We start from the raw sequence: 104,325 nt of genomic DNA, 5'->3' as shown, positions 1-104,325 counted from the left end.
CTGTTCAACTGTCCGACCTGCCTTCTGTTGGCAGAGTCAGAGACGGTTAGCGAGCCGGTTCAGGTATCTCCCGACAACCTCGCGGTAGCCGGTTTCCGGTTTTTTGCCGTGGCGGCATAGGGGGCAGCGGGTTACGAAGAGCGATGTCCGCTGTTACGTCCGGTTTAAGAGAAGACCGCGGCTAAATTGGCTGCCGAGATGCGGGCTGGCGTGCCCTCGATGTTCTTCCGGCGTCTATAAGCCGGAGCGTGTCGCCGCGGCCCGCGAGGGCGACGCCTGCAATGGCCGGGGCAACCAACTCGCCCTTATTCGCGCCGGTGCCGAAGCCGACCATTGAAACCGGTGTTGAGGCTATGACACTTGCCGTGCTGAGGGTGTTCGACCAGCACGCGCGGGCAAAATAACTGTCGGCGACGACTGATCTCGTTCCAGCACTGCTCGTCAGGCGCCCGGCAACGTAATCGAAGAGGACAATTACTGCGATGAAGGAGTCCGGTGATGGCCCGTTTGAGACGCGCCGAGGGACACCAAGAATGTCCGGTTATTGGGGAAGACGAGAAGTAGACGGCGCCTGTTGAATTCGACGCGAATGACCCGAAGCCGACTCCGGCGAGGCAGCGGAAACTTCAGCACGTTCGACGAGTGTGCGGTAGCGCGCGGGCCGCGAGCTGTCGAAGACAATCCCTACAACTTCTCAACCGAACCCCGCACTATCGAAGACAATCCCTACAACTCCTCAATCGAAATTCGCACGGTCATCCAACGCATTGGATGCTGGATTCTGAATTTTTGGTCTTGTGATTGGCGAGCTTCGTTCCAACTACGCCGATGCAATTCCGCCACCTTGGAAGCCCATCCGATCTATCAAAGGAGTCTCCGATGTCCTTGCATACCTCGCTGTCACGACGCGGCTTCTGCACATGCTGTGCCGTAGCCGCCGCCGCTTTCGCAACCAACCGTGGCTGGTTGAAGCCTGACGAGGCCTACGCCGAGTCACGCAACATCGTCGATACGATCCGCGACGCCGCCGCAACGATGCCCCTCCAGGTCCACAAGCTGCGTGGCAACGTGACGGTCCTCGAAGGCTCCGGAGGCAATATCGCGGTCCTCACCGGCGAAGACGGCAAGCTGTTCGTCGATGCCGGCATTACCCCGACACGGCCGCGGATTCTGGAGGCGGTCAACAGCCTTAGCCGCGATCCGATCAAACACCTGATCAACACCCACTGGCACTTCGATCACACGGACGGCAATCAGTGGCTAAACGAAGAAGGCGCTGCCATTCTGGCTCACGAGAACACGCATAAGCATTTGCTGACTGCCCAGAGGGTCGAGGACTGGGACTACAATTTTCCTTCGCCGCCCTTGGCCGCGGTGCCGACCGAGGTGTTCGCTTCGGAAAAACGCCTCAGCCTCAATCGCTCCACCCTCGATCTGAAGCACTATAGCCCCGCGCATACGGACAGCGACATCTCGGTTCGCTTCGCTGAGGCTGATATCCTCCATTGCGGAGACACTTACTGGAACGGCTTCTATCCGTTCATCGACTATTCGACCGGTGGCAACATCGACGGGATGATCCGGGCGACCGAGCAGAACATCGCCGCCACCAGCGGCGAGACCATCGTCATTCCCGGCCACAACATGCCGGGCCAAGCCAGCGCCGTGAGCAACAAGGACGAGTTGATCGGCTATCGCGATATGCTCGTCGCCATCAGGGAGAAGGTCACAACGCTCAAGCGGTCGGGCCGCTCGCTCGATGAGACCATCGCAGCCAAGCCAACCGAGCAGTTCGACGCGAAATGGGGCCGGTTCCTCATTACGCCGGCCTTGTTCACCAGGCTGGTCTACGAGGGCGTCTGATGGCAAATCCTGTCGTAGGTTCGAAGGCCCCGCGTTGGCCGGTCGCACCATCAGCGACGGCACCCGCGACGGCAACGCCGCCGCCGCTGCTGGCATTGCCGGTGGCGTCCGTAGCGAGGACAGCTTCCGCGGTTTCCCGCTACGCGGCTTGTGCGCCGGCATCGGCACAAGATGGCGATTATGGGCGCTCACCTGACCTGCTCGCCGTCCTGAAATGCAAACAATATCTCCGCCGCGGTATGCACGGTGAAGCGGCTTTCGTCATTGAACGAACGCATGAGTGCCCAATCCTCGGCGGGCGCCTTCTTGGCGAAGGCCGCCACACGGTGCTCCTGCCCGCTTCTAGGCGCCGGGATTCCCGCACTTGTGATCGGACTAGGCTATGGCGCTTATTGGCTCGTCCGCCGCCGCCGTAACGCTAGCTGATTTTCCGAGAGACTTACATAAATTGAAACGAGGCCGCTCTTTGGCGGCCTTTTCGTTTTTCCTTTGCGAGCGTGCTGTCCGTTCATGGCCCGAATGCGAAGTCCGCGCGGGATCGGAAATCGTCTGCTTATCGGGGTAGATCGGAAGTGACTGGTCGACCTTCCAATCGGCGCTTTTGACCCAAAGGCGACGTGGCAAGTTGCCACTGCAATCAGGCGAAATCATAGATGTCCGGAGTACCTCGATGTAGAGGATAGCATTTTCGCATCGGTATCGCCTGCAGGATCAGGAAGGTTCTGCTTGTTCCATCAGTCCAGCGAGGCTGCGTCTTGGGCGGCCTCTGCCTTCACGGCGCTCTTCAGCGAACGGATCCATTCCGTGTCGCCCACCGATTGAGAGAGAAGCCGCGCTCCGATCATGGCCGCGAACAGAACCTTGGCTTCCTGATCGGACGACGCGCCGTTCGTACCGCGCGACTTCGCCAAGTGATCGAGAAACTGTGCGTACAGAGCCTCCGTCCCGTCCCTGTAGGACTCGCGCGAGGACTCGTCGGCGGCCTCGGCCGTCACGTGAGGAGCGAAGGCGATCATCGGACAAGCCTGATCGGCCCCTTTCTTCGTCAGATAGTAGTCGACGATGGCGGCCGACCGGACGCCCGGATCGTCGTACTTGCGTTCGCAGACCTGCCGCCAGGCGGCGGATGACTGCTCGAAGGTCAGGGAGAAGACTTGCTCGACGAGGGCGTCCTTGGACTTGAAGTGCTTGTAGAAGCCGCCAACCGTCATGTCAGCGGCGTTCATGACCTCGGCCACCGAAACGCTGTCCACACCGAACTCGCGGAAGAGGCGGGACGCGCACTTCAGGATCTTCTGCCGATTCTTCTGCGCCTGCTCCTGCGATGAGCGACCCATGTCCGTTGTTCCTTTCCGAACTCGATCGAGATCCGCGACTTTACGCCGGCCTCGGTCGTAAGAAACCGCCGTCCCGCAAGCAATCGTGACTGGCTAGAATAGATTATATATATTATCTATTTTTTTGAAAGTCTCCAAAGCCACGTTTTCGCGAAGGAACTCGACATGGCGACCACCTACGACCCCAAGATCACGGCGCTTCTCTGCATCGATTTCTACAACGATTTCCTCCATCCAGACGGCAAGCTTTGGCCTTCGGTCAAGGACGTCGCCGAGCAGGTGAACCTGCTCGACAATCTCCGTGCGATCGTCGTCGCCGCGCGGGAGGCCGGGATCAAGATCATCCATGTACCGCATCACCGCATGGAGCCCGACACCTACAAGGACTGGAAGTATCCGTCGCCCTATCAGTTGCAGGCGGCGAAGAACATGATCTTCGCCCGCGGTCAGTGGGGCGGCGAATTCCACGATGATTTCAAGCTCCGGCCGGGCGATCTCTGCTGCACGGAGCATTGGGCTTCGAGCGGCTTCCCCAATACCGACCTCGATCAACTGCTGAAGCGGCACGGCAAGGAAAAGATCATCTGCGTGGGTCTGCTCGCCAATACCTGCCTGGAGGCCACCGCCCGCATCGGCATGGAGCTTGGTTATCACGTCACCTACGTGCGCGATGCCACCGCTGCCCGCTCGCCCGAGGCGATGCATGCGGCGGTCAACATCGACGCGCCGACCTATGCCCATGAGATCGTGACGACCGCCGAACTGATCGCGGCGATCAAGGCTTCCCCGGCGGCGGCCGCGGCGTGAGAGGAAGCGACGTGACTGCCGATATCGAGACTGCGGTCCACTATCGGTACGTGGAGCCGCTGCCAACCGAAGGAGGTTTTTGAGATGCCCGTAGCCAAGATTCATGTGCACGAAGGTGCGTTCAAGGATAGCGAGCTCGCCGCAATCGGGACGGCCGTACAGGCAGCACTGGAGGAAGTGCTCTCGGTCCCGCCGGAGGACTACTTCCGCATCACGCACGTTCTTCCGAAAGGACAGTTCGTCCACACGCCGGCTTTCGTCGGCTGTACGTACAGCGATCGCTTCGTCCTCCTCGAGCTGACCTTTATCTCCGGTCGCCCGAAGGAGAAGCGCCTGGCGTTGCTCGCCGCGCTGAACCGGCTCGTCGTGGAGAAGGCCGGCGTGAGGGCGGACGACCTCGTCGTTCTGATCTATGAGATGCCCGGCGAGAATATCTCCTTCGGCCAAGGGCTCGCGCAGCGAGCGCATATCTCGACCTGAGGGGCTCCGCGCCCCGTCATGTCCGGCCGTGCAGACGAAATGATCGAATAGCTCGACAGTGTGCTGCAGTGCATGAGTCCGAAAATGGCCCTTCGCGACAGGTTGCGCAGCGCGGAGACATGTCCGCAGTTTGGGGTAGACCGGAAGTCTCGGGCTGCGGGGGAAACCGGCGCGATTGACCGCACCGGACATCGCGCCCTATCGCTGCCATGCCGCGCTGATGAACGGCGCGGAAGCAAAAGCCAGCGCCCGCTTTGCAGTGATGCCCTTCCCCTGTACCATCATGAAGACGACCGGCGTTCAGCGGTCGCTACAGCAAGGGGAGGGTTTTCATGCGTCGCAACATTATCGCCACGCTCGCGCTCCTGTTGTGGGGAGTGGGGCTCACCGCCTCCGCGGTCTCGCAACCTGTTAAGCTTGGTGTCCTCAACGACCAGACGGGACTGTACGCGGATCTGACCGGCATGGGCTCGGTCCACGCCGCGCGCATGGCGGTCGAGGATTACGGCGGCAAGGTGCTGGGCCGGCCGGTCGAAGTCATCTTCGCCGACCACCAGAATAAGCCCGACGTCGGCGCCAACATCGCGCGGCAGTGGATCGAGACCGAGGGCGTCAACCTCATCCTCGACATTCCCAATTCGGCCGTTGGGCTCGCCGTGCGCGAGGTGACGCGCACGCACGACGCCGTTGACATCAATACCGGCGCCGCCACGTCGGATCTTTCCGGAAAAGCCTGTTCGCCGCACGGCGTGCACTGGAGCTTCGACACCTACGGCCTTGCGGCGACGATCGGCCAGGCGTTGGTGAACCAGGGCGGGGATAGCTGGTTTTTCATCACCGCCGACTATGCATTCGGGCATGCCCTCGAGCGTGACACTTCAGCATTCGTCGTGGCCGCCGGTGGCAAGGTGGTGGGGGCCGTGCGCCATCCGCTCAATACCGCCGATTTCTCGTCCTTTCTGCTGCAGGCGCAAGCCTCGAAGGCGAAGATCGTCGCGCTCTCGAACGCTGGCGGCGACACCATCAACGCGATCAAACAGGCCGCGGAATTCGGCTTGACCCGCAGCAGCGACCAGCGCGTGGCTGCGCTCCTGCTGCAGTTTCCCGACACCCACGCCCTTGGGCTCGAAGCGGCGCAGGGTCTGACCGCGAGCGAGACTTTTTTCTGGGACCTCGACGACGTGACCCGCGCCTGGACCAAACGCTTCCTCGCCCGCAACGGCGGGAAACCGCCAAGCATGATCCATGCCGGGACCTACGGGGCGACGTTGCATTACCTCAAGGCGGTGGCGGCAGCTGGCATGACCGATGCGACCAAAGTCGTCGCCAAGATGAAGGAACTGCCGGTCGACGACTTCTACACCAAGGGCACGGTGCGCGAGGACGGGCGTGTGATGCGGCCCTATTATCTGCTGCAGGTGAAGAAGCCCTCGGAATCCAGATACCCGTTCGATTATCTCAAGATCCTTGCCACAGTGCCGGCTGAGAAAGCGGCGCGGCCGCTGAGCGAGAGCGCTTGCTCGATGGTGAAGCACCTCTGAGATTGGTCGCGGTGACGTGTCGGCGGCTCGCACGCCCGTCGGGCGTCGCTATCATCGGTTGTTCTCTGACCTCGACGGGCCTCCGTTCCGCCCGCGCACAAACGGGCGCTGTTCTGTAGCGGCCTTCGAAGCGCGGCGCCCGGACCAGAGATGGATTGGTTCGCCTGCGCTCCGCTCGGCGCCCCTGGAATGGCTCGCTCGCGACCAGAGCAGTTCGGGCATGACCGCTTCTGGCCCTGATGCGAACTGCGAGCGGACTTTAAAATGGTCCGCTTATCGGGTGAGACCGGACGTGACTGGCCGACCTTCCAGACGGTGCTTTTGGACCCACAGCGGACGTTGCCCATCGCCCGGCGTCCCGTTACGGCATTGTCCCTGACCGGTTCGGGCAGGAATGACTTCGGGGGACATGTCTAACACGGGCTACGCACTGACAGGCTTCGTCTTGTGGGCGCTGTTTCTGGCACTAATGCAAGCCATCCGAACCTATCTCGTCGCGACAGGAAAGGTCCCGGCCAACGCCTTTCACGCCAGACAATGCCAGACGTCCCCTCCGGGGGTGCCCAGCGGAACGATGCATAATCACGCGGCCATTAGACGCACTATGCAAAATCGTTCTGTGCAGTCCTCCCTGGAACGAGTGGTATGATCGGCATCGTGGAAACTCGATCATGGAGGTATTTGCTCCGACTAGATTTGTAGTCTGTAAACCTGCAACCCATCTGGGAGGAAACCATGAGGTATCATCTCAATGCATCGCGGATGTGGGGTTGTGTTGTACTTGCTTTGGCGTTCCCGGTGAACGCTGACCCCGCTGTGGCGGAAGAAGCAGGCCAATGGTTCGGTCGAGCCGTTCTGGTCACCCTGTCGAATAAGAGCGTGAAGCTCGAAAACCGGGCCGACCATACGGTGTCGGTCACCGAATACGATGGCGCCGTGTTCAATGCAGACGGCAAGCCCTTCCTCGACAAAGCTCGCTATCAGGTGGTTGATCTGACGGATGCTGGCACTTCCAGCGGCGGCTACAAGACATTCACAGAGGCCGACGGGTCCAAGGTCTTTGCCAAGTACGTTCTGAAAGACGCGAAACTGCCGGAGCTACGCGGCACCTTCGAGTTCATTGGCGGCACGGGGAAGTATGCGGGGATCACGGGCCGCGGCGACTACCACGTCGTCCTGATCAGCGACACGGCGTTATGGGATGAACTCCGCGGCGAGTACAAGATTCCAGGGACCGTTGGAAGGTCGCGACCTGATCCGGCCAGATGAGCGTTGAGAACTCGCTATGGCGAGCGCCGTGCATTCACGGGAGAGGTGCTCAACTTGGGCACAAAACCAACATAAGCACCCCACTAGATACGAGCGGGATGTAATGACTAAGGGTCGGCAGCGGTCGGTCTGGCACCGCCCAATCTGATTTCCGCTGTTGGCCCATGGCCGAAATCTGGATTGAAGATCGCCACGTCAGCTCACCGGGGTAGACCGGACGCCGCTCAGCGCGGCGTCAAATGCCGCTTGTGACCCAAAGCGGGCAAGAGTTGATCTAAATCAACACAAGTCGTCGGCCGCCTCCGGAAACTCGATGTCGGAGAGCACACGAAGCCGCGGTGCCGCCCAAGGATGAAATCGTCGATGATAAAGATCACTCTGATGATTTGCGTCGCCCTCATGCTGTTGGCGTCGAGTGCGACTGCGCAAAAGCCAGTAGGACCCTGCACAGCGGACGAGATGAGGTTGTGCGCCGGAATACAGCCAGGTCGAGACAGTCTCCGCGCCTGTTTTCGAGAGCACATCCAGGAACTTTCAGATGCGTGCCTCTTGGCACTTGCTAGGCTTAGTGCGGTTGACAAGACATGCAGGGAGCGGCTCAACCGAGAGTGTGCCAGCGTCGAACCCGGACAGGGCCGCCTCGAGTCTTGCCTGAGGTCTGCTGCCGCCAAGCTGGACGATTATTGTAAAGGTGCTCTTAGTCGCGCTATCCCCGGCGCCGGCAGTACCCGGTGATGATCGCGGAAGGACCTTCGTTGCTGCGAAGTCCGGAAATGGCCCGACTGCGAAGTCCGCGCACGATCGGAAATCGTCTGCTTATCGGGGTCGATCGGAAGTGACTGGTCGACCTTCCAATCGGCGCTTTTGACCCAAAGCCGACGCGGCCATCGAACAACGGCACGCCGCCAAGACTCGGCGGTTGTTGCCAGCAGCATCCTATGACACCATCCAGGTGCGTTTTTATGGCTTCTGGATGCCTATGCCACGTCGGAAATATACTTGGGAAAAGCTGTCGGACGAGCAGTTGCTCGAGCAACGCCTCAGTAGCCTGAAGGTTTCGGTCGAAGACACCTGGCTCGAGGATTGTCTCAGAACTCTATACGAAGAGCTTCAGGCGCGGGGCATCCGGCTGCGGCCACACGCATGGATATCGAGCGAATGGTTTAGTCCGGCAAATGTGCCGGGCATCGCCATCCCATTCTATCTCGCCCATCCCCGACTTATGAAGATCGAGAAGAAAATGATGCTCGACGTGGAGGGTGGCACCTGGTCCGAGTGCATGGCCATTCTCCGTCACGAGGCAGGCCATGCCGTGCAGCACGCCTACCAGCTGCAACGCCGCCGGCGTTGGCAGCAGTTGTTCGGCCCGTCTTCGAAACACTACCCCCTCTACTACCGGCCCAATCCGGCTAGCCGGCGTTATGTCCAGCATCTTCGGCTCTGGTACGCGCAGAGCCATCCGGACGAAGATTTCGCCGAAACCTTTGCAGTGTGGTTGCGGCCGCGGTCGAACTGGCGGACACGGTATGCCGGTTGGCCAGCGCTGAAGAAGCTTGAATATGTCGACGAGCTGATGGGCGAGATAGCAGGGAAGCGGCCGCCAGTCACGACGCGCGAGCGTACCGATCCGCTGCATAAGCTCAGTCAAACGCTTGGCGAGCATTACCAAAAAAAGCAGGCGTTCTACGCCTTCAAGCCACCGAAGACATACGACCGCGACCTCTCCCGCCTGTTCTCTGCTGACCCACGGCATCGGCGGCAGCAACCGGCTTCGGTTTTTATCAGACGGCACCGCGCCCAGATCAGACAGCTGGTTGCGCGGTGGACGGGCGAGAACCAGCTTACGCTCGACGCCGTTCTTGACGATATGATCTCCCGCTGCCGCGAACTCGATCTGCGTGCCCCCGGCTCCGAACGGAAGCTTGTGCTCGACTTCACCGTCCTGTTGACTGCCAAGACCATGCACGCGCTGTTCGGCCCGTCGCGGCGCAAATGGATCGCGCTATGAGACGTCTGCGCATTCTAGTGCTGATGCATCCGGACTGCGTGCCCCCGGACTCGACCGACGGATACACCGCGCGGGAAGTCAACGCATGGAAAACGGAATTCGACGTCGTGAGCACCTTGCGTGGGGCTGGCCATGACGTTCACCCGCTCGGCGTGCAGGAGGAAATCAAGCCGGTGCGCGACGAGATCGAAGGTTTCAAGCCCCATGTGGTATTCACGTTGCTGGAGGAATTCCACTATGCGTCCGCGTATGCCCAGCATATCGCCAGCTATCTCGAGCTGATGAAAATCCCGTATACCGGGTGTAACCCGCGCGGCCTGATCCTGGCGCGCGGCAAGGATCTATCCAAGACACTGGTGCACCATCGCCGGATCGCGGTGCCCGCCTTTGCCGTGTTTCCGATACGCCACAAGGTCAAACGGCCGGCGCGCCTTGCGCTGCCGCTGGTCGTCAAGAGCCTGAACGAGGATGGGTCCTTCGGAATCTCGCAAGCATCCATCGTCGATACGGACGAGCAGCTCGCAGAGCGCGTCGCGTTCGTTCACGAGCGGCTCGGTACTGCCGCCATCGCCGAACAGTACATCGAAGGACGTGAACTATATGTCGGCGTGCTCGGCAACAATCGGCTGCGCGTTCTGCCGGTCTGGGAATTGAAGTTCGGCAGCATGGGCGGTCAGGGGGCACGGCAGATAGCCACCGAAAAGGCCAAACACGATCCGAGTTATCAGGAACGCGTCGGAATTGTAGATGGGCCGGCCAAGGACCTTGCGCCGGAGGTATCCGCCGGCATTCAGCGAACGGCGAAACGCATCTACCGGACGCTGGGGCTCGATGGATACGCACGCATCGACTTTCGCCTTTCTGCCGACGGCACTCCGTATTTCATCGAAGCCAATCCCAACCCTGAAATAGCGAAGAGCCAGGAGTTCGCTACAGCCGCTCGGTATGACGGGCTTGATTACCCCGACCTGTTGCATCGCATTCTGGTCCTCGGAATCAGCCGGGCAAAGGCAGGCGCATCCGTAGGCTGAAAGACCACGCGAAACGGGCCATTGCGCGAGCTGGTCTGCTTCTGGCCCCGAGCCGACCAACGCTCAAGCCGTTGTTACGTCGGCTGTCGGTGGCAGACCGGACGCCTGTCCATGCTGGGATGCACCGCCGCTTTTGGACCCAAACCGGACACTGGGGCTTGCTGCCGCAAGAGAATGGTCACCCCCTGAACGCCTCCAGCGGCATCCTTAGTTTGCGGAAACAAGTTTCAATCCGATCACGCCTGCCACAATCAAAGCAATGCAAAGCATCCGCGCCGGCGACGCAGAGTCGCCCAGCACTGCGATACCCAGAACCGCGGTACCGGCGGCGCCGATACCGGTCCAGACGGCGTACCCCGTTCCTACGGGAAGTGTGCGGAGCGCCTGCGAGAGAAGAAAGACACTCGATAAACCGGTGGCAGCCGTAAACACCGCGGGTATCAGCAGCGTGAATCCTGCGGACCACTTCATACCGAAGGCGAATCCGATCTCGAGAAGGCCGGCGGAGACCAATATCATCCATGCCATGTGGGTCAATCCATTCGCTAGTCGCCGGGGTTACGGCCTGGCGGCGCTCGTGAGGGGCCCGGATGCGCATGGACGAATCTCCGTGCGCGACGCGTTGCTGATGGCGCCTCAAGCCTTACTGGCGGCGGCAGGGATCGAGCGGAACGAAATTCCCAATCGATTGAACGCGCTCATCAAGCCGATCGCATAGGTGAGGTCAGCAAGTTCCTTGTCGCTGAATTCGCGAGCGGCGGCCTCATAGTCGGCATCGGGAACGCCGGTTTCGGCGACCCGCGTCACAGTTTCGGTCCAAGCCAGCGCAGCGCGTTCGCGCTCACTAAAGACATCCCCTGCGTCGCGCCATACAGGCACCAGCACGAGCTTGTCTGCGGCGACGCCAGACTTGAGCAGATCGCGGGAGTGCATATCGATACAGTAGGCACAGCCATTGATCTCCGACACCCGCAGGTACACGAGATTGACCAGTTGCTTTGGAAGGCCGCTTTTTTGAAGATAGACGTAGACACCTCCGAAAGCCTTGAAGCCTTCCGGTGAAGCCTTGGCGTAATCGATGCGCTTGTTCATGATTGAAATCCTCATCTGGTTGAAGGATTCCATCGTCTCGTATCTTGGCCTATTCAAGAAGGTCCAAGATCGGCCTTTGTAGCTGGGCCATGATTCCAGGCTCCAGAAGATCGGGCCCAAACTGCCGTTACATCAATTTTAAGATGCGCCGTCCGAAATTTTCGGCCGTGCGCCGAGAGTCAATATTCGTAAAATTCAGAAGAAGGGCCGAAACTCCGTCGTTACGCGTCGTCCAGTCCGTGAGCGCCTCCGCGTACAGATTCTGTTCCCGCATGCTTGCAACGAGCCGGCGGTCTGAACGGTTGCCTCGCAGACGCAAGATCAGGTGCATGCCCCCGGGCTGCAAATCTATGCGCACATATTTTCCCAGCACGCTTTCCAGGCCTGCCGCGGTCGCTTCCCGACGCTCCGCATAGAGTTTTCGCATCCGCTGGATATGGCGTGCAAAATGTCCCTCACCGATGAATGCAGTGACGATGGTTTGCGTCAGCCCGGGACAGCCCGCCGAAAGGCTTTCAGTGACCTGCTCAAACTGCTCGACCTGCCCTTCCGGCACCACGAGATAGGCGAGGCGGATGCCTGGAAATAGCACCTTGCTGAACGTGCCAGCATAGAGCACCCGCCCATCACGATCGAGGCTCTTCAACGCAGGGAGCGGGCGGCTGACATAGCGGTATTCGCCGTCGTAATCGTCTTCGATGATCCATGCCTTGTTTCGCGCGGACCAGTCCAACAGCGCGAGGCGCCGGGGTAACGACAAGGACATGCCGAGCGGGCTCTGATGCGCAGGTGTGACCACCGCCGCGTGCGCCCGGGGCGCCCGCTTGACGGCATCGGAAACAACCATGCCCTCCCCGTCGACCGGCACGGAGACGCCTTCAATGTGCATACGGTTGAATATTTCCCGTGTGGGCGGGTAGCCGGGGTCTTCGAGCCAGACGCGATTACCCGCTTTCAATAGGGCATGACCAATCAGTTCAACAGTTTGACGATATCCCGAGGTAACGAACACCTGTGATGGCGAGCAGCTGAGTCCCCGCGAAACCTGGAGGTACCTGGCGATTTCCGCACGCAGCAGCGGCAGGCCGTACACAGAAGGATGGATCATATCAGAAGGCTGCATGGCTCGCACACTGCGCGCGCCAAGGCGCGCCCAGATCTTGCGGGGGAACGCATCCAAGGCCGGCAAGCCCATCTGGAACGGCAGGATGGAATCCGGGCGAAAACTGGCAGTATCGATGTTGGGATTCGGCAGCGGCACCGGGCCAGTAATGGCCGTTCGCGGCTTGAGCTCCGGGCTGACAATGGTCCCTGCCTGCCCCCGTGCCTCGATATACCCCTCCGCGGCCAGCAAGGAATAAGCAGTTTCAATGGTACCTCTGGCCAGCCCCAATTCCTTGGTCAGCGACCGCGCCGAGGGAATGCGGTCACCAGGCTTCAGCATTCCAGTTGCGATAGCGTCGCGAAACCGATCGTAAATTTGCCGGTAGAACGGTGCGGCCGCCGTTGGATCAAGCGGGGAGATTTTTTCAGGTTTCACGGCAGGCATGGCCCGATCCGACCTGTGGAGGAACGAAACCTACTATGCCACAACGGCTCGGATCGGTCTCCACCTCTCGCGGGCTGCAACGCCGAGACTATCGCACGGGCAATCATGGACCACTCGCAAAGCTCATTTATGGCCCTTGGATGCAGGCTGCAATTGCTTATCGTTGATGAACAGAGTTAGACCGCAGCGATTGGAAAGCAGATGATGAAAATACTGCATTTGATTTGCAGCCCCCGCGGACAGGCATCGGAGAGCTACAGATTATCTCAAAAAATCATCGACTATTTGCTGGATAGCGAGCCCACGGCAACCGTCATCATTCGACCGATCGGCCGCGCCATCGCCGATCTCGATGAAAGCTACGCGACTGCTCTTGGCAGCACCGAGCGATCGTCCGCGGAACTGTTTGCCGAGGGCTCCATGTCCCGGTCAGAAGAACTGATTCAGGAACTGGAGAGCGCGGATTTCGTGGTCATCGCAACTCCAATGCATAACTTCACGGTGCCCGTCGCTCTGAAGGCGTGGATCGATCACGTCGTTCGAGTCCGTCGCACTTTCAACGTGACTGCCGAAGGAAAACTGGGCGCACTGCGCGACCGTCCAGTCTTTGTCGCGGTGTCCTCGGGCGGAAGATTTTCTGGCGAGCGCACGCACCAGCCGGATTTTCTCACGCCGTATCTGAAAGCTATCCTGAGCACCATCGGCCTGCATGACCTGACGTTCTTCTCCGTTGAAGGCTCGGCCCTTGGTCCTGATGCGTTCGCCAAAGCCCGCACCAGAGCCGATCAAGCGATGCAGGGGTTCTTTCTCCGTTTTGCGCGTAATTCAAAGGTGTCGTTCCAGCAAGTGGTATGAGCAGCGGTCGCATCGATTCAATTTGCATTCGTGGAGAACAGCATGACTATCGTCAAAGCCGCTGCCGTACAGATCAGCCCCGTGCTCTACAGCCGGGAAGGAACGGTGCAAAAAGTAATTCAGAAGATCGGGGAACTCGCCAAGCTGGGGGCTCAGTTCGCCACGTTCCCCGAAACGGTGGTGCCGTATTATCCCTATTTCTCATTCGTGCAGACCCCTTTCGAGATCAGAACCGGCAAGGAGCACCTCAGGCTGCTCGATCAGGCGGTAACGGTACCCTCGGCCACTACAGAGGCTATCGCCGAGGCTGCGAGGCGGGCCAGGATGGTCGTGTCGATAGGCGTCAATGAGCGGGACGGCGGCACGCTCTACAACACGCAATTGTTGTTCGACGCAGACGGCGACCTAATCCAGCGCCGTCGCAAGATCAGTCCCACTTTCCATGAGCGCATGATTTGGGGCCAGGGCGACGGCTCCGGGTTGCGCGCGGTGGACAGCGCCGTCGGTCGTATCGGCCAGTTGGCATGCTGGGAGCATTACAATCCGCTGGCGCGCTACGCTTTGATGGCGGACGGCGAGCAGATCCATTCGGCGATGTATCCGGGTTCATTCGCAGGTGACCGATTTGCCGAGCAGACACAAGTCAGTATCCGTCAACACGCCCTGAAGCCGGCTGTTTCGTCGTCAACGCAACAGCGTGGTTGGATAGCGAACAGCAAGCGCAGATCATGAAGGACACCGGGTGCAGCATGGGACCAATCTCCGGCGGCTGCTTCACGGCAATCATTTCGCCCGAAGGTGAATTGATCGGCGAAGCCCTCCGTTCCGGTGAAGGTCAGGTGATTGCCGATCTCGATTTCGCGTTGATCGATCGGCGCAAGCAGCTCATGGACTCGCGCGGCCACTACAGTCGACCTGAAGTTCTCAGCCTGGCCATAGACCGCACAGCGGCGGCGCACATCCATGAACGCGGTACGCATCCTTTGCCGATCGTCGTTGAGCCAATTGATGAAGATAAGGTCGAGGCAGCTTAGTGCGGGCGCAATTGCGCGAGGGTGTGTTCTTTGGAGGTCCGGGCTGCAAATCCATTGTGCTCGTATTGAATGGCGGACTCCCGGCGCTCAGTTCGGTCACCGACACGTCCGTTCCTGGCCCTTCGCCGACTTCTCGACCGGCGGCGCCGGTGTCTGGTTCTGAGGTGGGTGCGGACAATAGGGTGCCGGAGTGCGCGGACGTCTCGAATACTCGCCTAGTCACTCAAAGGGCTAGTTCTTCCATAACGAAGGATGGGCGAATCATCTGACGGCAACGCGTCCGCGCCTGCAGACCGGAAGGAAGTCGCCTTGTGCGGACAGTTCGGTGGCTTTGCACTGGCCGCAGCAAACTACCCGCTTTACGTCAGCGTTTTGTGCAAATCCCCGCACGAATAAGCAACTTAGGCCGCGGCCGATCGCGCGGGCCGCGAAGCTCCTTTTCATTCTGGTTTCGAATGAATTCGTCCTGCAGGCGTCAAGTAACACAAGCCTTAGACGTTTTGCCTCCCGCACCGCCTGCAAGACCCTAGGTCGTCCTTCACATCTGTGTCTTGCTCCAGCTTTGCGTCCACGGGGATTAGATAATTGCCGCCGTCAATCTCGATACCATGACCCGCATAGAAAATGAGGCGATATCAGCTTCCGAGGCCCTGTCTTCGAACGCGCCTAGCGCTTGGAGAAAATCAGAGCGATCGGCGTTAGATACACGACTTACTTCAAAGGCTATTCGCAGAAATGCTTCTTCCAAGTCGGCTGCGCTCGTTTGAAGGATTAGCGAGGGAAGCCACGCGGTGGTCCCGTTGCCAACTATGAGTGCTACGCGTTGTTGGAATTCGGCCTGCGCAGAACTGGGAGCAAGTAGCAAGGTGTGCAAAAATTGCGACAGCCAGCGGTGCGATGCCGAATTGCTTCGATTTCAATAAACCCAACATGCGTGGCCCAACCCAGGTCGGGCGCCATGTGGCAGCCATGATACGTTGCCACCGAAACCGCAAGCTCTGAAACCGAACCGTAGCATTGAAACTGGTCCACTGCGCCACGGTCCAAAATGTTCTTTTAATATATTCGCGTAAAGCACGCCGGCAACTGCTCCGGTTAGTGAACTGCTCGCGCCTCGATCTGGTCGGGTCCTGTGCTTGCGCCTGGGATCTTGCTCGTCGGAACGCCATTGGTTCAACGAACGATCTGTACCTCAACGCGACGTAACAGTTGCTTTATCTGATCGTCGTCAAAGCTCTCAGCGTTTTCTAGTCTGATCGGCTCGTGATAGCCTTTGCCGATGGTCGTTATGCGGTCAGGTCCGTAGCCGCGCGTCATCAAAAAGGACCTCACTGCGTCCGCCCTTCTTCGGGAGAGCGCCAAATTGTAGGAGTCCGAGCCGTCATGGTCGGTATGACCAATGATGAGCAGCTTGGGGAGCTGCTTGGTCCGCAGATACGCGATCAACTCATCGGCGTATTTTGCTCCGAGCGCCGTCATTGTAGCGCTATCGCGAATGAACTGGTGGGGACAATCGTGGATTGAACCTCAATACCGCGAGCAGCGATTCCGAAATTGGAACCCCGTACGAATACCGGCGACAGAAAACGCGATTGCTGTGCAAGATGAAAGATTCTCAGAACGTCCTCATCTGTTGCGAGCGCACCCGCTTGCGCCTTTTGAACGTCCACCAGCGCCTCCTGGAACAGCTGGCTCGCTCCAGAAAAATCCTGCTCTGCATTCTGGCGTTTGGTCTGCAACAACAACCCCATGACCTCGAGAAGCTGCCAGGGCCGCCCGAAGCGGGTGGCGGACTCATAGATGGCTAGCCGCTGATCGAGCGGAAGGTGCGAGGCAATTTCGATATGCGCCAGGACAGCGTCTTGAGCAATCGTCCGCCGCTGTTCCGAAGAGCAGGACGCATTATCAAGAGCCTCGATCACCTTCCGTCGGAAATCCGCAAGCTTGAGGTGAGCACGCGCGCTGTAGAACTCACCCCAATTCTTGTCGCAGTCGTCGGAAGCCTCGCTCCGTGTGACCATGCATGTCAGACATAGGGCGGCAAGGACGAGGACGAGTAAGAACGCTTTTCTACAAACGCGCAGCTTGCTCATAAGGAAGCCAGTCTTACTAGGCGTCCAGCGGCAGTCACTTTTTGTCCGCTGCCACCGTAACAATGACTAATGCTGCCCCCTGGGACTCGGCAGGTGCCGCGGCGAGGTCTCGCAAGAACTCGTCGTCCGATCGATCTAGATTCGCAAAGGCCTTCCCGTTTTGCCAATCCGAGAGCAGAGTTTTGCGATGCTTCTCCGGCAGCGGCGAGGTGGAGGCGTAGATGTAGAGAACATCCTTACCTACTGGCCCGCGGACATCGATCGTCCACTTGTCCGCATCCGCGGGGATCCGACTCTTCCCAGCCTTGACGAAGGCCTCTTTGTGATATGCGTTGGGAAAAAGCCAGGTGGTAGCCTTGCTCGTCCCCTTATTCAGTATGTACAGATAAGCATCCTTGTCGACATTGACGGTGAGCTTCATCTTGTCGCCCACCTTATAAGTGGCATTCGGACGATCGGTTTGCGCAACGACCTTGATCGTCTGCCTTTGCGTCTTGGTTGCCTCGATAAAAATCTTCTGGGACGCGACTAGATCACGCTCAAGATCGCCCGGTTGGTCGTCTGCGAATGCAGAGGAAGCCAAAACAAACGAGGCGCAAAAGGCAATGGCCGAAACTGTGCTGATGTAGCTCATTAAAACCTCCAAAAGGGTACTTATTTAACCAACTCATAGGTCAATTGCGCGATCGCGCGATTGATGGGGGCAACGGGTTCGACTTTGATCCCGCGAGTCTTCACCTCGCGATCCGCAAGCGAATCAAACAACGATTTTGGATCGGCTATCACGCCCAAGTCATCGTTTAGTTTTGTTAGATCGTCGATCGGGGTCTGCGGCGGCAGGACCACAGCGATGAGCGTATTCTTGCCGAGAGGGGGTGTGGCGCGAAGACGGAAGCTGTCTGCCTGGTCGGGCAAGATCAGGGCTGCACCTGCGCGGATTTTGCCGGCTACATCGTTCTTGATGAACTTGTTGGGATAAATTTGATAAGTCTTTCCATCAGGGTCGCGGTTGAAAACCACCAAATTTCCATCGATGGAGCTGATGACACGGAGCTGGATCAAGTCGCCGAGACGCGCGCTTGGGCCAGAGAGAAGTTCGATCGAGAGCTGAGCCAGAGTGCTGGGCTTAGACGCCTGAGTGTTTCCGAGGATCTTTGCAAGAGCCTGGCTAAGGTAGGCGGGAACGGAAGACAAAGCCGTCCCACTCCCGGTGCCTTCGTCCGAAGCTTGAGCGAACTTGGCGGTTGGGACGAGTTCGCGTATCCAGCCCTCCGCATTGGCCACGGAGGCGTAGACCCCATACGATCTCGGCTGGGCGCATCCTGCACCCCAACTTACCACTCCGATCTGGATCGTTTCCGCGAGTAGTCCTCGGTAAAGCAGAGGGCCTCCACTGTCGCCCTGGCAGGCGTCAGACTGGCCGTCCTCGAAGCCCGCGCAGAGATTCGCCGCCGTTATGCGGCTTTCGCCGTAGCGGCTCTGGCATCGCGCCGTCCCAACAATGGGGACGTCAGCCTGAAGCAAGCGGTTTGAGGCCATTCCGGTCTGGCCTTGTCCTGCCTGCGCCGGACGCGCAAGAATCCTTCCAAACCCAACGATGGTGGCTAAATCGCCCTCCCTAGGAATGGTGTCGCGAGCTTGCCCGCGCAGTAGCGTCTGTAGTGGCGAAAGCGCAGCCGTTTTAAGCTTTAACAGCGCAGTATCGTTGGTGGGCGGACCGCCGCGATATCGCGGGTTGATGACAATGTCTGCGATCGATATCCGTCGACCTGTAGTGTTGAGTTCGACCGTACCCTCCTCGATCTCGAACTCGGCGATATCTCGGTTGGCGACGCAGTGAGCCGCTGTAAGAACCCAGTACTTGTCGATGACCGTTGCGCCGCAAATAGGGCGATCGCGAAAGATCAACGCCACCATGCTCGGCCAGGCTCCGGGCCGCGCGGGTTTGCCGCCAACGATTCGATAGATGGGATCGCCTCCCCGCGTCGTCGATTCCGTCTCGGGAAGAAGGTTGCGGTACGTGGTCTCGTAGTCGATGTTGTTTGCTATTCCGGTTGGACGGCCATCACCCAGCGCGGGTGCGAAGCCCATCACGAACAGCGAAGCAATAGTGAAGCAATGAAAACGTTTTAACATGATCATTCTCAAAGCGGAGACCTGCTTAATGAGCAGGTCTCCAGGGTATTGCAACTACCACGGAAAAGGCAACTCGCTTACTTGACGGTCACGACGGTGGCTTCGGCAACCGACCATTCGTTCTTCGCCAGCCGATCGGTCTTCGCCTTGAGCGCCCGGCGAAACGCGGCTTCATCGATATCCAGCGAGTACTGTTTTCGCACGGAGGTTTCACCTGCAAAGCCGTTTATCTTGGACTTTGTGGTTACGAAGATGACCCGATCCTTGCCGAACGAGTGGCTTCCGCTGGAGGGCCCGGTCACATTCCACTCGAGATCGCCCTTGGGCGCGATCGGCACGTTCTCCCGGACCACGAAAGCTCTGCCCGAAGCCGAGAGCAGGTACAGGTGCCCAAAGCCATTCCGGTCGGCCTTGCCATGGATTCGGATTTGGTTGTCCACGGTAAGCGCGGAGGACTGGACGGTGACCTTCGGATGGGCGACAACGGCAGAGGTACCTAGGTACGCCGCGCCGATCGCGAAGAGGGCGAGGCTGGCGGCGGTGGCGAGGTTCTTCGCGGTGATGTTCATGGCTCTCTCCTGTATGTTTGATGTCGTCGATTGACGATGAGTGGATTATGCTCGGGTTTTTCGCGGTAAAAAGAGACGAGGAATTTGGAGAGCTCCAGTGCAATTTGTAGGCTCCAAATGATTTGGAGGGGGCGATGCCGGTGGTTTCAAAAGCGGGCACCGGAAAGCTGTTAGACTGGACTGCCGAGCGAGAGATCACCGCTGATCTCGAGTTGATCGGGGAGCTTCGCCGCGCGCGCCAAGAATTTCAGCAGGAGCTTTGCGCAGCGAGCGAAAGTCGCGATGAAGAGGTGCTCGAGCTCCTCAGAAGTGATGCGATGTATGAGTTCAGTGAATTCTTCTATTTATTGAAGGCCCGCAAGATTGAAACCAGCGATGACATTAGAAATCTTGCCGAAGCTCACAATGCATATCTGACCGAACTTACTCGTGATGATTCGAAGATGCGGCGAATTGGATTGAAGCGCGACAGGTTGCTTCTCGCCATCTTTACATCCGACACTCTGCCGAGACTGATCCAGAACTGGAAGGATCAGGCCGGAGCAATCGATCAATCGAACCTTGGCCGCTTGCTGGTTACTATTATGTCAGTAGAGACCACTAGAAAGCTGGTTGTGGGTGCGGCCAAGGCTGGCTTTCTACATCGCGAGAAAACCCCGTATGGCACCTTTATAGTTAGATCAAACGGGAAAATGGAAGACGTGTACGGGCGCGTTGTCCGGGATTTGCGCATCAATCTAGTGAGGCTGAAACACCCATGACCAAATCGGCAGCTCTCATATTCCTTGTTGCCCTGCAGGTTGCGCTTCCGTGCAATGCAAGGTCGGCGTCCGATCAATCGTTCTCCAAGGCCGAACTGAGCATCATTGACCGTAATCAAACCCTTCAAACATTGATGAAATCGCACCCACAAGCGGTCCGGCAAGCGCTTGATCTGATGCAGCAGAACCGGGTTGGCTCGCGTTCGACAGGATCTGAGGAGAGTCTGCAGTCGCGAGATGAATCGGTTGTCGATCCCGATTTGGACGAGCTCGAACGTTCAAACCCGGAAGCGGCTCGTGACCTGTTTCTGCTGATCAAGCGAGTAGCAGCGGAGAAAAGCAGAAAGTAGCCAGGACATTTCCATGCCGATCGTTTTTCGTTTTGCCCTTTTCGTATTGTTGGTCGTCTTTCAATTTCCTGAACTTGCGAAAGCCGAGGCTGGCGTTCCGAAGCGGGTAGCGCTGATCGTCGGAAACGGCAGCTACAGATACGTGGCATCACTCTCTAATCCGCCGAATGATGCTTCTGATATCGGAGAGGCGTTCAGGCGCGTTGGTTTCAAGGTGTCGATCGCGATGAATGCGGACCGGTTAGCGTTCCTGCGGGCGCTACGGGCGTTCGAGGATGAGGCTCTCGAAGCAGACATTGCCATCGTATTCTATGCGGGGCACGGCATTGAGATCGATGGCAGCAACTTCCTGGTTCCGATCGACGCAAAGCTCGATCGCGACACCCACGTGGAAGACGAAGCTGTTCCGCTCGCGAGAGTTCTTCAGGCTGTTGCTGGTGCCAAGAGGTTAAGGCTTGTATTTCTGGACGCGTGCCGAGCAAACAACTTTGAAAACACCATGAAGCGAACCGTTGCATCGCGTGCGATCGGGCGGGGACTAAACAACCTGCAGCCCGTGGGCTCGACCGTCGTCGCTTATTCCGCCAAACAGGGAACGCTTGCCGAAGATGGGGCAGGGCGAAATAGCCCATTTGCCAGTTCGTTGCTTGCCCACATCGAACAGCAAAATCTCGAGATCAACTTCTTACTGCGAACAATTCGCGACGATGTTTTGAAAGCAACCAATCATCGTCAGGAGCCTTACACCTATGGATCGCTCGGCGCCGAGCGCATCTATCTGAATGGCCAGGCTGAACCAGCCAATACCGCGGATGAGGCGGCCTGGAATTTTCTCGATAAATCTAGCGTCAAAGATCTACTTAAATTCATTCGTCAGTTTCCCACCAGCCAATATCGATCCGAGGCCGAAGCTATAATCAAAACACTCGATGGGGAGCGGTGTCAGGATGGCAGCCTGCGTGCCGGCACGGGCGGGTGCAAGCCGTCCTCATCCTCGAGATTGCCGGTTGCCCCGGGGAGCGTCGCAATCCCGGACAAGTGCTTTGAGCTGAAAGGCAAACGTTACTGCTGATGTTGAGGGGGCGCACAGTGATTAAGGTTTGCAGACCCAAGGCGCTTCGAGCTTTCTTGATGATCGCGGCGGCAACATTATGTTGTCAGGAAGCTGGTGCCGCAAACCGCGAAGAGGCTATAGCAAATTGTCGAATGAGCCTGGGGCGGCCGATAGTTCAAGCTTGCATGCAGAGGCTTGGGGGAGGTCCAGAAAATCTGGAAAGGTGTCGCTCAACTGCCTCGCCTGTGGTGCGAAGATGCGTCATGAAGGCAATGGGTGCAGATTCTGACGCAGAACGTTCGCCTCCATCGAATCGAGCAGTGCCCAATCCAGCTTCGAAGTCGCCTAAGCCTAGTTCAGAAAGAGTTGCCCGCGGCCCAATTTCCGACATTGCTCCTCTGCCTCCGGACGAAAGTCGCATCCCCATCGAATTTCGAGAGCTGGAAGCATCGGTTGTCTCGACGAAAACTTCATATGAGAACGCAGTCAGACTGAAGAATGGATCAGTGTTCGTTGCGCATGTCACCGAGGCCTTGAAGATCAAGGTTCTCTCCAACGACTCGATTGAGGTCGAGCGTGAGCAGAAGCGTTTCGATAAGAACGACAATCCGATTGGCTCACCGAGCGCGGGTAGTCTTACCTTCGAATTGGCTGAGGAGAAAAAGAACGCTCGTGGCGGTGAGGTTGTCTGGAAATTTGAAGGCAGTACGTTATTCTACCAAGTGAGCCTGGTTCAAGGCGCCTTTCGCACGGTCATTCCGATCTACAGGCAGGGCGACGCGCTGAAGTGCCTCGTCATGTCTGGTTTTGCGCGCGAGAACGGCACGAGCCCGGTTAGAACGATCGGTGCCGATGGCTCGGTCGTCGAAATCTTGAGTTCGAAGAAACTCAATTCTAGCTGCGACGTCTCTCAGCGCTAGGCACTCCGTCTCGACAGTAAAGCTATCGCATAAGCTCTGTCTTGACCCTCTCGGGTGAGCGTGACTCCAATGCGTTTGGAGGCGCGCAAATCGATGGGGGCTTTGCGCCATCGTCAACTCCCCAAAAACGCAGTTGGATCGGACCATTGAATGGTTCGGCGGACGCCTTTCCCGCCCGCCCATCGTCTTTTTGGGGAGTAAACAATGTTCAATCGGTATAGAGTAATCCTTATTCGCTTCTATCTCGTGGTCACCCACGTCGGATTTGCGCTGGCGACATCATCTGCTCCCATGACCGGAATCGCCGCGCTGGCGCTTCTCACAGTGGCTAGGTTGCTTTCGCGACACTCAAGGATCAAAACCCTTGTTAGCTCCGCGCGGTGCGAACGCGGTGATCTCAACAAACTTGCAGCAAGCGCGAAGGTCGCGGATACAGCAGCCACCTTTTGATCCCGGAGGAATAGAATCGATCCGAGTGAATCCGGATCGTCGCCGGCGGGCCTCTAAGTAAGATCCGAATTGTCGAAGTTCCAATAGCGAAGGAAAGCCTTGTGGTCATTCACTGGCCCAGTTTTTCCATAACAACGCATATCCGAATGACGTCCGATGTTGGGGAGAAACCAGACGTGCTGCCGGTTCGAACCGTCGTCCGTTATTGACCCATTGCGGACCTTCGCGAATGTTTGCTCTTCCGCCGCTTCCGAGGGTACACCGGACATCAACCGTCGTAACCCCCGCCGCCGGAATTTATGAGTACACGGCTTCGTCAATCGTTCAGTGGCTCCTCCGTTACGAATGACTATGCTCCGGAATTCTGTTTACTTCATCGCGCCATCGCTGTTGGAGATGTCGGCGGCTACTTTCCACTCGCCGCCGACCTTCGTCCAAACGGTAACGTATTTGCCGACGTCTTTCACCATTCCTTTATTGTCGTCGAAGCTCAGCTCATAAGTACCGACGTCATAAGCCATGTCGCCATCGTTCGAGACAATGAGCTGAGTGGAGGCGAAGGTCAGGTTGACATTCCTCATGCTGAGCAGTCTCTGCCAGGCGGCGGTGATGGCCACAGTGCCCCGCGCGAGTGGCGCATTGGCGTTGAGCATCGCACCGTCGGACGCATAGAATCCCGCGCAGGCGACCGCGTCTTTAGCCCGCACCGCCGCATCCCATTTCTGGCCCAACTCGCGAATCTTTTGCTCGTCAGCGGACAGGTCAGCACGCACCGGGAGCGCCGCTGCCTTGTCGGCGCAGACCGCGATGCCGATCAGGAGCAGCAGCGTCAAAATCGACAGCGTTCTCCAGGATAGCATCTTCACCTCCATCATCAATATGGGGGGCGGGACGACTGAAGCCTGACCGCTTCGTCGCTCCGGCATTCATCGAGATATCCACCACCCGACAAGAATGAGCTTGCAACGCCGGCGAGGGAAATCACCTCTCGCCATAGAGTCGATAGACGATCGTTATTGCCGCCGCGTGATACCGTAGCGACGAATGCCACCAGCCGCCTCTACAGAGACTTCTAAACCCGTTGCCGCCGTTGGACCAATCGAGGTTGCGCGTCCCGACGCGCCGCCGTCCTTGACCATGACCCCGGCATTACGGTGGATTTGTCGTGCGCCACGTCGCCGACGGGACGCCGGACCGAGGTAAGAGAGGGAAAGACATCGCCATTTGCAGATGGGGGCAGGATGCCTGCAATAGAAATTTCGGAAATCCGGAGTTGCGTTCAGGTGTGGTGGTGGCAGGAAGCCAAGTCTGCCGACCCGCCATTCGATCCGAGCTGAACCCGAACGCGCTAGGTCGCCTCTTGGCCCATTGCGACAGATTTGATCTGTCGCGATGTGGTCCGCTCTCAGAGGCAAACCGGACTCGATTCGCTCGCCGCAAGTATTACGGCTTTTGACCCGTATCGGGCCTTCGCGTCGGCCCGCGCTCTGCGCGGATGGTAATCAGAGACGGCGCACGCGGATCACAACCGATTGCCCGGGCGCACAGGCAACGTGAAGGCAAAAACGGCCCCTTTGGGCTCGGCCCCGGTTGCCCACAATCGTCCCTCGTGCGCCTCAATGATTGAGCGGCAGATCGAGAGACCCATTCCCAAACCGCTCGACTTGGTCGTGTAGAAGGGATTTAAAGAGGCGATCGATGCTCTCGGGCGCCATGCCGGGGCCCGAATCCTGCACCGCGATTCGTATTTCTTTCTGGTCGACTCTGTCCGTGTTGATTAGCAGCTGTCGCGTCCCTTCGTCTGAGCCGCTCATCGCTTCGATCGCATTGATAATCAGGTTGAGGACGACTTGCTGCAGTTGGACTCGATCCCCTTGAACAGGCGGCAGCCCCTCGGTGAGCTGCGTCTGAACGGAAACACGGTTCTTGGCCGCTTCGTGTCGGGTCAGTGCAACGACCTCGAGGATCGTTTCGTTAATAGCCAATGCGTCCCTTCGCGGAGGGGCCTTCTTGACCAGCGCGCGTGTCCGGTCGATGACGTCGCTGGTCCCGACGCCCGCCTGTACGATAGCATCGAACGCGTGCCGGGCCTCGTCCAGATTTGGCGGTTGGGCACGGAGCCAATTCAAGCCGGCGTTGGCGCAAGCGACGACCGCTGCGAGCGGCTGCTTGATTTCGTGGGCAATCGATGCCGTCAGGTGGCTCATCGTTGCGACGCGGTTCGCGTGCGCGAGTTCCATTTGTGCCTGAGTGTATGCCCGTTCGGCTCTCTTCTGAGCGGTCAGGTCGAGCACGAAGGCAACACCTTCCTCTGACGCTTCTTCGAACATCGCCATTCCGACCAGTACCGGCACGCGGCCACCGTTCCTTTGGACGTATTCTGTCTCGTAGGGATGGACCACTCGGGTCGCCTTTAGCTCGGCCAAGCGTTGCTCGTCGACACTGCGCGTTTCGGCGGGAGTCAATTCCGTCCAACCCAGGCGCTTGGAGACGAGATCGTCGCGGCTGTATCCAGTAATGCGGAGAAAGGCTTCATTCGCGTCAACGAGCCGACCGTTAGGACCCCAGATGAAGATACCGACGATGTTGGCGTCGATCAGGCGACGCACTCTCGCCTCCAGTCTTTGAAGTTCGACGAGAAGTTCGATGAAGCCGATAGACATGGAAATCATCGCGAACAGAATGACCAGCCAGTTGAGGTCGCGATGAAGAGCCTCCATGGCCTTCCTTGCTTCATCCATCCCAGTGACCATCGGAAGAACGTACATGGTCGCTAGGTCGGCCGCATAAAATAAAGCAACAGCCAGCAGTCCCAAGTTGATGAGCAGCAGGCTGATTCGCGGCCGTTCGAAGCGCTTTCCATGACTGATCAGTCGGCAACGCCATATGCCATAGACGGTAACTGCTATGATCAGGAGATCGATAGCCGTCATCAGAGGCACGGAATCCGAGATCATGGCTTCGTCCGGAACTCGCGGCCGAATGAACTTAGCCGATCGTGTCGCACGCGCAGAACGTTAATCTAGTCTCAATTATTCGGAACAGCTAGCGGGTGCTCGCACTCTGTGACCGACGAAATGTCCGGTCATGGCCCATCGCGTCATTTCGCTGCAAAGCAGCGCGTTCGTCACTTTCAGATCAAAGCAGACATCAGATGCCAGACTGGACCGGCTGGCTTTGTCGAGAATGACCCAAAGCGGACATCTCCACATCCGCGAACTGTTTGGCCAATTAAGCAAGTGCTTCCCCACAGGTCCGTCTGCGTATTTCCGGCACTGCGCCGGCACAGGAGCACCGCTTCTGAGCCAACATGGACGCTAGCCAAGGACGCCGTTCAACGTGATCTTCGAAGTGCGTTCTTGATCAGAGCAACGGCGCACATCAGTCCGGATGCCGCCGGAAACGCGGCTTCGAAAGCCCTGCATTCACACCGTGATGCATCGGCTAATTGTGCGGAAACTTGGTCATGCCCCCCATCTCTGATGCAAAAGGCTAAGGGCGCCCACGCTCGTCAAGCGAGTCAATTTGTGGGATGGCCATTTGCGCTCCCGTGTCTTCACCTTGATCGTATCGATGTGCAGATCGGGGATTCGTACATCGAGAAATCTACAATCCAGCAGAATTCGAACACATCCTTTGTCAGCAGGCCGAGCTTTTGCCCCAGTCGCGTGCGCACAACGCCAGCGAGCTTGGCGGCCTTTTTCTCGATGTCGCAGGCGAAGAAGAAGCGCCAGCAATTCTCGCTCGAAGCAATCATGCCGTCAACGAGCTTGCCTTTGATCTTGATACGCCACCAGAGAACTTGATGACGGATAGGGGACAATGCGAAGGCGAGTTGACTACAAGGAGGAATGGCTCAGATCGTCGGAGACATGCGCGAAGCCGGCGCTGCGAAACGTACCTACTGGATGGTCGCCGACATCAGAACACGGCGTGGCCGTCGTCGTGCGCCTACGGCGCACGATTAGCAGTACTGAGGTGCACTAACCTTCATTGATCGATTGATGAGTATGATTTGGGGGCGCCCTATGCAGATTTATTGCTTCGTTCGAGTCGGGCGATGCGGGCTGGACGCAACCGCAAGGCAGCATTCTCGTCGGCGGCCTTGCGGCAGTCCGCTCGAAATGGCGTGCGCTATTTTCCCGCCGGGATTCGTCAGATATCGTTTGCGAGCGATTCAGATCCGAATTCCTACGGCGCACCGCACGATCGTCGCGTGCGCGATCTCCGCGAAAAGAAGAGCGATCGCGAGGGCAACAGCTCCGATGAGACTGAGGAGGTGCCGGTCGACAAACAGAAGTATGATGCCGCCGAACAATCCCGAGCAGGCCATGCCGCCATACGTCGCCGTGTTGTTCAAGGCCAGCAGCAGAGGAGCAACTTGCGGCGCAGTCTTCACGGAGCCGATGTTGCTGAGGCACCATCAGGCCCCAGCCGCAAAGGCCCCACTGTTGGCGAATTCATGAAGCTCTTCGGGTACGGCAACCTGGCACCGGAAGCAAGCCTTCCGGTCTCGATTGCCTCCCGGATCGCCCGATAAATCTGATCGATGAGCGGTATTTTCTTGGCGCGGTCGATTGCGACGGAAAGAGAAGCCATTGGTCCATGGTGCAGCCAGAATCGCTGATCTCGGTACTGTTTTCTGCCCAAGACCAGAACATATTTCGCTGCAACAACCGCACGAGCGGCAGGCTTCAGTTCCAACTCCGTAAATCAAGAGCTTGGAAGGCGATCATTGATTCATAGGTGAGATCGCTGGATCACCCGACTTGAGAGATGTCAGATGACGCAACAAATGCGTATCGCAATGAACGGATGTGCCCACTGCACGGACGCGCCGTCGCGCGTGCACGCGACGCAAGCCCATGCAGACACCAGTTCATGTCCATCTTTCAGTGAAGGAGAAAGCCATTGACCAGCAACTCAAAAATCTCGTGGCCAGGGACGACAAGATGATCCCGCAGTCAGCGCAATGGCAGATGTCGAAGCGCGCGGGCTCGACGGCCGGCGAGGTCCCGGGAAGTCACGCGATTTACGTCTCCAATCCCCGCACCGTGGCGGTGCTGATTGAGCAGGCGGCGGACGCCAGCTCATGATAGTCTGCGGCGGCCCGGGGCGTTATTGGTGCGTGTTCTCAGTCGGCGAACGCGCTTTCGCCAAACGATATCGGTGGGTGGGCGAGGGGGTGCTAATCATCTCAACAGTCCGGAGAGGCTTCCGGAGCAACGGTGTCGAAGGGGCAGGCTCCCCATAATAAGCGCAGTAGCGCACGGAAAAGATCCGATGCAGTCGAACGTTCATCGCCTCAGCGAGGCGGACTTGGACTATGAAAGCTGGCGCAGCGCCGCACACGCTGTTGCCTGCTGCCGCCATACACCGCGGATTGCCCAATCCAAGTCTTTTGTCGGCCAAGCCAATCCCGGGAGCCTCTATGGGCTTCGGACGGTGGATATTGGCTTAAACGTGGATCGCGTCGATCGGACGCCGCGCGACATCCGCCTCGACGACGCCGATTATTATTATGCGGTCATTCAGACCGACGGCGAATCGAGCGTCACTCAAAATGATCGGACTGTCGATCTTACCCCGGGCACGGTGGCGTTGATCGATGTGGCGCGGCCCCTGACATACGCCATTGAGAATGCCAGTGGACGGTGGCGGACTTTGCACTTGCCGCGCCAGGCTGTGGTCACTCATCTTGGTTTCGAGCCGCGGGGTGGCGTGAGTGGGCGCAAGGACACTCACGCGGGACGTATCCTGGTCGATCTCCTGACTTGCAACGAGGATGAGGAGTCAATGCCCGAAAGGGCCAAAGCCTCTATGCAGCTGGTGATCTATGATCTGCTCAGCGTACTGTTTGCTCCATCCGATCTGCCGTCCATATCAGCTCACACGGATCGATTGTTCGGCCGGGTTTGCGACATCATCCAGCAGCGGTTCTCCGACCCCGGCTTCGGTCTCTGGGATATAGCCGCAGAATTGAAGATCTCGCCGCGCTATCTTCAGAAGCTGTTCGCGGCACGCGGCCTGGCCTGCAATCGCTTCGTCCAATCAGTTCGATTGGATCACGCCGCGCACCTTCTCCATCGCCGGACGACGCTGAACACACGACAGCCTCTCAGCGAAATCGCGTACGCTTGTGGCTTCAATGATTATCGGTATTTCTCTCGCCGATTCCGCCAACGCTTTGGCCATTCGCCGAGCCTTGATGGAACTGATCGCTATATCGCGGACGCCGCTGAACGCGACGCGCATGCTTCCGAAGATTGAGCAGCCATCCTAGCGGGCCATGACCGTTCTTCGAAAAAGTTCGGTTGGGAGGCAGGTACCTAGCGCAGGCGCGTTTGATCCGGCTGCCGTTCGTTTGGTCTCATCACAACAAGAAGACCTATGCTGTTGCCGCCTTATCCGAGGCGCGATCGTATAGGAGTCGTCATGCCAGAGCATTTTCAGCTGGATCACTATCTTGCGCGCATTGGCTTTGCGGGATCGATTAAACCAGATTGGGCGACCCTCTCGGCCATTCATGCCGCTCACGTAAACGCAATCCCTTTCGAAGGCCTCAACCCGCTACTGAGACGCCCGGTCAGATTGGATCTGGCTTCGTTGCAGCAGAAGCTTGTTTACTCTCGCCTTATCGCAAAAGCGGAATGGATTCATGTCGATTATCGTCACCACGCGATAGGCCGAGAGATTACTGAATCGAGTAGCGTGTTCAGCGCACCCAACCGATAGGATAGCCGCACCTCGGGCTACGCGGCGCTTCGGGCCAATAGGCAACACTCTAACGAGCAGGCGTCCAACTGAGGCGGTCGTAGCCGTCGCTCTCCTCCTGCAAGAGGCGATCCAGATCATCCTCGAAGATGGCCTGTGTTGCCTCGAACAGAGCTAACAGCTTGCGGGCTTCTGCTGTGTTTACACGTCTCTTGCGGACCAGCAGTTGCTGCCTTTCGACGATCTGGCGACCTCTGGCAACATGGCGACGAGCAAGGATGAGACGGTCGGAAATTTGAGACATTGGCGGCTTCCCGTTGCAGGCGGGAGCGCGATCGGTCTCTCAGTCATCGGCGCCTACGGCAACGCCTTAGCCGATTATGATCAAAGCATACTCCGTTTGGCGAACTCGGAAATTGTCCAATTCAACCCAGGTCAGTTAAATACGATGGCATGGACGGCCTGAATGAAGCCGCTTGCGGAGCTTCTTGATGATCTCCGCAGATCGTTCGCGTAATCTTCGATGACTCGCCGCGCCTCCTACAATAAGCGATGACTTGGGCTTCGGCGTCTCGTGACCTGGACATGGCTCGTCAGGCAGGTTCATGGTCCGATGGTTCACGCGCCTCAAAGTAGAGCATTGACCTAAATCAGAGAAGGCGTTTGAACCTTAGCAAGGGATGGAAAAGCGCCAGCGGCCCCGGGCGGCCATGGCCCAAAACGCTCAGGGACAACCAACCAGCTCGCAAAGGCAATTGCCCACATAGCCAGTTGCGAGTCCTGCATCAAAGACGGCCGAACGTCCGTTGAAGGTACGAAGCAAACGTGAACCGAAACAGAGGCCATATGCGCTAGGGGCCACTAGCCCACATCGCAAACGCGCGTTCTGGCGTTGGTGACGGATCATCATTCGACCTCATACCGGTATCCCTGGCCACGATTTATCGTGCGTGCCCGTGATGATCATCGAGCAGCTTCGCTCGGGGTTCCTAGGGTAGGTGTGAGGCTCTGCGCGCCGGTAACGCGTTAGCGGATGTGCGCTTACATCCAACTGAAAGGGCATCTGTGTCTCACGACATCAGCAAGCCGGATCATTAGTACTGTGCTCAGAGTAAAGCATGCTGTTTGGACGGGGTACTCGCAGCTTCGCTGCGCATTTCATGTTGGAGTAGGCGATGAGCGAAATCTGGCAACTCTCGGCCACTGAACTGGCGCAGGGCATTGCGCGCCGGCAACTGAGTTCGGCGGAGGTAATAGATGCCCATCTGGCGCGTATCGATGCGGTGAACCCGGCGCTGAATGCGGTGGTGCACGTGCTGGTCGACGAGGCCCGCGCGGCTGCGGGCCTCGCCGACAAAAAGCTCGCCGGCGGCGAGACCGTTGGCCCGCTGCATGGCGTGCCTTTTACCGTGAAAGAAAACATCGACATGGCCGGCCTGCCCACGACCTGGGGCGTGCCTGCGCTGGCCCAGGCGGTGGTGCCAGTTGATGCGCCGGTCGTCGAACGCATGCGCGCCGCCGGCGCCATCCCGATCGCCCGCACCAATCTGCCTGACATGGCGCTGCGCTTGCACACCGACAGTTCGCTGCACGGCCTGACGCGAAATCCCTGGCATCCCGGCCGCACCGCAGGCGGCACGAGCGGCGGCGAGGCCGCGGCGCTGGCCAGCGGCATGAGCCCGATCGGCCTTGGCAACGACCTCGGCGGCTCGCTGCGAATTCCCGCGACCGCCTGCGGCATCGCCTCCATCCGTCCATCCGCCGGCCGGGTGCCCGACGCGGGCTTTGTGCCGGCCGAAGACCGCTTGCTGGCGGTGCAGCTGATGAACGTGCAGGGGCCGATGGCCCGCCGCGTGGCGGATGTGCGCCTCGGCCTGCTTGTCCTGATGGGCGCGCATCCGCGCGACCCCTGGTCGATCGATGCCCCGTTCGAGGGGCCGGGCTTGGCGGGGCCGGTTCGCGTGGCCGTGCTGCCCGAGCCGCCCGGCGGCGGCACCGATCCAAAGGTGGCGGCTGTGGTGCGGCGTGCCGCTCACGCACTGACTGACGCCGGCTATGTCGTGGAAGAAGCCTGCCCGCCGCGCTACGACGATGCGATCGGCTGCTGGCGCCGCCTGATCGTGGGCGATTTCGGCTCGGTGCTGAATTTGCTGTCCCCGATGATGGGCACTGACGCGTTGGCCTTCCTGAACAACTTCAATGAGGGCATACCGCCTTTGGCCGACACCGCGTCATGGTCGCAATTGATGGCCGAACGCGACGGTATTGCGCGCGCATGGTCGACCTTCATGGCGGACCGGCCGTTGCTGCTGTCGCCGACCTGGACGCAATTGCCGTTCGAGCATGGTTTTGATTCGGCAACCCCCGCCGGCGCGGCCGCGACCAAGGAGATGATGCGCCCGGTCGTTCCGGCCAATCTGCTCGGGCTGCCTTCGGCCTGCGTGCCGGCCGGACGTGACGAGGCGACGGGGTTGCCGATCGGCGTGCTGATCACGGGCCAGCGGTTGCGCGAGGATTTGTGCCTTGAAGCGGCCGAAGCCATCGAGGCCCGCCTGGGCGTCGCGACGCCGATTGACCCGGTGCGCTGAAGGCCGGGGCAAGCAGAGTAACAAATACTCGCTGTCGTTCCTGCGAAAGCAGGAACCCCGAGTGTGAGCGCAATTTCAGCTGAAGATCATCTGGGAAGAGATCCTGAAGCGCCTCGACACAATTGAAGTCCTCGACGAGCCGAACCGGGTATATTCGAACTTGATCAAGGGGTATGAGACCATGCCGGTCCGCATTGAAGGCTGAGCCGGGAGCATAACGCGATAGATCGGTGCCGCCTCCTGCGGCGGCACCCTCTGATTCGAAGGTTTTTTGGCTCGGGTCCGAGACTCTAGCCGGCCCAAACAGCGCATTCCGAGCCGCTTGGACGACCCTCTATAAACATTCAAACTTCCCCAGACCGCTTTTTCTGAGACGTGGTTTCTCGTTCCTCAGCGCAACGTCCGGTCCTGGCCCTTCTGAGACCTGCCGACGGACACCAAGAATGTCCGCTCATCGGGCAAGACCGGAAGCGACTGGCCGCTCGCTTTACGAACGCCCGTCGGCATAGTCTCTGCCATCCACGTGGCGTATGGAGGTTCTACTACTTTGGGTCCGTCGCAATTTCGCGAGCCGACTCGACCGGCACCCCGTAGTAGTCGGCTCCGGCCGATCTGAACTTCTTCGCAAGCTCACCCGCCTGACCGAAAGCCTTTACTGTATCGTCGGCCGAGAGTGCCACCGTCGTGGTTATGTCGGACAGGCTTCCGCCAGCTGCCGCCGCAAGCACGGCCGACACCAGTGTACGCTCGTCGGGTGCTTCGGCTACTATCAGCCAGTCGTACCGTCCCAAGGTGAGGTACCAACTGATTAGACGACCGCCGGCGGCGGCGAGCATCTCAGCGATCGCCTCAGAACGGTTCTCCGGCTTCGCGGTCATTGCGCGGATCGCCGCCGGGGTGTACCGCCCTTGCGAAATGTAGATTGTCATATTGTTCTCCTGTCTAACGCGCTCCGTCGTCGCTCATTTTAGGTCGCCGACCGCTCGCGCGGATCGGCCTTGAACCTTAGCCGTAGCCCGCAGATCTTAGCCACCGGTCGCAATACGGAAATCCTGCCGGCCTCCGCTTTCTGATCGCTCCTGATTTTTCTGCATCATGTTCTCGCGGAGCTTCAGCCCGTTAAGCGCGCTGACCTCTACAAACCGGCGGCATTTTCAGTGAAGTACAAGGTCACGCCTTCCAGTCGCCGACGCAGAGCATCGCGATTTGCTGATACTCGACCACCACGTGCCTTCAGGAACTTATCTTAACTCACTCCACGCGGCATCTCCTGAGCGTGCAGATGAGGACATCATCGCACTGGGATTTCCAGACTACGGTCCGCACGACGAGCTCAGCAAACGCCTTGGAAAGATCATTGCAAGGCCGACCAAACACGGAGTGAAATTGATGGAAGTGTCCGCGATGCTGCCTGGCGGCATTGGCGGCGGCCCAATCGTAAATGATCGCTATCAGGTTGTTGGGGTCGCGCAGCGGGGCGGTCATTCAGAACCCGGCAAATCGCGGTAGATCCATACGGCGGAGGTACCGTTATAGGTTAGTAATATTGCCAATCTGCGATCTGCGGCGGGTCGTCCATCGTGTTTGCCATGATGGCCTAACCGGCTTTAACTTTCACGCGGAAGCTGTGGTAAAGGAACCAATTCACGCGAAGGAACTTGGGTTTGCAACCGAGGTCGTGTTCAGCTTGCATCGTAAGTGTTCAGCTTGCATCGTAATCTAGCATCGGAAAGCCTGTCCCTAAGTCAGATCCAGCGCCGACGGCAGCCGTGATGTCTGTACTGCGGTGCAGCGGTGTCTTGTCTGTAGGAGCTGGTTTTGAAGGGTTGACCTTGCCGCTCAGAAAATGCGGTCACACGGCGCGACCCGCAATTGACTCCCATCGGATCAGAGCCAACCGATTGGCAGCAAAATGAGTGCCCCCAAAGTGATCCGGGCAGGCCGCCCAAGCTCCACCGACACGGAGGTAACGGTGTCATGGACGAGATCGAAGCAAGGACGATCCGCAAGATAATGTGGCGTTTGCTGCCCTTCCTCTTCATCTGCTACTTCGTCGCGTACCTCGACCGGGTGAACGTCGGTTTCGCCAAATTACAGATGAATTCGGCGCTCGGCCTGTCGGAGGCTGCATACGGCTTCGGTGCGGGCCTGTTCTTCATCTCCTATTTCCTGTTTGAAGTACCATCCAACCTTGCGCTCGATAGGTTCGGCGCTCGGCTCTGGATCGCCCGCATCATGCTGAGCTGGGGTGTCATCTCTGGATTGTTCGCCTTCATCCCCTCGATCTCAGCGGCTACCGGGATCTCGACCGAGTGGGTGTTCTACATCCTCCGTTTTCTGCTCGGTCTCGCCGAGGCGGGCTTCTTTCCCGGGATCATTTTTTACCTGACGCTGTGGTTCCCCTCGATCTACCGCGCCCGGGTCGTCTCGCTGTTTATGCTGGCAATACCGTTCTCGTCGATTGTGGGCGGCCCGATTTCCGGGGCTCTGCTGAACATCGTCGGCGCTGGATTGGATGGCTGGCAATGGCTCTTCATCCTCGAAGCCTTGCCGTCGATACTAATGGGCTTCGGGGTCGTCTTCTACCTGACCGATCGACCGGCGCTTGCCACGTGGCTGGCCAACGACGAGAGGGGCTGGCTCGAACAACGGCTAGAATCCGAACGGCAGCATAAGGTGGCCGTCGAGCACCTGGGCATCGTCAGGGCGCTCACCGACCTCCGTGTCCTTGCTTGCGCGTTCGTCTACTTTTGTCTGAACGCGGCGAGCTATGGTGTGGCGTTCTTCTTGCCGACGATCATCAAGGACTTCGGCGTGAGCAACTTCCAGACCGGTCTGCTGTCCGCTGTGCCGTTCTTGTTTGGCGCCGTCGGAATGGTCCTCCTGGGCCGCAACTCCGACCGCACATTGAGGCGTCGGGAGCACGTTTGCTTCGCCATGCTTCTCGCCTCGATCGGTCTGGCCGGCGCGGGTCTCGTCTCCGCCCCGGCGCTGGTGCTTGGCTTCCTCTGCCTGAGCCAGATCGGCGTTTCCGCGACGCCCCCTCTGCTATGGCCGATACCCAGCGCGTTCCTGACGGGAGCTTCGGCTGCAGCCGGGATCGCGGGGATCAATGCGCTCGGCAACCTGTCCGGGTTCGCCGGGCCTTTCCTTATGGGCTACCTCAAAGATGCGACCGGCAGCTTCACCGCCGGGCTGCTGGCCTTGGCCGGTTGCGCCTTGGTCGGTGGCCTCGTCGCCCTGACGCTTAAAGTTAGTCCGCGACTAGAGATGGCCGGCGCTGCGCCGGGCGGGCCCGCACCGGCGGCGGCCCGTTGAGAGGACCAGGCGATGAGAGTCGATGAGTTTGGGATGTGGACCGATTCCAGGTGAAGCCGTTCCCGGTCGCCAAGGCATCTGCGTGAGAGAGCGCTCCACGCCGCCGGGAAACGAGATAGCCGCTGTGGTAACGCGCAGCCATCCCATCAGACCGGCAGGTGAGGGTTCTCCTTCAGGAGCCAGACTCCGGTTCAGCCTGGATAGAACCGCGGGGGCAACGATCACTCCCATATTTCGCATGCGACCGAAGGATTCTTTGCACAAAGCCGAGGCCGGCAGGTTTCACGCAGCGCTACGCTCTACACGAGCTGTCGCCGCCCAGAGTTCCGAAGCGGCGTAAATTTGAGAGCGGCAGCATCCGCCGCTTCGTACGGCCGGGCGGCGGCTCAAAGGCGGGATCGGGCCGTGCTGGTCTTGGCCTCTGCGTCCTTTACAGAGGCCGGGATTCAGTCTGATAGGGTCGCGGAGCCCTGTCTGGACCGCCGCTCATCGCTGAGCTGGGCCTCGCGCGGCGTCCGGCCGCGTAACCCGTTCTAAGGGATCAAGATGGCGCCTGAAGGTCGGCTTCAGGCCCTCTAAGGCTGGCGGCTCTGCACGGGAGAAGTCCCGAAAGGTGGGTTTCTCTCGCCTACCGAGAACACCTGAGCCGTAGCGATTGAGCAAGTTTCTTTACAGGTTCTCTCCCTCCAGCGAGGGTAACAGCCTTCTAAACCTCACTTAGGATCACGCCTCGTCCATCTTCGCCAGCACGCGCTGCACTAGTACTTGCGCCGGATTGCGATAGTGCTGCGCGGTTTCAATAGCTTTCAACCTCCGCGGTCCTCGAACGGCAACATCAAGACGCCACGGCTGTTGGGGGCGCCTGGCCGAACGTCAAAGACCCCTTTCCAATCGGGGGCGTCGTCGGGGTATTCAATGTCCACTCTGCTCCGAAAGTGACCGAAGTGCTGCGTTACCGCAAATGCGGCGATGGACCTGAAATCTGCCCAATGCTAAGCCGGTAGACGCGTCGCGCGCCTTGCCCGTCGCGGAAGATTCGACTTGTCGCTTTGGCAGGGTCTTTGCGAGCTCGCGAGCCCACTTGGAAAACAAACGACGTCAAACGATTGATCGAACGAGGTGCGACGTTCCCATCAGTCGCAAGACCCAGGTAGGCAGATCCTAAACCTTGGTTTGCTCTTCTCAGCCGATGGTACCGTACGAGATCGACCTCTGTGCAATGGTTTGGTCTATTTCTCGTGACTATGCTTGGGGTGTAGCCGCCCGATCTGTCGAGCGGCAAGGGAAGAGTTCAGCGATGAGAATCATAGATGCAACCGCATCGTCAGGTTTTGCTCGCAAGACGGCTGAGTCAGCCTCCGAGTTCGCCAGCGTCGTTCACAACCTGATCATGGACGCGCGCGACAGCTACCGGCCCGAACTGCACTACATGCGTGGCCCCGGCCCAAAATGGCGCGCCAAGCATCAGTCCTGGCTAAAATTGGATTCTCAAGCCGTACCGCCCGGCCGGGCAGCACAAGCTGTCGCCGCTCTATGTACGCCGTCGCGACGCGGCTAGCCCCACCCGATAGCAGGCCGAGGTTACCGAGTCATGCTCGTGATACGGGTGTTGCCGTTGGCCGTCTCGCTGTCGATTAACCTGCCGACAATCTCGAGGGCCGAATCCTCGGAGTGCGCACGCATCTCCGATCTAACCTCTGCTCGCGCTCGTTGGGCGGAAATCCGAGGTTGGATGCTGCTCATTGGCGCCGCTCTTTGCCTCGCATTGGTGGCTATGCTGAGCGGTTCGGCGCACGCCGGCGCCTTCGAAGAACGCAAATTGCCGATGAAGTTCAGCTGGGTCGCTTGCCAGCCGAATTGTCGGGGCTGGGTCAGCGCGGTCGGCATCGTGACCGCCGATAGTCCAAGGGATTTCGATGAATTCGCGCGCGGCCGACAGCTCGGCGGCGCGACCATCGTGCTGGATTCCAGCGGCGGTTCAGTCAACGACGCGATCGCGCTTGGACGGCGCTGGCGCAATCTCGGGGCGCTGACCACCGTCGGCATCAGCGTCCAGACCAATACCGCGCAGAGCGCTAATGCCAACATGGCGCCCGCGGCGTATTGCGAATCGATGTGCGTGTTCCTACTGCTGTCGGGCAAGACGCGTTACGTGCCCGAGACTGCCCATGTTCGGGTGCATCAGATCTGGATCGGTGACCGCGCCAATGACGCCAAAGCCGCGACCTACAGCGCAGATGATCTGATGATCGTGGAACGCGATATCGGGCGTCTCGCCAAATACACCTTCGACATGGGCGGCGCGGGTGATTTGCTGTCGCTGGCGCTGAACGTGCCGCCGTGGGAAGATCTGCATGAACTGTCTCGGGAAGAATTGCAACAGACCAATCTCGTCACCAGCGATATGGTTGCTGAGCCGGGCCGCCCGAACGCAACAATGGTCGAGCTGACGCCCAAACCGGTGCTGGGTCGCTTCGTCGGCAGTGCGGTTGCGACCGAGACAAATCCAGAGCCGGCGAAATCAACCAAGTCGGCTGAAGCTATGGGGCGGGCGGACGGCGTTAGGGCGGCGACCCCGCTTGGACAAGAGTAGCGGGTAGCCTCTCTGAGGAACTATTAAGGACTTCCCACGAAAGCCAACAAAGGCAAAACGGCATATTCACAGCAATTTCCGAAATGGGTCGATTCTATTGAAAAAGGCGGCTGTTGCGACGCAGAGAGATCAGTGATTCAGTCCGTCTAATTGGCAGGACTGAAGGTCATGATGGGACATCGGGCAAGTCGAACAGGCTGCGTTATTCTATGAGTTCTCGCTCGAAAGGCACATCCCGGCCAACCATTTGCTCCGGTCAATCGATAGGTTCGTGGAGCTTGAAGACCTGCGACGGGAGCTGGCGCCGTTCTACAGCAACATCGGACGGTCTTCGATCGATCCCGAGCTGATGATCAGGATGCTCCTTCGGCATACGATCGAAGCGGCGCCTGTGCGATGAAGTCCACCTCAATCTGGCGTACCGCTGGTTTTGCCGGCTGGGTCTGGACGGGGCCGTCCCCGATCACTCGACGTTCTCGAAGAACAGGCACGGCCGTTTCCGGGACTTCTTCTGGAAGCGCAGCATTAGAGCCCGCAGAAGAATGGAATTAATCGTTCGTTCCGGCGGCCGGGATGCGCGACACATAATTGTGAAACGGGCGGGAACATCTGCCGTGGTGGGCTAATTTTACTCCCTCTCTGGGCAATCACGAGGAGGCTACCATGAGGACACCTCAGCTCTCCGCATTAGTGTTTGCTATGCTTACCTTTAGTGCCGTCGCCGCGGAACCTCAAAAGCTGTGGGAGACGAGTGGCTTCAAGCAGCCCGAATCAGTCGTCTTTGACCGAGCCGCGGGGGCTATTTATGTGTCGAATGTCAACGGCGAGGCGATGAAAAAGGATGGTAACGGCTTCATTTCAAAGCTCGGGCCGGATGGAAAGGTCGTGACAGTGGAGTGGGTCAAGGGACTCGACAGTCCGACCGGGCTCGCGCTTGCCAACGGCAAGCTGTACGCCGCAGACGTGGATCAAATTGCAGAAATCGACGTCGCCAAGGGCGAAATCATCCAGCGATACGAGGCACCGGGATCCAAGTTCTTGAACGACCTCACGGCTGACAAGACGGGACGGGTCTATGCATCCGACATGGTGACAAACAGCATTTGGGTGCTCGACGGCGGCAAGCTGTCTCTCCTGATGCAGGATGACGCGCTCGACAACCCGAACGGGCTCCTCGCCGAGGACGGGAGGCTTGTGGTCGCGTCGTGGGGAAAGATGGCCCCGGATTTCTCAACCAAGGTGCCCGGCCACATGAAGGTGGTCGATCTCGCGACGAAGAAAGTGTCTGCTCTTGTTGACTCGACACCCGCCGGCAATTTCGATGGTGTCGTGCCCGATGGCAAGGGCGGCTATCTCGTCACCGACTGGATGAGCGGCGGCCTGTTCCACGTTGCGAAAGATGGCAAGCCGACGCGCCTCCTTCCGCTCACGAAGGGGAGCGCCGATCTCGGCGTGGGGCCGGACAAAATCATCATTATCCCGATGATGATGGACGGCACTGTTCTGGCTTACAAAGTCGATACGCAGTGATGATCGGTGTGCCAGCAAGGGTTTCGCAACAGAGCTTCAACTCGCAATTTGCGCAGGCGTCAAAGCGGGTCAAGTTCTGCGTGGATTGTGCGGCACATCTCGCGTTGTCGAAAATGAGGTGGTTCGCTGGGTGACTGCTTCGGGTCATCCTCGATCGCCTCTGCTGGTTTCGGCTACCGTGCGATGTCTGCTCTTCCCCGAAAGCGTCCTGCTTACTGCGTGGCAACGAAATGACGCGAAGGGCCAAGAGACGACATCAGCGACCTTTATTCAATCACCGATCATAGCCAATGAATAGATGAACAATCGCTACGCCAATACGTCTCGCGTTTGGGAAGCCGCTTGATAGTTCGGCGAGCACGAGAAAGAACAAGCCGTAGAAATAGGGCGTATAGCGCGGCTCGAGTGCCAGAATAGGTGCCGCGAGGAGCTTCCTGACGGGCTCTCGATTAATGATGGCGCTGGTCGCAATCCCGATCAAGGCACCGACGAGCACGTCACTCGGGTAGTGAATGCCAAGATACACGCGTGCCATCGCAACGAAGCCTGCGAATATGCCGAAGAACAGACCCCACCACCGTGAGATAGGCCAGAAGCCGGCGGCAATGGCAAAGAGATAGGTTGCATTGTCGCTCGGGAAACTGCTCCAGTGCTCGAGGTCTGCATGCCATTCGAAGGTCGGCGCATTGGCGCCGATGCTGTACATCGGGCGGTCGCGAAAAGGCGCCAACAAGGAGACGACGCGATTGAGGACCAGTGACACGGCGACTGCCAGGATGATCGTGAGGATGGTTTCGCGCCGTCGCGTCATTTCCTTGTCGGGCCAATACCACATCAGCCCGACAATCCCCATGAAGAGCGATCCTTGGAGGACTTGAAAGTGAACGGCGACACGGTCGAGTGTCGGGCTTGAGCCGCAGAGATCATTCAGGGCCCGGAAGATGGAAACATCGAGCCCGGCTAGAACATCCATTAAGTGTGACATTGCCAATTTGCGTGAGACAGCAATGTGACGAGCTTGGGGCGGAAGGCGGCGCGGTCGACGCTTCGACGAGAGTTCCGCTTGATCGTATCGGCAAACGACTGCAACGGTTCCACGATCGGAACCGAACTGAGGAAGAGGGGTAAGCGCGCCAGGAGTAGCATAAGCACTGTCGAGGTCAGCACCGGGTCATTTTCGACCGATTCGGCCGGCTTTGGCTGCCGGTTCACATCCGCTTCGCCCGAAAAGCGGACGTGAGCCTGGAGGGACGACAAGCATAAAGGCGCGTGGCCTGAGAGTTGTGATTCAAGTCCCCAACGGGGAGCTTCGATTTGTACGCCAAGAACTCGAGGAATCGCGTTCAACCGGACGATGCTTGCCGAGGAGCCGCGCTCACGCGCAGGGAGCGCCGATGCAACTGAAAGGCGAACGACAGAAATCATTGTTCAACGGCGGCCGGCATCAATGACTTGAAACCGCCGATCGTGTTTCGCGGGTAGGCCAGGGATCGCGCAACGAGTGGTTCACCATTCCGGTAGCGAACCAAGCAAGGACGCGAGACCCTCGATCCTGCCGATCTCGTCGACTAAATTACGCACGAAGCCCGCGCTTCTGGGTCGCTGTCGGTGCAAGCTATGAGTACGCCGATGCGCCGCATTCGCTCTGGCTGCTGCGCGCCGCCGCAAGCGGCGAGACCGCCGCGCCGCCAAGAACACGTCTGTTGTCCGGGTACATCAGCATGCAGCCTGCGCCGCGCGCAACAAGTCGCGAAGCGGTCTGACCAACGGGCGAGGGACGCAATCGACTGGAGGATCATCAATTCAACAGAAAGCAACCCATGTGGTTACCGTCGCAGTAAACCGTCCCTGCCGGCCGACCTGCCTGCAGGCTGGCTCGAAGCGATGGTGTTTTGTCCTCGCGCTGGCGCTGGTCGCCTGGGCCACCGTTACTATCACCAGGGCCGGTTCGAACGTCCCCACGAACCTGCCGACTACCACATGTCGAGAGCGGACCGTACCGCTTCACGCGCGAACCCCACCCCGACAACTTCGAGCCGGCTGCTGCGATATAGACCTGCGATGAAACTGAGAAATGGCTGCGGCGTAATCGTTAGAGGAGAGGATCGCACTTCTCGTGGAAGCTTGTCACCTTCTCACGGTTACATGGCTTGCACGACACCGACCGCATCACCAACTCAAAGCTAATCGTGTCAAGATCCAGATAAACTAATCCCGCCTTCTTTGTTGCCCCGTTTCCGACGTGGCGGATCGCGAGAGGCATCGCGTGTATGAATGGAGAATTTATGGGAACACTGTTACCGAATCCGAGTACCTCTCGGTCCAAGAAGTAGCTGAACGTTACGGCGTTAGTCAAAGTACCGTCAGGCGCGAAATTAATCGGGGTCGATTACGCGCTCGGCTTATTAAAAGTGCCTATGCAATTCGACCTTCTGACGCTGAGAATTGGCTTGCTCAGAACGGGAACATGGCTCGCGTGTTTAACCTGAGCAAACCTGGTAGTCCTTCGATCGCTATCGCGCACGACCTACTGCGAGTTCTTGTCTGGGCGTCGCTCGGCGGTCGGAGAGGCTATCGGATCAGGTCAGATGCTGACAAAAAGCTAGTGGAGCGCCTCCGAGTTTTGGGCTTTGAAATCGAAGTTCGGCACGCTCACGGGCGGCCGGCCGAGGCCCGAGCAAAAGATTTTGTAGAGGTCTGCATCGGCGGGGGGTGTCATAGCCTGCCCGGTCCAGGTCCGCGGCATGCATATTCGGCAAACCCGAGGATTAGCGAAGCAGTGAAGGCGACTGTCATGGGCTATTGGGCGCCGTACATGCGCGATAAGGGTGGTTCAGGCAAGTAGCAGCCGCCGTACCGGTTGCTACAGGTTACCCGCGGGCAGCGACGGATGTCGCCGGGATTCGAAGGGTGCAGGCGGGGCTCAGATCGCGCGGCGGCACTACTTGCGGGCTTGCTCGAGATACCCGCGCCGCGTGAACTCGCGAGCGGGCACCCGCGATCCAGCCAAGTTCAGTTGTCACCTTTGCAAGATGTCGATCGGTACCTGCCGTGCGCTCGCGTTGAGGGACCGCAGAACGTCCCAACAAGTTTTGAATGCTGGTCCGCTCCCGCCCATCGAAGCTCCTCTTGCCGCGCAAAGGATGACGATCGAACAGCGCTACAGCGAGGGGCTGATCGGATGAATGGTGCGCGCTGGATTGTGTACCTTGGTACCTTATACGCATGGTGGCCACTGCAACTTCAGTCGCTCCGCCGCCACCAGTCAATATCGGCATCAATATCCCACGACAACGCATCGGCGATCGGACCGGAGTTTGGGTATCCTTGACGCATGTGGCGATCGGCCACGCGCTTAGCCTCGGCGACCGAAGAAAATGTGGCGCGGTGCCAGTGCTCGTCGTGGAGTGAGCAACCGTTTCGCGACGCCTGATACTTCCGAACACCGGCCTTGGTTATCCTTAGCTCGCCGTACTGTGTCCATCTGGTCCAGTCTCCGTCGAACTCACGCTCCCAACGATGAGGATGATGTCTGTGATGGTTCGCGATCGTGGGCACTGAAATCGACAGTCTGAACGCTGGCAATGGGATCACCGAGATCGTCATATACCACCGGGTTGCCGGCATCGTTCGGGCTCGCGGACCCGGCTAGGGCACCTGTGTCGCCGTTGAAAATTTCCCACTTTCCCGGTGCACGCGGTGTTGGCCGGAGGTCATATTTTGGCTGGTATCTTAGTTGACGGGACCGCCGCCGCGCCAAGCGCGTCTGCCCTGTTTGCTTGCTTCTTAATGCATCGAGATCGATGTCAAAATCCCCAACACTCATCTTGGTCTTCCTTGCTTCGGTGAGACGGCCGTTGGGGAAAGCCGTTCTCAGGACGCTAAGTCCGAATTGGTAAATAGTGTGTATTGCTGGGCCGAACCCAACGTCACTTGCGTACTTCCACGCTCGGAGACGCGGCCGCCATCGCCGCTGGCGGCCGCGCCCGCCGCTCTCACGACGTGAGAGAATCGCTGACAAACTCGAATGTCGCCATGGTGTGAGTGACGGTAAGAACGTCGAGTGCCTTGTTCAACTCCTCGGGGTCTTCTTCGTCTCTCAGCCAAATATCCACGACACGTTCGAGTGCCCTGTCGCGCTTGCGATAGAGTGAGCACGCACCGCCAATTTGCTCCTTGTGCTGACCGCGAGTGAAATCGTGTACACGCTGACGTTCAGCCGAGTTCAGCAATCAAGGCCGCAAGGTGACGATACGTGCTGGCTGTCCGATCACGCTAGGAATAACGCCTTGTCGCCTCGGCACTGTTGGGCGGGTCGATCGAGACGCGCTGGCTTTTTGATTGTTCAGCCACGCCCTGAGCCCCGCCAGTTCTTTTTGCTGCTCCGCTAATTCGTTAGAAAGCGCGTCGTCCAACCATTGGAGCACCCAACTCAGCAGCTTTTGTCGTTCGGCATCATTCAGATCCGGGTGTCGCTTGCGCATTTCCCGCATGCCATATGCCTGTGCGGCTCCAGAGAAGGTCAGCCGTGGCTCCGAAGATATCGGGTTTGCGAAGTATGGTTCTTCGACGCCATTAGTGGCGTCAAAGCAACCAACGCGGCTGACCCACCATATCGAGGAAAGTTCTGCGAGTGATCCGGCGAACTTTTCCTTTGTTGCGTCAGTTAGACCCTTCGCAAGCGCTTCACAGAACGCGCGCGCAAAGGCCGCGGCGCTGTCCGCGAGGAGGATGCCGAGGCGGCGTTCGACCCGATCTACGTCGGCGTTCCGCGTCGCACCCTTCAGGTCAGGGAAGCCATAGTGCTTTTCATGGGCGGCGACGGCTTGGGCCGCACATCGAATTGGAAATTCGCATGTGAGGCTGGTCGGTGCTGCCAGCTCCTGTCCCGCGTTGTTGAATATCCTGCAGACGTCGAAGCTGGTGCCATCGGGACGGACAGCTTCTCCGTAAAAGGCATATCCTACCTCGCAATCGGTCTCGACATGCTTAATCAGGAAGTAGTCTCGTTCTTGTTCTAGCCGATAATAGATTTTCATCTTTATCTTCTCCCCTGGCGCTCGCCAGCTTTCACCTTCAAACCTTGAACTGCGCCGAGTCTCAGGTGGTCACCTATGTCCCGCCCGGTAGTCTCACCTTGAAATCCGCGTGGCAGCGGCATTTGTCTCACCTGTCCCAGCAAGCGCGGCTGGGCGCGCACAACGCCTCTGCTCGCCGAATTTCGTCTCCATCTCTCAACTCATGCCGAATTTACTGAGACAACTGGGACAACTGAGACAAACCCTTATTTGCGTGCCGTCTTTGCGTGCGGAGGCTGGGCCAGTTAGGTGGGACAGGTGAGACGTGAGCGGACGCAATATTCGGCAAACGTCGCTGCTTGCTCACTTGACGCCCAAGCGCCTATCCACCTCCAATTGCCAGTTCTGGGCCGTCGGCACGTAGTAGCCCCAAGGCCGCTTGTTGGTTCCGGCTCCGCCGGCGCCAGCAGGTAGCCGGCTTCGTGGGCCGAACATTTCAGCGCACGCCCTGCCGAAGACCTCAGGCCCGACGGCGCGTTGACCAGTCTGCTTACAGAACCCCGTGTAGGCGTTCAGGAGGTCTGGGAATGAAATCAAAGCTCTAAGGTCGAAGTAGGGACCCGGATCTGCCCCGATGATTGCGTCTGCGATGATGCAGGATTGCGACCATTGCGATACGCTGTCGCCGCTCATGCGCTGCTGCTCTTTGGTTTCCGCAGTCCTGATCACCATGCGAGGGTGCCAGCTCTCCAGCTTTATGCTCCGCAGCAGCCATAAGAACTCGCTGGTGCCGCCGTCGGCGAGGTCCTGATACAACGCATCGAACCATTCCTTGTCTTCTGCGTGCTCGCTACCGACGTCGTAAACGACATAGCGGCGGTCACCGGTGCCGGCTACGATGGCGTGATCATGGTTCGTGGTCGCGACGACCTTCATGCGGTTTTGCACCTGCCGACAGCTCCCGTATTTGCGCTCGAGCTGAAGCTTGTCGCCCGTGATCATCGACTTCATTTTGTCAGCCGATTTGCGATCGCCCGCGAATAGGATTTCTTCGGCTAGAACGAAGCATGTCGTTTCGAGGTGGTCAGTAAACCGACCGAGTAACCGCTCCTTGTCATCAACGAGAAGGCCGTGTTGCCCAAAAATCTCAAGCAGAACCTGGCCAACGGTGCTCTTCCCCGTACCTTCTTGGCGGCTTTTCAAGACCAGCACTACGCCCGCGTGCTTGTCTGGGTTTTGAACAAACCAAGCGAACAAGCGCATTAGGTATTTGAACTTCTCCCTGTCGCGGCGGCAGATGACCCTTAGAAGATGTCGCAGAAAGCGCCGTTGCTTCTGCCAGCCCTGCTGCGGCTCGACACCGAACCCACGCCAGAGATTGAATTCGCCGGGTTGGGCTGCGCCGCCAGGCTTAAAGACGAGCGTCCGTTCGTGTCGGTACGGGCTCTCTTTCCAGAATTTCTCAATGGCGACAGGCTTCGCAGACCCGCGGCCGTGCACGACAAAGATATTCTGAACTTCCAGCCTGAACTCTTCATTGGGGACAACGGTCGCCGATCCGTCATCGTTGATCCGAAAAATGGCGGTCTCGCCCTTGCTCCTGCCGATGAAGTAATGCTCGTTCATTCGCGCTATGGCATCATTCTCGGAATAAACGCCGCCCGTCAGCGGCAGGCGCGTGACTGACATCGCCTTGCCTCTAGCCGGCCCGCACCCCTCCGAGACGATCGGGGTGTTTTCGAAGTTTGCTGCTGCCGGCATGGTGGGAGAGCTTGGTGCACGCCGCGCAAGTAAGCTGGCAACCAGACTGTCCAGAGACATCTGCGGGTGTGCTTCGTTATCAGCTTCCCGAGGCTCGTGCGGATGCAGTCCGGTTGCCGCGATGGACTGGAATGGGCTTGTCGTCATTGCGCTTCTCCGTCCTGAGGAGCGCGCGGGAGAGCGTCGAATTCCTTCAGTAGCTTGTGGTCTTCACCCAGGCTGATCGAGATGATGAACCTCTCTCCCCTGTCACCTGACGTTCCAAGTCCGCTGCCTGCTACCTGCCGTAGCTCTTTCGCCGCTTCAATGCGGTGCCGTGGCGAAACTGTCTGGTCGTGAAGGATTTCGTTGAGGACGGATGGCGCCTGAGCGAAATGCTGCTGGGCGGCCTCGCGGGCGGCCTCGCCGCTCCGGATGCGCCGCTCCCGTTCGATCTTAATGGCGTCCAGGAGAGAGGCATTCTCGGCGAGCCCGGCCCACCCGTGCTCATCCAGGCCCCACGTCTCCTTGAGCTCCCAGTCGGACCGCAATCCTTCAATGTTACGTGCGCAGTCAGTGACGAACGCTTTGCCCGTCTCATCATCGAGGCTGACGGAGGTGCCGCGGACGAGGACATGCGCGATAGTGCTCGGTCGGACTGCCGGCGCCGGCTGGCCAGGTAGGGAGGTACAGTCGGCCAGTGGGGTTACCGTGGCGGTAACTCCGGTGCTATTGCCTGGGGCCGTTGCTTCCGTGTAGCTCGGCAAGACGGTCGATCTCGTCCCGGCTTCGGGGCTAGAAGTTACCGTGGCAATAACGTTGGGCGCCAGGTTTTCCCGGCCATCCTGCGCTGGCGCAGCGGCGACGACTCGGGAGCTAGCCATGGCTCGCCCCTGACTCTCGACACGGCTTTTGTCCCGGCCGTAACGAGTTGATTGGCGCTCCGGAACCATTGTCGAGAGGGTCGGGAATCTTGGCCGCCGGCGTGAGCCGGGGCCCCTGGTCCCCAGAGTAACCGCCGTAACCTCCGATCCGACGAGCTGTGCGAGATGCCAGCCAGCGCTCGACGGCTGATTTCCGGTAGCCGATCCGGCGCTCGCTGAGCTGAACGAATTCCGGCCCACTTCCATCGGACCGTTGGCGTTGCAAGGTAGGACGGGAAGTGTTCAGCCAGGCAGCGAGCTCTTGCTCGCTTAAGATCGGGTCTAAAGTGTCGAGAGACATGGAAAGCCCTCATGATGTTTGTTGAGGGCCTGTAATAAATCGCTCTTTGGTGGACGTGGGACGGGGGAATTTAATCGCCGCCTGACAGAAGCGCCCTAATTTGCCTTAGCAAGGCTCGAACCGCGCCGGCTGTGATCTGCTTTCGTCTGGACTTTCTGTCGTCCGTCGTTCGGGCTGCCTTTGCATTGAGCCATTCCCGGACCTTTCGGTTCATTAGGCTGTTCGGCCCTACTGCGAACGGCGTTCCATCCGCCATCGCGCGCTGAATGAACACGTCGACCGCGCGCAACCTGTTTATCATTCCGGGCTGCTGGCGTTTTCCTCTTCCGGCAGCTTCCAGGCTGTCGAGACGGCGATCTCGCGCGTCTTGAACGTCTTGGTCGGTGACAGCAGTCCAAATGTCGAGGCGCCAGTCCTCGGTTCTACGTATGGGGGCTTGGCTCGTCTGCTCGACAGCGGCTTCGCCTCGCGCGATGCTTGCCTGAACGTCCGCTGGTATGACCACATTGGGATCAACCTCATCCCTCAGAGGAAAGCTTGCGAAGGCGGTCTTTTCTTCGGTCAGATGAGCATCCGCGCAATTCCCGATCTTTACTGCTTTCGGCGAGCGCTGCCGCTCAGAATGCTCCGCAGCAATGGCTGCTCCCTGAGCCGCGTCTGCGATGGTTCTTTCCGAACAGTCCATAAATGTTTACCGTGACAGTAATTTGCACTTCAGTGAGACCTGATGATCTCTGCCAGCAATTTGTGCCAATGCAACAAAGCAGACATCTTCGCCTCACGAAATGAAGCCCGGTTGTAAACTGCAGCAACCCCCTGCTGCTTGTGCGCGAGCAGAGCCTCGATCACGATCGGCTCGACGCCAGCATCGTGTAGCCGCGTTGAGACTGTTCGCCGTAGGTCATGGAGGCCCCAAGGCGGCATGTTTAAGCCGGACTTCCTAAGCTTGGCGTCCAGCCTCTCCTTGCTACCACTGAAGCCAGAGAAGCCAGTCTTTCGCCTGCCAAACACGCATCCGTCTGCGTTCTCCGGGCGCGCCGGTAGCGCGGCTTCAATCATCGGCATCAGCGGGACCTCGTGAGCGAGCTTGCCTTTCATGCGGTCTGCGCCGATCGCTATCCTGTCGGCCAGGACCTCGCTCCAACGCAGGCCAGCAATCTCCTCACGTCGGCACCCTGTCAAAAGGCACAATCGCAAAATGCTAGCGTAATCTTCGCCGGTATCGGTCGCTCGCCATATCTCCCTGATTTCCATGTCGCTAAGCGTGCGTTCGCGCGCCCTTTCGGGGTGGTGGAGGGTGAAGGCGACGGGATTGGTGTCCCCCTCAATGCGACCTGTCTTGAGGCCCCAGCTCCACAGCGCGCTGAGCGCTGCGCGCACACGGTTGGCGGCAATTGGTCCTGATTTCTCGGTGATGCGTTCTAGCACCGCGGAAATATCGCGCCGACGCACGGCCTCGACGCGTTCGTGATGCAGGCTTGCCGCGTGGATGTGCAGGTTGCGTTCGGTTTCCTTATAGGAACGCTGTCGAAGCCGGGCTTTTGCCTGCAACAAGTAAGCCCCAATTAGCTCTAAGACCGTCCCTGCGGTCCGCTTTGCCTTTCGTTCGACCGAAGGGTTTGCGCCATGCGCGACACTTGCTGCTTTTCGCCGTGCCTCTTCACGAGCATCGTCCAGGCCGACCACGGAGACATCGCCGAGCGCAATGCGTCGTGTTCGGCCATGCTGGTCCCTATACTGGAAGATCCACGACCGTCGCCCCGACCTTAGGGCTCGTATGCCCAGGCCGCGACAGTTCGCATCCCAGAAGAATTGTTCAGACTGCCCCGATGGGCAGCGGATCTTGCGGACGGTCGCCTTAGTGAAGGCGCCGCGCTCTACCACGCGTGGTCGCCTTGCCTTCGGCGGCGGAATAACTTCCGCAGTTGGAAGCAATGTGGAAGCAGAACTCACATGAGAAGCTGAGGACTCGTTAGGGTTCATGACTGCTCTTGATGTGAACGCACTGGTGATGCCCGAGCTAGAAGTGGTGTAGCGCTAGCAATTGGCAAGCCTCGCTACTGCTCCTGATGGTGACTGAGTTAACGTGAGGCTTAGCGCCGAAAGCGCTCAGCGCTGACTACGAATCTGAGGGTCGGACGTTCGAATCGTTCCGGGCGCGCCATTCCGCGATGTTGCACGATTTCGTGGCCTACTAGGGCAAATGCCGCATCAAACGCCGAGGGTCGCAGTGGGGCAGCGCACGAGTCTCGGACAGATATCGGGTGTAGTGGACAACGGCCGAGAGAGCGGACCCGACAAGCTCGACGCGGACGTTAATCCCGCTTCTCCAGGCCCCGCCAGAAGCCAAGTACCGTCGATACGATTGCTTCCGGCGCGTCTTCCTGCACGAGATGCTTCGCATTGGGTACGATGTGAAAGGGAGCGTTTCGAACCCGGCGGGCAAGCTCGCGACCGTCTTCAAGTGGAATCCACTCGTCCTTCTCTCCCCAAAGGATGGCCACGGGACAGCGAATCTCGCCGTATCGCCACTCGACCTCCTCCGAGTATCTGTCGTCCATCTGCGCGATCTGGCGCCAAAAAGCTTTTTGGCCCTCGGCTCCCAGCCACGGTGCAAGATACAGCTCAATCTCGTCGTCTCGTAACGCGTTCGCAACGGCGCCGCTGATGTAGGCACGCAGGATTGCTTCGTGAACGTAGGATGGCAGGCCGCTAAAGACCGCCTCGTGTTCCTTGGCGGCTTGGACGAGCAGCGAGCCTTGCGGGCTGATTGCGACCGGATCGATGAGCACCAACGATCGATAGTTCAGCCCGTTAAGCAAATGAGCGCGCAGCGCCGCGGAGCCACCGAAATCGTGCGCGATGACATCCGGGTCTTGTAGGCCCCAATGACCGTAAAGGGCTGCGAAAAGCTCATTCTGAACGCCACGGGACACGTCGCCGTTGGGCTTGTCGGACCTACCATAGCCAAGCATATCGAAGCAGAAGACACGTCGCTGTCGGGCCAGCAAGGGTCCAATTCTGCGCCACTCCGATGATGAAAAGGGCGTACCATGCAGCAAAATTGCGTGCGACCCCTCGCCCATTGCTCCCCAAGCGATCGAATGCCCCCGAAACGTGAAGCGCTCCGGAAGAGGCCAATCCGCTGTCGTCATTGATCCGACCTTTGATCTGCTGCAGCTAATCTGTCGGCAACGATCGGCCCGATCGCAGGTTCCAATGGATCGACCCTGGGGCCATGCGTCGATAGCGGGAAGATCGAGAGAGCAGCCATCGAAAGGGCAGCCTTCTGGGGGATAACGGGACCACCCTCCGAAATCGCGCCCGCCGCCGCACGCAAAGGCGTAGGGAAAAGTCGTGAGGAGTCGCGAGCTTTGCCGGTTGGAGCGCGCAACGGCCGCCCCATCATAGCGCCACGGCGAAGCGATAGTGCCCATCTTCATCGGCAGCGGCCTCCCATGCGATCATGGCCGGACATCCCGCCGAGCACGCGCAACAAGACGCTATGCTGTGAACGATGGCGCTCGGAACGTTGATTTTGAATGCTTTCGCGCTTCGAGCGGCACCAGACCGCTTCATACGGTGCCGCTGCAGTGCCATCTGAAACAATGTGCAGACAAACACTTACGACCCCGGATGGCACAGAGCGACACCGTCGCTTTTATCTTGCCGTCCTAATCGGTCGAGATCCACACCCAGCTCTCGGTCGGTAAGGTCGGGTATTGTCGATAGCGGACCAGAAGGCGGACATGGCAATGCCGACGCGAATGACCCTGAACGGACATGCTGTCGGCATATCCTAGCGCTGTTTCAGTGCGGACCGATTATTGTCCAATTGATTTTGAAGGTAAATTTTCATGACCTTCACAGGCTCGACCTCGGCCTCGCTTCTCCGTCCGGAAATCTAAGCTGACCTCGCCGGCGTGGGCCTGGCGTCATACCGGACCCTTGCTGCGGAGGATGGAAGCCACAGGGTTGGTCACGCCGGGTTCAATCATTGTTGACTTGAAATAAGGGGATATCCCCTCTAAATGCCCTCAAGCGCGATATGGGGATATCCCCGTAAACGGTAATCGAGGGCAAATCGGCGACCCGGCTCAAGTAAACCGGGCGTGCATGATGGAGAACCGATACGTGAAACGCTCATTTCGCTCGGAAAGCCCGTGCATCGTGGCCGCGATGCGTGCAGCCACTCGCCGACTGACGCAGCTGTATGATGAAGCGATGGCGCCAACTGGCTTGCGCGTCACTCAATTTCACGTTCTCTCGGAGCTTGAACGACGATCAGCTGATCCACCAACCGTTGGTGACCTGGCTGAGATCCTGACCATGGAGCGGTCCGCGCTCGGTCAAACACTTCGACCCCTTGCACGCGACGGTTACATCGACTTGGGCCAAGACGAGCGGGATGGGCGCCGTCGGCCCATCAAGTTGACGAAGGCCGGCAAAGATAAAGTGGTCCGCGGACGGCGCTATTGGGCCGGCGCGCATGAAAACTTCAAGCATTTCTTCGGGGACAATCAATTGGTTGGCTTGCGGGAGACTCTGCGCGACATCGCCGAGAGCGCGCAACTTCCTGAAGCTTTTCAGTAGGTCAATATGGCATCCGGGAGAAAGTCATGATCGAGCCGATCACCGTAGAGCATATCACCTTTGTCAGCTACCGGAGCTTCCAGGACGTTGTTCGTGCCTTCGAGGAACAAGTCGGAACGCTTGAAGAATTAGGTTGGCCAGCAATTCCTGCAGCTTCACGTGATCAGGATGATTTCGAACGTCGAGTTCGTGAAGTGCTGGGCCCCAGCGGCTTCACACGTTTCCTGACAATCGATCACGGCGAGTGGGTCAGCAAGCAAGAGCGCCCGACCCGGTTTTTGATGTACACGATCGGAAACCCGCTGATCGCGATCACAATGATGCGGCATGACATCGAGGCGGGCCTCGATGTGCCGGTCAGACTGGCGATCTATGAGCATTCTGACGGGAAGACGAGGTTTGTGTTCAACAAGCCATCAAGCCTCATGAGCGGGCTTCGGAACGTGGCGGTCCAAGATGCAGCTTATACGCTTGATGCGAAATTGATGGCGCTCGGCGAAGCCGTGACAGGCGTAAGAGCATAATTTCCGAAAGAAGCCGAGACGTGGATACGCATCAGAAGCCGCACGGCGATGAACCTCTTGAGCCCGACAGTGGGGTACGAGAAGGCTTGATAATGGGTCACAGTGGCTCAGAAGCGTCGCTGCATAACGAAGCTAAGCAGTTTTTGACGCCAATCTGGGTCATCTTCGGACTTTCGATGGGCCCAGCGATTGCGCTTGGGCTCGCTCGGTTCGCTTACGCGCTGTTGCTTCCATCGATGAAAGCTGATCTCGGCTGGAGTTTTGCCGACGCAGGCGCCATGAATACCGCTAACGCGGCTGGATATCTTATCGGGGCCCTCGTAGCTGCCCCTTTTGGTCGTTGTACGGGCGACAAAGCCGCATTTTCCCTGGGCCTTTTCCTGACATCCGCGGCCATAGCCGGGGCCGGTCTCACCGCTGACTTTACGAGCCTGCTTCTCTTGAGAGCCGTCTCTGGGCTTGCAGGAGCTGTGTCTTTTGTCGCCGGCGCAGGACTCACATCTGCGGCAGCCTCAGGAGGGTCTCGATCGCGCGCGCCTACGATGTTGGGCATCTACTTTGCCGGGGCGGGTATCGGCATTACGGCCTCGGCCCTCGCAGTCCCTCCGCTTCTTTCCGGCATGGGCTGGCGCGGCGGCTGGTTGGCTCTTGGCGCATTAGGCTTGGCTGCGACCATTTGCGGGTCGCTGGTTCTAAGTCGCACACCCGAACCTTCCTATAAGGTTCATATCGCCGCTGGCGGCTGGTCGGCCCGCTTCATGGCACGCAAACTACTATCATACGGGCTATTCGGCGCCGGATACATCACCTATGCCACATTTATCATTGCGCACTTGCGCGCCAATGAAGGTTTCGACAGCGGATCGATTACCGCCTTCTGGGCGATCCTAGGTCTAGCAGCCGTTGTCGCCGCGTTCGCGTGGGGCCCCGTACTCGCTCGCCTGAAAGGTGGCTGGGGAGCAAGCGCAACAATCGCGATGGTCGCGGCCGGTGCGGCCTTGCCGCTGATCTGGGACGGACCAACGAGCGCCTATCTCTCCTCCATCCTTTTTGGAGGGTCAGTACTCGCGGTCATCGCCGCAGTCACCTCATTCGTGCGGAAGGCGGCGAAACCGCACGCCTGGACAGCAGCGATAGCAGCACTGACCATCGCGTTCGGGACCGGGCAATGCATCGGCCCACTCCTCAGCGGTGCTTTGTCTGACGGACCGAACGGCGTTCGTGCCGGTCTCTGGTTGTCCGTCGGCATCCTCGCTGTGGCGAGCGTCGTCGCGGCTTTCCAACCGGAGCCGGCGGGCGATTGATCATCGGCATCCAGCCGAGAAGCGGTACGCAGCCAGCAAGTGAATCAAGTGAACCGAGCTAAGGCAGGATGAGGATCATGACCGATAATATCATTCAGATGGACGCCAGCCGCATCGCGGAACTCGTTGCCGATCGGGAGCTATCGCCGGTCGAGGTCATGAAGGCCCATCTCGATCGTATTGCCGAAGTCAATCCTAAGGTAAACGCCATTGTTACGATGGCTGATGGCGCACTTGACGCTGCCAAGAAAGCCGAGGCGGCGGTCAAGTCGGACGCTCGATTGGGCCCTCTCCATGGCGTTCCGTTCACGGTCAAGGATGGAATCGACACGGCGGGCGTGCTGACGCAGCGCGGTTCGCCCATTTTCAAAGGGCGCGTGCCCGATACCGATGCCACCGTCGTAGCCAGGCTGAAGGCCGCCGGCGCCATCTTAATCGCAAAGACGAACCCGCCGGAATTTTCTTACTCGATCGAAACGGATAATTTCCTGACGGGCCGAACGAACAACCCCTGGAACCTCGACTACACCCCGGGTGGATCGAGCGGTGGTGAATCCGCCGCCATCGCGGCTGGCATGTCGCCACTCGGCGTGGGCAGTGATCTCTCGATCTCATTGCGCGGCCCGGCGGCGCATACCGGTATCGTTGGATTTAAAGCTACTCACGGTCGAATGCCGATGACAGGTCACTGGCCCCGTGTGCCACGTCGCTTCTGGCACATCGGCCCGATGGCCCGTTCGGTTCGCGATGTGGCGCTCGCTTATTCTTTGATGGCGGGACCCGACGGTGCCGACGGCTTCTCAATCAGCCCGCTCGGCTTCGATACAGGGGTGGGCACGACATCGCCCCATCAGGTTCGTGTGGGCTGGTTAGCCTCTCCGGGCTTCTTCGGACCGACCGATCCAGAGGTTATCGCGACCGTGAAGGCCGCCGCTCATGCGCTGAACAATGCCGGCTGCCAGGTTGAGGAAGTCCGGTTGCCTGTGCTGGAGCAGACCGATGCCAACACCGTGCTCTGGCAGCTCCAACAGATGGAAACCCGGCCCGAGTTCGAGAAGGTCACCGCCGGCCACGAGGCCCAGATCTTCAGGCATGCCAAATTGATCCTTGAAACACCTGACACGCCGATAGGCGACTTCGTCGCCGCCGAGCAGGCGGTGGAGCGCCTGCGCGACAGCTTCGTCGAGTATTTCCAGCGATATGATGCGCTGCTCTGCCCGGTGACCCCGTTCCCCGCGACCAAGCATGGCCTCGCTGACCTCGTGATTGATGGCGAAACGGTTTCCCCGTTCCACGTGATGAGCGCGACATCACCGTTCAGCCTGACCGGCATGCCGGCCCTGTCGATGCGGTTCGGAACAAGCCACGACGGTCTTCCGATCGGCGTACAAATCGCCTCCGCCTGGCTCGCGGATTCGACCGCGCTTAAGGTTGCCTCGCTCCTCGAGGAAGTGAGCCCCGTCCGCAACCTTCACCCTGCCATCTAACGCTAGAGGGTCGGGATCTTCCCGCCCCCGTCAATTCCTCATGCAATCTATTGAGCTCAGAAGCCAATCGAGGTCTTAATCAATGCGTGCCATCACGACGAATTTCGAAACGACCGAATTTGCTGGTCTCACGACCAAAATTGTCAATCCGGACGAAAGCTCGTTCACGGTGCTGGATATGACCATCAAGCCGGGCTTCGGCGCACCGGCCCACATCTCCGAGGGCGAAGACAAGCTGTTTATCGTCCTGGAGGGCCAATTGAAGTACCTCGTGGGAGATCAGACTGGGGTCGCGGTACCCGGTGCGCGTGTTGTCGTGCCCAAAGGGGTTGTTCACGGATTCACCAACGTGGGAGCGGCCGACGCGAGGCACATCCTGGTCTCCTCGCCGCGCCGCCACGAGGAGTTCTTCCGTGATCTCCACAATATCCCGGATCCGCGCGAGCAGCATATGGACATGCTGCCGACGATCGCAGCGCGCAATGGTCAACAGATTGTTGGAGCTCTTCCGTAACGCTGTAATTGCGCGCTTCCGCACCTGCATCCGCATCTTACCGAGATGGCAATGTCCCAAATATTTACCGAGCTATCACACCAAACTGAGAGCCGCTCACAATGATTGGATTCTCCGGAGTTATCTCCGCCAAGACGCGCCGACTGTGGCGCAGAATTGCCCTGTTCGGCAGCCTGAAATGTCTGGCCGTCGGATTGCTGGCATCGTTTATTTCAACGGCCTGTGCGCAGCAGCAAACGGACGTCACCATTAAGCAATTGCTCTCGACGACGACTACGTCTGGCGGGCAAAAGATCGTATTGCCCCAAAAGGATGCGGAACTGGTAGCGTCTATCTTCGAAATCCCCCGAGGGGCGAACCTTCCAGAGCACGAGCATCCGTATCCACGATACGGTTACATCTTGTCGGGAAGCTTGCGCGTGACGGACACCGAAACCGGTCAAAGCAAGACGTATCAGTCAGGAGACTTTGTGTTGGAGTCGGTGGGGCGTTGGCACACTGGCGCCAATGCAGGAGAGGAGCCGACAAGGCTGCTCGTTATCGACATCGTCGAGAAGGGACACACGAACACGGTGCTCAAGTAGCGGCAGAATAGGTAACGCCGAAAGGCGGCGCGGTGGGGGCGCGCATCGGTTGCCATGTAGGCATGTCCGTTTGTGGCCCATCACGTCGATCCTGCGATTGATCGAAAGGGCCGCTATCGAGGGGTAACCGGACCACCAGCGGAATCGGGAAGACAGCCGCTCATGAGGCGTAGCGCAAGATCGTAGTCCGTGGCTGGTTATCCGGCCGGATCGCGTTGGCGGCCGCTGCATCATAGGGGTATAGCGAAGCAGTAGTGCCCATCTTCATCGGCCGTGGCGCGCCATTTCGGTGCCGGGACGCACGTTGTCGGCACCGGACCATGGATGACGTAGGCGTAGCACGCTCTGTTCGGTGCTTGGCAACGATAGGCGCAATCCGCGTCGCGCCGCCACGCACCGGCTACTGTGCATGGGGTTGTTTTCGACTTTTTTGTTTTGGGCATGAAAGCGACAGGCTGAAACGGGTCTCATCCGGCTCCTGCCCGCTACTTCATCAACCGCACGCCCTTGGTCGTGAAGCGCTGCGTCTTGCCGCCCGGGCGCATGGGACGCTTCGCCGTTATTCGATACAAAACCGCAAACACTCGATTCCCTGCATGACCGCTGTCGGTGCGAGGTGTTGTGCGATCATGCAGCCTCACGAAACGAGTGTGGCACTAAAATAAATCTCGACCTTCATCAGCTTGGAGACGGGGCAGCCGGCTTTTGCGCTCGCGGCGATCGACTGGAATGTGTCGTGATCCATGCCCGGTATCTTCGCCGTGGTGGTGAGATGCGCCGAGGTGATCGAAAAGCCGTCCCCGTCCTTCTCGATGGTGATTTCTGATTTGCTGTCGACCTGCTCCGGCACGAAATTCGCCTGACCGAGTTGCCTGACGAATGACATGGTGAAGCACGCGGCATGCGCGGCACCTAACAGCTCCTCCGGATTGGTGCCCGGCTTCTCGCCGTAGCGGCTGAAGAAGGTGTAGGGATGATTGTCCAGCGCGTGGCTCTCGGTGGAGACCGAGCCCTTGCCTTCGCGCAGGCTCCCATTCCAGGCGGCGGATCCGAAACGTTTCATCGGTCTTTACTCCTTCCTGTTGTGCATCCCCCGCAGCTTACGAGCGCGTCAGCACCGCCGCTCGTCTCTTCCCGGTCTCGATCATGTCGAGAGCGCGGCCATCCCAAGTGTGGTCACCTCATGGGCGTTGGCCGGCAGCCTCCAGGATCAGTTGCGTGATCTCGGCAGGTTGAGAGATCAGCGACAGGTGACTCGCTTTCACCTCAATGGTCTTGGCTCCCATGCGCTTGGCCATGAATCGTTCGAGGTCCGGATTGATCGTGCGGTCCTCGGTCGAGACGGCGTAGTAGCTCGGCTTTGATCGCCAGGCCGCGTTCGTGGTCTTGCCGGAGAGCAACGCCTTGTGGAACGGCTGCTGGACGGCATAGAGCACCTTGGCCTTTGCCTCCGGCAGGTCGCCCGCGAAATCGTGCAGGAAAGCTTCCTCGGAGAGGCGTCCTTCATCGCCGTCGAACACGATGCCGGCGGTTGCTGGCGGGGTCGGATAGGTCTTGGCGAGCGCGGTGTAGTCCTCGCCGGCGTCCGGCGCGCGCGCCGCCACATAGACGAGCGCCGAGACGTTCGGATGCACGCCGGCCTCGGTGACGATCATGCCGGAGAAGGAATGGCCGACCAGAACCGTCGGCCCGTTCTGCCGAGCGAGCACGCGCTCGGCTGATGCGACCGCTTCGGGTAGCGTGGTCAGCGGATTCTGCACGGAGGTCGCGTTGAGGCCGGCCGTCTGCAATCGCGCGATCACCTCGGACCAGCACGAGCCGTCGGCGAACAGCCCATGCACCAGCACGACGTTGCGCGCCTTCGGCGGAGTTGCGTTTGCGGCCATGCCGCGTGTGGAGATCAGCGAGGCCGCTGCGCCGGCAAGCAGGGCGGTTGAAAAAGCTCGTCTGTTCATCATCGTGATGTCGCTTCCTTTGATCACGAGAGGGATCGTCTTGATGGCGCGAAATGGCCGCGCGGTCTCAAGCAGGTCCCTGCATCAATGCGTCGATGCCGGGCCAATGCGCGGCGAAGATGCCGCGCACGAACGCCTCGCGGTTGTTCTCGATGCTTTAGTGGTCGTGAGGATAGTTGACCATGATACCGAAGGATTTCGGGATCGCACGGAGCTCGGTGTTGCCGAGTCAGTGATCAGCTCGAGCCGCGCCGTTGCCGAGGTGAAAACGCGTTACCGGGTCGATGCGATGGCCGGTCAAGCGCACGAATCTTACGCATCCGCGGATCGCGGCGCGCTTCGATCGCTTTTGTCCTCGACTGCGATCGCCAGCAGCCATATGGCAAACCCCGCCAAAGCCAGCCCGCAGCCGACCCAGCCGGTCGATGTCCATCCGTAGCCGGCAGAGATGGCGAGGCCGCCGAGCCACGGGCCGAGCGCATTTGCGGTGTTGAAAGCCGAATGGTTGAGGGCGGCCGGAAGGGCCTGGGCTTCGCCCGACACATCCATCAGCCGGGTCTGCAGCACAGTTCCGAGCGCTCCGCCCAAACCGATGAGAAATGCGTCGATCGTCATGGTCCAGATGTTCAACGCTGCCCAGGGGAATACAGCTAACGCGGCGGAACTCCAGATCAGTAAGCCGCCCGCCGTCGGCATGATTGCGCGGTCGGCGACCCGTGGCACGACAATATTGCCGATGGTCAGGCCGAGCCCGAACGCTGACAGCACCAACGGCACGAGGGCGGGCGAAACGTGCGTCACTTCCATCAGCGTCGTCGCGGTGTAGGTGTAAACCGCAAACAGGCCGCCAAAGCCGATGGCGCCGATTGCGAGCGTGAGCCAGACTTGGCCGCGCCTCAATGCGTCAAGCTCACGCAACGCGCTTGCCTTCGGGGCCGGGTGATCGACGGGCGCGAACCATGCAACCATTGAAAGGGCCGCGATGGCGAGCGCAGCGACGACGCCAAAGCTCCAGCGCCAGCCGGCCGCCTGACCCAGCCAGTTCGCGAGCGGGACACCGATCACGGTCGCAACCGTCAGGCCAAGGAACATCTTTCCGACGGCCTGAGTCCGCTTGTGTAATGGCACCAGCGAGGCTGCCACCATGGCCGCCGTGCCAAAGTAGGCCCCATGCGGGACGCCGCTCAGGAAACGGAACGCCAGCATCCAGTGATAGCTGGGCGCGAACGCGCTCAGCGCGTTGCCGACGGCGAACATGGCCATCAGCAACAAAAGGACGTTGCGACGCGCCAAGCGAGCCGTCAGTACAGCAAGCACGGGCGCACCGATCACCACGCCCAACGCATACATGCTGATGACGTTTCCGGCTGTCGGCTCATCAATCCGCAGATCCGGCGCGAAATAGGGCAACAGGCTCATGGTTGCGAATTCAGTGGTGCCGATCGCAAAGCCGCCCATGGCTAACGCGAACAGGACAAGGCCGGTCCCTACAGGGGCGGCATTCTGCTTTTCCATATCTTTCCCGATTTTTGGAATGCCGATTCAATCGCCCTAAGGCTTGATCGGATGAATGGCTCGATCAGATGGCGGTGGCTCGATCCTTGACGGTTACCGCCTGCGATCGAATCCCATAACGGATGTGGGAAGATGTTCAGAGGGTGGTGTGCAACACATGTATTCCATGCGTCCGGCACGGCTGGAGCGCGCGTCATTCATCGGAGGTTGAGACCTGAGGGATAGAGGCACCTGAGCAAGAGCAGGCACACTGAATTACATGACATCGATCAAATAGACATGCATCCCATCAGATTCAAATAATGCCTGTGTGATGTCGGTCAGGTCCCGGCCAAGCCATTGCTATCGGGCACGCTGCCCTTCGTCCTGGATCGCTCGCGAGCAGAGGCGTCGCCGGCGTGAAATCAACCTGCTTCTCATGGCGCCACGCCAGACCGACAGAGCAAGCGGCGGTGTCAGGGCAACCGAGCGCCCTGGGGAGTCATTTCAGGATTTTCGAAGGTGTAGATATCTGGTACGCCATTCCGAATGGCACGCCAATCGCGGACCACGATCGCAGCACGTCACTGCGCGCTGGATCCGCCCTCCACGATCTTCTCGTTCAGCTTCTGATCCACGATCTGGACGGTTCGGTCGATCTCGGCATTGGGCGCGCCAAGCTGATGCGAAATCAACTTCACCAGCAGGTCGACCCGCTCGATGAAGGGCGCTCCGCTCGCCACAGCGCGCGCCGCCGATGAAGGTTTGAGAAGGCTTTCCGCCGCCTTGGCGTATTTCTCGAACGGCACCTGGTCCTTCGGGTCGGCTCCCAGTCGGCGAGCGATCCCATCGACGTGCTCATAGATCGACTGCGAGCGCTTCAGATCGGCGTGCACCGCGTCGCGGATCGATTGCGGCTCCTGTGGCGTGATGCAGCGGTAATTGCCGGTCAATAGCATCGACCATTTGGCCAGCGGGACGAACAGCGAGTCGAACACTTTGAGCTTCACGGGAACGTCCTGGCCATCCAGCTTCACTGCGTCGATGTCCGCCTCCAGCTCGCGAAGCAGCCGGTTATGTGCCTCATCCGCAAATGCCGCTGCCTTGAAATTTGTCGGCAGGCCGACATGAAGGACATTCGCCGCCTCGTCCGGTGGGCGGAAGGCCTGCGGATCAGGCGAGCACAGCGAAACCAGTCCCGGCTTGAACCGTTCCCATACCTGCGCATTGGTATAGGCTTCTTCGAGGTCCATCTCCGCCAGCGCCGGAATCCGTTTGAGATAGGGCAAGGGCGGCATGTTCATGATCGAAAGGCAAGGCAGCTTCGCCTCGGCGATCTTGATCATCAGAACCCGGATCGTGTGGTTGGTGTATTGCGGCTCCTGCATGGCAAGGCCAACCAGATCGTAACGGGAGAGGTCGACGTCTGCAGGCGGTGTCGCGTCCAGGGTCCCGGGCAGATCACGCGAAAAGATCGAGCGGTGCGTCGGCTCGTCACGCAGCTTGATGCGAACTTCGGTGCCGTCGCGATTGATGAGCTCTGCGGTCTTCTTGCGACAAACCAAGGTCACGTTGTGACCGGCCATCAGCAGCTTCGTCGCGAGCAATGAGCCATACGAGGCTCCAAGGATCAGAACGTTGCGCGCCATGCTCCCTCTCCCAAAGGTTTTCCTCCAACGCCCCCAACCCAAGCCAGTCTCGAATTTTCGTCGGGTATCCGCTTGGGCGAAGGAACGGCGCAGGCCGGACCTTTACATCAGACGGGGACGGCCTCTTCGGGCAAGGAGCATACCTCTCTATCGCCAATTGACGAGCATTACAATCACACAGCGCTTCGCGCTTTCAGTCCGCAAAAGAAGTCTCTCCTTCAGCTTGCATCATTCGCACCGATAGTGGTGGCCGTCACGGCCAAGGAATGTGCCGGTCGCGGGACTGTACGAGCGGTGGCGCTGCGCGCAGGTGCCGATGCCGCTGTCCTCTTCGTTATAGTATTGCAGAACAGAAGGTGGTCCCGATTCCAGCCTGGCCGCGGGCGTGGGCGCGCCGCCGTTCAGGATGTCTGCATTGGGATGATAGAACGCGTACAGTCCGGGCTCCTGGATGGCGGCCTGAGCAAATACTGGTGTTGCGGCTGCTGCCGACAGCAGCGCGGCGGCCGCGAGGATCTTGAGTGAGGTCATCGAAATTCTCCATCGGTCGATACGAAAACCCGATCGGCGCGCGCGATCCCGCGTGACGCACCGTCAGGCGGTGCGCGGTCAAACGCGAGTTTTTCGTATTGGGTTGTCCGAATGCTCGGATCTTTCGATTCAAGATCTAAGTGGCCTGCGCGCGCATCCCACTAAATTCTGCTTTACGATTCTCAACTCGAGTTGACGGCGGGAGCGTGAGAGATCGCCAACCGGATACGCGGCGGCGACGTCATCACGAAGCAGCGAAACGCGAGTGAATCGCTTTAACGCCATGTCAGTAGCGATTGATTGTTTATGCTGGTTTGCGCGGCATCGCTAAACGCGAATTTAGTGGGGGCGGCGAAAAAGAATCCCACCTTTCTTTGTGTAACGTTCCGTATGTCACCACTCGAAAGGACAAAGCCATGAAAGTCGCAATGGTAGCATTGGTCGCCGCGTCCATGCTCTCAAGCACGTACGCTTTTGCCAATACGGCGCGTCATGAACCGATGGTCAGGAGCTATCCGATATACAGAGAGGCAGTTCCATCCGTCATGTTGCATCCGAACTACGGCAATCCGAACGGAAATCCGGATGGTCCGACCACGTTGAGCGGTACCGGCGATTCTCAATTCGGCGGTTCGTCAGCCGGCACCAGCGGTTACAACTAAGTGAAAGCTGCAGTTGAGCGGCTTTGCTTGAAAGCCACTGTGCCGCTCCAATGTAACGACGCGCGAACCTCGCGCGTCGTTGAAGTGACGCGAGACGGCGTTACCTCGACCGCTGAGGTGACGTCACTTCTTCGGGGCCGATCGTCTGCTGCGGCTGGCGGTGCCGAACACGACTTGCGATGGATAGGGAGAAGCTGAGCGCTGAGGCATGCTCCCGAGGAAGCCTGCGGCGCCGATCCACGCGACGGTGGGTTGCGCGGCAAAATTGCCGGGAAATACGCCATTGGTCGGGAAGTCGCGATTGTCGTTGCGGTTGTCATAGAACCAGCCGCTCGTCTGGCCGTATCGGATGGCGCGATACCCAAACTCGGTCGCTGATCCCGGCGAGATAGCGGGCGCTGCCAGGATCGTCGCGCAAATTGCGATCTTCAATCTACCCATTGGCTTTCCTATGGCCGGATCGTGCCCCAGTCGCCCTTCCAACCCGCAAGCTTTCCGCGACGAAACTGCAGATAGAGCCCGTCGCTCCGGCTCGACAATGCGCTTCCCTTGACATTCGGCAGTGCCAGGTAAAGTTCGTTGCCGGGGCGGCCTCGCATAAAGGTCAAAGGCACGCCGAGCGTGCGCGCGACCTCATCGGGCTTCATCCCGAACCGAAGCGAGGGTGCGCTCTGCTGTGCAGCGACGGACGTTGCTTCGAGTGCTGCCAGAGCGAGCGCCATCACGAGCAAGCCGGTGTTCTTCATCCGAGACACCCATTTGAGGCAGGGCAAACGCAAGCCAATGCGGCGAAGGCGGACATCATTGTAGCGAGACCAGCGTCCCGGCCGGCGTCCAGCCGCCGCCGAGCGCCTGAAACAGACTGGTCGCCGCCAATAATTTCGAGAGCCGCACCTGAACCAACGTGATCTCCGCGGTGAAGAGCGTCTGTTCGGCCTGCAGGACCGTAATCAGATTGATCGTGCCGCCCCGCAACTGCTTTTCCGCCACATCGAACGCCGTTCGCGAACTCGCAACGACCTGCGCTTGCAGCCGCTCCTGGAGCGTGAACTTCTGCAACGCGACGAGCGCCTTCTCGACGTCGGAGAATGCCGACAGAACCGCCTTGCGATAGGCCTGCAGGTCCTGAAGCTGCACGCCTTTGGCCTGCTTCAACTGGCTCTCGAGCAGGAAGCCATCGAAGATCGGCTGGGTGAGGCTGGCCGTGAGGGTGGAGAACGCCGCCCCCGGCGTGAACAGCGAGGCCAGCGCGCTGCTCTGGAATCCGCCGGTGCCGGTGAGTTGGATCTGCGGAAAGAAGGCCGCGCGAGCCTGCTCGACGCTGAAGTTCGATGCCGCAAGCAGCGCCTCCGCCTGGCGAATGTCCGGCCGTTGGTAAAGCAGTTCCGATGGCAGGCCGGGGGTTACCCGAGGCACTTTGATGCGGCTGGTCGATCCGCCCCGCACCGAGAAATTCGCCGGCGCTCGTCCAACAAGGACGGCGAGCGCGGCAATGTTCTGACCGATGGTGACTTCGAGAGGAGGAATCGCCGCCCGCTGCGTTCCTGTCAGCGCCTCCTGTTGCGAAACGTCGAGCTGCGAGGCTGTTCCGCCGGCAAACTGCGTCCTGATCAGCGCTAGGATTCGCTCGGCCGCTGCGAGGTTCTCGCGCGTCACCCGCAACTGGTCCTGCGCCGCCAGAATCTGGAAATACGTGTTGGCCACCGTGACGATCGCGGTCAGCGTGACCACCTCGCGATTATATCGGGAGGCTGTCGCGCTCTCTTCCGCTGCATGGAGCGCTGCCTGGTTCTTGCCCCAGAAGTCGAGCATGTAGCTCGCAGTGAGGCTGGTGCTGAATTGTGAGAAGTTCGAACTCCCGCCGCCACGTCCGCCTCCGGTCCCGGTGACGCCCCCGCCAAGGTTGCTGCCGCTGCTGATGGCGCTGCTTGTGGAGCCGAAATGCGCGCGCTCGGCGCTGGCTGCTCCGGTCAGGGACGGCAATAGCGGCGAACCAGCCACGCCGACCTGGGCGTCGGCCTGCACGACCTGGGCGATCGCGACTGCAATGTCGAGATTGTTGATCTGCGTCGCGTCCATTAGTGACGTCAGTTCGCCGGAGCCGAAGCCGCGCCACCAGTCCAGGACCGGGAGCGCGGCGTCAGGACCCGCCGAACTTGCCGCGCGATATTTCTCCGGCACTTCGAGATTGAGCTCGGGCCGTTCCGATCCCAGGATGCAGCCGGACAGGCCGGGGCCGAACGCCAGTACGATCAACGCGGAAATCGCGCGGGTGCGACCGTCTCCCCACGGCAAGATCGCCCGGGCCAGACTTCGGTGTCGGACTCGTAGTACCGAGGATTTCGACATCTCACTCGCCTGGCTGCAGTGAGGGCTTGGGCAGGTTGGGAGGCGTGTTGCCCCTTCGACGTTGGCCCCAGAGCCGGAACCTGTCCAGATACAAATAGATCACAGGTGTCGAATAAAGTGTCAGCATCTGGCTCAGGATGAGACCGCCGACGATGGCGATGCCGAGCGGTTGGCGCAATTCGCCGCCTTCGCCCATTCCGACGGCAAGCGGCACCGCGCCGAGCAGTGCGGCCATGGTCGTCATCATGATCGGGCGGAACCGGAGCAGGCAGGCCTCGCGGATGGCATCGAGCGGATCGAGGCCGCGCTTGCGCTCGGCGTCAAGTGCAAAGTCGATCATCATGATCGCGTTCTTCTTCACGATGCCGATCAGCAGGATCACGCCGATCAGCGCCATGATGCTGAACTCGGTGCGGAACGCGATCAGCGCCAGCAGCGCGCCCACGCCGGCCGACGGCAGCGTCGAGAGGATGGTCAGGGGATGGATGTAGCTCTCATAGAGCACACCGAGCACGATGTAGATGGTTACCAAGGCGGCCAGGATGAGCAGCGGCTGATTGCTGAGCGAATCCTGGAAGACCTTTGCCGTGCCCTGGAAGGTGCCGCGGATCGTCGCGGGCACGCCGATCCGGTTCATGGTGGCCTCGATGGTGCTGACGGCGGTGCCGAGCGACACGTTGGGAGGCAGGTTGAAGGAGATCGTGTTGGCGACGAGAAGTCCCTGATGATTGACGGAGAGCGGTGTTGCGCCCCGACCGAAATGCGCGACCGCCGAAAGCGGAATCATCGTTTCGCTGCTGGTGCTGACCGCCGCGCCGGTCGAGGCCACGCCTTTGCCGGTCGACCCGATCGAATTGGTCGCAAGATTGCGCGCGGCTTGTGCGTTGGCCGAGTTGGCGGTAACAGATGTTCCCGGCGTCACTACTGTTCCCGCCACCGCGTTGGTTGCCTGCGAGCCGCCGACCGATCCGCCGGAGGTGCTGATGTAGACATCCTTGAGCGTCTCCGGATTCTGCCAGTAGCGCGGTGCTACCTCCATGATCACGTGATACTGGTTGCGCGCGACATAGATGGTCGAGACCTGGCGCTGGCCGAACGCGTCATAGAGCGTGTTGTCGATCTGGCTGACGGTGATCCCGAGCCGCGCCGCGGCGTCGCGATCGATGACCAGATTGGATTCGAGCCCCTTGTCCTGCTGATCGCTGTTGACGTCGGCGAGGTTGGACTCGCGCTGCAGCGCCGCCGTAATCTTCGGTGTCCATTCGTTGAGCTCTTCCAGCGCCGGGCTCTGCAGCGTGTACTGGTACTGTGCGCTGGATAGCCGCCCGCCGACGCGGATGTCCTGCACCGACTGCAGAAACAGGGTTGCCCCGGGCACGGTGGCGAGCTCGCGCCGCAACCGCGCGATCACCTGGTCGGCGCCGACCTTGCGCTGCTCGAGCGGGCGCAGCGAGACGAAAACGAAGCCGGAATTGGTCTGGTTGCTGCCGGTGAAGCCGACGACGGCGTCCACCGCGGGATCGTGCTTGATGATGGTGACGAACTGCGTCAGCTTCTGCTGCATCAACTGGAACGAAATGCTCTGATCCGCCTGGATCGAGCCGACCAGCCGTCCGGTGTCCTGCTGAGGGAAGAAGCCCTTGGGGATCACGCCGTAGAGATAGAAGTTGAGCCCCAGCACCGCGGCGAGGATCAGCATTACCGATCTCGGGTGCGCGAGGGCGGCCGAGAGCGTCCGCCGATAGAAGCCGAGCATCGCTTCGAAGAAGCGCTCGCTGGCGCGATAGAGCCAGCCGTGGACCTGGTTGCTTTCCCGGCGCAGCAGCACCGAGCACATCATCGGCGTGGTCGCGAGCGAGACCGCAAGCGAGATCAGGATCGAGATCGAGATCGTCATCGCGAATTCGCGGAACAGCCGGCCGACGATGCCGCCCATCAAGAGGATCGGGATGAACACCGCGATCAGCGAGATGCTCATCGAGAGCACGGTGAAGCCGACCTCGCCCGAGCCCTTCAGCGCTGCCTCAAACGGCGACATCCCGTGCTCGATATAGCGGGTGACGTTTTCGAGCACGACGATGGCGTCGTCGACGACAAAGCCGGTCGCCACCGTCAGCGCCATCAGCGACAAATTATCGAGGCTGTAGCCGACCAGATACATGACGCCGAAGGTCGCGACCAGCGACACCGAGACCGCGACCACAGGGATCAACGTCGCGCGGGCGTTGCGGAGGAACGAGAACACCACGAGGATCACCAGCAGCACGGCTAGCACCAGGGTCCGCTCGACGTCATGCAGCGAGGTGCGGATGGTGGTCGAGCGGTCGACCGCCAGATCGATGTCGATCGCGGGCGAGACCGAAGCCTTGAGCTGGGGCATCAGCGCCTTGACCAGATCGACCGTGCTGATGATGTTGGCATTCGGCTGCCGGTACAGGATGATCAGGACGGCGGGCTTGCCGTTGGCGAGGCCGGCGTTGCGCAGGTTCTCCACGGAATCGGTGACCTCTCCGACATCGGAGAGATGCACGGCCGCGCCATTGCGATAGGCGATGACCATTGACTTGTAGTCGTCGGCCTTGTTGGCCTGGTCGTTGGCATAGATCTGGTAGCGCCGCTCGCCGACGTCGATCCCGCCCTTGGGGCTATGCGCATTGGCGCTGGCGAGCGCGGCGCGCACGTCCTCGAGCCCGATGCCGTATTTGTAGAGCGCCTGCGGAACCAGGTCGACGCGTACCGCCGGCAGCGAGCTGCCGCCGACAATGACCTCGCCGATCCCCTCGACCTGCGAGAGCTTTTGCGCCAGCACGGTGGAGGCGGCGTCGTAGAGGTCGCCGCGAGTCAGCGTATCGGACGTCAGCGTCAGGATCAGGATCGGCGCGTCGGCGGGATTGACCTTGCGGTAGGTCGGATTGCTGCGCAGGCTGGTCGGAAGGTCGGCGCGGGCGGCGTTGATCGCGGCCTGCACGTCGCGCGCCGCGCCGTTGATGTCGCGGTTCAGACCGAATTGCAGGGTGATGCGCGTCGAGCCCACTGTGCTTTGCGAGGTCATCTCGGTGACGTCGGCGATCTGGCCGAGATGGCGCTCGAGCGGGCTTGCGACCGTGGTCGCGACGTCCTCGGGGCTCGCGCCCGGCAGCGTCGCCTGCACCGAGATGGTCGGGAAGTCGACCTGCGGCAGCGGCGAGACCGGCAGCTTGAAGAACGCCACCACGCCCGCCGCCGCAAGCCCGAAGGTCAGCAGTGTGGTCGCAACCGGCCGGCGGATGAAGGGCGTTGACGGGTCCATGGCTCAGTGGGCTCCGCGTGTTTCGCGGGCACCGCCGGGTCCTCCGGCAAGCCGTACGGCGAGCCGGTCGAACCACAGATAGATCACCGGCGTCGTGAACAAGGTGAGCAACTGGCTGACCAGAAGGCCGCCGACGATGGAAATGCCGAGCGGGTGCCGCAGCTCCGATCCGGCACCGGTTCCGAGCATCAGCGGCAGCGCGCCGAGCACTGCGGCCATGGTCGTCATGATGATCGGCCGGAACCGCAGCAGGCACGCCTGGTAGATCGCCTCGCGCGGCGACCGGCCTTCGTTGCGTTCGGCATCGAGCGCGAAGTCGATCATCATGATCGCGTTCTTCTTGACGATGCCGATCAATAGAATGATGCCGATGATCGCGACGATCGTGAGGTCCTGCCCCGCCATCATCAGCGCGAGCAATGCGCCGATCCCGGCCGAAGGCAGGGTCGAGAGAATCGTGAGCGGGTGGATGAAGCTCTCATAGAGCACGCCCAGCACGATATAGACCGTGACGATCGCGGCCAGGATCAGGAACAGTTGGTTCGAGAGCGAGGCTTGAAAGGCGAGCGCTGCGCCCTGGAAACTCGTGATGATGCCGAGCGGCTGACCGATGTCGATCTGCGCCTGCTTGACGGCGGCGACCGCCTCTCCCAGCGACGCGTCGGGCGCCAGGTTGAACGATATGGTGGCCGAGGGGAACTGGCCGAGATGCGAAACCTGCAACGGCGCGATGTCCTCGTGCATCTTGGCCAGCACCGGCAACGGCACCGGCGCGCCTCCGACCGAGGAGGGCAGGTAGATCGACGACAGCGATTGGAGGGAGGTCTGCAGCGTCGGATCGGCTTCCAGGATCACCCGGTACTGGTTTGAGTTGGTGAACACCGTCGAGACGATGCGCTGGCCGAAGGAGTCGTAGAGCGCATTGTCGACGGTCGCGGGCGTGATCCCGAACCGCGCCGCCTGCTCGCGGTCGATGTCGACGAAGACCGCAAGTCCCTTGGCGGACATATCGGTCGAGACGTCGGTGAACGCGGGAAGCTGCCGCAATCTGTCGACGAGCTTCGGGGCCCATTCGGCGAGCTGGGCCGGGTCGGCGTCCTGCAGGATGAACTGATATTGCGCCTTGCTGACGGTGCCTTCGATGGTCAAATCCTGCACCGGCTGCATGTAGAGCGCGACGCCGATCAGCGATGCCGTGCTGTCCTTGAGACGGCGCATGACGCTCGCGATATCGGATTTTCGCTGATCGTGCGGCTTCAGGTTGATCAGGATGCGACCGCTGTTGAGCGTGGTGTTGGTGCCGTCGACGCCGATGAAGGAGGAAAGGCTCTCGACGTCGGGATCCCGGAGGATGACGTCGGCCAGTTGCTGCTGCCGCTCCGCCATCGCGGCGTATGAAACCGATTGCGGCGCCTCCGAAATCGCCTGGATGACGCCGGTGTCCTGCAGCGGGAAGAACCCCTTGGGGATCGCGACATAGAGCAGAGCGGTCAAGCCGAAGGTGGCGAGCGCCACCAGCAGCACCAGGGTCTGGCGGTCCAGCACCCAGTTCAGCATCCGGGCATAGATCGCGATGACATGATCGAAGCCTTCGCGGCTCAGGCGCTGGAGCACGTTCTCATGCGCCTCGCCTTCCGCCTTGAGCAGCTTGGCGCAGGCCATCGGAACCAGCGTCAAGGACACCACGGCGGATATCAGGATGGTGACCGACAGCGTGATGGCGAACTCGCGGAACAGGCGGCCGACCACGTCACCCATGAACAGCAGCGGAATCAGCACCGCGATCAGCGACACCGTCAGCGAGATGATCGTGAAGCCGATCTGCTCGGAACCGCGGAGCGCGGCCGCTAGCGGAGTTTCTCCGTCCTCGATGTAGCGGGAGATGTTCTCGATGACGACGATCGCGTCATCGACCACAAAGCCGGTGGCGATCGTGAGCGCCATCAGGGAGAGGTTGTTGAGGCTGAAGCCGAACAGATACATCGCCCCCAGGGTGCCGACCAGCGAGAGCGGCACGGAGAGGCTTGGGATCAGCGTCGCGCGCGGACTGCGCAGGAATACGAAGATCACCAGCACGACCAGCACGACTGCGAGCGAGAGCTCGTATTCCACGTCCCTGACCGAGGCGCGGATGGTCACGGTGCGGTCGGTCAGGATGTTCAGGTCGATGGCGGCAGGCAACGCCGCCTGCAACTGCGGCAACACCGCCTTGATCCCTTCGACCACCGAGATGACGTTGGCCCCGGGCTGGCGCTGGATGTTGAGGATGATCGCCGGCGTCGTATTCATCCAGGCGCCGAGCTTGTCGTTCTCGGCGCCGTCGATGACGTCGCCGATGTCGCTGAGACGGACCGGAGAGCCGTTCTTGTAGGCCACGATCAGGGATTTGTAGCCACCGGCACCGCGGATCTGGTCGTTGGCGTTGATGGTGTAGGAGCGCATCGCGCCGTCAAAATTGCCCTTGGGCGTGTTGACATTGGCATTGCCGAGGGTGGTGCGCAGGTCGTCGATATTGAGGCCATAGGCGGCAAGCTTGCGGATGTCGGCGCGGACGCGGACCGCCGGCCGCTGGCCGCCGCTGATGCTGACGAGGCCTACTCCCGGAAACTGCGAGATCTTCTGCGCCAGCCGGGTGTAGACGAAATCCTGGACCTGCGTCAGCGGCATGGTCTTCGACGTCAGGCCAAGGGTCAGGATCGGAGCGTCGGCCGGATTGACCTTGGCATAGATCGGCGGCGCCGGAAGATCTGATGGCAGCAGATTGCCGGCGGCATTGATCGCGGCCTGCACCTCCTGCTCGGCGACATCGAGCGAGATCGTCAATCCGAACTGCAGCGTGATGACCGAGGCGCCGGCCGAGCTGACTGAACTCATCTGGCTCAGGTTCGGCATCTGGCCGAACTGCACCTCCAGCGGCGCCGTGACGGACGACGTCATCACGTCAGGACTGGCGCCGGGATAAAAGGTCTGGACCTGGATCGTCGGGTAATCGACCTCGGGCAGGGCGGCGACGGGCAGGAAGCGGAATGCCAGCATTCCCGACAGCATGATGGCGATCATCAAGAGCGTTGTCGCCACCGGTCTGTGGATGAATGGCCGCGAGGGGTTCATTCGTGTCCACCCCCGGAGCGCCGCCCCTTGCCGTCCACCGCTTTCGAATCCGGCGGCTTGGCCGCAGCGGCCGACTCGCCCGCCCCCGTCGGAGGTCGAATGACGATCCTGGCGCCTTCCCGCAGCTTGTCGGCGCCATCGATCACGATGCGGTCGCCGGGGGAAAGTCCGGACTGAACCTCGACCCGGTCTCCTTCAGTGACGCCAAGCTTGACCGGGCGCACCGAGACCGTGCTGTCGCCGTTGACGAGATAGACGAAGGTGCCGGGCGTGCCGCGCTGGATGCCGGCCGTCGACACCGTCGTCACGTCCTTATGGGTGTCCAGCAGGAGACGCACGTTGACGAACTGATTGGGATACAGCGTCCGCGCTTCGTTCGAGAATTGCGCGCGCAGCTTGATCGTGCCGGTGGTCGGATCGATCTGGCTGTCGAAGGTCTGCAGCGCCCCGCTGGCGAGCTTGTTGGTGCCGCTGCGATCGTAGGCCGCGGCCGGCAGCACCGCTCCCTCGCGGAGCCGCGTGGCGATCGCCTGAAGCTGGTCCTCCGGGAGTGTGAACAGGACGCTGATCGGCTGCAGTTGCGTGATCACCACGATGCCGGTGGCATCACCAGGGGTGACGTAGTTGCCCTGATCGACCTGCCGCAATCCGACGCGCCCATCCAGCGGCGACAGGATGTGGCAATAGCGCAGGTTCACTTCGGCGGCCTGCACCGAGGCGCGGTCCGCTTCAACCGTGCCTTCGTTCTGCGCGACCAGGGCTATTTGCGTGTCGAGTTGCTGGTGCGGCACGGCGTTCTGCTTCGCCAGGCCCTGGTAGCGGGCAAGATCGACCTGGGCGCCCTTCAGCATGGCTTGGTCGCGCGCAAGCTGTCCCTTGGCCTGGGCTAGCGCCGCTTCAAAGGGGCGGGAGTCGATCTCCGCGATCAAATCACCCTTCTTGACTTCATCGCCTTCCTTGAACGCGATGCGGGTCAAATATCCGCTGATCTGGCTTCTGATCGTGACGGTGGCGAGTGAAGAGACGGTGCCGAGCCCATTGAGGTTGATCCCGATATCGCCCTTGCCGACAGTCTCGGCGACAACAGACATCGGCAGGGCGGTTCGCTTGCCGGCTGTTTCCTGTGGCGTGCCTGCGGGCTTCGTCCACCAGACGATGCCGGCAGCCAGCAGGAGAATAACGGCGATCGCGAACCCAATGCGCCCGCGAGCCGGGCGCACGACTTTTTTCCCAGGCGCAATCGAAGGGGGGTCCGTCGACTTCCTTAGCTGCTGATCCATGGGTCACCTGCGAAAGCGCATGAACGAACCCGCGTGGGGCGCATGTCGCCGCAGCCCGGTTCCTGCAACATTCCAGGTCGACATATTGAACGATTAAGGGCCGGAAAGCCCATTAACATTCGGTAGGGAGGCTCAACAAAGGCTGATGGTTCCGCGCGTTCGGCGGCAATCGGCGACTTCAGCCTAATTCTTGGCCAGATCGGCCTGCGAAGCCATTTCGGCCCGCCGCTCATAGCTCTCGGCAAGAACCTTGAGACGATCGGCGACTGCCTGGTCGCTCACGCTTTCCGCGACCCGGCGCAAGGTCTGCGCTGGGCTCGAATATTCCCTGCTCGGCATACTCAACTCCGCAACTCATGGTTTCAAACTCTTATGTAGGTGCGCGGTGCACGATGCCGAATTCACAAAGTCGGGAGTGAGCGATCTGTATGAAGCGACGCAATCTGCATAGTGGCGGCCGGCGCCGTCTCATTCGGCCGGCATTGCCTGGGGCTGGACGGGGGAGGTTGCCGCCTCCTTCTCGCCGAACAGCCAGATCTGCAGCCGGTCGAGATAGAGATAGACCACCGGCGTCGTGTACAGCGTGAGGATCTGCGACACCGCGAGGCCGCCGACAATGGCATAGCCGAGCGGCTGCCTGATCTCCGAGCCCGCGCCGGTGCCCACCATCATCGGCACGGCGCCGAGCATTGCCGCCATCGTGGTCATCAGGATCGGCCTGAACCGCTTGATGCAGGCCTGGTAGATCGCCTCTTCCGTGCTGAGTCCTTCATTGTGTTCGGCGTGGATCGCGAAGTCGACCAGCATGATGCCGTTCTTCTTGACGATGCCGATCAGCAGGATGAGGCCGACAATCGCGATCACGGTCAGATCGAAATGGGCCGCCATCAGCAACAGCAGCGCACCGACGCCGGCCGACGGCAGGGTCGAGATGATGGTGATCGGATGGATCGTGCTCTCATAGAGGATGCCGAGGATCAGGTAGATCACGAACAGCGAGGCGAGGATCAGGATCGGCGTGCTCGACAGCGAGGCGCCGAAGGCCTGGGCGTTGCCCTGGAAGCTGGTCTGCAGCGAGAGCGGTGGATTCAGCTCCTTCTTCACTGCATCAATGGTGCTCACGGCCTGGCCGATGGCGGCACCCGGCGCAAGGTTGAACGAGATCGTCACCGACGGGAACTGCCCCTGGTGATTGACGACGAGCGGCGAGACCTTCACGACCGAATCGACCAGCGTCGACAACGGCACCTGCTGCCCGCTCGAAGATTTCACATAGATGCCGTTGAGCGCATCGGGCGAGTACTGGAACTTCGGATTGACCTCCATGACGACATGGTACTGCTGCAGCGTGGTGTAGATCGTCGAGACGATGCGCTGCCCGAACGCATCGTCCAGCGTGTTATCGATGGTGAAGGGCAGGATGCCGTAGCTCGAGGCGACTTCGCGCTTGATGGTGATGTCGAGCAGCGGCCCGGCATTGAGCTGGTCGGTGGTAACATCGGTGATCGAGGGGATCGTTCTGATCTTGTCGAGGAACAGGCCCGCCCAACGGGTGAGCTCGCCCGGATCGGCATCGTTCATCGTGTACTGGAATTGCGTCTTGTTCAGCCGGGCTCCGATCGTGATGTCCTGGGCGGGCTGCATGTACAGCGTGACGCCCTGGATCTTGGCGAGATTGGTCCGCAATCGCGCGATCACCTTGTCGATCGGATCGCGCCGGTCGGCTGGCTTGAGCTGGATGTAGACGCGCCCGTCATTGACCGTGTAGACGCCGCCACCGGCGCCCACCGCGGCCCCGACGGAAGCGACGGCGGGATCGCGCATGATGACGTCGAGCAGGGCTTGCTGGCGCTGGGCCATCGCCTTGAAGGAGATATCCTGCGACGCTTCCGACTGACCGAGGATCAGCCCGGTGTCCTGCTCCGGGAAGAAGCCCTTGGGAATGACGACGTAGAGATAACCGGTCAGCACGATGGTGCCGAGCATCACCATCAGCGTGATGAAGCGATGACGCAGCACGATCCTGAGGCCGACCTCATAGAGGTTGAGCAGCGCGTCGAATCCGCGTTCGGACAATCGATAGAGCCGGCCGTGCGAGTTGCTTTCGGGCTTGAGCAGGTAGGCGCACATCATCGGCGTCAGCGTGCGCGAGATCACCAGCGACAGAACCAGCGCCACGCTCACCGTCATCGCGAATTCGCGGAACAGCAGCCCGACATAGCCGCTCATCAGGAACAGGGGGATGAAGACGGCGATGAGCGAGAACGTGATCGCCATGACGGTGAAGCCGATCTCGCCGGATCCCTTCATCGCCGCGTCATAGGGCGAGAGCCCCTCCTCGATGTGACGCGTGATATTCTCGATCTCGACGACGGCGTCGTCGACCACGAAGCCGACCGCAATCGACAGCGCCATCAGCGACAGATTGTCGAGGCTATAGCCCATCTCGTAGAGGATCGCGAAAGTTCCGACCAGCGACAGCGGCACGGTGACCGCCGGGATGATGGTCGCCCAGAAGCTGCGCAGGAAGATGAAGATCACCATGACGACGAGCCCGATCGTCAACAGCAGCGTGAACTGCACGTCGGCGATCGATGCGCGGATGGTATCGGTGCGGTCGGAAATGACGTTGATCTTGATGCCGGCGGGAATCGAGGCCTGCAGCACCGGCATCATCGCCTTGATGCGCGCGACCGTATCGATGACATTGGCGCCGGGCTGGCGCTGGATCGCCAGGAGGATCGCCCTCTGATTGTTGTACCAGCCGGCGATCAGGTCGTTTTCCGGCGCGCTGATCGCGCGTCCGATGTCACGGATGCGGACCGGAGATCCATTGCGATAGGCGACGACGAGATCGGCATATTGGTCGGGCTTGAACAGTTGATCATTGGTGTTGAGCGTGTAGGTCTGGCGCGGGCTGTTGAGCGTGCCCTTCGCCAGATCGACATTGGCCTGGCCCAGCACTGTCCGCAGATCCTCCAGATTGATGCCGCGGGCGGCCAATGCCTCCGGGTCGACCTGGATGCGGACGGAGGGCTTCTGCTGGCCGCCGACGCCGACGAGACCGACGCCGGAGATCTGCGAGATCTTCTGCAGCAGGATGTTCTCGGAATAGGCGTCCACCGTGGTCAGCGGCAGACTGTCCGAGGTGATGCCGAGCACCAGGATCGGCGTGTCGGCCGGGTTGACCTTGCGGATCGTCGGCGGATACGGCAGGCCTGTCGGCAGATAAGGGGAAGCGGCGTTGATGGCCGACAGCGTGTCGCTCACCGCACCGTCGATCTGGCGGCTGAGATCGAACTGCAGCGTGATCTGGGTGTAGCCGAGCGCACTCGCCGACGTCATCTGGGTGAGGCCCGGGATTTCGCCGAACTGCAGCTCGAGCGGCGATGCCACCGAGGACGCCATGGTCTGCGGATCGGCGCCCGGCAACTGCGCGGTCACCGTCAGCGTGGGATAGTTGACGTTCGGCAGCGCCGCCACCGGCATCAGCGGATAGGCGACCAGCCCAGCTACGAACAAGCCCACCATGAGCAGGGCGGTCGCGATCGGCCGTCGGATGAACGGTGCGGAAATATTCATGGGATTGGCGTCTGCATTGCGTCCTGCGCGGCGGCTTCCTCGGCCGCCTTGCCATGGAGCGCGATCACATGTGTGCCCGGCTGCAGCTTGTATTGGCCGTCGACCACCACCCGCTCATTTGCCGAGAGTCCGGAATCGATCAGCGCCTGTCCGTCGCTGATTTGCGCCACCTTGACCTGGCGGATCGCAACGGTGTTGTCGGGATTGACGACCCACGCATAGGCTCCGTTCGGACCTTGCTGGATCACCGCCGCAGGCACAGTGAGACCGTTGTGTCTCGTGTCGAGCAGCAATCGCGCGTTGACCAGCTCGCCCGGCCAGAGCTTGTTCTCCTTGTTGGAGAAATTGGCCTTGAGCTGAATCGAGCCCGTGGTCTGCAGAATCTCGTTGTTGACGAGGCCAAGCTGGCCCTGGCCGAGCTCGATCGTGTCGTCCTGGTTATAGGCGAGGACGGTGAGCGGCGCCTTGGTGATCTGCTGCTGCTTCTGGATTTGCGGCAGGACCGTCTCCGGAAGCGTGAAGATCAGCGAAATCGGATCGAGCTGGGTCACCACGCAGAGACCGTTCGTGCTCGACGGGCTGATGATGTTGCCGACGTCGATCTGGCGGATCCCGACCACGCCGTCGATCGGTGAGGTCAGGCGCGTGAAGCTGAGCTGCACCTTCGCGGCCTCGATCAGCGCCTTGTCGGTTGTGATCGCGCCGTCCAACTGCCCGACTTGCGCCTTCTGGGTTTCGATCAGTTGCGGTGTCGCCCAGCCTTTGGCCCCCAACTGGGTGTAACGGACGAGGTTGGCATTGGCGTTGGCGAGCTGTGCCTGATCGCGTTCCAGTGCTCCGGTGTACTGATCGATTAGCGCCTGATAGGGGCGCGGATCGATCTGCGCCAGCAGGTCGCCGGCATGCACATGCTGGCCTTCGGTGAAGTTGATGGTGAAGATCTGCCCCTGGATCTGGGCGCGCACCACGTCGGTGTTGTAGGCGATCACGGTGCCGACGCCGGTCAGATAGATCGGCACGTCGTGCTGGCTGACCGTTCCGGCGACGATCGGCACCGGGGACGGCCGGGCCGGCGCTGCGGCGGCCGTCTCGAACGGGAAGTCATGCATAGCGTAGAGCAGAGCGCCGGTCGCCACTGCGGCGGTCAGCATGACGGCACCGACAACGATCTTCTTTTTCATGGTCTGGGCTTCGCTGAGAGATTTGTTAGCAACCCGGAATAGCTGCCGATGACGTGACACTGCCCGCAGTGAGGATTGAGCAGGCACTGCCCGCCATCGTGGAGGTGGAGGCGGTTGGAGCGGGAGTGAGAACCGTCGGCACGGTCGGGAGGGCCGCAACCGGTCCAACGACGCCTGGAAGGAGCGATACGCCGGGCGTCGGCACCGGCGCCGCCGAGCTGACGCCGAGGTTGCCGATCTCGGTCGAGTCGAGGGGAATTCCGGTTCGATTGACACCGCCCATTGTCGTGGGTGAGGTCGACGACGGTGTCGATGATGCAATGACGCTCGTCGAGCCTGAGCCGCACATCCCCGACGTTCCCGATGTGTCGATGATGCCGGATGCTGTCGCCATGCCCGAGCTTTCCAGCGTGCCTGACGTCGTCGATACGCCCGATGTCGGTGAAATCAATGGCGATAGGCCCGGTGTCGCGGCGGTATTGCCCGCCATGGCCGCGGTTGCAGGCGCGGTCGATCCGACCGCCATTCCGGCGCCGTCGAAGGTGGCGGTCGATCCGAACATCTGGGTCGGCGCTGTTCCAACTGTCGAACAGACCGTGCCGCCGCTTGGAATTGCAATCGTGCCCGTCGCGGGAGCCGCGAGCGGACTGACTCCCGCGGACGAGAGCTCGGTTGCGCCCAGCGGAATTCCCGTTGGCGAGACCGGCGAGCCCGCGCTGCCGAGCGGAGAGGTTGCGTCAAGCGTCGGAGTCGGCGTCGCCATGCCCGTCACTTGCGCGACAGCGGCATTCGCTGTGAACAATCCTGCAAGCAGGGTCGTTGCCAGGATCGCTGTCAATCGTCTCATCATGACACTTCCTCTCCGTGAATGAAGCGCCCCGCATCGAATGCGCCAGCCGACCGAGCCGACCGGATTCTCCGACGGCTTGAACGTAGGCGCGTTCGGCGGCGCATCCACTAAATTCGTCTTTAGGAATGCAGTGAGATATCGCTTGGGATTTTCTTTGCGCAGCGCTGCGCGGAGCGCAGCAATAGCGCAGCGCTAATCCACTGATGCGCGCATGCGCCGGACAGCGGGATTTGAATCTACGATACTACCAATAAAAAAAGCGGCCGGGACCGCACAAGCGGTCCGGCCTCTTCAGTTTCGACCGTCAGCTCGACTGACAGGACACTCGTTCAACGGTGGTCCGAAGCGACCGGATCAGTAATAGCCGTAGCCGTAATAGCCATAGCCGGTGCCGGGTTCACAGGGAACGTTGCCGTCGGTCCAGGGCTGCGAGGCAAACGCGCCTACCCGCGGGGCGGGAACGCAGCCCGGTCCGCCGACATAGACCTGCTCCGGCGCCGCAACGGCAGCGGCATTAGCACGCAGAGCGTGGCGCGTGTGTTCGCGAGCCATCGCGGGAGTTGCAAGCGTCGCCGCAGCGACCAGCGCGATCGACAAGAGCTTGATTGCAGACATGGGTATTCTCCATCAGGAAGCGGAGCCAATGGAGCGTGGCTCCCCTTTCGAAGTGCGGATCGCGACACCCTGTTTAAAGAGCGCGTCTTCTCACGTTCTCTCAATGCCGCGTGAGCGCATTCGTGCGCAGGTTGCAGGCGGGAGCTGCCCGCTCACAACGACGTTACACAACTCAGAGCATGATCCGGACCCGGAGGGCCGCGTTAGCGCAAAGCGGGATACAGGTTCTCCGAAAAGATCATGCTCAAACAAGAAGATAGAGCGCGATGATGCTTCGAGGAAAAATCATCCCGCGCCAGCAGCTTGGTTTCAGTTGAAGCTAGACGGCCGTCGAAAGCGTGCGCATTTCGGCCTGCCACGGTGCTATCGCATGTTGCCCGGTGGCGATCGTCACGACTTCGTTCCAGCGTGACAGGAAGGCCTCGACGCAGGCAGGATCGAATTGGCGCGCCTTGTTGTCTTCGAGGTAACGACGCGCCTCCGCAAGCGGCATTGGATCCTTGTAGGGACGCTTCATTGTGAGCGCATCGAAGACGTCGGCGACGGCGACGACGCGGGCCGCGATCGGAATGTCGGTTTCCCTGAGCCCGTTGGGATAGCCGCTGCCGTCCCAGCGTTCGTGATGAGCTGCAGCGATCTCGGCTCCAAGCTGGATCAGTTCACAATGGCTGTCGGCGAGAATGCGTCCGCCGATCACGGCGTGGGTGCGTATGATCGCGATCTCCTCCGCATTCAGCCGGCCGGGCTTGAGCAGAATGCTGTCGGGTATCGCGACCTTGCCGACGTCGTGCAGGGGGGCCGCAAGATAGATATCGCGGATGAGCCGCGGCGGCAGGCCGAGTTCTTCGGCGATGATGCGGCTGTATTTCGCTACCCGAAGCGTGTGCTCGCCGGTATCGTTATCGCGATATTCGACGGCGAGCGCCAGACGAAGGATGATCTCCTCCTCGCGCTCCTGCAGCTTCTTCGTGGCGCTGGCAACTTCCCGGACGAGATCGGCTGCGCGGTCGTTCAGTTGCCGAACGGCAATGCCGAGCCGGATGAGATTTCTCAGCCGGACCCTGGTCTCCAGAGTTTGCGGATGTTTCGGCAGGAAATCGGTGGCGCCGGCCTCGAGCGCCTGCATGCGCACGTCGTCCGTCTGTACCGAGGTGATCATCACGATCGGAATATTGCCGAAGTTCTCGATCGCACGGAGTTCGCGGATGAATGTGACGCCGTCCATTCTCGGCATCTCATAGTCAACGAGGACGATGTCATATTGGCGTTGCATCGCCGATATCATCGCCTGCAGCGGACAGGTGTACGCCGTGACCTGCACGGTACCGTCGGCTTCCAGGAGCCGCGTGAGGAAGTCGAGGACAGAACGACTGTCGTCAACGAGAAGCGCTTGTGTAAGCATCTGACGTCCTGGTACGCACGGTCGGTTGTACGAGACCAAGAGCTACTGTGCAGGCTCTTAACGTCGACCTAAGCCTGACAATCGCCGATTGCATGGCTTTTTCGATGCGCGTGAATGCAGGCGCGAATCCTACCAGGCTACCCGTCGAATCCCGCGCACCGTAATCCTACGGTCATCTTGCATGGAATCGCGGTTGATTAACATCTTAATCACCATCTCTGCCGATACTTCGGCCGAAAGAGATTCGCATTCCGGCTAAAGCGAATCTCTGGGAATGCGGGGGCGGTGAATGGCTGACGTGACAGAGTCCAAACGGTGGCTGCAGTTGCCACCGGACTGCAGCATCGCGTCGATCCGCCAAGTCTACGACACGATCCGCGAGGCCTTCAGCCGCAATGATCGGCTCGAGATCGACTGCTCCGCTGTCGACAAGGCCGACGTCACCTCGATCCAGCTTTTGCTTTCCACCGCGGAGACCGGCAAGGCGCAGGGCCGCCCGGTCGTCCTGACTGCATTCTCGCAAAGCCTCCGCAATACCCTTCGCCGCGCAGGCTTCTCCAGCGATGCGATGATCGACCAACATTTTCACAACAAGGATGGCGCGTGATGGCTACGGTCCTGACGGTCGATGATTCCCCCAGCATCCGCCAGATGATCAAGGTCGTGCTCGAGCCGGCCGGTCACAACGTGATCGAGGCGGGCGACGGCGCGCAGGGCCTGGCGAAGGCGCAGGCAGGCAAGCTTGATCTCGTGATCACCGACCTCAACATGCCCGTCATGAACGGCCTCGAACTGATAAGGGCCCTGCGCAAGCTGCCGTCGCAGGTCGGCCTGCCGATCGTTTTCCTCACCACCGAGTCCAACGACGCGGTGAAGCAGGAAGCCAAGAGCGCCGGCGCCACCGGATGGATCACCAAGCCCTTCAAGCCTGAGCAATTGCTCGCGGTGGTCAACAAGCTGGTGCGGTCATGAGCAGCATGGACCCGACGGAGATATTCCGTCAGGAGGCGAGCGAGCTTTTCGAAACGCTCGAAGGCGCCCTGCTTGATCTTGGCCTGCGTCCCGATGACCGCGAGCTGGTCGACTCGGCGTTTCGCGCCCTGCATACCATCAAGGGCTCCGGCGCGATGTTCGGCTTCGACAAGGTCGCCGCGTTCACCCACGAATTCGAGACCGCCTTCGAGCTGGTCCGCAAAGGAGAGATCAAGCCGACCCAGGAGCTGATCGCGGTCGCGCTGGCTGCAAAGGATTACATCCGCGCCCTGATCGAAGCGCCTGACAGCGCCGATTCGATCATCGGCGACGCCATCCTGGATGATCTGAAGCGTTTCGTTTCACCTGTCGAGCAGGTCCTGCCGGTCGAGTCTGAGATCGACACCCCGCCGGCAAGCGAGAGCCGACCGGCGGGCTGGCAACTGCGCCTCGAATTCGAGTCACATATTCTCCGCAACGGCTCCAATCCGCTCGACCTCCTGGATGATCTCTGCAAGCTCGGTCCCTGCTTCGTCGTGCCGGTCACCGATGGCGTGCCGCTATTGGACGAGCTGGAGCCCGAGGACTGCTACCTGAAATGGGACGTCACGCTGCATAGCGGTTGCGACAAGGACGCTATCGACGACGTCTTCATGTTCGTGCAGGACGAGATGAAGCTGACGCTGGTGCCGCTGGCGCAGGTCGAGCGCGCGGCGCCGACGTTCGCAATGGCGGAAGCCGAGCCGGTGGCTCCTCCGGTTCCGGCCCCGGCGCCGACCGCTTCCTCGGTCCCCGCTGCGGCGGAGCCGGCGACGCCGCCGGAACGGAAGCGCGACGAGCCGAAGCGCGCGGAAGAGCGCGGCATCGCCACGGTCCGCGTCCAGGCCGAACGGCTCGACGAGTTGATGGACCGGGTCGGAGAGCTCGTCATCGCCCAGGCGCGGCTCAGCCAGTTGGCCGCAGCCGGCTCCGATCTCTCGATCAAGATGATCGCGGAGGAGATCGAGCGGCTGGCGGGAAGCCTGCGCGACACCACGATGGGCGCGCGGATGGTGCCGATCGGCTCGCTGTTCGGACGCTTCCGAAGATTGGTCCACGATCTGTCCCGCGACCTCGGCAAGCCGGTCGAATTCGTCACCTCGGGCGAGGATACCGAGCTCGACAAGACCATGATCGAATGTCTCGCCGATCCGCTCGTGCACCTGATCCGCAATGCGATCGATCACGGCATCGAGGATTCCGAGACGCGCGCGGCGGCCGGCAAGACCGAGAAGGGGCGGATCGAGCTCTATGCGATCCATTCCGGCGCACAGGTTCTCGTCACCGTCAAGGACAATGGCGGCGGGCTCAACACCGCGCGCATCCGCGCCAAGGCGGAAGAGCAGGGGCTGATCGCGCCCGGTGCCGCGATGTCGGATCATGAGATCCATCAATTCCTGTTCCATCCGGGGTTCTCGACCGCCCAGACCATCTCCGCGCTGTCCGGCCGCGGTGTCGGCATGGACGTGGTCAAGCGCACCATCGAGAACATGCGCGGCTCGATCGATCTGTCGACGAAACCCGGCGCGGGAACGTGCGTCACGCTGCGCCTGCCGCTGACGCTTGCGATCATCGAGGGATTGCTGATACGGGTCGGCGAGGGCCGCTACATCATTCCGCTCCCGGCGGTCGAGGAGTGCGTCGAGCTCACGGCGGACGACGAGCGTTCGCGTGGCCGCAATTTCCTCAACGTGCGCGGCAACCTCGTGCCCTTCCTGCGGCTCCGCGACATTCTCGATGTGCCCGGATCACCCGGACTGCATCAGAAGACGATCATCATCTCGACCGGCGAGACGCGCGTCGGGCTGGTTGCCGACCAGATCATCGGGAATCATCAGACCGTCATCAAGTCGCTTTCGAAATTGCATTCCGACGTCACGATCTTTTCCGGCGCGACCATCCTTGGTGACGGCACCGCCGCGCTTATTCTCGACGTGGCGCAACTCGTCGCGCTGGCGCAGTCGCGAGCGGAAAAGCAGCAGATGAGCGAGGCGGCATAGATGGCGACAGATCCGCAGCAGGGCGCCGGGACCGTCGAGGACGGTTCGATGCAGGTGGTCATGATCGGGCTCGGCGACGAGAAATTCGCGCTCGATGCCGGCCTGGTGCGCGAGATCATCGATCCGGTTCCCGCGACGAAAGTGGCCGGCTCGCGCTCGTTCGTGCCCAGCGTGATCAATGTGCGCGGCAATGTCATTCCGCTGGCCGACCTGCGCATCCGTTTCGGGATGCCGCAGACCGAAGCCTCCACGGAGACACGGATCGTCGTGATCGAGGTCGGCATCGACAACGAGCCGGTCCTGGTCGGCGTCACCGCCGACAAGGTCTACGAGGTCACCGAGATCTCGCGGACCGACGTGCAGCAGACGCCGCGCGTCGGCATGCATTGGAAGCCGGAGTTCATCCGCTTCATCACCAAGTGGCGTGAAGAGTTCGTCATCGTACCGAATATGGAACGTATCCTGAATTGAGGACGTCTCGGGGGCGAGACTGAGGTTGGGGGCTGCACATGAGATTTACGGTCAAGGCCAAGCTGGCCGTTGCGTTCGGTTTGATCATCGTCCTGTCCGCGGTCGCGGGCGGTGTCGCCTACATGAAGCTCGGCGACATGATGGAGACCGCCGACAGCATGGTGCTGCGCGCCACGCGGATGGAGAAGGCGACGCAGATCGAAAAGGACATCCTGCTCCAGCTTCGAGCGGAGAAGAATGCGATTCTGGGGACGGAAGCCGACGTCGAGCAGTTTGCCGCGGAGGCAGCGAAGACCCGCGAGGCGGCGCTCAAGATAAAGGACGAGGTCTACGCACTGGCGAGCGAGGCCGGCAGGAAGCTGCTCGACACGTTTGCGGGCGCCTACGCCAAGATGAACGCCTTCCAGGAAGATACCATCAAGCTGGCGAAGACCGACAAGGCCAAGGCCACGGAGCGCTCGATGCATGAGGGACGCAAGGTCGTCGCCGATGCGCTCGAGGCCATGGGCGCCTATGTCGCGAATACGAAGAGGCAGATGGCCGAGCAGGCTGTCCAATCGAAGGAGGCGGGCCACCAGGCGCAACTGATGTTGATGACCCTGATTGGTATCTCGCTCGCGGTTGCGGTCGCGGCGGCGCTCTGGATTTCGATCAGCATCAGCCGCTCGCTCGGACGTGCGGTCGATCTTGCAGGCTCAGTCGCCGATGGCGATCTCAGCAAGACCATTCCCAATGCCAGCAACGACGAGATCGGAGATCTCGTCAAGTCGCTGAACGTGATGGTCGAGAAACTGCGGCAGATCGTGTCGGAAGCCCTGACCGCGGCGCAGAACGTCTCGGCCGGCAGCCAGGAGCTTTCGGCCAGTGCCGAGCAGCTCTCGCAGGGCGCGACCGAGCAGGCGTCCTCGGCTGAAGAAGCCTCCTCCTCGATGGAGGAGATGGCCTCCAATGTGAAGCAGAACGCCGACAACGCTAACCAGACCGAGAAGATCGCGGCGCAATCGGCCAAGGATGCCGAGGCCAGCGGCGCCGCAGTCGGCCGCGCCGTCGAAGCGATGCAGACGATCGCCGAAAAGATCACGATCGTGCAGGAGATCGCGCGGCAGACCGATCTGTTGGCCCTGAACGCCGCGGTCGAGGCCGCGCGCGCCGGCGAGCATGGCAAGGGCTTTGCCGTGGTCGCCTCCGAAGTGCGCAAGCTCGCCGAACGCAGCCAGGCGGCCGCCGCCGAGATCGGCACGCTGTCAACGGAGAGCGTGAAGGTCGCGCAAGAGGCGGGCAGCATGCTTGCCAAGCTCGTGCCCGATATCAAGAAAACCGCGGACCTGGTCCAGGAAATCACGGCGGCCTGCCGCGAGCAGGATGTCGGTTTGGCGCAGATCAACCAGGCGATCCAGCAGCTCGACAAGGTCGGCCAGCAGAACGCCAGCGCATCCGAACAGGTTTCCTCGACCTCGGAAGAGCTGGCCTCCCAGGCCGAGCAGTTGCAGTCGACGATCGCCTTCTTCCGCATCGACCAGGGTCGCAAGGCCGCCGCCGCGCCGATCGACAAGGCGGTCAGCCAACTGCGCGCGAAGGCTGCGACAATGGCGGCCGCCGATCGCGGCGCCAGGAAGCCGCCGGCCGCCGGGGCGAAGCCGCAGGGCCGTCGCGCCCTCAAGGTTGCCAATGGCGGCGGCTTCGCTTTCGAGCTGGATGAAGACGGGGACGACCGCGACGCTGATTTTCAGCGCTGAGGAGTGAAGCGTTGGTGGACTGGCAGGTTGGATTGATTGCGGTCCGACCAACAATTCGAGCATTCTCTTGGGGGCTGAAATGAGACTTACCGTAAAAGCAAAATTGGCCGGCGCCTTTGGCCTTGTCATCCTGTTGTCCATGGTCGCGGGCGCGGTGGGCTACGTGAAGCTCAGCGACATGGTCGGCACGGCCGAGAGTCTCGTTTCGCGGGCCGGACGCATGGACAAGGCCGCCGAACTCGAAAAGGGCATCCTGCTTCAGGTGCGGGCCGAGAAGAACTCCATCATCGCTTCGGAAAAGAACTATGACCAGTTCGTTGCCGACCTGGCGAAGATTCGCGAGCCGCTGCTCAAGACCAGGGACGAGATCTATGCCGGAGCAACCGACAGGGGCAAAAGGCTGATCGATGCTTTCTCGGCCGCCTACGTCAAGATGAATGCCTATCAGGATGAGACGGTCCGCCTGGCCAAGGTCGACAAGGCGGCGGCGACGGATCGTTCGATGAACGACGGTCGCAAGGTAGTGGCCGACGCGCTGGAAGCCGCAAACGCCTATATCTCGCTCGTCAAGTCGGCGATGGCCGAGCAGACCGAGCAGGCAAGGCAGGACGGGGCGCGCGCCGAGATGCTGTTGGTCATCCTGGTGCTCACCTCGCTCGTGATCGCGGTGGTGGCGGCGACCTGGATTGCGCTCAATATCAGCCGCGGACTCAGCCGTGCCGTAAACCTTGCCGATGCGGTTGCGATCGGTGATCTCAGCCAGAAGATCGACGTTGTCAGCAACGACGAGATCGGCGACCTCGTCAAGTCGCTGAATGCGATGACCGTGAACCTGAACGGAACGGCGGCCGTCGCCAACGAGATCGCGCAGGGCAATCTCACCGTCGACGCCAAGCGCCTGTCGGACAAGGATACGCTCGGCATGGCCCTGGAGCGCATGGTCGAGAAGCTCCGCACCATCGTCGCGGAAGCGCTGACGGCGGCGCAGAACGTCTCGGCCGGCAGCCAGGAGCTCTCGGCCAGCGCCGAACAGCTCTCGCAAGGCGCGACCGAGCAGGCCTCCTCGGCCGAAGAAGCGTCCTCCTCGATGGAGGAAATGGCGGCCAATGTGAAGCAGAACGCCGAGAACGCCAACCAGACCGAAAAGATCGCGGGACAGTCGGCGAAGGATGCCGAAGCCAGCGGTGCCGCGGTCGGCCGCGCCGTCGAGGCAATGCAGACGATCGCCGAAAAGATCACCATCGTGCAGGAGATCGCGCGCCAGACCGACCTGCTCGCCCTGAACGCGGCGGTCGAGGCCGCGCGCGCCGGCGAGCATGGCAAGGGCTTTGCGGTGGTCGCTTCCGAAGTCCGCAAGCTCGCCGAGCGCAGCCAGGCGGCCGCGGCCGAGATCGGCACGCTGTCGGGAGAGAGCGTGAAGGTGGCACAGGAAGCGGGCAGCATGCTGGCCAAGCTGGTGCCCGACATCAAGAGGACGGCGGAGCTGGTGGAAGAGATCACGGCGGCCTGCCGCGAGCAGGATGTCGGCTCGGCGCAGATCAACCAGGCGATCCAGCAGCTCGACAAGGTCGGCCAGCAGAACGCCAGCGCATCCGAGCAGGTCTCCTCGACCTCGGAAGAGCTCGCCTCCCAGGCCGAACAGCTGCAGTCGACGATCGCCTATTTCCGTATCGACCAGGCAAAGGACAGGCCCGCGGCTGCGATGCCGATCGACCGGGCCGTCGGCCAGCTCCGCGCTAAAGCCGCGAGCATGGCAGCCGCCGAGCGCAAGCCCGTCGCCAAGCCGGCACGTGCGCTCAAGGCCGCCGCCGGCGGTGGCTTCGCCTTCGCGATGGAAGACAGCGACGATCGCGACGCCGATTTTCAGCGCTAAAGCATGATCCGGAAAAGTGGGGAACCGGTTTTCCGAAAAGATCATGCTCAGAAAAGCAACACGCGGGGCCTGGCCTTCGAGGCGAGTCCCCGCGATCTCTGACCGGAAGGACGCAACATGGCCGGCACCGCTCAATATCTGACGCTCGGTCTCGCCGGGGAGACCTTCGGCATCAGCATCTGCAATGTCCGTGAAATCCTCGACATGCGGCCGATTTCGCGTCTGCCGCACGCGCCGCATTTCATGCTCGGCATGATCGACGTGCGCGGCAGCGGCTATCCGATCGTCGACCTCCGGCTGAAGCTCGATCTGCCGAGCGTGCCGGCAACGGAGGCGACGCGCATCATCATCCTGGACGTGCCGATGAACGACCGCCTGGTCGGCGTCGGCTTCGTGGCGGACTGCGTGTTCGAGGTCACCGACATCGATGAGGATTCGATTGGTCCCGTGCCCTCGGTCGGCGGACGCTGGCAATCCGACTACATCGCGGGCATCGGACGCAAGGGAGAAAAGTTCGTCATCATCTTCGATCTCGCACGATTGATGGCCGATGCGGAAGTGTCCGCCGACGAGGCCCGCGTCGACGCATCAGCCGCAGCCTAGACTTGCGACATCGGCGATGCTGGGAGCCGGGGTACATTTATCCGATCGTCAATTCCGCACGATCGCTGAATTGATCGAGGGGCAGGTCGGCATCAAGCTGCCTGCCGGCAAGCGCCTGATGCTGGAAGGGCGGCTGCACAAGCGCGTCCGCGCGCTCAACTATCCCGGGCTCAACGAATATGTCGAGCATCTGTTCGACAATGGCCTGCCCGACAACGAGCTCACCCATCTCATCGATGTGGTCACGACCAACAAGACGGATTTCTTCCGCGAGCCGGCGCATTTCACCTTCTTGAAGGAGATCGCGGTGCCGGCGCTGCTGAAGCCGCGCGGCCGCGGCTCGCACGGGTTGAAGATATGGAGCGCGGCCTGCTCGACCGGCATGGAAGCCTATACGACCGCGATGGTTCTCGACGACATGACGAGGTCTGGCACAAGGTTCCAGTTTCGCATCCTCGGAACGGATATCTCGACCGCGGTGCTGCGGCTTGCCAAGGCCGCCATCTATACGCGCGACGTCATCGCGCCGGTGCCGTCCGAGTTCGTGAAGCGCTACTTCCTGTCGTCGAAGGACCGATCGAGCAACGAAGTCCGCGTGGTGCCGGAATTGCGGCGACTGACGAATTTCATGCGGATGAATTTAATGGATTCCAGTTATCCGGTGGACCGCGACGTCGACATCATCTTTTGCCGGAACGTCCTGATCTATTTCGACAGGCAGACGCAGCGCAAGGTCGTCGATCAGCTTTGCTCGCACTTACGGCCGGGAGGCTATCTGCTGGTGGGGCATTCCGAATCGATGATCCACAACACGGTGCCGACGTTGAAGCAGGTTCAGCCGACAGTTTTTAGAGTCTAGCGACGTGGAGCGCACGGCAATGCCAAAGCAGAAACTTCGCGTGCTGATCGTGGACGATTCGGCGTCGGTACGCCAGATTCTCACGACCATCCTGAGCGAGGATCCGGATATCGAGGTGATGGCGACCGCCTCCGATCCGTTCGCTGCGGCGCGGCGGCTGCAGAACGAATTGCCCGACGTGATCATCCTCGACATCGAGATGCCGCGCATGGATGGGATCACGTTCCTGCGCAAGATCATGGCGCAGCGCCCCATCCCGGTGATCATCTGCTCCTCGCTCACCGAAGAGGGCTCCGATCAGATGTTCGAAGCCTTCGAGGCCGGCGCGGTCGATATCGTTCCAAAGCCACGGATCGATACGCGGCAGGCGCTCTTGGAATGCTCGAGCCGGCTGCGCGAAGCGGTGAAGTCGGCGGCGCGTGCGCGCGTGCGCCCACGCCAGCAGCGGCGTATCGTCGAGAAGAAGCTGACCGCGGATGCCATCATGCCGCCGCCGATCCAGGGACGTTCGCGCCCCACCACCGAACGCATCGTCTGCATCGGCGTCTCGACCGGCGGCACCGAGGCGCTGCTCGATGTGCTGGAGGCGCTGCCGCCGACTTGTCCGGGAATTCTGATCGTTCAGCACATGCCGCAGGGCTTCACCGCCGCGTTCGCGCGGCGTCTCAACGCCGCCTGCCAGATCACGGTGAAAGAGGCGGAGGATGGCGAGCCGGTGCAGCCGGGCTGCGCCTATATCGCGCCCGGCGCCCGCCACATGCTGCTGCAACGAACCGGCCTGCGTTACAGCATCGCCATCAAGGACGGCCCGCCGGTGTCGCGGCATCGGCCCTCGGCCGACGTCCTGTTTCGTTCGGCGGCCCAATATGCCGGCCGCAATGCGCTCGGCATCATCATGACGGGGATGGGCGACGACGGCGCGAGGGGCCTTTTGGAGATGCGCAAGCTTGGCGCGGCGACGCGCGCGCAGGACGAAGAGAGCTGCGTGGTGTTCGGCATGCCGAAAGAGGCGATCGCGCACGGCGCCGTGGAGAAGGTGGTTTCGCTCAACCACATCGCGCGCGAGATCATGCTCTGGCACCAGGCCGGACAACCTGCGCTGACGGAATGATGCAATGACCTCTCCCGACATCCAGACCGGCATGGTTGCTGCGGCAGTTGCCTCCGTCGAGGAGGTGTCGTCCCGCATCGAGGATAGTTTTGCCAAGGTCGGCAATCATCTCGGTCGCGGTCACGCCCTGTTCAAGGAGCTCGAGGGCGCGCTCACCGGGCTCTCGCGCGAAATGTCGGGCGCGGAGATCGAAGGCGCTTCGACGGCGCTTCAGGATATCGCCGGCTGCTTGAACGCGCTGGCCGAGGCACTGCCGGCGGAAAGCGCGCTTCTCGGCCGGATCGGCGAGGATGCCGAGGCGGCATCCGCGCAGATCGCGCCGCTCTTCAAGCATATCCAGATGATCTCCATCATCGCGCGGAGCGCGCGCATCGAGGCGGCGTCGCTGGACGGCGAGCGCGACAGCTTCCTTGATTTCACAAAGGAGGTATTCGAGCTCGGGCAATCGGTGCAGCATTCGATCGAAGGCTGCGCGCGCGATCAGAAGCTGCTGTCGGTAGCGGTCGAAACTGCGCTCAACAGGCAGAAGGAATTCGAGAAGCTCTATCGGGGGCAGCTTCTCTCGGCGAGCGCCGGTCTGATCTCGGCCTATGCAGGGATGCGCGAGCAGCAGGACAAGAGCGTCCATCTTGTCGAGCTCGCGGGCAGGAGCACCAAGAAGATCGCCGATGCCGTCGGCAGCGCGATCATCTCGCTGCAGTCGGGCGACAGCACGCGGCAACGTCTGGAGCATGTCTGCGGCGGCTTGCGTCGTGTCGCTGTCGCAGCGGTAAGCACCGTTCCGGCGCTCGAAGCGGATGCCAGTGCGCAAAGAGCCCAGATCATCTGCCAGCTCCAGGCCGCGCAGCTCAAGGATGCGGATCGCGAGTTCGGCGATGATATCGGCGCGATCGTCCGTTCGCTGAATGCCATCCTTGCCGATGCGACCGGCGTGGTTGCGCAAGGTCGCTCGGTATATGGCGGCCATGACGGCGAGGCCCCGTCATTCCTTGCCGTCATCAAGCAAACGCTGGCGCAGGCCTCGGAGCTGATTGCGACCTGCGAGAATTCGGGCAGATCGGTCGATGCTGCCCTCTCCGTCGTCGAGGATACGCTCGGCAAGTTTCGCCTGGCGATCGCGGGCCTTGGCGAGGCCGTCGTCGACATCATCCTGATCGGCATGAATGCCAGCCTCAAGGCCGGCCATCTGGGCGTGAAGGGCAATGCGTTCGTCGTGATCGCCAACGAGCTCAAGATGACCGCGGATCAGGTCTCCGCCGGCGCTTCCAGGCTGAAGCCGATCCTCGACCGCATCGAGCGCGCTGCAGGCGATCTCAAGGAGTTGCGCGCTCATGGAAATCCCGGGCAATTGACCAGGCTCGAGCCGTCGATTCTGCAAACGCTGCAGGAGGTCGAGGCCGGCAACGCGCGGCTCGATCGGTTGATGGACCGGCTCGTCCACGAGGGTGCCGAATTCGAGGCCCTGATGGGTGGTGCCCACGATCTGATGACCGCGCTCGGCGAGGCATCCGCGTCCCTCCCGGCTGCTGCCTCGCGCGTCGAGGCGTCGAGCGCAACGATCGGAAAGCTGTCGCTGACTTCGAGCGATGAGGCGGTGCTGGACGATCTGTTCGCGCAGTACACGATGGAACGGGAGCGGCAGGTCCATCGGGGCGTCCTGCAGCGCCTCGGCGTGATGTCAAAATCCACGCCGCACCGGCCCGAGCCGGAGGTGCACGACGACGGCGTGCTGCTGTTCTAGAGCATGATCCGGAAAAGTGTGAAGCGGTTTTCCGGCTCATGCTTTAGCCATCTCATCACGCTCGAATAGGCCTTGCCGGGAGCTTGGCAGGAATAGATTTCTGTCACAAAGAGGCTATATGAGCTAGCTTCCGGCCGAAGCCGCGCCCCTCGCTGGCGAGCCGCTTTGCGGGCCGGATGATTCCACGGAAGACAGGCACGAACGAGATGACCGGATGCTGGCGCGGGGTTCGCTATTGGGCGCGCATGGCGGCGCTGAAGCCCCTCAGCCCGTGCGCGCGATCGTCACGGTAAGCACTGCGCGATGAAATCCTTCGTGACCGATGACGATCCGGATGCCTCGCTGTTCGGGCAGGGCTTTCGGCTGATGCTGTTTCCGGCGATCGTCGGGTTACTTTTCGTGGGCGGCGTGTATTGGCTTCACCTTCAGCTCCACAGGGCTGGCGGGCAGGCCGAGCCGACGGCAGTCGTCGAGGTCCGGCTGTTGCCGCGTCCGGATCCGCAGCCGATTCCCGTGAACCAAGCTTCGCAGTCAACGGCCGTGAACGCAGCAAACCCGGGCAAGGCTCCGACTGAGACGCCGGCCGAGATGTCGCGCAACACGCTCGCGGCACTCCCGGTCGAAGAGACCTCGTCTTCCGAAGCTGCCGTTTCGAGCAGGATCCCGCTGCGTTCCGCGGACGCCGTGCCAACCCCCGCGAAGCTGCAGTTCAGGGACATCCTGGTGCGTCATATCGACAAATTCCAGCGCTATCCGCAGGCCGCCAAGCGGCAGCATCTGCAGGGGACGGTGCTTGCGGTCTTCTCGGTCGGCCGAGACGGGAAATTGCTCGGCGCCTGGGTCAAGACCAGCTCCGGTCAAGCCGTGCTCGATCAGGCCGCAATCGATACCATTCGCCGCGCTCAGCCGCTGCCGCAGATACCGCCGGCTCTTCCCGATTCCATGACCGTGGAAGTCGCGCTCGGCTTCGATCCGTCGTGAGATCCGGGGCTGCCTAGCCCCGCGACGCTTCCGCCGCATCGAACGCCGATCTCGCCATCGCGATCTTCGTCTGGCTTGTCTCCGCCCAAGTGACGAGTTGGGCCACGGGTTCGAGCAGGGATTCGCCGAGCTCTGTCAATCCGTACTCCACGCTCGGCGGCTTGGTCGGGAACACGCGGCGCGTGATCATGCCGTCGCGCTCGAGGTCGCGAAGCGTTTGCGTCAGCATGCGCTTGGAGATGTCGGGGATCGACCGCCGGATCTCGCTGAAGCGATGCGGTCGCTGCGCGAGCACGATCAAGATCAGCGTGGTCCACTTGTCGCCGAGACGATCCAGGATGCCGCGGACCGGGCAAAGCGCGAGGTCGAACTCGCCGCCGCGCCAGGTCTGGAAGCGCTGCCCCAGGCACTCCTGGGCCGACCCAAGGTTATTTTCGCGTAACCCTGTCACCAAAACCTGCCTCCTTCCGCGATCTCCGGCGGCCTCGTATCTAGGCTTGGTCTCTATTTTAGACCAGGAAGAGGAACATGACAATTTCCGAACGTATCGCCATCACCGGGGCAACCGGCCAGTTGGGCCGCCTCGTCATCGCCGAGCTCTTGCGGATCGCCCCCGGTGCGCATCTGGTTGGCATCGTCCGTGACCCCGTCGCCGCCAAAGACCTGGCGGAGCGCGGCGTCGAGCTTCGCACCGCCAATTATGAAGACCCCGCCGCCGTCAAGGCCGCGCTCACAGGCGTGGACAAGGTGCTTCTGATCTCTTCGAGCGAGATCGGGCAGCGCGTCCGCCAACACGGCCATGTCATCGATGCAGCGCAAGCGGCGGGCGTGAAGCTGCTCGCCTACACCAGCATCCTCCATGCCGACACCAGCCCGCTGGCGCTGGCGGAGGAGCACCGCAAGACGGAAGCGCTGATCCGCGCATCCGGCGTGCCCTTCGTGTTCCTTCGCAACGGCTGGTACGCCGAGAACTACACCGGGAATATTGCCGCCGCGATCCAGCACGGTGCTGTGCTGGGTTCTGCAGCGGATGGCCGCTTCTCCCTCGCCGCGCGCGCCGATTACGCCGCGGCTGCGGCAGCCGTGCTCGCAAGCCGCGACAACCAGGCGGGCCAGATCTACGAGCTTGCCGGCGACAATGGCTACGCCCTCGCCGACTATGCCGCCGAGATCGCCAGGCAGTCCGGCAAGCCCGTCGTGTACAAGGATCTGCCGGAGGTCGATTACAAGGCTGCGCTGGTGTCGATCGGCCTGCCGGAAGCCTTCGCGGCGCTCCTGGCGGACAGCGATGCCAAAGCAGCCAACGGCGCGCTCTATGACGCCTCCAGGCAATTGAGCGCGCTCATCGGTCGCCCGACGACGCCGTTGGCCGAATCGGTGTCAGCAGCGCTCGCGCGATAGAGGGCCCGTAGCCCGGCTGGAGCGCCAGCGTAACCCGGGGCCGCTCTCGAGCTCAGCAATAACGGCCCGTCATTCCGGGGCGCGCGCAGCGCGAGCCCGGAATCCATCAGGCAGCAAGGGGCGGCGGAGAAATGGATTCCGGGCTCGATGCTGCGCATCGCCCCGGAATGACGGCAGTGGGCGTGGCGGAACCGGAATCAACTAACTCCGGCCGCTGATCGAACGGGCTACGATGCTGCCGCATAGCCCTGCGGCAGCGTCACGCCCCCAAGGTCCCGGACCGCCTGGGCATCTATTGCGCTGTGTCAAACGATTGGCCGCCGGCCCGGCTAGGGTCGCCTCCGGACTTCCGGAGGTATCATCTTGAACAGTGCCCCTGACCTGACCATGGATGACGGCGCGGTCCGCTCGCTCCATCCGCGTGGCGCGTGGACGGTTGCCAATGTCGAGATTCTGGAGCAGCTGTGCGCGGGCATCCAGCCGCGGCTTGCGCATGGCATCCGCAAGATCGACCTGAGCGGGATCACCGCGCTCGACACGGTGGGCGCCTGGCTGATCGAGAAACTGGCGCGCGGCGGAACGACGCAAGCGAGCGAAGCCGAGATAACCGGCCTTTCCGCCAGCTACTCCGGATTGATCGGTGAAGTTCGGAAACTGAACCGCAGGCCGCCGACACCCGCTCGGCGCACCAACGCGCTCGCCGATCTGCTCGAGCGGGTCGGACGTGGCGTCATCGCCGAGACCATGGTCTTCCTCGACATGCTCGGCAGCGTCGGCATCGCGCTGTTCCGGACGCTGCGCCATCCGCGATCGTTTCGCTTCACCTCCACCGTCTATCAACTCGGCCAGGTCGGCTGGCGTGCGATCCCGATCATGGTGCTGATCACGTTCCTGATCGGTGCCATCATCGCCCAGCAGGGCATTTTCCACTTCCGCAAGTTCGGCGCCGATTCCTACGTCGTCGACATGGTCGGCATCCTGGTGCTGCGCGAGCTCGGCGTCCTGATCGTCGCGATCATGGTGGCCGGACGTTCCGGCAGCGCCTACACCGCCGAGATCGGCTCGATGAAGATGCGCGAGGAGATCGATGCGCTCACGACCATGGGCCTCGATCCGGTCGAGGTGCTGATCCTGCCGCGCGTGCTGGCGCTGGTGATCGCGCTGCCGATCCTCACCTTCCTGGGCTCGATGGCTGCGCTCTATGGCGGCGGGCTCGTCACCTGGCTCTATGGCGGCATGGGCCCGGCGATTTTCATCGCGCGGCTGCATGAGGCGGTCTCGATCAACAGTTTCGAGGTCGGCATGATCAAGGCGCCGTTCATGGCGCTGGTCATCGGCCTGATCGCGGCGAGCGAAGGGCTTCGCGTCAAGGGCAGCGCGGAATCGCTCGGGCAGCAGACGACGTCCTCCGTCGTCAAGTCGATCTTCCTGGTCATCGTGCTCGACGGCCTGTTCGCCGTGTTCTTCGCCTCGATCGGAATGTAGCCGTGACCGAAGAACGTATCGCCATCCACGTGCAGGATCTTGTCGTCGGCTTCGGCCGCAAGATCGTGCTCGACCATCTCAATCTCGATGTCCGTCAGGGCGAAATCCTGGGTCTCGTCGGCGCGTCCGGCGGCGGCAAATCCGTGCTGATGCGCACGATCATCGGATTGCTGCCGAAACGCGGCGGCATCATCGAGCTTGCCGAAAACGGCGGCAGGAGCGGTGTGCTGTTCCAGCAGGGCGCGCTGTTCTCGGCGCTGAACGCGCGGCAGAACGTGCAATTTCCGCTGCGCGAGGCCGCGCATCTGTCGCCGTCGCTGCTGGACGAGATCGCCAATGCGAAGCTCGAGATGGTCGGCCTCACCGTCGATGATGGCGACAAGTTTCCTTCCGAACTTTCCGGCGGCATGGTCAAGCGCGTGGCGCTGGCGCGTGCGCTCGCGCTCGATCCTGCGCTCCTGTTCCTGGACGAGCCGACGTCCGGATTGGACCCGATCGCCGCCGGCGAATTCGATTCCCTGATCAAGACGCTGCAGCGGACGCTCGGCTTCACCGTATTCATGGTCACCCACGACCTCAACACGCTCTACGCGGTCTGCGACCGCGTCGCGGCGCTGGCCGACGGCAAGATCGCCGCGCTCGGTCCGCTGAAATCGGTGCTGGAATCCGACCATCCCTGGGTGCGGGCCTATTTCCACGGCGCGCGAGCGCAAATGCTTCATCTCAACGCTTAACGGAACGACATCAATGGAAACGCGCGCACCCTTTATCGTTGTCGGCGCCTTCGTCCTGGCGGCGATCGTCGCCGTGTTCGGCTTCGTCTACTGGCTCAACAACACCGGCGGCATCGGCAAGCGCGAGACTTACCAGGTCGTGTTCAATGGGCCCGTTCCCGGCCTGCTCGTGGGTGCCCCTGTGTTGTTCAACGGCATCCGTGTCGGCGAAGTCACTTCGCTCGAATTCGTGCCCGACCGGCCGCGTGACGTTCATGCCACCATCGCCGTGCTCGAGCACACGCCGGTGCGCGCCGATACCAAAGTCGGCCTCGATTTCCAGGGCCTCACTGGCGTGCCCGTGGTGGCGCTGGAAGGCGGCGAGCGGATCGATGCCCCGCGCGTGCAAGGGCCGCTGATCGCCGAGAAAGGCGCGGGGCAGAGCATGACGCAGGCCGCGCGCGATGCGCTGCGCAAGGTCGATACGGTGCTCAGCGAAAATTCCGCAACCCTGCACGATGCGATCGGCAACATCGGCACCTTTGCGGACGGGCTGGCGCGCAACACCCCGCGCCTGGACAATATCATCGCCGGTCTCGATCGGACCATGGGCGGCGGTGGCGCCCCAGCGCGCAAGACGACTTTTGACCTCAGCCCCGCCAGCCGGTTCGATGCGCCGGTCCGCCCCTTCAAGGGAACGCTTTCCATTGCTGAGCCGACGGCGATCACTGCGCTGCAGACCCAGCGCTTCCTGTTCGCGGGCGGCGGCGACAAGGATTTTGCCGACGCGCAATGGAGCGACGCCCTGCCGCAGCTCGTGCAGGCGAAACTGCTGCAGAGTTTCGAGAACTACGACATCGCCCATCCGCCGTTCCGTCCCGACGCCGCGCCGGAAGGCTCGTCCCGCCTGCTGCTCGACCTGCGCCAGTTCGAGATCGTCACAACGCCACAGCCGCACGCCGTGATCGCGCTGTCCGCCAAGCTCCTCGATGCGTCAGGACATCTGCGCGCTGCGCGCGTCTTCCAGCAGGAAGCGCCGATCGAGACGCTCGCCCCCGCCCCGGCGGCAAAGGCTTTCAACGCCGCCTTCGATGCACTGGCGCGCGAGTTGATCCCATGGACGGCGGCCCACGAAGCCGAAGCATCCAGGTAGGTCCTGCGGAGCCGACGTGACCGCTACCTGTTGCGGCAAAACAGCGGATCAGGCGGCTGTTGGTGCGGCGGGCGGCTCCCTGATCATCAGGACGTCGCATGGCAGTTCGGCCATGAGATGTTTGCCGACGCTTGCAATCAGCATTTCGGAGAGCGCGCCGCGCCCCTCGGTGCCGAGCACGACAAGGTCGATGTCCATATCGCGCACGCCTCGGCGCAGCACTTCATCCGGCGTCCCAAGTTCGATGAACGAACGTGCACGCCGCCTGATCGTCTCGCCGCATGTCATTGTCGTGAGGAAGGCCTTGTAGTCCCGCTCGACAGCCTGCTGACATTGCCGTCGATAGGCAGCGGAATCGTGGGCCAACCCGCTCATCGGTATCTCGTAGGCGTGGAATATCATGAGCGCCTGGTCGGGGAAGCAGCGGACCGCGGCCTCGAGTGCATGGCGTGATGAATCTGAAAAGTCGATCGCTGCGGCGATGCGGCCGTAAGCCCGCTGTCCCCTTTTCTTCACGATCAGGATCGGTGTGTGCGAACTGCGAAGCAGGCGATCGACCGTCGTGCCAAGGAAAAGTCGCCCGAACGGCTCATCCCTTGCAACCCCGGTGATGATGAGATCGCATCCTTTCTTTTCGGCGGTGCGCACGATCGCCTCGGCCGGGTCGCCTTCATCGATCACGATGTCGGCCATCTTCGCCAGCGGGCCGATATCGGCCAGCAACTGCTTTGCCGCCACGCTGACGGGATCGGGAGGGCGTCGCCAGGATGGAACGCTCGGATCGAAATCCGCATCCCGAAGTTTTTCGAGAACGTGCAGGATCACGAGCTTCGCCTGCCACGACTGCGACAGCAGCACGGCGCGATCCAGCGCGCGGTCGCAGCGGGGGCTGAGATCGGTGGCGAGCAGAATTGATCTCGGCGGTTCTTTGGTCGCGCTTGCTTCGCTCATGTGACGCTACCTTTCAGCCATACGGCCGCTTCGATCGTCTGGGTTCCGGCGCGAGACCGCAACGATCTTGGCTGCGACATTTCGTTCACCTGCATTCTGCAGCGCCGATCGCGTCGTGTCGATTGACATGGATCATCCCGACAAGCGCGGTTCCCGGTACCAGGAAACGTCATCGCAACGTATCATTGCAGCATGCACAGAAAATCCTCCGATCCGACGATGCACGAGGTACACCGACAGACGGCGGCGGAGACGGTGGCCGCCCTGCATACCGATGCCGAGCGGGGCCTGAGCAGTGCGGAGGCCGCCCAGCGCCTCGCGCGCGATGGCCGAAACGAATTGGACACAGTGCCACCGCGTCCCGAATGGCTGAAATTCCTCGATCAGTTCACCGACGTGCTGGTGCTCCTGTTGATCGCGGCGGCGGTGATCTCGATCGCGATCTGGCTGAATGAGCACGAAACCGCGCTGCCCTACGAGGCCATCGCGATCCTTGCCATCGTGCTGCTCAACGCGCTCATGGGCTACATCCAGGAGGCCCGGGCGGAGCGCGCCGCAGCCGCGTTGCGTGAGATGTCCGCCGCGCACTCCAACGTAGTCCGCGATGGCGAGCGGCGCAACATCCCGGCGGCGGAGCTGGTGCCGGGCGATATCATTGTCATCGCGGAAGGCGACACCATTCCGGCCGACGCCCGGCTGATCATGTCAGCCGCGCTGCAGACGGCGGAAGCCGCGCTCACCGGCGAAAGCCTGCCGGTGAGCAAGCACGTCGCGCCGCTGGCTGACAAGGCCGAGCTCGGCGACCGGCACAACATGATCTTCAGCGGGACCACCGCGGTCTATGGGCATGGTCGTGCGGTGGTCACCGCGACCGGGATGCAGACGCAGATGGGCCGGATCGCCGGCATGCTGCGGGAGGCGCCGCAGGAGGCCACGCCGTTGCAGCGCGAGCTCGCGCGCGTCGGCAAGGTGCTTGCGATCACGGTCGTGCTGATTGCAGTGGCCATGATCGGCACGATCTTTCTCGTCAGCGACATCAACGGCTTCTCCGAGATTTTCGCGGTGCTGCTGCTCGGCGTGGCGCTGGCCGTCGCCGCGGTTCCGGAAGGGCTGCCGGCGGTGGTTACCGCCGTGCTGTCCATCGGCATGCAGCGGATGGCAAAGAAGAATGCCATCATCCGCCGTCTCGCCGCCGTGGAAGCGCTCGGTTCGGCGACCGTCATCGCATCCGACAAGACCGGCACTTTGACCAGGAACGAGATGACGGTGCGCCGGGTCGTGACGGCGAGCGGCTCCACCAATCTCTCCGGCACCGGCTATGCGCCGGAGGGCGACGTGCATCTTGCCAGTGATGCGTCGGACAGCAGCGCGCTGCAGTTCGAGCTCGAGCGCACGCTGACGGCGGCCGAACGCGCGAACAACGCGCTGCTGGAGGAACGTGATGGCGCCTGGATCGTGCAGGGCGATCCGACCGAAGGCGCATTGATCGTGGCCGCATGCAAGGCAGGCCTGCTCCCTGCCGCGCTCGATCAGCGCTTCGAGCGGATCGGCGAGATTCCGTTCTCGTCCGAGCGCAAATTGATGAGCACGGTGCATACGGATGCCGAGCGGCGCGACCGCCTGATCGCGGTGACCAAGGGCGCGCCCGATGTCCTGCTCGCGCGCTGCACCCACGAACTCGTCGGACGAGATGCGGTCGCGCTCACCGACGCGCGCAAGTCGGAGATCATGGCGAGCAATGATGCGCTGGCCGCGGAAGCGCTGCGGACGCTTGGCGTCGCGTTCCGCTCGCTTCCGGCAGAAAGGTCGCAGCATGATGCATTCGATGAGAACGTGGAGCAGGACCTGGTCTTTCTCGGCCTGATCGGCATGATCGATCCGCCGCGCCGGGAAGCGCGCGATGCGGTCGCACGGAGCCGGGCGGCAGGCATCCGCCCCATCATGATCACCGGCGATCATCCCAAGACCGCGGCGATCATCGCCGCCGAGCTCGGCATCATCACGTCAGGCCAGCGCGCGGTGTCCGGCGCCGAGCTCGAGGCCATGACGGAGCAAGAACTCGACCGCGTTGTGCAAGAGGTCTCGGTCTATGCCCGCGTCAATCCCGGTCACAAGCTGCGCATCGTGCGGGCGCTGCAGCGGGCAGGGGAAACCGTGGCGATGACCGGGGACGGCGTCAACGATGCCCCGGCGCTGAAGGCGGCCGACATTGGTGTCGCCATGGGGGTTACGGGCACCGATGTCTCCAAGGAGGCGGCCGACATGGTGCTCGCCGACGACAATTTTGCCACCATCGTCGCCGCGGTCGAGGAGGGGCGCGCGATCTTCGACAACATCCGCAAATTCCTCCGCTATCTGCTGTCGTCGAATATCGGCGAGGTCTTGACGATGTTCTTCGGCGTTGTGCTGGCCGATACAATCGGACTTTCCGCCGCCAGCGGTGTCGTCGTGCTTCCGCTCTTGGCGACGCAAATCCTCTGGATCAACCTGGTGACCGACGGCGCGCCCGCGCTCGGCGTCGCCGTCGACCCCGCGGACCCCGCCATCATGCAGCGCCCGCCGCGCCCGCGCGATGAGGGCGTCATGACGCTGACGATGTGGGGCGGGATTTTCCTGGTCGGGATCATCATGGCGGTTGGCACATTGCTGGTGCTGGACGCCTCGCTTCCGGGCGGCCTGATCGAAGGTTCAGGCACGATCGCCTATGGGCGCACCATGGCCTTCACGACGCTGGTGCTGTTCCAGCTTTTCAACGTCTTCAACGCCCGCTCCGACGAGCTCAGCGCATTCCATGGCCTCTTCACCAATGGCTGGCTCTGGGCGGCAGTGGTGTTTTCGCTCCTGCTGCACGCGCTGGTTGTTTATGCGCCCTTCCTCCAGGAAGCGTTCTCGACCGTCAGCCTGGGTGCCGGCGACTGGCTATTCTGTACGGTGGTCGCAAGCTCGGTGTTGTGGCTGCGCGAATTGAGCAAGGCCGCGATGCGCGGGTTCGGCGGCCGTTCGAGCCCCCCTTTGGCGCCCCGGTGACCGGCAAACACGCAATGTAGCCGCAATCCAGCGGCTCTATGGAACCAGGTCAACTTGAATTGCCTGGGTCAGGGTGGTGCGAATACTTCTGGTTGAGGACGAAGACGAGATGGCGTCGGCCTTGTCTGCGGTCCTGAAAAGCTACGACATGCTGGCCGACCGGGTGACCTCGCTGATGGAGGCCGCGGAAATCATGGTGGTGGGCGCCTATGACGCGATCCTGCTCGACCGCAACCTGCCTGATGGCGACGGCATCAGCCTGATCCCGAAGCTCCGCGCCAAGGCGATCCCGACCCCCGTCATCGTGCTGACGGCGCGGGGCGAATTGTCGGACCGCGTCACCGGCCTCGACACCGGCGCCGACGACTATCTGGCCAAGCCGTTCGCGGCCGAGGAATTGCTGGCGCGGCTGCGGGCGGTGTGGCGGCGGTCCGCCGACCTTCAGCCCGATATCGTCAGGCTCGGGCGGCTGAGCTTCAACCTGAACCATTGCGAGGCCGAGGTCGACGGCCGCCTCCTGGAATTGCCGCGCCGCGAATTGCTGGTGCTGCAAACCCTGATGCGGCGGATGGGGCGCACGGTCGTGCGCTCGTCGCTCGAGGCTGCCGTCTATTCGCTCGACGAAGAGGTGCAGTCGAATGCGCTGGATACCCATGTCTCGCGCCTGCGCCGCAAGCTCACCGAGGCCGGCGCCGGCGTCGAGATCCATGGCATCCGGGGCGTCGGCTATCTCCTGCGAGCGGCATCATGAAGTCGATGAACACGGCGTCGCTGCGCTCGCGCCTGATCCGCCGGCTGATCCCGCTGCATGCGGTGCTGCTCGTCGCTTTTCTTGTCTTGCTCATTGCAACTCTGTGGGCGTCCGGTTGCGTATATCGGCGCGACGATGGTCGCGGCATCGATGTGCTGCGCGACGCGGTGGCGCGCAGCGCTGACGGAACGCTTGTCCTGCGCGAGACCCCGGCGCTGAAGGAGCTGCGCGGCGATACGCGGAATTTGTGGTTCGTGATCCACGACAAGTCCGGCCATTCGCTGTCCGAGGGAGACGTGCCGCCGGAGTTTGCCCGTCTCGGCGGCGGGCTCGGCGATATCGATGGCGAAATTCGCAGTTGGGATCGCGCCAGTGACGATTCGCGTCATATCAGCGGACAGATGAAAGTGGTCGAGACCGCAGCAGGCCCGGTGCAGATCATCGTCACCAGCGAGATCAGGATCTCGGATGCGCAGTCGCTGCTGCAGATCACGCTGGCTTTCTTCGGGCTGATGTTGCCCGGCTTTGCCCTGATGGCGCTGACGACGCTGGTGGCGACCCCGCTCGTGGTGCGCAACGCGCTCGCGGGTCTTGACGAAGCCGCGCATCAGGCCGGCGAGATCGATATCGACAAGCGCGGCGCCCGGCTGCCGGTTGGCGCCGTCCCCACCGAGATCGCGCCGCTGGTGAGCGCCGTCAATGACGCCTTGGGACGGCTCGATGAAGGCTATGAACGGCATCGACGCTTCCTCGCCGATGCCGCGCACGAATTACGAACGCCGATCGCGATCCTCACCACGCGCCTGGAAGGCCTGCCGCAAAGCGCCGAGAAGGCGCGCCTGATCGAGGACGTCTCGCGGCTTGCGACGCTGACCGAGCAGTTGCTCGATCTGCAGCGGCTCGAGCAGCGGCTGGCGCAATCGTCCGCCATCGATCTTGCAGGTCTCTGCGCACAGGTGATCGCCGATCTCGCGCCGCTCGCGATCGCGGCCGGCTATGAGATCTCGTTGCAGCATGAGGGTGCGCGGATCGACGTGTGGGGCGATCGGGGCGCGCTCGAACGTGCGGTCGTCAATCTGGTGCAGAATGCGATCCAGCATGGCGGTCATCGCGGCGCCATCGTCGTTGCCGTCAGCGCGCCGGCGACGGTCGAAGTCCGCGACCAGGGCCCCGGCATTCCGGCTTCAGAGCGCGAGCGCATCTTCGAGCCGTTCCACCGCCTGCAGCCGCGGCACCGCGGCGCGGGCCTCGGCCTCAACCTCGTGCGCGAGATCATCCATCTGCATCGCGGCGAGGTGAGCGTCACCGAAAGAAGCGGCCACGGCGCCTGCTTTCGCATCTCCCTCCCACCGATCGCGCTCCCCGCCTTGGCCGTGAGTTGAGAGCCAGTAGCCCGGGCGAAGCGAAGCGCAACCCGGGATATCTCTATCAAAATCGACGACCGGTCCCGGGTGACACTGACGCTCCACCCGGGCTACGGCACCGAAGGTTTCGCTCGGCGGCCGGAGCTAATTTACTCCGGCTTCGCCACGCCCACCGCCGTCATTCCGGGACGATGCGCAGCATCGGGCTATGATG

General features: G+C 61.1%; 90 protein-coding genes and 3 pseudogenes. 52 read left to right on the top strand and 41 right to left on the bottom strand.

The genetic code is table 11. The features are described 5' to 3' along the window. The first annotated feature begins 879 nt into the window (after positions 1-879). On the top strand, positions 880-1,863 hold the full coding sequence (locus AC5ZGW_RS23350; RefSeq protein WP_028167735.1) for an MBL fold metallo-hydrolase: 984 nt from the start codon (positions 880-882) through the stop codon (positions 1,861-1,863). Between the two features lie 34 nt (positions 1,864-1,897). Continuing rightward, positions 1,898-2,059 (top strand): hypothetical protein, encoded by a 162-nt coding sequence (locus AC5ZGW_RS23345; protein ID WP_165435228.1) that lies wholly within the window; start codon positions 1,898-1,900, stop codon positions 2,057-2,059. Here the strand turns inward: AC5ZGW_RS23345 and AC5ZGW_RS23340 are convergent. After that, a complete protein-coding gene (locus AC5ZGW_RS23340; protein WP_283813261.1) occupies positions 2,052-2,186 on the bottom strand; it encodes a hypothetical protein in 135 nt (44 codons plus the stop codon). The genes AC5ZGW_RS23345 and AC5ZGW_RS23340 overlap by 8 nt on opposite strands. A gap of 411 nt (positions 2,187-2,597) precedes the next feature. Beyond that, positions 2,598-3,200 carry a TetR/AcrR family transcriptional regulator gene (locus AC5ZGW_RS23335; protein WP_028167736.1) on the bottom strand — a complete coding sequence of 201 codons (603 nt, stop codon included), beginning with the start codon at positions 3,198-3,200 and terminating at the stop codon, positions 2,598-2,600. 165 nt (positions 3,201-3,365) lie between these two features. On the opposite strand from AC5ZGW_RS23335, the gene AC5ZGW_RS23330 reads away from it, so the two are divergent. The 6 genes from AC5ZGW_RS23330 to AC5ZGW_RS23305 all read left to right on the top strand — a co-directional run bounded on the left by AC5ZGW_RS23330 (position 3,366) and on the right by AC5ZGW_RS23305 (position 10,336). Beyond that, the gene (locus tag AC5ZGW_RS23330) at positions 3,366-4,007 is read left to right on the top strand and encodes a cysteine hydrolase family protein (protein ID WP_028167737.1); all 642 of its coding nucleotides are present in this window, start codon (positions 3,366-3,368) and stop codon (positions 4,005-4,007) included. A gap of 84 nt (positions 4,008-4,091) precedes the next feature. Further along, the gene (locus tag AC5ZGW_RS23325) at positions 4,092-4,487 is read left to right on the top strand and encodes a tautomerase family protein (RefSeq protein WP_028167738.1); all 396 of its coding nucleotides are present in this window, start codon (positions 4,092-4,094) and stop codon (positions 4,485-4,487) included. Positions 4,488-4,819: 332 nt separating this feature from the next. Continuing rightward, the gene (locus tag AC5ZGW_RS23320) at positions 4,820-6,028 is read left to right on the top strand and encodes an ABC transporter substrate-binding protein (RefSeq protein ID WP_130226098.1); all 1,209 of its coding nucleotides are present in this window, start codon (positions 4,820-4,822) and stop codon (positions 6,026-6,028) included. Between the two features lie 735 nt (positions 6,029-6,763). Beyond that, positions 6,764-7,297 carry a hypothetical protein gene (locus AC5ZGW_RS23315; protein WP_130226099.1) on the top strand — a complete coding sequence of 178 codons (534 nt, stop codon included), beginning with the start codon at positions 6,764-6,766 and terminating at the stop codon, positions 7,295-7,297. Positions 7,298-8,216: 919 nt separating this feature from the next. Next, positions 8,217-9,305 (top strand): putative zinc-binding metallopeptidase, encoded by a 1,089-nt coding sequence (locus AC5ZGW_RS23310; RefSeq protein ID WP_245474730.1) that lies wholly within the window; start codon positions 8,217-8,219, stop codon positions 9,303-9,305. Next, positions 9,302-10,336, top strand: coding sequence for a D-alanine--D-alanine ligase family protein (locus tag AC5ZGW_RS23305; protein ID WP_028166633.1), 1,035 nt, complete (start codon positions 9,302-9,304; stop codon positions 10,334-10,336). Before AC5ZGW_RS23310 ends, AC5ZGW_RS23305 begins: the two co-directional genes overlap by 4 nt. Positions 10,337-10,543: 207 nt before the next feature. Here the strand turns inward: AC5ZGW_RS23305 and AC5ZGW_RS23300 are convergent, their stop codons facing one another. The 3 genes from AC5ZGW_RS23300 to pdxR form a co-directional block, all read right to left on the bottom strand. Continuing rightward, positions 10,544-10,864: a DMT family transporter gene (locus AC5ZGW_RS23300; protein WP_028167233.1), complete on the bottom strand. Its 321-nt coding sequence runs from the start codon at positions 10,862-10,864 to the stop codon at positions 10,544-10,546. 108 nt (positions 10,865-10,972) lie between these two features. Next, entirely contained in the window at positions 10,973-11,428 is a 456-nt protein-coding gene (locus AC5ZGW_RS23295; protein WP_130226101.1) for a carboxymuconolactone decarboxylase family protein, read from the bottom strand. Between the two features lie 127 nt (positions 11,429-11,555). Beyond that, the gene (gene pdxR, locus AC5ZGW_RS23290; protein ID WP_130226102.1) at positions 11,556-12,977 is read right to left on the bottom strand and encodes a MocR-like pyridoxine biosynthesis transcription factor PdxR; all 1,422 of its coding nucleotides are present in this window, start codon (positions 12,975-12,977) and stop codon (positions 11,556-11,558) included. Positions 12,978-13,178: 201 nt separating this feature from the next. Between pdxR and AC5ZGW_RS23285 the strand changes: the two genes are divergently transcribed. Both AC5ZGW_RS23285 and AC5ZGW_RS23280 read left to right on the top strand, forming a co-directional pair. Then, positions 13,179-13,832: an FMN-dependent NADH-azoreductase gene (locus AC5ZGW_RS23285; RefSeq protein WP_245474731.1), complete on the top strand. Its 654-nt coding sequence runs from the start codon at positions 13,179-13,181 to the stop codon at positions 13,830-13,832. A gap of 42 nt (positions 13,833-13,874) precedes the next feature. Beyond that, positions 13,875-14,866 (top strand): annotated as a pseudogene (locus AC5ZGW_RS23280) (nitrilase-related carbon-nitrogen hydrolase). Positions 14,867-16,039: 1,173 nt separating this feature from the next. Here AC5ZGW_RS23280 and AC5ZGW_RS23275 read toward each other — a convergent pair. The 5 genes from AC5ZGW_RS23275 to AC5ZGW_RS23255 all read right to left on the bottom strand — a co-directional run bounded on the left by AC5ZGW_RS23275 (position 16,040) and on the right by AC5ZGW_RS23255 (position 19,664). Continuing rightward, positions 16,040-16,345, bottom strand: coding sequence for an OmpA family protein (locus AC5ZGW_RS23275; RefSeq protein ID WP_130226103.1), 306 nt, complete (start codon positions 16,343-16,345; stop codon positions 16,040-16,042). Continuing rightward, on the bottom strand, positions 16,342-16,959 hold the full coding sequence (locus AC5ZGW_RS23270) for a hypothetical protein (RefSeq protein ID WP_130226104.1): 618 nt from the start codon (positions 16,957-16,959) through the stop codon (positions 16,342-16,344). Before AC5ZGW_RS23270 ends, AC5ZGW_RS23275 begins: the two co-directional genes overlap by 4 nt. A gap of 34 nt (positions 16,960-16,993) precedes the next feature. After that, positions 16,994-17,593 carry a DUF4384 domain-containing protein gene (locus AC5ZGW_RS23265; RefSeq protein ID WP_130226105.1) on the bottom strand — a complete coding sequence of 200 codons (600 nt, stop codon included), beginning with the start codon at positions 17,591-17,593 and terminating at the stop codon, positions 16,994-16,996. 20 nt (positions 17,594-17,613) lie between these two features. Then, a complete protein-coding gene (locus tag AC5ZGW_RS23260; protein WP_165435229.1) occupies positions 17,614-19,095 on the bottom strand; it encodes a trypsin-like serine protease in 1,482 nt (493 codons plus the stop codon). Between the two features lie 77 nt (positions 19,096-19,172). Continuing rightward, positions 19,173-19,664 carry a hypothetical protein gene (locus AC5ZGW_RS23255; RefSeq protein WP_130226107.1) on the bottom strand — a complete coding sequence of 164 codons (492 nt, stop codon included), beginning with the start codon at positions 19,662-19,664 and terminating at the stop codon, positions 19,173-19,175. Positions 19,665-19,798: 134 nt separating this feature from the next. Between AC5ZGW_RS23255 and AC5ZGW_RS23250 the strand changes: the two genes are divergently transcribed. From AC5ZGW_RS23250 to AC5ZGW_RS23235, 4 genes are all read left to right on the top strand, one after another. Further along, a complete protein-coding gene (locus AC5ZGW_RS23250; RefSeq protein WP_130226108.1) occupies positions 19,799-20,425 on the top strand; it encodes a hypothetical protein in 627 nt (208 codons plus the stop codon). Beyond that, positions 20,422-20,775 (top strand): hypothetical protein, encoded by a 354-nt coding sequence (locus tag AC5ZGW_RS23245; RefSeq protein WP_130226109.1) that lies wholly within the window; start codon positions 20,422-20,424, stop codon positions 20,773-20,775. Before AC5ZGW_RS23250 ends, AC5ZGW_RS23245 begins: the two co-directional genes overlap by 4 nt. Positions 20,776-20,788: 13 nt before the next feature. Continuing rightward, the gene (locus AC5ZGW_RS23240) at positions 20,789-21,847 is read left to right on the top strand and encodes a caspase family protein (RefSeq protein ID WP_130226110.1); all 1,059 of its coding nucleotides are present in this window, start codon (positions 20,789-20,791) and stop codon (positions 21,845-21,847) included. Between the two features lie 245 nt (positions 21,848-22,092). Continuing rightward, positions 22,093-22,749: a hypothetical protein gene (locus tag AC5ZGW_RS23235; protein ID WP_496113964.1), complete on the top strand. Its 657-nt coding sequence runs from the start codon at positions 22,093-22,095 to the stop codon at positions 22,747-22,749. Positions 22,750-23,567: 818 nt separating this feature from the next. Here the strand turns inward: AC5ZGW_RS23235 and AC5ZGW_RS23230 are convergent. The 3 genes from AC5ZGW_RS23230 to AC5ZGW_RS23220 form a co-directional block, all read right to left on the bottom strand. After that, on the bottom strand, positions 23,568-24,059 hold the full coding sequence (locus tag AC5ZGW_RS23230; RefSeq protein ID WP_245474733.1) for a YybH family protein: 492 nt from the start codon (positions 24,057-24,059) through the stop codon (positions 23,568-23,570). 662 nt (positions 24,060-24,721) lie between these two features. Continuing rightward, positions 24,722-24,847 (bottom strand): ATP-binding protein, encoded by a 126-nt coding sequence (locus AC5ZGW_RS23225; protein ID WP_130226112.1) that lies wholly within the window; start codon positions 24,845-24,847, stop codon positions 24,722-24,724. Then, a complete protein-coding gene (locus AC5ZGW_RS23220) occupies positions 24,816-26,156 on the bottom strand; it encodes a sensor histidine kinase (protein ID WP_130226113.1) in 1,341 nt (446 codons plus the stop codon). Before AC5ZGW_RS23220 ends, AC5ZGW_RS23225 begins: the two co-directional genes overlap by 32 nt. A 1,058-nt stretch (positions 26,157-27,214) precedes the next feature. Here AC5ZGW_RS23220 and AC5ZGW_RS23215 point away from each other — a divergent pair. From AC5ZGW_RS23215 to AC5ZGW_RS23200, 4 genes are all read left to right on the top strand, one after another. After that, the gene (locus tag AC5ZGW_RS23215; protein ID WP_165435231.1) at positions 27,215-27,739 is read left to right on the top strand and encodes a hypothetical protein; all 525 of its coding nucleotides are present in this window, start codon (positions 27,215-27,217) and stop codon (positions 27,737-27,739) included. Between the two features lie 355 nt (positions 27,740-28,094). Further along, on the top strand, positions 28,095-28,295 hold the full coding sequence (locus AC5ZGW_RS23210) for a hypothetical protein (protein ID WP_349645078.1): 201 nt from the start codon (positions 28,095-28,097) through the stop codon (positions 28,293-28,295). Positions 28,296-28,482: 187 nt separating this feature from the next. Further along, on the top strand, positions 28,483-29,469 hold the full coding sequence (locus AC5ZGW_RS23205) for a helix-turn-helix domain-containing protein (protein ID WP_130226115.1): 987 nt from the start codon (positions 28,483-28,485) through the stop codon (positions 29,467-29,469). A gap of 165 nt (positions 29,470-29,634) precedes the next feature. After that, the gene (locus AC5ZGW_RS23200; protein WP_130226116.1) at positions 29,635-29,934 is read left to right on the top strand and encodes an arylamine N-acetyltransferase; all 300 of its coding nucleotides are present in this window, start codon (positions 29,635-29,637) and stop codon (positions 29,932-29,934) included. Between the two features lie 49 nt (positions 29,935-29,983). Here the strand turns inward: AC5ZGW_RS23200 and AC5ZGW_RS23195 are convergent, their stop codons facing one another. After that, on the bottom strand, positions 29,984-30,217 hold the full coding sequence (locus AC5ZGW_RS23195; protein ID WP_130226117.1) for a hypothetical protein: 234 nt from the start codon (positions 30,215-30,217) through the stop codon (positions 29,984-29,986). 871 nt (positions 30,218-31,088) lie between these two features. Here AC5ZGW_RS23195 and AC5ZGW_RS23190 point away from each other — a divergent pair. Next, positions 31,089-32,501: an amidase gene (locus AC5ZGW_RS23190; protein WP_496113963.1), complete on the top strand. Its 1,413-nt coding sequence runs from the start codon at positions 31,089-31,091 to the stop codon at positions 32,499-32,501. 67 nt (positions 32,502-32,568) lie between these two features. Then, positions 32,569-32,706: pseudogene (locus AC5ZGW_RS23185) on the top strand (cytochrome P450); the annotation flags it as partial. A 337-nt stretch (positions 32,707-33,043) separates the two neighbouring features. Here the strand turns inward: AC5ZGW_RS23185 and AC5ZGW_RS23180 are convergent. After that, positions 33,044-33,430 carry a GYD domain-containing protein gene (locus AC5ZGW_RS23180; protein ID WP_130225955.1) on the bottom strand — a complete coding sequence of 129 codons (387 nt, stop codon included), beginning with the start codon at positions 33,428-33,430 and terminating at the stop codon, positions 33,044-33,046. A gap of 277 nt (positions 33,431-33,707) precedes the next feature. Between AC5ZGW_RS23180 and AC5ZGW_RS23175 the strand changes: the two genes are divergently transcribed. From AC5ZGW_RS23175 to AC5ZGW_RS23155, 5 genes and pseudogenes are all read left to right on the top strand, one after another. After that, a complete protein-coding gene (locus AC5ZGW_RS23175; RefSeq protein WP_130225954.1) occupies positions 33,708-34,010 on the top strand; it encodes a hypothetical protein in 303 nt (100 codons plus the stop codon). 468 nt (positions 34,011-34,478) lie between these two features. Then, positions 34,479-35,819, top strand: coding sequence for an MFS transporter (locus tag AC5ZGW_RS23170; RefSeq protein ID WP_028169386.1), 1,341 nt, complete (start codon positions 34,479-34,481; stop codon positions 35,817-35,819). A gap of 1,732 nt (positions 35,820-37,551) precedes the next feature. Continuing rightward, positions 37,552-38,412 (top strand): COG3904 family protein, encoded by an 861-nt coding sequence (locus AC5ZGW_RS23165; protein ID WP_130225952.1) that lies wholly within the window; start codon positions 37,552-37,554, stop codon positions 38,410-38,412. 168 nt (positions 38,413-38,580) lie between these two features. Then, positions 38,581-38,918: pseudogene (locus tag AC5ZGW_RS23160) on the top strand (transposase); the annotation flags it as partial. 157 nt (positions 38,919-39,075) lie between these two features. Further along, the gene (locus tag AC5ZGW_RS23155; RefSeq protein ID WP_130225951.1) at positions 39,076-39,942 is read left to right on the top strand and encodes an SMP-30/gluconolactonase/LRE family protein; all 867 of its coding nucleotides are present in this window, start codon (positions 39,076-39,078) and stop codon (positions 39,940-39,942) included. Between the two features lie 274 nt (positions 39,943-40,216). Here the strand turns inward: AC5ZGW_RS23155 and AC5ZGW_RS23150 are convergent, their stop codons facing one another. Next, on the bottom strand, positions 40,217-40,795 hold the full coding sequence (locus AC5ZGW_RS23150; RefSeq protein ID WP_165435212.1) for a phosphatase PAP2 family protein: 579 nt from the start codon (positions 40,793-40,795) through the stop codon (positions 40,217-40,219). Between the two features lie 1,389 nt (positions 40,796-42,184). On the opposite strand from AC5ZGW_RS23150, the gene AC5ZGW_RS23145 reads away from it, so the two are divergent. Next, complete coding sequence (locus tag AC5ZGW_RS23145) at positions 42,185-42,787, top strand: helix-turn-helix domain-containing protein (RefSeq protein ID WP_130225949.1); 603 nt, start codon at positions 42,185-42,187, stop codon at positions 42,785-42,787. 398 nt (positions 42,788-43,185) lie between these two features. On the opposite strand, the gene AC5ZGW_RS23140 is transcribed toward AC5ZGW_RS23145, so the two are convergent. The 7 genes from AC5ZGW_RS23140 to AC5ZGW_RS23110 form a co-directional block, all read right to left on the bottom strand. Then, a complete protein-coding gene (locus tag AC5ZGW_RS23140; protein ID WP_474418901.1) occupies positions 43,186-43,548 on the bottom strand; it encodes a hypothetical protein in 363 nt (120 codons plus the stop codon). Positions 43,549-44,174: 626 nt separating this feature from the next. Then, complete coding sequence (locus tag AC5ZGW_RS23135; protein WP_130225947.1) at positions 44,175-44,981, bottom strand: hypothetical protein; 807 nt, start codon at positions 44,979-44,981, stop codon at positions 44,175-44,177. Positions 44,982-45,323: 342 nt separating this feature from the next. Beyond that, entirely contained in the window at positions 45,324-46,868 is a 1,545-nt protein-coding gene (locus AC5ZGW_RS23130) for a primase-helicase family protein (RefSeq protein ID WP_130225946.1), read from the bottom strand. Next, the gene (locus AC5ZGW_RS23125) at positions 46,865-47,467 is read right to left on the bottom strand and encodes a hypothetical protein (RefSeq protein WP_130225945.1); all 603 of its coding nucleotides are present in this window, start codon (positions 47,465-47,467) and stop codon (positions 46,865-46,867) included. Before AC5ZGW_RS23125 ends, AC5ZGW_RS23130 begins: the two co-directional genes overlap by 4 nt. A 527-nt stretch (positions 47,468-47,994) precedes the next feature. After that, on the bottom strand, positions 47,995-48,609 hold the full coding sequence (locus AC5ZGW_RS23120; RefSeq protein ID WP_130225944.1) for a hypothetical protein: 615 nt from the start codon (positions 48,607-48,609) through the stop codon (positions 47,995-47,997). Positions 48,610-48,638: 29 nt separating this feature from the next. Then, the gene (locus tag AC5ZGW_RS23115; RefSeq protein WP_130225943.1) at positions 48,639-49,907 is read right to left on the bottom strand and encodes a tyrosine-type recombinase/integrase; all 1,269 of its coding nucleotides are present in this window, start codon (positions 49,905-49,907) and stop codon (positions 48,639-48,641) included. Between the two features lie 332 nt (positions 49,908-50,239). Further along, entirely contained in the window at positions 50,240-51,010 is a 771-nt protein-coding gene (locus tag AC5ZGW_RS23110; RefSeq protein WP_349645074.1) for an alpha/beta fold hydrolase, read from the bottom strand. A gap of 1,048 nt (positions 51,011-52,058) precedes the next feature. Between AC5ZGW_RS23110 and AC5ZGW_RS23105 the strand changes: the two genes are divergently transcribed. The 6 genes from AC5ZGW_RS23105 (at position 52,059) to AC5ZGW_RS23080 (ending at position 56,930) form a co-directional block, all read left to right on the top strand. Further along, positions 52,059-52,517, top strand: coding sequence for a MarR family winged helix-turn-helix transcriptional regulator (locus tag AC5ZGW_RS23105; protein ID WP_165435209.1), 459 nt, complete (start codon positions 52,059-52,061; stop codon positions 52,515-52,517). A gap of 26 nt (positions 52,518-52,543) precedes the next feature. Next, positions 52,544-53,041 (top strand): DUF302 domain-containing protein, encoded by a 498-nt coding sequence (locus AC5ZGW_RS23100; RefSeq protein ID WP_130225940.1) that lies wholly within the window; start codon positions 52,544-52,546, stop codon positions 53,039-53,041. 20 nt (positions 53,042-53,061) lie between these two features. Further along, positions 53,062-54,345 (top strand): YbfB/YjiJ family MFS transporter, encoded by a 1,284-nt coding sequence (locus AC5ZGW_RS23095; protein ID WP_130225939.1) that lies wholly within the window; start codon positions 53,062-53,064, stop codon positions 54,343-54,345. Positions 54,346-54,422: 77 nt separating this feature from the next. Beyond that, entirely contained in the window at positions 54,423-55,832 is a 1,410-nt protein-coding gene (locus AC5ZGW_RS23090) for an amidase (protein ID WP_130225938.1), read from the top strand. An 82-nt stretch (positions 55,833-55,914) separates the two neighbouring features. Further along, positions 55,915-56,346, top strand: a complete 432-nt coding sequence (locus AC5ZGW_RS23085; RefSeq protein WP_130225937.1) for a cupin domain-containing protein — start codon at positions 55,915-55,917, stop codon at positions 56,344-56,346. Positions 56,347-56,447: 101 nt separating this feature from the next. Further along, entirely contained in the window at positions 56,448-56,930 is a 483-nt protein-coding gene (locus AC5ZGW_RS23080) for a cupin domain-containing protein (RefSeq protein ID WP_245474711.1), read from the top strand. Between the two features lie 637 nt (positions 56,931-57,567). On the opposite strand, the gene AC5ZGW_RS23075 is transcribed toward AC5ZGW_RS23080, so the two are convergent. From AC5ZGW_RS23075 to AC5ZGW_RS23055, 5 genes are all read right to left on the bottom strand, one after another. Next, positions 57,568-57,993, bottom strand: coding sequence for an OsmC family protein (locus AC5ZGW_RS23075; RefSeq protein WP_130225936.1), 426 nt, complete (start codon positions 57,991-57,993; stop codon positions 57,568-57,570). 118 nt (positions 57,994-58,111) lie between these two features. Next, positions 58,112-58,888, bottom strand: a complete 777-nt coding sequence (locus tag AC5ZGW_RS23070) for an alpha/beta fold hydrolase (RefSeq protein WP_130225956.1) — start codon at positions 58,886-58,888, stop codon at positions 58,112-58,114. A gap of 309 nt (positions 58,889-59,197) precedes the next feature. Then, positions 59,198-60,400 carry an MFS transporter gene (locus tag AC5ZGW_RS23065; RefSeq protein WP_130225935.1) on the bottom strand — a complete coding sequence of 401 codons (1,203 nt, stop codon included), beginning with the start codon at positions 60,398-60,400 and terminating at the stop codon, positions 59,198-59,200. Positions 60,401-60,963: 563 nt separating this feature from the next. Then, positions 60,964-62,028, bottom strand: coding sequence for a ketopantoate reductase family protein (locus tag AC5ZGW_RS23060; RefSeq protein WP_130225934.1), 1,065 nt, complete (start codon positions 62,026-62,028; stop codon positions 60,964-60,966). 228 nt (positions 62,029-62,256) lie between these two features. Next, positions 62,257-62,559, bottom strand: a complete 303-nt coding sequence (locus AC5ZGW_RS23055) for a BA14K family protein (protein WP_130225933.1) — start codon at positions 62,557-62,559, stop codon at positions 62,257-62,259. 296 nt (positions 62,560-62,855) lie between these two features. Here AC5ZGW_RS23055 and AC5ZGW_RS23050 point away from each other — a divergent pair, with 296 nt between their 5' ends. Next, the gene (locus tag AC5ZGW_RS23050; protein WP_130225932.1) at positions 62,856-63,221 is read left to right on the top strand and encodes a hypothetical protein; all 366 of its coding nucleotides are present in this window, start codon (positions 62,856-62,858) and stop codon (positions 63,219-63,221) included. A 123-nt stretch (positions 63,222-63,344) separates the two neighbouring features. Here the strand turns inward: AC5ZGW_RS23050 and AC5ZGW_RS23045 are convergent, their stop codons facing one another. From AC5ZGW_RS23045 to AC5ZGW_RS23005, 9 genes are all read right to left on the bottom strand, one after another. Then, a complete protein-coding gene (locus AC5ZGW_RS23045; protein WP_130225931.1) occupies positions 63,345-63,662 on the bottom strand; it encodes a BA14K family protein in 318 nt (105 codons plus the stop codon). An 8-nt stretch (positions 63,663-63,670) separates the two neighbouring features. Next, positions 63,671-63,967 (bottom strand): hypothetical protein, encoded by a 297-nt coding sequence (locus AC5ZGW_RS23040; RefSeq protein WP_130225930.1) that lies wholly within the window; start codon positions 63,965-63,967, stop codon positions 63,671-63,673. 55 nt (positions 63,968-64,022) lie between these two features. After that, on the bottom strand, positions 64,023-65,570 hold the full coding sequence (locus tag AC5ZGW_RS23035; protein ID WP_130225929.1) for an efflux transporter outer membrane subunit: 1,548 nt from the start codon (positions 65,568-65,570) through the stop codon (positions 64,023-64,025). A 1-nt stretch (position 65,571) separates the two neighbouring features. Continuing rightward, a complete protein-coding gene (locus AC5ZGW_RS23030; RefSeq protein ID WP_130225928.1) occupies positions 65,572-68,859 on the bottom strand; it encodes an efflux RND transporter permease subunit in 3,288 nt (1,095 codons plus the stop codon). 3 nt (positions 68,860-68,862) lie between these two features. Then, positions 68,863-71,970, bottom strand: coding sequence for an MdtB/MuxB family multidrug efflux RND transporter permease subunit (locus tag AC5ZGW_RS23025; protein WP_130225927.1), 3,108 nt, complete (start codon positions 71,968-71,970; stop codon positions 68,863-68,865). Beyond that, on the bottom strand, positions 71,967-73,190 hold the full coding sequence (locus AC5ZGW_RS23020; protein WP_245474709.1) for an MdtA/MuxA family multidrug efflux RND transporter periplasmic adaptor subunit: 1,224 nt from the start codon (positions 73,188-73,190) through the stop codon (positions 71,967-71,969). The genes AC5ZGW_RS23025 and AC5ZGW_RS23020 overlap by 4 nt, the downstream gene beginning before the upstream one ends. Positions 73,191-73,433: 243 nt before the next feature. Beyond that, entirely contained in the window at positions 73,434-73,589 is a 156-nt protein-coding gene (locus AC5ZGW_RS23015) for a hypothetical protein (protein WP_165435208.1), read from the bottom strand. A gap of 129 nt (positions 73,590-73,718) precedes the next feature. Further along, positions 73,719-76,832, bottom strand: coding sequence for an efflux RND transporter permease subunit (locus AC5ZGW_RS23010; protein ID WP_130225925.1), 3,114 nt, complete (start codon positions 76,830-76,832; stop codon positions 73,719-73,721). Continuing rightward, positions 76,829-78,013, bottom strand: a complete 1,185-nt coding sequence (locus AC5ZGW_RS23005; RefSeq protein WP_130225924.1) for an efflux RND transporter periplasmic adaptor subunit — start codon at positions 78,011-78,013, stop codon at positions 76,829-76,831. The genes AC5ZGW_RS23010 and AC5ZGW_RS23005 overlap by 4 nt, the downstream gene beginning before the upstream one ends. A 125-nt stretch (positions 78,014-78,138) precedes the next feature. On the opposite strand from AC5ZGW_RS23005, the gene AC5ZGW_RS23000 reads away from it, so the two are divergent. After that, on the top strand, positions 78,139-78,885 hold the full coding sequence (locus AC5ZGW_RS23000) for a hypothetical protein (RefSeq protein WP_130225923.1): 747 nt from the start codon (positions 78,139-78,141) through the stop codon (positions 78,883-78,885). 332 nt (positions 78,886-79,217) lie between these two features. On the opposite strand, the gene AC5ZGW_RS22995 is transcribed toward AC5ZGW_RS23000, so the two are convergent. Further along, on the bottom strand, positions 79,218-79,478 hold the full coding sequence (locus tag AC5ZGW_RS22995) for a hypothetical protein (RefSeq protein WP_130225922.1): 261 nt from the start codon (positions 79,476-79,478) through the stop codon (positions 79,218-79,220). 319 nt (positions 79,479-79,797) lie between these two features. Beyond that, on the bottom strand, positions 79,798-80,880 hold the full coding sequence (locus AC5ZGW_RS22990) for an HD domain-containing phosphohydrolase (RefSeq protein ID WP_130225921.1): 1,083 nt from the start codon (positions 80,878-80,880) through the stop codon (positions 79,798-79,800). Positions 80,881-81,169: 289 nt separating this feature from the next. On the opposite strand from AC5ZGW_RS22990, the gene AC5ZGW_RS22985 reads away from it, so the two are divergent. The 11 genes from AC5ZGW_RS22985 to AC5ZGW_RS22935 all read left to right on the top strand — a co-directional run bounded on the left by AC5ZGW_RS22985 (position 81,170) and on the right by AC5ZGW_RS22935 (position 93,266). Further along, positions 81,170-81,487, top strand: coding sequence for an STAS domain-containing protein (locus AC5ZGW_RS22985; RefSeq protein ID WP_028167213.1), 318 nt, complete (start codon positions 81,170-81,172; stop codon positions 81,485-81,487). After that, the gene (locus tag AC5ZGW_RS22980) at positions 81,487-81,852 is read left to right on the top strand and encodes a response regulator (protein ID WP_027580048.1); all 366 of its coding nucleotides are present in this window, start codon (positions 81,487-81,489) and stop codon (positions 81,850-81,852) included. Before AC5ZGW_RS22985 ends, AC5ZGW_RS22980 begins: the two co-directional genes overlap by 1 nt. Further along, complete coding sequence (locus AC5ZGW_RS22975; protein ID WP_130225920.1) at positions 81,849-83,891, top strand: chemotaxis protein CheA; 2,043 nt, start codon at positions 81,849-81,851, stop codon at positions 83,889-83,891. The genes AC5ZGW_RS22980 and AC5ZGW_RS22975 overlap by 4 nt, the downstream gene beginning before the upstream one ends. After that, positions 83,892-84,362: a chemotaxis protein CheW gene (locus tag AC5ZGW_RS22970; RefSeq protein ID WP_130225919.1), complete on the top strand. Its 471-nt coding sequence runs from the start codon at positions 83,892-83,894 to the stop codon at positions 84,360-84,362. Between the two features lie 38 nt (positions 84,363-84,400). Then, positions 84,401-86,098, top strand: coding sequence for a methyl-accepting chemotaxis protein (locus tag AC5ZGW_RS22965; RefSeq protein ID WP_496113962.1), 1,698 nt, complete (start codon positions 84,401-84,403; stop codon positions 86,096-86,098). A 79-nt stretch (positions 86,099-86,177) separates the two neighbouring features. Then, positions 86,178-87,971 (top strand): methyl-accepting chemotaxis protein, encoded by a 1,794-nt coding sequence (locus AC5ZGW_RS22960; RefSeq protein WP_130231604.1) that lies wholly within the window; start codon positions 86,178-86,180, stop codon positions 87,969-87,971. 117 nt (positions 87,972-88,088) lie between these two features. Continuing rightward, entirely contained in the window at positions 88,089-88,574 is a 486-nt protein-coding gene (locus AC5ZGW_RS22955; protein WP_028167208.1) for a chemotaxis protein CheW, read from the top strand. 16 nt (positions 88,575-88,590) lie between these two features. Next, positions 88,591-89,433, top strand: a complete 843-nt coding sequence (locus tag AC5ZGW_RS22950; protein WP_130231606.1) for a CheR family methyltransferase — start codon at positions 88,591-88,593, stop codon at positions 89,431-89,433. A gap of 19 nt (positions 89,434-89,452) precedes the next feature. Further along, a complete protein-coding gene (locus AC5ZGW_RS22945) occupies positions 89,453-90,544 on the top strand; it encodes a protein-glutamate methylesterase/protein-glutamine glutaminase (protein WP_463327339.1) in 1,092 nt (363 codons plus the stop codon). 4 nt (positions 90,545-90,548) lie between these two features. Continuing rightward, positions 90,549-92,285 carry a chemotaxis protein gene (locus AC5ZGW_RS22940; protein WP_165435576.1) on the top strand — a complete coding sequence of 579 codons (1,737 nt, stop codon included), beginning with the start codon at positions 90,549-90,551 and terminating at the stop codon, positions 92,283-92,285. 315 nt (positions 92,286-92,600) lie between these two features. Then, a complete protein-coding gene (locus AC5ZGW_RS22935) occupies positions 92,601-93,266 on the top strand; it encodes an energy transducer TonB (protein WP_165435575.1) in 666 nt (221 codons plus the stop codon). A 13-nt stretch (positions 93,267-93,279) separates the two neighbouring features. Here AC5ZGW_RS22935 and AC5ZGW_RS22930 read toward each other — a convergent pair whose 3' ends face one another. After that, on the bottom strand, positions 93,280-93,717 hold the full coding sequence (locus AC5ZGW_RS22930) for a winged helix-turn-helix transcriptional regulator (RefSeq protein WP_028167204.1): 438 nt from the start codon (positions 93,715-93,717) through the stop codon (positions 93,280-93,282). Between the two features lie 77 nt (positions 93,718-93,794). Here AC5ZGW_RS22930 and AC5ZGW_RS22925 point away from each other — a divergent pair, with 77 nt between their 5' ends. From AC5ZGW_RS22925 to AC5ZGW_RS22910, 4 genes are all read left to right on the top strand, one after another. Next, a complete protein-coding gene (locus AC5ZGW_RS22925) occupies positions 93,795-94,667 on the top strand; it encodes an SDR family oxidoreductase (RefSeq protein ID WP_130229910.1) in 873 nt (290 codons plus the stop codon). A 387-nt stretch (positions 94,668-95,054) separates the two neighbouring features. Continuing rightward, the gene (locus AC5ZGW_RS22920; RefSeq protein WP_130229912.1) at positions 95,055-96,152 is read left to right on the top strand and encodes an MlaE family ABC transporter permease; all 1,098 of its coding nucleotides are present in this window, start codon (positions 95,055-95,057) and stop codon (positions 96,150-96,152) included. Positions 96,153-96,154: 2 nt separating this feature from the next. Beyond that, positions 96,155-96,886: an ABC transporter ATP-binding protein gene (locus AC5ZGW_RS22915; RefSeq protein ID WP_028167201.1), complete on the top strand. Its 732-nt coding sequence runs from the start codon at positions 96,155-96,157 to the stop codon at positions 96,884-96,886. A 13-nt stretch (positions 96,887-96,899) separates the two neighbouring features. Next, complete coding sequence (locus AC5ZGW_RS22910; protein ID WP_130229909.1) at positions 96,900-98,018, top strand: ABC-type transport auxiliary lipoprotein family protein; 1,119 nt, start codon at positions 96,900-96,902, stop codon at positions 98,016-98,018. 48 nt (positions 98,019-98,066) lie between these two features. Here AC5ZGW_RS22910 and AC5ZGW_RS22905 read toward each other — a convergent pair whose 3' ends face one another. Beyond that, on the bottom strand, positions 98,067-98,969 hold the full coding sequence (locus AC5ZGW_RS22905) for a universal stress protein (RefSeq protein ID WP_130229908.1): 903 nt from the start codon (positions 98,967-98,969) through the stop codon (positions 98,067-98,069). A gap of 219 nt (positions 98,970-99,188) precedes the next feature. Between AC5ZGW_RS22905 and AC5ZGW_RS22900 the strand changes: the two genes are divergently transcribed. The 3 genes from AC5ZGW_RS22900 (at position 99,189) to AC5ZGW_RS22890 (ending at position 104,129) form a co-directional block, all read left to right on the top strand. After that, the gene (locus AC5ZGW_RS22900; protein ID WP_245475077.1) at positions 99,189-101,996 is read left to right on the top strand and encodes a cation-translocating P-type ATPase; all 2,808 of its coding nucleotides are present in this window, start codon (positions 99,189-99,191) and stop codon (positions 101,994-101,996) included. 76 nt (positions 101,997-102,072) lie between these two features. Continuing rightward, a complete protein-coding gene (locus tag AC5ZGW_RS22895; protein ID WP_130229906.1) occupies positions 102,073-102,747 on the top strand; it encodes a response regulator transcription factor in 675 nt (224 codons plus the stop codon). Continuing rightward, a complete protein-coding gene (locus AC5ZGW_RS22890; RefSeq protein ID WP_130229905.1) occupies positions 102,744-104,129 on the top strand; it encodes a sensor histidine kinase in 1,386 nt (461 codons plus the stop codon). Before AC5ZGW_RS22895 ends, AC5ZGW_RS22890 begins: the two co-directional genes overlap by 4 nt. Positions 104,130-104,325 lie beyond the last annotated feature (196 nt).

The sequence above is a fragment of the Bradyrhizobium sp. Crot121 genome (genome assembly GCF_059512385.1).
Note: the sequence above shows the minus strand (reverse complement) of the source record. Positions and strands in the feature narration are given on the sequence as shown.

What these genes read in the sequence shown, in the direction of transcription:
- AC5ZGW_RS23350 (WP_028167735.1), top strand. Translation starts at nt 880, where the DNA reads ATGTCCTTGCATACCTCGCTGTCACGACGCGGCTTCTGCACATGCTGT.
- AC5ZGW_RS23335 (WP_028167736.1), bottom strand. Translation starts at nt 3,200, where the DNA reads ATGGGTCGCTCATCGCAGGAGCAGGCGCAGAAGAATCGGCAGAAGATC.
- AC5ZGW_RS23330 (WP_028167737.1), top strand. Translation starts at nt 3,366, where the DNA reads ATGGCGACCACCTACGACCCCAAGATCACGGCGCTTCTCTGCATCGAT.
- AC5ZGW_RS23325 (WP_028167738.1), top strand. Translation starts at nt 4,092, where the DNA reads ATGCCCGTAGCCAAGATTCATGTGCACGAAGGTGCGTTCAAGGATAGC.
- AC5ZGW_RS23320 (WP_130226098.1), top strand. Translation starts at nt 4,820, where the DNA reads ATGCGTCGCAACATTATCGCCACGCTCGCGCTCCTGTTGTGGGGAGTG.
- AC5ZGW_RS23315 (WP_130226099.1), top strand. Translation starts at nt 6,764, where the DNA reads ATGAGGTATCATCTCAATGCATCGCGGATGTGGGGTTGTGTTGTACTT.
- AC5ZGW_RS23305 (WP_028166633.1), top strand. Translation starts at nt 9,302, where the DNA reads ATGAGACGTCTGCGCATTCTAGTGCTGATGCATCCGGACTGCGTGCCC.
- AC5ZGW_RS23300 (WP_028167233.1), bottom strand. Translation starts at nt 10,864, where the DNA reads ATGGCATGGATGATATTGGTCTCCGCCGGCCTTCTCGAGATCGGATTC.
- AC5ZGW_RS23295 (WP_130226101.1), bottom strand. Translation starts at nt 11,428, where the DNA reads ATGAACAAGCGCATCGATTACGCCAAGGCTTCACCGGAAGGCTTCAAG.
- pdxR (WP_130226102.1), bottom strand. Translation starts at nt 12,977, where the DNA reads ATGCCTGCCGTGAAACCTGAAAAAATCTCCCCGCTTGATCCAACGGCG.
- AC5ZGW_RS23285 (WP_245474731.1), top strand. Translation starts at nt 13,179, where the DNA reads ATGATGAAAATACTGCATTTGATTTGCAGCCCCCGCGGACAGGCATCG.
- AC5ZGW_RS23275 (WP_130226103.1), bottom strand. Translation starts at nt 16,345, where the DNA reads ATGACGGCGCTCGGAGCAAAATACGCCGATGAGTTGATCGCGTATCTG.
- AC5ZGW_RS23270 (WP_130226104.1), bottom strand. Translation starts at nt 16,959, where the DNA reads ATGAGCAAGCTGCGCGTTTGTAGAAAAGCGTTCTTACTCGTCCTCGTC.
- AC5ZGW_RS23265 (WP_130226105.1), bottom strand. Translation starts at nt 17,593, where the DNA reads ATGAGCTACATCAGCACAGTTTCGGCCATTGCCTTTTGCGCCTCGTTT.
- AC5ZGW_RS23260 (WP_165435229.1), bottom strand. Translation starts at nt 19,095, where the DNA reads ATGTTAAAACGTTTTCATTGCTTCACTATTGCTTCGCTGTTCGTGATG.
- AC5ZGW_RS23255 (WP_130226107.1), bottom strand. Translation starts at nt 19,664, where the DNA reads ATGAACATCACCGCGAAGAACCTCGCCACCGCCGCCAGCCTCGCCCTC.
- AC5ZGW_RS23250 (WP_130226108.1), top strand. Translation starts at nt 19,799, where the DNA reads ATGCCGGTGGTTTCAAAAGCGGGCACCGGAAAGCTGTTAGACTGGACT.
- AC5ZGW_RS23245 (WP_130226109.1), top strand. Translation starts at nt 20,422, where the DNA reads ATGACCAAATCGGCAGCTCTCATATTCCTTGTTGCCCTGCAGGTTGCG.
- AC5ZGW_RS23240 (WP_130226110.1), top strand. Translation starts at nt 20,789, where the DNA reads ATGCCGATCGTTTTTCGTTTTGCCCTTTTCGTATTGTTGGTCGTCTTT.
- AC5ZGW_RS23235 (WP_496113964.1), top strand. Translation starts at nt 22,093, where the DNA reads ATGAAGGCAATGGGTGCAGATTCTGACGCAGAACGTTCGCCTCCATCG.
- AC5ZGW_RS23230 (WP_245474733.1), bottom strand. Translation starts at nt 24,059, where the DNA reads ATGCTATCCTGGAGAACGCTGTCGATTTTGACGCTGCTGCTCCTGATC.
- AC5ZGW_RS23225 (WP_130226112.1), bottom strand. Translation starts at nt 24,847, where the DNA reads ATGGGTCTCTCGATCTGCCGCTCAATCATTGAGGCGCACGAGGGACGA.
- AC5ZGW_RS23220 (WP_130226113.1), bottom strand. Translation starts at nt 26,156, where the DNA reads ATGATCTCGGATTCCGTGCCTCTGATGACGGCTATCGATCTCCTGATC.
- AC5ZGW_RS23205 (WP_130226115.1), top strand. Translation starts at nt 28,483, where the DNA reads ATGCAGTCGAACGTTCATCGCCTCAGCGAGGCGGACTTGGACTATGAA.
- AC5ZGW_RS23200 (WP_130226116.1), top strand. Translation starts at nt 29,635, where the DNA reads ATGCCAGAGCATTTTCAGCTGGATCACTATCTTGCGCGCATTGGCTTT.
- AC5ZGW_RS23195 (WP_130226117.1), bottom strand. Translation starts at nt 30,217, where the DNA reads ATGTCTCAAATTTCCGACCGTCTCATCCTTGCTCGTCGCCATGTTGCC.
- AC5ZGW_RS23190 (WP_496113963.1), top strand. Translation starts at nt 31,089, where the DNA reads ATGAGCGAAATCTGGCAACTCTCGGCCACTGAACTGGCGCAGGGCATT.
- AC5ZGW_RS23180 (WP_130225955.1), bottom strand. Translation starts at nt 33,430, where the DNA reads ATGACAATCTACATTTCGCAAGGGCGGTACACCCCGGCGGCGATCCGC.
- AC5ZGW_RS23170 (WP_028169386.1), top strand. Translation starts at nt 34,479, where the DNA reads ATGGACGAGATCGAAGCAAGGACGATCCGCAAGATAATGTGGCGTTTG.
- AC5ZGW_RS23165 (WP_130225952.1), top strand. Translation starts at nt 37,552, where the DNA reads ATGCTGCTCATTGGCGCCGCTCTTTGCCTCGCATTGGTGGCTATGCTG.
- AC5ZGW_RS23155 (WP_130225951.1), top strand. Translation starts at nt 39,076, where the DNA reads ATGAGGACACCTCAGCTCTCCGCATTAGTGTTTGCTATGCTTACCTTT.
- AC5ZGW_RS23150 (WP_165435212.1), bottom strand. Translation starts at nt 40,795, where the DNA reads ATGGGGATTGTCGGGCTGATGTGGTATTGGCCCGACAAGGAAATGACG.
- AC5ZGW_RS23140 (WP_474418901.1), bottom strand. Translation starts at nt 43,548, where the DNA reads ATGACGATCTCGGTGATCCCATTGCCAGCGTTCAGACTGTCGATTTCA.
- AC5ZGW_RS23135 (WP_130225947.1), bottom strand. Translation starts at nt 44,981, where the DNA reads ATGAAAATCTATTATCGGCTAGAACAAGAACGAGACTACTTCCTGATT.
- AC5ZGW_RS23130 (WP_130225946.1), bottom strand. Translation starts at nt 46,868, where the DNA reads ATGACGACAAGCCCATTCCAGTCCATCGCGGCAACCGGACTGCATCCG.
- AC5ZGW_RS23120 (WP_130225944.1), bottom strand. Translation starts at nt 48,609, where the DNA reads ATGGACTGTTCGGAAAGAACCATCGCAGACGCGGCTCAGGGAGCAGCC.
- AC5ZGW_RS23115 (WP_130225943.1), bottom strand. Translation starts at nt 49,907, where the DNA reads ATGAACCCTAACGAGTCCTCAGCTTCTCATGTGAGTTCTGCTTCCACA.
- AC5ZGW_RS23110 (WP_349645074.1), bottom strand. Translation starts at nt 51,010, where the DNA reads ATGGGCGAGGGGTCGCACGCAATTTTGCTGCATGGTACGCCCTTTTCA.
- AC5ZGW_RS23100 (WP_130225940.1), top strand. Translation starts at nt 52,544, where the DNA reads ATGATCGAGCCGATCACCGTAGAGCATATCACCTTTGTCAGCTACCGG.
- AC5ZGW_RS23090 (WP_130225938.1), top strand. Translation starts at nt 54,423, where the DNA reads ATGACCGATAATATCATTCAGATGGACGCCAGCCGCATCGCGGAACTC.
- AC5ZGW_RS23085 (WP_130225937.1), top strand. Translation starts at nt 55,915, where the DNA reads ATGCGTGCCATCACGACGAATTTCGAAACGACCGAATTTGCTGGTCTC.
- AC5ZGW_RS23080 (WP_245474711.1), top strand. Translation starts at nt 56,448, where the DNA reads ATGATTGGATTCTCCGGAGTTATCTCCGCCAAGACGCGCCGACTGTGG.
- AC5ZGW_RS23075 (WP_130225936.1), bottom strand. Translation starts at nt 57,993, where the DNA reads ATGAAACGTTTCGGATCCGCCGCCTGGAATGGGAGCCTGCGCGAAGGC.
- AC5ZGW_RS23070 (WP_130225956.1), bottom strand. Translation starts at nt 58,888, where the DNA reads ATGATGAACAGACGAGCTTTTTCAACCGCCCTGCTTGCCGGCGCAGCG.
- AC5ZGW_RS23065 (WP_130225935.1), bottom strand. Translation starts at nt 60,400, where the DNA reads ATGGAAAAGCAGAATGCCGCCCCTGTAGGGACCGGCCTTGTCCTGTTC.
- AC5ZGW_RS23060 (WP_130225934.1), bottom strand. Translation starts at nt 62,028, where the DNA reads ATGGCGCGCAACGTTCTGATCCTTGGAGCCTCGTATGGCTCATTGCTC.
- AC5ZGW_RS23055 (WP_130225933.1), bottom strand. Translation starts at nt 62,559, where the DNA reads ATGACCTCACTCAAGATCCTCGCGGCCGCCGCGCTGCTGTCGGCAGCA.
- AC5ZGW_RS23045 (WP_130225931.1), bottom strand. Translation starts at nt 63,662, where the DNA reads ATGGGTAGATTGAAGATCGCAATTTGCGCGACGATCCTGGCAGCGCCC.
- AC5ZGW_RS23040 (WP_130225930.1), bottom strand. Translation starts at nt 63,967, where the DNA reads ATGAAGAACACCGGCTTGCTCGTGATGGCGCTCGCTCTGGCAGCACTC.
- AC5ZGW_RS23035 (WP_130225929.1), bottom strand. Translation starts at nt 65,570, where the DNA reads ATGTCGAAATCCTCGGTACTACGAGTCCGACACCGAAGTCTGGCCCGG.
- AC5ZGW_RS23030 (WP_130225928.1), bottom strand. Translation starts at nt 68,859, where the DNA reads ATGGACCCGTCAACGCCCTTCATCCGCCGGCCGGTTGCGACCACACTG.
- AC5ZGW_RS23025 (WP_130225927.1), bottom strand. Translation starts at nt 71,970, where the DNA reads ATGAACCCCTCGCGGCCATTCATCCACAGACCGGTGGCGACAACGCTC.
- AC5ZGW_RS23015 (WP_165435208.1), bottom strand. Translation starts at nt 73,589, where the DNA reads ATGCCGAGCAGGGAATATTCGAGCCCAGCGCAGACCTTGCGCCGGGTC.
- AC5ZGW_RS23010 (WP_130225925.1), bottom strand. Translation starts at nt 76,832, where the DNA reads ATGAATATTTCCGCACCGTTCATCCGACGGCCGATCGCGACCGCCCTG.
- AC5ZGW_RS23005 (WP_130225924.1), bottom strand. Translation starts at nt 78,013, where the DNA reads ATGAAAAAGAAGATCGTTGTCGGTGCCGTCATGCTGACCGCCGCAGTG.
- AC5ZGW_RS22995 (WP_130225922.1), bottom strand. Translation starts at nt 79,478, where the DNA reads ATGTCTGCAATCAAGCTCTTGTCGATCGCGCTGGTCGCTGCGGCGACG.
- AC5ZGW_RS22990 (WP_130225921.1), bottom strand. Translation starts at nt 80,880, where the DNA reads ATGCTTACACAAGCGCTTCTCGTTGACGACAGTCGTTCTGTCCTCGAC.
- AC5ZGW_RS22985 (WP_028167213.1), top strand. Translation starts at nt 81,170, where the DNA reads ATGGCTGACGTGACAGAGTCCAAACGGTGGCTGCAGTTGCCACCGGAC.
- AC5ZGW_RS22980 (WP_027580048.1), top strand. Translation starts at nt 81,487, where the DNA reads ATGGCTACGGTCCTGACGGTCGATGATTCCCCCAGCATCCGCCAGATG.
- AC5ZGW_RS22975 (WP_130225920.1), top strand. Translation starts at nt 81,849, where the DNA reads ATGAGCAGCATGGACCCGACGGAGATATTCCGTCAGGAGGCGAGCGAG.
- AC5ZGW_RS22970 (WP_130225919.1), top strand. Translation starts at nt 83,892, where the DNA reads ATGGCGACAGATCCGCAGCAGGGCGCCGGGACCGTCGAGGACGGTTCG.
- AC5ZGW_RS22965 (WP_496113962.1), top strand. Translation starts at nt 84,401, where the DNA reads ATGAGATTTACGGTCAAGGCCAAGCTGGCCGTTGCGTTCGGTTTGATC.
- AC5ZGW_RS22960 (WP_130231604.1), top strand. Translation starts at nt 86,178, where the DNA reads ATGAGACTTACCGTAAAAGCAAAATTGGCCGGCGCCTTTGGCCTTGTC.
- AC5ZGW_RS22955 (WP_028167208.1), top strand. Translation starts at nt 88,089, where the DNA reads ATGGCCGGCACCGCTCAATATCTGACGCTCGGTCTCGCCGGGGAGACC.
- AC5ZGW_RS22950 (WP_130231606.1), top strand. Translation starts at nt 88,591, where the DNA reads ATGCTGGGAGCCGGGGTACATTTATCCGATCGTCAATTCCGCACGATC.
- AC5ZGW_RS22945 (WP_463327339.1), top strand. Translation starts at nt 89,453, where the DNA reads ATGCCAAAGCAGAAACTTCGCGTGCTGATCGTGGACGATTCGGCGTCG.
- AC5ZGW_RS22940 (WP_165435576.1), top strand. Translation starts at nt 90,549, where the DNA reads ATGACCTCTCCCGACATCCAGACCGGCATGGTTGCTGCGGCAGTTGCC.
- AC5ZGW_RS22925 (WP_130229910.1), top strand. Translation starts at nt 93,795, where the DNA reads ATGACAATTTCCGAACGTATCGCCATCACCGGGGCAACCGGCCAGTTG.
- AC5ZGW_RS22920 (WP_130229912.1), top strand. Translation starts at nt 95,055, where the DNA reads ATGGATGACGGCGCGGTCCGCTCGCTCCATCCGCGTGGCGCGTGGACG.
- AC5ZGW_RS22910 (WP_130229909.1), top strand. Translation starts at nt 96,900, where the DNA reads ATGGAAACGCGCGCACCCTTTATCGTTGTCGGCGCCTTCGTCCTGGCG.
- AC5ZGW_RS22905 (WP_130229908.1), bottom strand. Translation starts at nt 98,969, where the DNA reads ATGAGCGAAGCAAGCGCGACCAAAGAACCGCCGAGATCAATTCTGCTC.
- AC5ZGW_RS22900 (WP_245475077.1), top strand. Translation starts at nt 99,189, where the DNA reads ATGCACGAGGTACACCGACAGACGGCGGCGGAGACGGTGGCCGCCCTG.
- AC5ZGW_RS22890 (WP_130229905.1), top strand. Translation starts at nt 102,744, where the DNA reads ATGAAGTCGATGAACACGGCGTCGCTGCGCTCGCGCCTGATCCGCCGG.